The sequence below is a fragment of the Micromonospora palythoicola genome, assembly GCF_036689795.1.
GTDB classification, from domain to species: Bacteria; Actinomycetota; Actinomycetes; order Mycobacteriales; family Micromonosporaceae; genus Micromonospora; species Micromonospora palythoicola.
The window spans coordinates 114,387-199,897 of sequence record NZ_JBAGKI010000002.1; the positions used below are offsets into that span (position 1 = coordinate 114,387).

The 85,511-nt window shown below is 72.7% G+C and carries 75 protein-coding genes, 2 pseudogenes and 1 riboswitch (1 of these 78 only partly in view); of the genes and pseudogenes, 35 read left to right on the top strand and 42 right to left on the bottom strand.

Features of this window, described 5'->3' with window-relative positions:
- Positions 1-1,279: the 3' portion of a BREX system ATP-binding protein BrxD gene (brxD, locus tag V5O40_RS01605; RefSeq protein ID WP_332903747.1), read on the top strand. The gene continues 35 nt to the left of window position 1, outside the view; 1,279 of the gene's 1,314 nt are visible here — the last part of the coding sequence; the start codon falls outside the window, past its left edge; the stop codon is at positions 1,277-1,279.
- Positions 1,280-3,385, top strand: a complete 2,106-nt coding sequence (locus tag V5O40_RS01610; protein ID WP_332903748.1) for a DEAD/DEAH box helicase — start codon at positions 1,280-1,282, stop codon at positions 3,383-3,385.
- On the opposite strand, the gene V5O40_RS01615 is transcribed toward V5O40_RS01610, so the two are convergent.
- The 8 genes from V5O40_RS01615 to V5O40_RS01655 form a co-directional block, all read right to left on the bottom strand.
- Positions 3,376-5,733, bottom strand: coding sequence for an AAA domain-containing protein (locus tag V5O40_RS01615; protein WP_408631816.1), 2,358 nt, complete (start codon positions 5,731-5,733; stop codon positions 3,376-3,378). The two genes, V5O40_RS01610 and V5O40_RS01615, sit on opposite strands and share 10 nt — an antisense overlap.
- Positions 5,734-6,398: 665 nt before the next feature.
- Positions 6,399-7,970 carry a pectate lyase family protein gene (locus tag V5O40_RS01625; RefSeq protein ID WP_332903750.1) on the bottom strand — a complete coding sequence of 524 codons (1,572 nt, stop codon included), beginning with the start codon at positions 7,968-7,970 and terminating at the stop codon, positions 6,399-6,401.
- A gap of 37 nt (positions 7,971-8,007) precedes the next feature.
- A complete protein-coding gene (locus V5O40_RS01630; protein ID WP_332903751.1) occupies positions 8,008-9,399 on the bottom strand; it encodes a pectate lyase family protein in 1,392 nt (463 codons plus the stop codon).
- Positions 9,400-9,616: 217 nt separating this feature from the next.
- Positions 9,617-10,771: a Gfo/Idh/MocA family protein gene (locus V5O40_RS01635; RefSeq protein WP_332903752.1), complete on the bottom strand. Its 1,155-nt coding sequence runs from the start codon at positions 10,769-10,771 to the stop codon at positions 9,617-9,619.
- A 113-nt stretch (positions 10,772-10,884) separates the two neighbouring features.
- Positions 10,885-12,375, bottom strand: coding sequence for a mannitol dehydrogenase family protein (locus V5O40_RS01640; protein WP_332903753.1), 1,491 nt, complete (start codon positions 12,373-12,375; stop codon positions 10,885-10,887).
- Positions 12,366-13,667 (bottom strand): enolase C-terminal domain-like protein, encoded by a 1,302-nt coding sequence (locus tag V5O40_RS01645; protein ID WP_332903754.1) that lies wholly within the window; start codon positions 13,665-13,667, stop codon positions 12,366-12,368. The genes V5O40_RS01640 and V5O40_RS01645 overlap by 10 nt, the downstream gene beginning before the upstream one ends.
- On the bottom strand, positions 13,664-15,091 hold the full coding sequence (gene uxaC / locus V5O40_RS01650; RefSeq protein WP_332903755.1) for a glucuronate isomerase: 1,428 nt from the start codon (positions 15,089-15,091) through the stop codon (positions 13,664-13,666). The genes V5O40_RS01645 and uxaC overlap by 4 nt, the downstream gene beginning before the upstream one ends.
- A 24-nt stretch (positions 15,092-15,115) precedes the next feature.
- Positions 15,116-16,444 carry a Gfo/Idh/MocA family protein gene (locus tag V5O40_RS01655; protein ID WP_332903756.1) on the bottom strand — a complete coding sequence of 443 codons (1,329 nt, stop codon included), beginning with the start codon at positions 16,442-16,444 and terminating at the stop codon, positions 15,116-15,118.
- 236 nt (positions 16,445-16,680) lie between these two features.
- Between V5O40_RS01655 and V5O40_RS01660 the strand changes: the two genes are divergently transcribed.
- From V5O40_RS01660 to V5O40_RS01685, 6 genes are read left to right on the top strand one after another with little or no spacing between them, the layout of a single operon-like run.
- Positions 16,681-17,811 carry a LacI family DNA-binding transcriptional regulator gene (locus tag V5O40_RS01660; RefSeq protein WP_332903757.1) on the top strand — a complete coding sequence of 377 codons (1,131 nt, stop codon included), beginning with the start codon at positions 16,681-16,683 and terminating at the stop codon, positions 17,809-17,811.
- Between the two features lie 19 nt (positions 17,812-17,830).
- Entirely contained in the window at positions 17,831-19,171 is a 1,341-nt protein-coding gene (locus V5O40_RS01665) for an ABC transporter substrate-binding protein (RefSeq protein ID WP_332903758.1), read from the top strand.
- 30 nt (positions 19,172-19,201) lie between these two features.
- Positions 19,202-20,185, top strand: a complete 984-nt coding sequence (locus tag V5O40_RS01670) for a carbohydrate ABC transporter permease (protein WP_332903759.1) — start codon at positions 19,202-19,204, stop codon at positions 20,183-20,185.
- Positions 20,185-21,069: a carbohydrate ABC transporter permease gene (locus tag V5O40_RS01675; RefSeq protein WP_332903760.1), complete on the top strand. Its 885-nt coding sequence runs from the start codon at positions 20,185-20,187 to the stop codon at positions 21,067-21,069. Before V5O40_RS01670 ends, V5O40_RS01675 begins: the two co-directional genes overlap by 1 nt.
- Entirely contained in the window at positions 21,053-21,685 is a 633-nt protein-coding gene (locus V5O40_RS01680) for a hypothetical protein (RefSeq protein ID WP_332903761.1), read from the top strand. The genes V5O40_RS01675 and V5O40_RS01680 overlap by 17 nt, the downstream gene beginning before the upstream one ends.
- On the top strand, positions 21,682-22,521 hold the full coding sequence (locus tag V5O40_RS01685) for a DUF6807 domain-containing protein (protein ID WP_332903762.1): 840 nt from the start codon (positions 21,682-21,684) through the stop codon (positions 22,519-22,521). Before V5O40_RS01680 ends, V5O40_RS01685 begins: the two co-directional genes overlap by 4 nt.
- 148 nt (positions 22,522-22,669) lie before the next feature.
- Here V5O40_RS01685 and V5O40_RS01690 read toward each other — a convergent pair whose 3' ends face one another.
- A complete protein-coding gene (locus V5O40_RS01690; RefSeq protein WP_332903763.1) occupies positions 22,670-23,686 on the bottom strand; it encodes a LacI family DNA-binding transcriptional regulator in 1,017 nt (338 codons plus the stop codon).
- Between the two features lie 178 nt (positions 23,687-23,864).
- Between V5O40_RS01690 and V5O40_RS01695 the strand changes: the two genes are divergently transcribed.
- Genes V5O40_RS01695 through V5O40_RS01710 form a run of 4 tightly spaced genes read left to right on the top strand, consistent with a single transcriptional unit; the run spans position 23,865 to position 29,363 of the window.
- Positions 23,865-25,133, top strand: coding sequence for an ABC transporter substrate-binding protein (locus V5O40_RS01695; RefSeq protein ID WP_332903764.1), 1,269 nt, complete (start codon positions 23,865-23,867; stop codon positions 25,131-25,133).
- Positions 25,130-26,128 (top strand): carbohydrate ABC transporter permease, encoded by a 999-nt coding sequence (locus V5O40_RS01700; protein WP_332903765.1) that lies wholly within the window; start codon positions 25,130-25,132, stop codon positions 26,126-26,128. Before V5O40_RS01695 ends, V5O40_RS01700 begins: the two co-directional genes overlap by 4 nt.
- Positions 26,125-26,991, top strand: a complete 867-nt coding sequence (locus tag V5O40_RS01705; RefSeq protein ID WP_332903819.1) for a carbohydrate ABC transporter permease — start codon at positions 26,125-26,127, stop codon at positions 26,989-26,991. Before V5O40_RS01700 ends, V5O40_RS01705 begins: the two co-directional genes overlap by 4 nt.
- Positions 26,992-27,026: 35 nt before the next feature.
- A complete protein-coding gene (locus V5O40_RS01710; protein WP_332903766.1) occupies positions 27,027-29,363 on the top strand; it encodes a beta-xylosidase/alpha-l-arabinosidase in 2,337 nt (778 codons plus the stop codon).
- 111 nt (positions 29,364-29,474) lie between these two features.
- Here V5O40_RS01710 and yidC read toward each other — a convergent pair whose 3' ends face one another.
- The 19 genes from yidC to V5O40_RS01805 all read right to left on the bottom strand — a co-directional run bounded on the left by yidC (position 29,475) and on the right by V5O40_RS01805 (position 46,366).
- Positions 29,475-30,401, bottom strand: coding sequence for a membrane protein insertase YidC (gene yidC, locus V5O40_RS01715; protein WP_332903767.1), 927 nt, complete (start codon positions 30,399-30,401; stop codon positions 29,475-29,477).
- A 93-nt stretch (positions 30,402-30,494) separates the two neighbouring features.
- Entirely contained in the window at positions 30,495-30,779 is a 285-nt protein-coding gene (locus V5O40_RS01720) for a DUF6412 domain-containing protein (protein ID WP_332903768.1), read from the bottom strand.
- An 82-nt stretch (positions 30,780-30,861) separates the two neighbouring features.
- Positions 30,862-31,632: a hypothetical protein gene (locus V5O40_RS01725; RefSeq protein ID WP_332903769.1), complete on the bottom strand. Its 771-nt coding sequence runs from the start codon at positions 31,630-31,632 to the stop codon at positions 30,862-30,864.
- A 15-nt stretch (positions 31,633-31,647) separates the two neighbouring features.
- Complete coding sequence (locus tag V5O40_RS01730; protein WP_332903770.1) at positions 31,648-32,103, bottom strand: hypothetical protein; 456 nt, start codon at positions 32,101-32,103, stop codon at positions 31,648-31,650.
- Between the two features lie 19 nt (positions 32,104-32,122).
- Positions 32,123-33,046: a hypothetical protein gene (locus tag V5O40_RS01735; protein ID WP_332903771.1), complete on the bottom strand. Its 924-nt coding sequence runs from the start codon at positions 33,044-33,046 to the stop codon at positions 32,123-32,125.
- The gene (locus V5O40_RS01740; protein WP_332903772.1) at positions 33,043-33,639 is read right to left on the bottom strand and encodes a phage tail protein; all 597 of its coding nucleotides are present in this window, start codon (positions 33,637-33,639) and stop codon (positions 33,043-33,045) included. Before V5O40_RS01740 ends, V5O40_RS01735 begins: the two co-directional genes overlap by 4 nt.
- The gene (locus V5O40_RS01745) at positions 33,620-36,220 is read right to left on the bottom strand and encodes a putative baseplate assembly protein (RefSeq protein ID WP_332903773.1); all 2,601 of its coding nucleotides are present in this window, start codon (positions 36,218-36,220) and stop codon (positions 33,620-33,622) included. The genes V5O40_RS01740 and V5O40_RS01745 overlap by 20 nt, the downstream gene beginning before the upstream one ends.
- Positions 36,217-36,678 carry a GPW/gp25 family protein gene (locus V5O40_RS01750; RefSeq protein ID WP_332903774.1) on the bottom strand — a complete coding sequence of 154 codons (462 nt, stop codon included), beginning with the start codon at positions 36,676-36,678 and terminating at the stop codon, positions 36,217-36,219. The genes V5O40_RS01745 and V5O40_RS01750 overlap by 4 nt, the downstream gene beginning before the upstream one ends.
- On the bottom strand, positions 36,675-37,013 hold the full coding sequence (locus V5O40_RS01755) for a hypothetical protein (RefSeq protein ID WP_332903775.1): 339 nt from the start codon (positions 37,011-37,013) through the stop codon (positions 36,675-36,677). The genes V5O40_RS01750 and V5O40_RS01755 overlap by 4 nt, the downstream gene beginning before the upstream one ends.
- The gene (locus tag V5O40_RS01760; protein WP_332903776.1) at positions 37,013-38,608 is read right to left on the bottom strand and encodes a phage baseplate assembly protein V; all 1,596 of its coding nucleotides are present in this window, start codon (positions 38,606-38,608) and stop codon (positions 37,013-37,015) included. Before V5O40_RS01760 ends, V5O40_RS01755 begins: the two co-directional genes overlap by 1 nt.
- Positions 38,605-39,363, bottom strand: coding sequence for a CIS tube protein (locus V5O40_RS01765; protein WP_332903777.1), 759 nt, complete (start codon positions 39,361-39,363; stop codon positions 38,605-38,607). Before V5O40_RS01765 ends, V5O40_RS01760 begins: the two co-directional genes overlap by 4 nt.
- Positions 39,363-39,752, bottom strand: a complete 390-nt coding sequence (locus tag V5O40_RS01770) for a hypothetical protein (protein WP_332903778.1) — start codon at positions 39,750-39,752, stop codon at positions 39,363-39,365. The genes V5O40_RS01765 and V5O40_RS01770 overlap by 1 nt, the downstream gene beginning before the upstream one ends.
- A 1,006-nt stretch (positions 39,753-40,758) precedes the next feature.
- A complete protein-coding gene (locus V5O40_RS01775; RefSeq protein WP_093402636.1) occupies positions 40,759-41,238 on the bottom strand; it encodes a phage tail protein in 480 nt (159 codons plus the stop codon).
- Position 41,239: 1 nt separating this feature from the next.
- The gene (locus V5O40_RS01780; protein ID WP_332903779.1) at positions 41,240-42,475 is read right to left on the bottom strand and encodes a phage tail sheath family protein; all 1,236 of its coding nucleotides are present in this window, start codon (positions 42,473-42,475) and stop codon (positions 41,240-41,242) included.
- Between the two features lie 31 nt (positions 42,476-42,506).
- On the bottom strand, positions 42,507-43,196 hold the full coding sequence (locus V5O40_RS01785; protein ID WP_332903780.1) for a carboxypeptidase regulatory-like domain-containing protein: 690 nt from the start codon (positions 43,194-43,196) through the stop codon (positions 42,507-42,509).
- Positions 43,193-43,801: a glycine zipper family protein gene (locus tag V5O40_RS01790; protein ID WP_332903781.1), complete on the bottom strand. Its 609-nt coding sequence runs from the start codon at positions 43,799-43,801 to the stop codon at positions 43,193-43,195. The genes V5O40_RS01785 and V5O40_RS01790 overlap by 4 nt, the downstream gene beginning before the upstream one ends.
- Positions 43,802-43,813: 12 nt before the next feature.
- Positions 43,814-44,149 (bottom strand): hypothetical protein, encoded by a 336-nt coding sequence (locus V5O40_RS01795; protein ID WP_164450182.1) that lies wholly within the window; start codon positions 44,147-44,149, stop codon positions 43,814-43,816.
- An 83-nt stretch (positions 44,150-44,232) separates the two neighbouring features.
- Positions 44,233-45,039, bottom strand: coding sequence for an LppM family (lipo)protein (locus tag V5O40_RS01800; RefSeq protein WP_332903782.1), 807 nt, complete (start codon positions 45,037-45,039; stop codon positions 44,233-44,235).
- A 169-nt stretch (positions 45,040-45,208) separates the two neighbouring features.
- Entirely contained in the window at positions 45,209-46,366 is a 1,158-nt protein-coding gene (locus V5O40_RS01805; protein ID WP_332903783.1) for an FAD-dependent monooxygenase, read from the bottom strand.
- A 67-nt stretch (positions 46,367-46,433) separates the two neighbouring features.
- On the opposite strand from V5O40_RS01805, the gene V5O40_RS01810 reads away from it, so the two are divergent.
- On the top strand, positions 46,434-47,060 hold the full coding sequence (locus V5O40_RS01810; RefSeq protein ID WP_332903784.1) for a TetR/AcrR family transcriptional regulator: 627 nt from the start codon (positions 46,434-46,436) through the stop codon (positions 47,058-47,060).
- 18 nt (positions 47,061-47,078) lie between these two features.
- On the opposite strand, the gene V5O40_RS01815 is transcribed toward V5O40_RS01810, so the two are convergent.
- Positions 47,079-48,062 carry a LacI family DNA-binding transcriptional regulator gene (locus V5O40_RS01815; protein ID WP_332903785.1) on the bottom strand — a complete coding sequence of 328 codons (984 nt, stop codon included), beginning with the start codon at positions 48,060-48,062 and terminating at the stop codon, positions 47,079-47,081.
- 154 nt (positions 48,063-48,216) lie between these two features.
- Between V5O40_RS01815 and V5O40_RS01820 the strand changes: the two genes are divergently transcribed.
- Together V5O40_RS01820 and V5O40_RS01825 are read left to right on the top strand one after the other, a co-directional pair.
- Positions 48,217-49,479, top strand: a complete 1,263-nt coding sequence (locus V5O40_RS01820; RefSeq protein ID WP_332903820.1) for an MFS transporter — start codon at positions 48,217-48,219, stop codon at positions 49,477-49,479.
- Positions 49,480-49,598: 119 nt separating this feature from the next.
- Positions 49,599-49,934: a hypothetical protein gene (locus V5O40_RS01825; protein ID WP_332903821.1), complete on the top strand. Its 336-nt coding sequence runs from the start codon at positions 49,599-49,601 to the stop codon at positions 49,932-49,934.
- A gap of 19 nt (positions 49,935-49,953) precedes the next feature.
- Here the strand turns inward: V5O40_RS01825 and V5O40_RS01830 are convergent, their stop codons facing one another.
- Positions 49,954-50,664 carry an MBL fold metallo-hydrolase gene (locus V5O40_RS01830; RefSeq protein WP_332903786.1) on the bottom strand — a complete coding sequence of 237 codons (711 nt, stop codon included), beginning with the start codon at positions 50,662-50,664 and terminating at the stop codon, positions 49,954-49,956.
- A 120-nt stretch (positions 50,665-50,784) separates the two neighbouring features.
- Entirely contained in the window at positions 50,785-51,552 is a 768-nt protein-coding gene (locus tag V5O40_RS01835; protein ID WP_332903787.1) for a class I SAM-dependent methyltransferase, read from the bottom strand.
- A 313-nt stretch (positions 51,553-51,865) separates the two neighbouring features.
- Here V5O40_RS01835 and paaI point away from each other — a divergent pair.
- Both paaI and V5O40_RS01845 read left to right on the top strand, forming a co-directional pair.
- Positions 51,866-52,228: pseudogene (gene paaI / locus V5O40_RS01840) on the top strand (hydroxyphenylacetyl-CoA thioesterase PaaI); the annotation flags it as partial.
- 151 nt (positions 52,229-52,379) lie between these two features.
- The gene (locus V5O40_RS01845; protein WP_332903822.1) at positions 52,380-52,946 is read left to right on the top strand and encodes a dienelactone hydrolase family protein; all 567 of its coding nucleotides are present in this window, start codon (positions 52,380-52,382) and stop codon (positions 52,944-52,946) included.
- An 813-nt stretch (positions 52,947-53,759) separates the two neighbouring features.
- On the opposite strand, the pseudogene V5O40_RS01850 reads toward V5O40_RS01845, so the two are convergent.
- Positions 53,760-54,935, bottom strand: a pseudogene (locus V5O40_RS01850) (AAA family ATPase); the annotation flags it as partial.
- Between the two features lie 137 nt (positions 54,936-55,072).
- Between V5O40_RS01850 and V5O40_RS01855 the strand changes: the two are divergent.
- The 5 genes from V5O40_RS01855 (at position 55,073) to V5O40_RS01875 (ending at position 63,482) form a co-directional block, all read left to right on the top strand.
- Complete coding sequence (locus V5O40_RS01855) at positions 55,073-57,946, top strand: helix-turn-helix transcriptional regulator (RefSeq protein WP_332903788.1); 2,874 nt, start codon at positions 55,073-55,075, stop codon at positions 57,944-57,946.
- 178 nt (positions 57,947-58,124) lie between these two features.
- Positions 58,125-58,904 carry a DUF5995 family protein gene (locus tag V5O40_RS01860; protein ID WP_332903789.1) on the top strand — a complete coding sequence of 260 codons (780 nt, stop codon included), beginning with the start codon at positions 58,125-58,127 and terminating at the stop codon, positions 58,902-58,904.
- A gap of 288 nt (positions 58,905-59,192) precedes the next feature.
- Positions 59,193-59,588 (top strand): hypothetical protein, encoded by a 396-nt coding sequence (locus tag V5O40_RS01865; RefSeq protein WP_332903790.1) that lies wholly within the window; start codon positions 59,193-59,195, stop codon positions 59,586-59,588.
- Between the two features lie 38 nt (positions 59,589-59,626).
- Positions 59,627-61,717, top strand: coding sequence for an APC family permease (locus tag V5O40_RS01870; protein WP_332903791.1), 2,091 nt, complete (start codon positions 59,627-59,629; stop codon positions 61,715-61,717).
- Positions 61,718-61,910: 193 nt separating this feature from the next.
- Positions 61,911-63,482, top strand: a complete 1,572-nt coding sequence (locus tag V5O40_RS01875; protein WP_332903792.1) for a hypothetical protein — start codon at positions 61,911-61,913, stop codon at positions 63,480-63,482.
- Between the two features lie 78 nt (positions 63,483-63,560).
- Here V5O40_RS01875 and V5O40_RS01880 read toward each other — a convergent pair whose 3' ends face one another.
- The 6 genes from V5O40_RS01880 to V5O40_RS01905 form a co-directional block, all read right to left on the bottom strand.
- Complete coding sequence (locus V5O40_RS01880) at positions 63,561-63,767, bottom strand: hypothetical protein (protein WP_164450165.1); 207 nt, start codon at positions 63,765-63,767, stop codon at positions 63,561-63,563.
- 85 nt (positions 63,768-63,852) lie between these two features.
- Positions 63,853-65,058: a low temperature requirement protein A gene (locus tag V5O40_RS01885; protein WP_332903793.1), complete on the bottom strand. Its 1,206-nt coding sequence runs from the start codon at positions 65,056-65,058 to the stop codon at positions 63,853-63,855.
- A gap of 177 nt (positions 65,059-65,235) precedes the next feature.
- A complete protein-coding gene (locus tag V5O40_RS01890; RefSeq protein WP_332903794.1) occupies positions 65,236-66,063 on the bottom strand; it encodes a helix-hairpin-helix domain-containing protein in 828 nt (275 codons plus the stop codon).
- Between the two features lie 219 nt (positions 66,064-66,282).
- Positions 66,283-67,632, bottom strand: a complete 1,350-nt coding sequence (locus tag V5O40_RS01895) for an FAD-dependent oxidoreductase (RefSeq protein ID WP_332903795.1) — start codon at positions 67,630-67,632, stop codon at positions 66,283-66,285.
- Between the two features lie 14 nt (positions 67,633-67,646).
- Complete coding sequence (locus V5O40_RS01900; RefSeq protein ID WP_210825448.1) at positions 67,647-67,994, bottom strand: TcmI family type II polyketide cyclase; 348 nt, start codon at positions 67,992-67,994, stop codon at positions 67,647-67,649.
- Positions 67,995-68,084: 90 nt separating this feature from the next.
- Positions 68,085-68,927: an AfsR/SARP family transcriptional regulator gene (locus V5O40_RS01905; RefSeq protein WP_332903796.1), complete on the bottom strand. Its 843-nt coding sequence runs from the start codon at positions 68,925-68,927 to the stop codon at positions 68,085-68,087.
- Positions 68,928-69,326: 399 nt separating this feature from the next.
- Here V5O40_RS01905 and V5O40_RS01910 point away from each other — a divergent pair, with 399 nt between their 5' ends.
- The 9 genes from V5O40_RS01910 to V5O40_RS01950 are packed head-to-tail and all read left to right on the top strand — an operon-like array spanning position 69,327 to position 77,403.
- Positions 69,327-69,653 (top strand): TcmI family type II polyketide cyclase, encoded by a 327-nt coding sequence (locus tag V5O40_RS01910; RefSeq protein WP_269741039.1) that lies wholly within the window; start codon positions 69,327-69,329, stop codon positions 69,651-69,653.
- Positions 69,650-71,350 carry an acetyl-CoA carboxylase carboxyltransferase subunit alpha gene (locus V5O40_RS01915; RefSeq protein WP_332903797.1) on the top strand — a complete coding sequence of 567 codons (1,701 nt, stop codon included), beginning with the start codon at positions 69,650-69,652 and terminating at the stop codon, positions 71,348-71,350. Before V5O40_RS01910 ends, V5O40_RS01915 begins: the two co-directional genes overlap by 4 nt.
- Complete coding sequence (accB, locus tag V5O40_RS01920; RefSeq protein WP_332903798.1) at positions 71,347-71,934, top strand: acetyl-CoA carboxylase biotin carboxyl carrier protein; 588 nt, start codon at positions 71,347-71,349, stop codon at positions 71,932-71,934. The genes V5O40_RS01915 and accB overlap by 4 nt, the downstream gene beginning before the upstream one ends.
- A gap of 12 nt (positions 71,935-71,946) precedes the next feature.
- Entirely contained in the window at positions 71,947-73,326 is a 1,380-nt protein-coding gene (locus V5O40_RS01925) for an acetyl-CoA carboxylase biotin carboxylase subunit (RefSeq protein WP_332903799.1), read from the top strand.
- A complete protein-coding gene (locus V5O40_RS01930; protein WP_332903800.1) occupies positions 73,323-74,099 on the top strand; it encodes an SRPBCC family protein in 777 nt (258 codons plus the stop codon). The genes V5O40_RS01925 and V5O40_RS01930 overlap by 4 nt, the downstream gene beginning before the upstream one ends.
- A complete protein-coding gene (locus V5O40_RS01935) occupies positions 74,092-74,490 on the top strand; it encodes a cupin domain-containing protein (protein ID WP_164450155.1) in 399 nt (132 codons plus the stop codon). Before V5O40_RS01930 ends, V5O40_RS01935 begins: the two co-directional genes overlap by 8 nt.
- A complete protein-coding gene (locus tag V5O40_RS01940) occupies positions 74,487-75,761 on the top strand; it encodes a beta-ketoacyl-[acyl-carrier-protein] synthase family protein (RefSeq protein WP_332903801.1) in 1,275 nt (424 codons plus the stop codon). The genes V5O40_RS01935 and V5O40_RS01940 overlap by 4 nt, the downstream gene beginning before the upstream one ends.
- Before the next feature lie 38 nt (positions 75,762-75,799).
- Positions 75,800-77,047, top strand: a complete 1,248-nt coding sequence (locus tag V5O40_RS01945) for a beta-ketoacyl synthase N-terminal-like domain-containing protein (RefSeq protein ID WP_332903823.1) — start codon at positions 75,800-75,802, stop codon at positions 77,045-77,047.
- Positions 77,047-77,403 carry an antibiotic biosynthesis monooxygenase family protein gene (locus V5O40_RS01950; protein ID WP_332903802.1) on the top strand — a complete coding sequence of 119 codons (357 nt, stop codon included), beginning with the start codon at positions 77,047-77,049 and terminating at the stop codon, positions 77,401-77,403. The genes V5O40_RS01945 and V5O40_RS01950 overlap by 1 nt, the downstream gene beginning before the upstream one ends.
- Positions 77,404-77,763: 360 nt before the next feature.
- Here V5O40_RS01950 and V5O40_RS01955 read toward each other — a convergent pair whose 3' ends face one another.
- The gene (locus V5O40_RS01955) at positions 77,764-78,693 is read right to left on the bottom strand and encodes an exo-alpha-sialidase (protein WP_332903803.1); all 930 of its coding nucleotides are present in this window, start codon (positions 78,691-78,693) and stop codon (positions 77,764-77,766) included.
- 100 nt (positions 78,694-78,793) lie between these two features.
- The gene (locus V5O40_RS01960) at positions 78,794-79,414 is read right to left on the bottom strand and encodes a CGNR zinc finger domain-containing protein (RefSeq protein ID WP_332903804.1); all 621 of its coding nucleotides are present in this window, start codon (positions 79,412-79,414) and stop codon (positions 78,794-78,796) included.
- 88 nt (positions 79,415-79,502) lie between these two features.
- On the opposite strand from V5O40_RS01960, the gene V5O40_RS01965 reads away from it, so the two are divergent.
- Complete coding sequence (locus V5O40_RS01965; protein ID WP_332903805.1) at positions 79,503-80,726, top strand: MFS transporter; 1,224 nt, start codon at positions 79,503-79,505, stop codon at positions 80,724-80,726.
- Between the two features lie 146 nt (positions 80,727-80,872).
- On the opposite strand, the gene V5O40_RS01970 is transcribed toward V5O40_RS01965, so the two are convergent.
- Complete coding sequence (locus tag V5O40_RS01970; protein ID WP_332903806.1) at positions 80,873-81,322, bottom strand: MmcQ/YjbR family DNA-binding protein; 450 nt, start codon at positions 81,320-81,322, stop codon at positions 80,873-80,875.
- Positions 81,323-81,387: 65 nt separating this feature from the next.
- On the opposite strand from V5O40_RS01970, the gene V5O40_RS01975 reads away from it, so the two are divergent.
- Both V5O40_RS01975 and V5O40_RS01980 read left to right on the top strand, forming a co-directional pair.
- Positions 81,388-82,479 (top strand): alpha-hydroxy acid oxidase, encoded by a 1,092-nt coding sequence (locus V5O40_RS01975; RefSeq protein WP_332903807.1) that lies wholly within the window; start codon positions 81,388-81,390, stop codon positions 82,477-82,479.
- An 85-nt stretch (positions 82,480-82,564) separates the two neighbouring features.
- Positions 82,565-82,825, top strand: a complete 261-nt coding sequence (locus V5O40_RS01980; RefSeq protein ID WP_164450148.1) for a hypothetical protein — start codon at positions 82,565-82,567, stop codon at positions 82,823-82,825.
- Between the two features lie 108 nt (positions 82,826-82,933).
- Here V5O40_RS01980 and V5O40_RS01985 read toward each other — a convergent pair whose 3' ends face one another.
- Entirely contained in the window at positions 82,934-84,370 is a 1,437-nt protein-coding gene (locus V5O40_RS01985; protein ID WP_332903808.1) for a glycine hydroxymethyltransferase, read from the bottom strand.
- Between the two features lie 18 nt (positions 84,371-84,388).
- A riboswitch (ZMP/ZTP riboswitch) is annotated at positions 84,389-84,479 on the bottom strand.
- 131 nt (positions 84,480-84,610) lie between these two features.
- On the opposite strand from V5O40_RS01985, the gene V5O40_RS01990 reads away from it, so the two are divergent.
- A partial coding sequence (locus V5O40_RS01990) for a metallophosphoesterase family protein (RefSeq protein WP_332903809.1) occupies positions 84,611-85,511 on the top strand: 901 nt, incomplete at its 3' end.

Below are 85,511 nucleotides of genomic sequence, written 5' to 3' on the forward strand. Positions count from 1 at the left end.
CATCGACGCGCTGCGTCGTGGTGCCGTTCCCGCAGCCGGCCTTGACCTCCTGGCGGTCGGGTTGGACCGGTTCGTGACCGCGGTGGGGGAGGACCTGAGCGCTGTCGCCGCCAGCGGCTCGGTGTTCAAGGCGATTCGCGGTGAGTACGGCTCCGGCAAGACCTTCTTCACCCGTTGGATCGCCGAGCAGGCGAAACGGGCCAACTTCGCCACTGCCGAGGTGCAGATCTCGGAGAACGAGACGCCACTGCACAAGTTGGAGACCGTCTACCGGCGGTTGACCGAGCGGCTCAGCACCGCGACGTTTCCGCCGAGTGCGTTGCGGGCGGTGGTCGACGGGTGGTTCTACGCCCTGGAAGAGGACGTCCTCGCCACGGGCGAGGTCGTGGCGGACGACGCTGGTGCACTCGACAGTGCCGTGGGCGCTCTGTTGGACCAGCGGCTGGCCACGGTCAGCCGTAGCGCCCCCGCCTTCGCCGCCGCGCTTCGCGGCTACCGCGCCGCCGCGCTCGCGGGTGACACCGCCACCGCTGACGCCGTGCTGGCCTGGCTCGGCGGTCAGCCGCATGTCGCGGCCTCGGCCCGACGGGTTGCCGGCGTACGTGGCGACCTTGACCACTTCGCGGCGCTCAGCTTCCTGCAGGGCCTGCTCGTGGTGCTGCGGGACAGCGGTCATCCGGGACTGTTGCTGGTGCTCGATGAGGTCGAGACGCTGCAACGGGTCCGCTCCGACGCCCGCGACAAGGCCCTCAACGCGCTTCGACAGCTGATCGACGAGGTGTACTCCGGTCGGTTCCCGGGGCTGTACCTGGTCATCACCGGTACCCCGGCCTTCTACGACGGGCCGCAGGGTGCGCAGCGGCTCGCCCCGCTGGCGCAGCGGCTCGCGGTGGACTTCACCACCGACGCGCGGTTCGACAACCCGCGCGCGGTGCAGATCCGGCTGACCGGCTTCACCGTCGACTCCCTCGTCGAGATGGGCGCCCGGGTACGGGACCTTTACGCCGACGGGTCGGTAGCACCGCAGCGGATCCAGGCCGTGGTCGATGATGACTACCTTCGGGAGTTGGCGCAGGCCGTTGCCGGCGGACTCGGCGGCAGAGTGGGCGTGGCACCTCGCCTGTTCGTCAAGAAGTTGGTGGGGGAGGTGCTCGACCGGGTCGACCAGTTCACCGATTTCGACCCTCGGCAGCATTACGCCCTCACCCTGACGGCCGCCGAGATGACCGACGTGGAACGCAACGCCACCAGTGCCGATGCCGTCGCTCTGGACCTCTAGATGACCGCCGAACGGCTGCATCCGGTCGTCCTGCACCATGTGGTGAACTCGCTGCAGTGGCCAGCGCTCCGGCCGTTGCAGGAGGCTGCCGTGCAGCCACTGCTCGACGGGTACGACGCGCTGTTGCTCGCGCCGACCGCCGGCGGCAAGACCGAGGCGGCCATCTTTCCCCTGCTGTCCCGGATGGCGCAGGAGAACTGGTCGGGGACCAGCGTGCTCTACGTGTGCCCGCTGAAGGCCCTGCTGAACAACCTGCTGCCCCGGCTCGAGAATTATGCCGGCTGGTTGGGGCGGAGGGCGGCGTTGTGGCACGGCGACGTGTCCATGGGGCGACGCCGCACGATCCTGCGGGAGCGGCCGGACGTCCTGCTCACCACCCCGGAATCGATCGAGTCGATGCTGGTCAGCGAGGCGGTGGACCACGAGGAGTTCTTCCGCGGCGTACGGGCGATCGTGATCGACGAGGTGCATGCCTTCGCGGGGGATGACCGTGGCTGGCACCTCCTGGCCGTGCTGGAGCGGCTGGGTCGGGTTGCCGGCCGACCGATCCAGCGGATCGGCCTCTCCGCCACGGTGGGCAACCCTGACGATCTGCTGCGCTGGTTGCAGGGCTCCGGCCGGGACCAGCGGCCGGCCCGCGTGGTCGCTCCGCACCTCGCCGCGCCGACCACCGCAACGGTGCCGGATGACGTCGAGGTGGACTACGTCGGTTCGGTGCACAACGCGGCCCGGGTCATCGCCGCGCTGCATCGCGGTGAGAAACGGTTGGTCTTCTGCGACTCCCGAGCGCTCGTGGAGGACCTGGGGCAGCGGCTGCGTGCGATGGGAGTCAGGACGTTTCTCTCGCACGCCTCACTCGCCGTCGAGGAGAGGCGGCGGGCGGAGGAGGCGTTCGCCCAGGAGAGGGACTGCGTCATCGTCGCGACGAGCACCCTGGAGCTGGGCATCGACGTCGGAGACCTCGACCGCGTCATCCAACTCGGCGCGCCGCGTCGCGTCGCCGCTTTCCTACAGCGGATCGGCCGGACCGGGCGGCGGCCCGGCAGTACCCGCAACTGCCTTTTCCTGGCCCTGGACAGCTCGGAACTCCTGCACGCCTGCGCGTTGGTGCTGCTCTGGCGACGAGGCTGGGTGGAAGCGGTTGTCCCGCCGGTCGAACCGCGACACATCATCGCGCAGCAGGTTCTCGCGTTGGCCCTGCAACGTCGCCGAATCGGTGATCAACTGTGGGTGAAGGAGTGGAACGGGCTCGCACCGTTCAACGGCAACGCCGACGTCATCGTGCGGCACCTGGTCGAACACGGCTACCTCGACTCGGATTCGGGAATGCTGTTCATCGGACCGCAGGCCGAGTTGCGATTCGGTCGCCGGCACTTCATGGACATGCTCGCGGTCTTCACCGCGCCACCGCAGTTCACGGTGCTCTCCGGTCGCACGGAGATCGGCCGTACCGATCCCGCGTTGCTGACGGCCCGGGTCGAGGGCCCTCGGTTGTTGCTGCTCGGCGGGCGCAGTTGGCGGGTCACCTACGTCGACTGGAAACGACGCCGCTGTTTCGTCGAGCCGGCCGAGGGCGGTGGGAAGGCCCTCTGGATGAGCGGTGGACCGCCGCAGGGTTTGTCATACGACATGGTTCGGGCCATGCGAGACGTGCTGCTCGGAGCCGACCCTCCGGTCCGGCTCACGCAGCGGGCCAGCAACCGGTTGGCGCAGTTGCGGGACGAGGCGGCCGCCCAGGTGCACCCGGGCGGCTCGATGATCGTCCGGGACCGCGAGGGGGAGATCCGCTGGTGGACCTGGGCTGGCTTCCGAGCCAACGCCACCCTGGTGGCAACCCTTGATGGACTTGCCGATCCGAACCAGCGCTACGACGACGCTGCCATCCGACTGCGGCCGGACCTGGAGCGCGACATGTGGCGGGCGGCGACGGTCGACGCGTCGAACCGGGTCTGTCTGCCGGAGGTGACGCAGAAGGCGCTGGCGGGGCTCAAGTTCAGTGCCGCCCTGCCGCAGCGGCTGGCGACCGCCACGCTTGCCGCACGGCTCGCGGACGTGGACTCCGCGGTGGCCGTCCTGCGGGAGCCGGTCCGATTCGCCTACCTGTGACCGCCGCCGTCGTCGTGGATGCGGGTGGCGAGGTCGAGGGCGGCGCGGATCGGGTCGTCGGCCCAGCGGCTGGCGAACGCGTCGTACAGTCGCCAGCCGGCCCGGGTCAGGGTGCGTTGCCGTTCCACGTGCGCGGCCACGCCGTCCGGATGCACCGCGCAGCACAATCCGACCGGGCCGTCGTCGCCGACGCACAGGTCGACCCGCCAGCGGCCGACGGGGTAGTCGGGCCGCACGGCAAGCCCGATCCGGGTCAGCTCGACGGCGAGAGCCCGGGTCCAGGTGTCCGGCTCGGCGGCTCGCGCGCCGGTGGTGTCCGGCGGTCCGGCACAGGTCGGGTCCGGAGGTGCGGCGTCGGTGGCCTCCAGCGGTTGTCCGGCGTACCGGAGGTAGTCGCCGACGATGCCCTCCGGCGACCGGAGCGACGTGACCACCGTGAGCTGTTTCCTGGCCCGGGTGACCAGGACGTTGAACAGGTTCGGTTCGGCGACGAACCGGTGCCGGGCCGGCGGGTCGTCGTCGACCAGCCCGAGCGTGGCGATCACCACGTCCGCCTCGCTGCCCTGGAACGCGTGCACCGTCCCGGTGCGCAGGCCCAACCGTTCGATCTCGTCGACGTCGTACGCCGCCAGCAGCGCCGTCTCCACCGCGTCGGCCTGGGCGCGGAACGGGCTGATCACCGCGATGCCGCCCTGCGGGGGGCGGGCCGCGAGGGTGGCGACCAGGTCGAGCACGGTCGCCACCTCGGCCTGGTTGACGCCGTCGACCACGGCGGCGTCGGCGACGGTCAGCACGTCGATGGCGTCGGCCCGTTCGTTGCCGGGATGCCGGGTGACCAGTTCCAGCCGGTCGTCGTAGAACCGGCGGGCGGAGAAGCCGATCAGGTGCGGCGCGCAGCGGTGGTGCTCACCGAGCCAGGTCACGGGTGCGGCGCCGGCCGCCACGTCGAAGGCGCTCGCCCGGCGTACGTCGAGCCGGTCGGTGTAGTGGTCCAGGCCGTGCCGGTGCAACGTCGCGGTCACGTCGGCGTCCGCGACGAACGACACGAACCGCAGCTGCCGTGGATCGCCGGCCACCAGTGCCCGGCGGGCCCGGGCCAGCACCGGAGCGGCCCGCAGCTGGTCGATGTGTGCCGCCTCGTCGAGCACCACCAAATCGAACATGCCGGCCGCCGGTGGCAGCAGGTCCTCGACGTCGGCCACCGTGCCCACCCACAGGGGCAGTGCCCGGACCAGCGCCTCGGCGTCCAGGGTGGCGAGCAGTTCCCGGCGCCGGTTGCGTCCGGCCCGCAGGGCGGTGCCCAGACCGCTGGCGGCGCGCCGGGCGTCCCCGGTCCACCGCCGCGCGCTGGCGGTCTCGTTCCGCAGCGCCGTGCCGACCGCCTGGGCGAGCGCGACGTCCGCCTCGACCAACGCCCGCCAGGCGGTGGTCAGGTCCGTGCCGCCGTTGGCGGACAGTCGGGCGGCGGCACGTACCGCGTGTGCGGCGTCCACCGCCGCCCGTAGCTGCGACACGGGTACGGCCGGGCCGGCGCCGGTGAGCCGGTGCAGTCGATGGGCCGCACGGGACCGGTGCCACCGGGACCACCAGCGCTCGCCGGGCCGGCTCGCGGCCTGCAGGGCGGCGCGGATCGCGTCGAGGTCGGTGTCCGGCTGGAACACCGCCGGGGCGTCGTGGCTCAGGGCGGGCAGCAGCGGTTGCCAGTCGGGCAGGGTGGCGGCGAGGCGTTCCTGATCCAGTGCGGCGGCGATGCCGGCCCGGACCCCGTCGACCCGGTCGCGGGCGGCCGACACGGCATCGGTGTCGTGGCGTAGTTGTGCGTCGTCCACGCCGACGGCGACGCCTCCGGCGAGTTCGGTGGCGATGCTTCCGCGTCGTTCCGCGTCACCGAAGAGCACCGGCGGTGGGCCGGGATGCCGGCGCAGCAGCTCCCCCAGCACCTCGGCGGCGTGGGTCGACTGGGTGGCCACCAGTACCGATCCGCCGTGCGCCACGGTGTCCAGTGCGGCGGCGACCAGGGCGTGGCTCTTGCCGTTGCCCGGCGCACCGGAGACCACCACCACCGGTGCCGTCCTGGTGCGCCGGATCACGTCCCGCTGCGCGGCGTTCAGCGGCAACGGCGACAGCACCTCGTCCCCGTCACCGTGGTCGTCGGCGGTCGGCTCCGCGTCGCCGTCGGTGCCGAGGTAGAGCCGGCTCAGGGCGGTGTCCGCCAGCCCGGGCCGGCCGGCCCAGCTCAACAGGGTGTCCCGGAGGCGACCGGCGAACACGTCGCGGGTCACGAAGAGCGCCGCCGCGGCGACCCCGGTGACGTCGTCGTCGACGCCACGTGGCGCTCGCGCCCGCACGGTGGTCGGTCACCTTCACGCCGGCGGCCTCGGCCGCCGCGGTGATCCAGGCGGTGGTGCCGGGGGCCGTTAGCCAGCCCGGTCCGGCCAGCCCCGGTGCGGCCTCCAGCCGGGCAGCGAGTTCCCGGTCCTCGATCAGCGGGGTCAGTTCGAGGTCACCGGCCGGCACGACCCGGTAGTCGCGCCGGCCGCGGTGCAGGCGTACCGGCTGGGCCAGCAGGGGGAGTCGGATTCGTCGCCGCGTGCCGTCCAGGTCAGCGGTGCCGACCAGGAAGGCCAGCCCGAGGCGGAGGATCCGTTCGTCGCGGTGCAGGGCGTCCAGCGCGGCGAGCCGGTCCAGTCGTGCGCCGCGTGGGCCCCGGTGCGGTTCCGGCAGCCAGACCAGCGGTCGGCCGGTTCCGGCCACGTCGAGGATCCGCTCGGCACCGGCCGGGGCCAGGTCGGCGAGCGCGGTGAGGATGGTCGCCGCGTGCATCGCCCGCAGATTCTGCCGTACGCGATCACGGCCGGCTCCCGTCGGCGGACGTGGCGGTGTCCCACCGCCCGTGGCACCATGCCGCCCCGCGGCATCGCGCCGCTGGGCGGGCAGAGCATTAGGGGGCGGAGGGAAGCAGTGGTGGGAGCCGTCGGGTGTCGACGGCCCCCACCGGGTCGGTGCGGGAGGGCTAGCTGGCGTACGTCTCGAACTCGGCGACCCGTGGGGTGCCGGTCGAGCTGGTGATGTCGAAGGTGATCTTGCGCAGGGAGGTCGACCCGAAGCTGATGACGCCCGCGCCGGTGCCGGTAGCGAGGACCGCGCCGGTGTCGTGGTTGAGGACCCGCCAGTTGCGGATGGTGCCGACGGAGCCGGACGCCTCCCGAATGTTGATCCTCGACACGGTGGTGGCCGAACCCCACTTGATCGAGATATGGCCGGTGCTGCCGCTCGGTGACCAGGCGGTGTTCATGTCGCCGTCGCGCACGTCGCCGTAGCTGGTGCCGCTGGCCTTGCTGGAGCCGTCGGAGCCGGCGCCGATGCTGAGGTTGGTGCCGCTGGGCTGGCTCGGCGTCGGCGTCGGGTTGCTGGTCGGCGGTGCGGTGGTGGTGGTCGGTCCAGGCGTCGGGCTGGTCGGCCCGGCGGTCGGGCTCTGCGGCGTGCAGTTGCCGTTGGAGGTACGGATGCCCTTGTTCGCGCCGGCGGTCTGGTTGACGATGCTCGGCACGCAACTGGCCGCGTCGAGGCGGTACGAGTACGGGATGCTGACGCTGGTGTTGGAGGTCGGGTTGGGGCCGGCCGGGTTGGTGTCGCCACTGCGCGAGGACCAGGTCACGTTGTCGAAGATGTTGCCGCTTACCTGCCAGTAGCCGGCCGCGTCGGTGTAGAAGGTGCCCAGCACGTCCTTGGAGTTCTGGAAGTAGTTGTTGTCCACCCTGGCGCGTGCCCCGGCCCGGGAGTTGATGCCGGACTCGTTGAGGCGTACGTAGTGGTTGTTGTAGATGTGGGCGATGCCGCCGCGCAGCAGCGGGGTACGGGAGTCGATGTTCTCGTACAGGTTGTGGTGGAAGGTGACGTAACCGTTGGACGTGTCGCTCTCGCTGGACCCGATCAGGCCACCCCGGCCGGAGTTGCGCAGGATGCTGTAGGACAGCGTCACGTACTGGGTGTTGTTCTTCATGTCGAACAGGCCGTCGAACCCCTCCGACTCGCCGCCGGAGGCCTCCAGGGTGACGTGGTCGACCCAGACGTTGCGGACGTCGGCCTCCATCCCGATGGCGTCGCCGCCGTTGGAGGTCGGCGAGCCCGACTTCTTGACGTTCCGGACGGTCACGTTCTGGATGATGATGTTGTTGGCCTCGCGGATGTGGATGCCGATCTGGTCGAAGACGGCCCCGTTGCCGACACCGAGGATCGTGACGTTGCTGATCTGCTTGAGTTCGATCACGTCGGCGGCGGTGTTGCAGCTCGAACCGGACACCTTCGTGGTGTTGCCGTGGTTGATGGTCCCCTCGACCTGGATGGTGATCGGGGTGCTGCTGCTGGCCCGGTTGCACAGGGCCGCGTGGATCTGGGTGCCGCTGGTGGCGCGTACGGTCTGCCCGCCCGCGCCGCCGGTGGTGCCACCGTTGCCGGTCGCGAAGCCGGTGGCGCTGCCGACCGCGGCCGACGCCTGCGGCGTCGTCAGCGTCACGCAGACCGCGGCTCCCACGGCGGTGGTGGCCAGCCCCGCGAGGAGCCGGAGTGCGACTTGTCGTCTCATCCTCGTCTCACCTTCCTGGTTGGTGGTGGTGTGGGATCTACAGCGGTAGGCGGTCGGCGCCGGCGAGTGGACGGACCAGCAGCGGCACCAGCGGGGCCGGCAGCACCGGGCCGTGCCGCAACGTCGGTGTCCAGCCGGCGTCGGGGCTCAGGTCGGGGTCGTGTCCGGCGTTGTACGCGGCCACCAGGTCGACCGGGCGGGACGGCGCACCGGCCGAGCTCACCCAGTTGCCCCGGGTGGTGATCGCCGTGCCGCCCCAGTCGTACAGCAGGTCGGCGGCGCTGACGTCGGCATCGAGGGTGAAGTGGTTGTTCTCGGCGTGCACGGCGGACTGGACGCCGACGCCGATGGCGTACTGGAAGCCGTCGCCGCCGAGCCGGTAGGCGTTGTTGTAGACGTCCACCTGACCAAAGCGGACGCGGGGCAGCCGTTGCAGGCCGCCGTCGAAGAAGTTGTGGTGCAGGGTCACGTTGAGCCGGCCGACGTCCGGGCCGACCGTGTTGGACGAGCCGATCAGCATCAGCTTGTCGCGACCGGAGAACCGGTTCCAGGAGACGGTCACCAGGCTCGCGGTGTGCGTGATGTCCAGCGCGCCGTCGTGCACCTGGTGGGGCCGTCCGAAGTGGACGGGCTGGGCGCTGTCCGGGTTGTCGCCGTCGGTGAAGGTGTTGTGGTCGATCCAGACGTTCTCGCTGCGGCGCACCGAGACCAGGTCGTACTGCGAGTTCCAGTTGCCGGCCTCGCCGTCGGTCGGTGACCAGGCGGGGAAGCAGTCCCGGGCGTCGTCGAAGGTGATGTTGCGGACGATCACGTTCGTCGCCCGGTCGATCATCAGGGTCAGGCCGGTCAGCCGCGCGTCGCGCAACCCGATGATGGTGGTGTTCGGGCCGACGTTGATCTGGGTCTGCCGGGTCTGGTTGGTCACCGACCGTACCCGCGCCTCCTCCAGCGGCCCGCTCGGTGCCACCCGACCCCACACCGCCGGGTCGTACGCGGCCAGGTACTCCTGCAGCGAGTACCCGGGATCGGCCAGGTCGGCGCAGTCGAGCAGTCGACCGTCGGCAGATTCGAAACCGTCGATGTCGCCCCTGACGTACACGATCTTGGCGGTGGCGTTCGTCGCGTTCGTGGCGTTGTCGCCGCCGAGCGCCGCGACCAGCTCGGCGCGGCTGCTCACCACGTGGATCTGCTCGGCCGTGGCGGCGGAACCCCCGGTGGTGCCGGGCCCGGCGGCGGCCCAGCCGTCGCCGGCCGGGAGAGCCTGCCGGCCGAGCTGTCGGGCCAACGGGGACAGTGCGCCCCGGGCGTCCCGCTCGCGGTGGCTGCCGGCGGGCGCATCGGTGTCGTGCGACGGTTGCGCCAGGGCGGCGGTGGGGAGGACGGTCAGGGCGATAATCGTCGATGCCGCGGCGGCGGCAAGTCTGCGCATCGGCTCGTTTCCGTTTCCTTCGTCGTTGTTTCTTATTAGTGACGAAGGTTACGGTCGCGTTTTTACGAGGGTCAATATTAATGATGTGCAGATTTGTTGCAGGTAATACTGTCGGGTGGCATCGACCCGACGTGACGTGGTCGGGAAACTGCTGTTCATCGCGTTGTCTCTGATCCTGTGTGGACCGAGGATTTGCAGTTTGTTGCGGCGGTGCCTCCTATTCTTGCCCGACGGGCCGGTTTCGCCACGGCGTTATCGCCCATGGCACGCCGAGTTCCGACGGCAGCCGGCCCTCGTCGGCCACCCGACGTAGCACCTCGTTGACGCCACGCACCCGCAACACCCGCTCTGCGCCGGCACCGACGGCCTCCACCAGGTCGCCGTCGAGCAGCGCCGGCTCGGGCGCCGCCCGCAGGGCGGTCAGGACGGCGGTGAACGGGGCGGTCCGGGCCAGCGGCGCGATCAGCGGTACGTGTGGATCGGCCCGGTGGTCCAGCAGGTTCTCCAGCAGCCCGCGCCGGCCGGGCACCGTACCGGCGGTGGCCTCGCCGGGCAGCCGCAGCCGGTCGGTCGGGTACTCCAGCACCGCCCGCCCAACGGCGCCGGTGACGATCACCTCACCGGCGATGAAGTCCTCGCCGGCCAGGGTCACGGCGGCCACGATCGGCGGACCGTGCCGGGGCCGGACCCGCAGCGCGGCGGTGTCGTCCACCTCGATCGGCCGTACCCGGTAGCGCTCCACCTCGATGCTCACCGGCTCCACCGGTCCGCCACCGAGCGCCTCGGCGACCGCCAGGCACTGCATCACCGCGTGGGCGAGGGGATTGGCCAGCGCGCCGTCGAGCACCGGCCGACCGTCCAGCAGCCGGCGCCCGGCCCAGGGCGCGCGGGCGTAGTAGGCGTCCGGGCGTTGCCAGGCCGCCACCGTGGCGATGCCGTTCACCGCGCCCACCCGGCCGGCCGACACCGCGTCCGTCAACGCGTTCAGAGCTGCCGAGCCGAGCGCCTGGAAACCGACCTGTACCACCCGGCCGGTGGTGGCCAGCGCCCCGGACAGTTCCTCGTGCTCGGCGGTGGACAGCACCGGCGGCTTCTCCAGCAGCACGTCCGCCCCGGCGGTCACCGCGTCCCGGGCGATCCGCAGGTGGGTGTGCGGCGGGGTGCAGATGACCACCACGTCCGGCGTGACGTCGGCGAGCATCGCCCGGTGGTCGGCGAAGACCGGCACCCCGGCCGGCACCGGCGCCGCCGGTTCGCACTCGATCGGCCGGGTGTCGACCAGGGCGACCAGCCGGACCCGCCCGGCCTCGTGCAGCGGCCCGATCACCCGACGGTGCCAGCGGCCGTGCCCGTTCGCCCCCACCAGCGCCACCCGGGGCACCTGGGTGCCGCGCGACCACCGAGGTGCCGTGGTGCGAGCCGGTCCCGGTGCGGCGCGGGCGGGGTCGACGCGGGTCGACCCCGCCGCGATCGGGTCGGCGGATGTCACCGCGCACCGGCCAGGGTGGCGCGTACCCCGTGCTGGTGCAGGTCGGTGAGCCAGCCGATCACGTCGGCGCGGACCTGCGCGTCGGCGGCCACCTCGGGTGGCACGACCTCGTCGAGGCCGAGCATGGCGTCCACCGCGCCCGCCGGGGTCCGTGGCGCGGCGGCCAGGACCGCGCGGATCCGCTCCGCCAGCGGGTCATCGAGGGGGAGCGACCGGCCATCGTCGGCGCTGCCCTGGGCGAACCGGATCCAGGCGGCGACGACCAACGCCGCCCACCGGGCCGGTCGTCCGGCCGCCCGCAGGTCGGCGACGGTGTGCAGGATGCGCTGTGGCAGCTTCTGCGACCCGTCCATCGCCACCTGGAGGGTGCGGTGCCGGATCGCCGGGTTGCCGAACCGTTCCAACACCTGCTCGCCGTAGCCGACCACGTCGACTCCGTCGGGTGGGGTGAAGCTGGCGGCCACGTCGTCGGCGATCAGCCGGCGTAGCACGGTGTCCAGGTGCGGCAGTGCGAGGGCGTCCGCGATCGTCTCGCAGCCGGCAAGCGCGCCGAGGTAGGCGGCCGCCGAGTGCACGCCGTTGAGGGCGCGCAACTTCAGCCGTTCCCACGGGCCCGCGTCCGCGCAGAGCACCGCACCGGCGCGGTCCCATGCCGGCCGACCGCCGGGGAAGTCGTCCTCGATGACCCACTGCGTGTACGGCTCGGCCGCCACCGCCGCGAGATCCTCGACGCCGAGCGCCCGACGGGCCGCGGCGAGGGTCTCGGGGGTGCTGGCCGGGACGATCCGGTCCACCATGGTGCCCGGGAAACCGACCTGCCCCTCGACCCAGTCCAGCACCTGTTGCGACGTGCCGGCGTACGCCAGGGACTGGGTCACCAGGCCGCGCAGCCGGCGGCCGTTGGCGGGCAGGTTGTCGCAGCTGACCAGGGCGATCGGCCCGGCGTCGGCGGCGGCGCGGGCCAGCAGGCCACGCACCAGCAGCCCCGGCACGGTGACCGGCGGTCGGTCGGTGGTCAGGTCGGCGACCAGGTCGGTGTCGGGGCGCAGCGTGCCGGCGGCCGGATCGAGCTGGTACGCCTTCTCGGTCACGGTCAGCGTGACCACCCGGATCGCCGGGTCGGCCAGCAGGGCCACCACCGCCCGCGGGTCGGCGGCGGCCAGCCGCACCCCGGCCAGTGAGCCGACCACGCGGGTGCGCTGGTCGGCGGCGGAGAGCGTGCTGACGCTGAACAGGTTGTCCTGGGCGGCCAGGGTCGCCACGATCGCCGCGTTGCGCGGGGCCACGCCGATGATGCCCCAGTCGCCGCCGGCCAGGCCGATCGCCTGCTCGGTGTAGACCGCCTGGTGGGCGCGGTGGAAGGCGCCGAGCCCGAGGTGCACCACGCCGGCCGGCACGGTGCCCGGCCGGACCAGTGGGCGGGCCTCGGCGGGCAACCGGCGCACCGCGCCCAGCCCGAGCCGGGACGCGCCCACGGTCACCGCCATGCCGGGCCGTCCGGGAAGCGGAAGGTGGCGATCGACTCGGGGCGCATGGTGGCGCTGTAACCGGGCGCGGTCGGCAGCAGGTAGCGCCCGTCGCGGGTGCGTACCGGGTCGACGAAGTGCTCGTGCAGGTGGTCGACGTACTCCACCATCCGTCCCTCCAGACTCGTGCCCACCCGCAGGTAGTCGAAGATCGCCAGGTGCTGGACGTACTCGCAGAGGCCGACACCGCCGGCGTGCGGGCAGATCGGCACCCCGAACTTCGCCGCCATCAGCATCTCGGCGAGCACCTCGTTGACCCCGCCGACCCGGCAGGCGTCGATCTGCATCACGCCGATCGCCTCGGCCTGCAACAGCTGCTTGAAGATGACCTTGTTGGCGGCCACCTCGCCGGTGGCGACCCGGCACCGTCCGCCGGTCAGCTCGTCCATCGCGCGGGCGATCCGGGCGTGGCCGAGGATGTCGTCGGCGTGCGTCGGCTCCTCGATCCAGTACGGGTCGACCTCGGCCAGGACCGTCATGTTGGTGATCGCCTCGTCGACGTCCCAGACCTGGTTGGCGTCCATCATCAGCAGCGCGTCCGGACCGATCTCCGACCGGATGATCCGGGCCCGCCGCAGGTCGTCGGCGGGCGGCCCGCCGACCTTCATCTTCATCGCCCGCCACCCCTGCGCGTACGCGGCCCGGGTCAGCGCCCGGACCTTGTCGTCGGGGTAGCCGAGCCAGCCCACCGAGGTGGTGTACGAGGGGAAACCGTCCCGCTCCAGCAGCGCCAGCCGGTCGGCGAGCCCGTCGCGTCCCTTGTCCAGGATCGCGGCGGCCTCGTCGGCGGTGAGCGCGTCGGTGATGTGCGTGAAGTCGATGTTTGCCACCAGCTCGTCGGTGGGCAGCTCGGCCAGGTAGCGCCACATCGGCTGGCCGGCCAGCTTGGCCCGCAGGTCCCACACCGCGTTGACCAGCGCGCCGGTGGCCATGTGGATGACCCCCTTCTCGGGGCCGAGCCAGCGCAGCTGCACGTCGGCCACGAGCGAGCGCCAGAAGGCCACCGGCTCGGCGATGATCTCCGCCATGCCGCGTCCCCGTACGTGGTGAGCCAGGGCCTCGACGGCGGCGCAGGTGATCTCGTTGCCGCGGCCGTTGGTGAAGGTGAACCCGGCGCCGGTCGGGCCGCCGTCGGTGCTCAACTCCACATAGGTGGCCGAGTAGTCGCCGCGGTTGATCGCGTCGGAGCCGTCGCCGCTGGCGGCGGTGGGGAACCGCACGTCGCGCACGGTCACCTCGGTGATGGTGGTCATGACTCTTCTCCGAACTTGAAGACCCGCTTCGGCAGCCGGTACGCCAGGTCGACGATGGTCTCGGCGGCCTCGTCCATGGGCAACCGGTGCTCGGCGACCAGCCGGGCCAGGTAGCCGGCGTCGACGCGGCGCGCCACGTCGTGGCGGACCGGGATGGAACAGAACGCCCGGGTGTCGTCGACGAACCCGGCCGTGTTGTAGAAGCCGGCGGTCTCGGTCACCGACTCCCGGAAGCGCCGCAGCACCTCGGGGGAGTCCAGGAACCACCAGGGAGCGCCGAGCAGCAGGGCGGCGTATCCACCGGCCAGCGGCGCCAGCTCCCGGGTGAAGGTGTCCTCGTCGAGGGTGTAGAGCACCACCCGCAGCCGGGGATCGTTGCCGTACGCGTCGAGCAGCGGGGCGAGCGCGTGCACGTACTCGGTGACCTGCGGGATGTCGCCGCCCACGTCGCGGCCGTGCCGGGCGTGCAGCCACCGGTTGTGGTTGCGCACCGCGCCCGGGTGCAACTGCATGACCAGGCCGTCGTCGAGCGACATCCGGGCGAACTCCAGCAGCATGTGGGCCCGGAACGCCTCGGCGTCACCCGGCTCCGCCGCGCCCCGCCGCGCCCGGTCGAACAGCGTCGCCGCGTCGGGACCGAGATCGAGGGTGCGGGCGGTGGGGTGGCCGTGGTCGGAGGAGGTGGCGCCGGCGGCGATGAAGGCGACCCGACGTGCCCGCAGCGCGGCCAGATAGCCGGCGTACGTTCCGGTGTCCTCTCCGGCGATCTCGCCGAGCCGGTCGACGTTGTCCGACCAGCCCTCGAAGTCCAGGTCCACCACGTTGTCGGGGCGGAAGGTGGTGACCACCCGCCCGCCCGGGCCGCCCCAGCCGTCGGCGGCGAGCTTGGCGTGCCGACCCAGGTCGTCCAGGGGCGACTCGGTGGTGGCGAGCACCTCGATGTTGAACCGCTCGAACAGGGCCCGGGGCCGGAAGCCGGGCTCGGCGAGCCGGGCCGCGAGGGCGTCGTACACCTGGTCGGCGGTGCCCGGGGTGAGCCGGGTGTCGACCCCGAACACCTCGGTGAAGGTCTGCTCCAACCACAGTCGCGACGGGGTGCCCCGGAACAGGTACCAGTGGTCGGCGAAACGACGCCAGATGCGTCGCCCGTCGGTCTCCACCGGGCTGCCGTCGCGACTGGGCACGCCCAGCTCGCCGGGGGAGACGCCCTGGCTGAGCAGCATCCGGGTGACGTAGTGGTCGGGCACGATGAGCAGCTGCGAAGGGTCGGGGAACGGCTGGTCCTCGGCCAGCAACGCCGGATCGACGTGCCCGTGCGGTGAGATGATGGGCAACCCCGCCACCAGCGCGTACAGCTCCCGGGCCAGCGCGCGTTGGCCCGGCTCGGCGGGGAGGAGCAGGTCGGGTCTGGTCGAGGTGGGCACGGGGAGCGGCTCCTGTGGTCGGTGTCAGTCGAGGGTGAGCAGGTCGGCCACCCGCACGGGGGCGCCGGTGTCGAAGGACCGGTTGGCGGCCAGGCCGGTGAGCAGGGCCAGCGCCCCGTCCCGGGCGGTCGCCGCGCGGTGCAGCGGATCGGGTACGCCGCCGAACAGCACCTGGGTCATCCGGGCGTCCGCCCCGCCGTGCCCGTGCCGGGTGTAGCCGTCGACCTCGATGCGTTGCGGCGGTGCCCAGAAGGGGCGCAGGGTCAGCGTGGCGGCACCACCCTCCTCGGCGGCCTGGTCGCCGTGCAGCGCGGCGCCCTTCAGCGCGCCGGCGGCGGCCGGGCTGACGAACTCGCTCTCGGTGACCTCCAGTTCGAGGCGGCCCCGGCTGCCGTTGACCATGACCCGGTATCCCTCCCAGGGCGCGTACGCGGTGAGGTGGTAGGTCATGGTCGCCCCGGTGGAGTAGGTGGCCAGTACCGCCATGTCGTCCTCGATGCTGACGCCGGGGGCGAAGACGTTGCGGTCGCGGTGGTAACCGTCCTCGGCCTCGGCGTCGAGGTAAAGCTCGCGCAGTCGGGGGTGCTCGGCCAGCCGCAACGCGAACGGGTCGTCGTCGGCGGCCGGCGACGCGTGCGCCCGGTCGTAGTCCCGAGCGTAGCCGTGCCGGCGGCCGTCGTCGCCGTAGAAGAACAGCCGGCCGGCCGCGTACACCTGCACCGGTGTGGCGTCCAGCCACCAGTTGACCAGGTCGAAGTGGTGGCTGGCCTTGTGCACCATCAGCCCGCCGGAGCTGGCCTTGTCGCGGTGCCAGCGGCGGAAGTAGTCGGCGCCGTGGCGTACGTCGAGCAGCCACTCGAAGTGCACCGAACCGATCTCGCCGACCGCGCCGTCGGCCAGCAGCCGGCGCAGCTGCTCGTGCAGCGGGTTGTAGCGGTAGTTGAAGGCGACCGTCACCCGTCGGCCGGTACGGCGTACCGCGTCGAGGATGCGCTGGCAGCGCGGCGCGTCGGTGGTCATCGGCTTCTCACAGACCACGTCGCAGCCGGCCTCAAGCGCGGCCACCACGTACCCGTCGTGGGTGACGTCCACGGAGGTCACCAGCACCACGTCGACGCGCTCCTTGGCCAGCATCGCGGTGAAGTCACTCGCGTGGTAGGTCGGCACGGGCCGGTGCCCCAGCTCACCCAGCCACCGGTTGTGGGCGTCCATCCTGGCCTGGTTGACGTCGGCGAAGGCGACCAGCTCGGCGGTGTCGGCGTGCTCGCGCACCAGCGCCCGGACGAACATCTCGGCACGGGCGCCGGTGCCGACCACGGCGTACCGGGCCCGGGTGCCGGGTTGCGGTGACACGGAGCGATCCTCCTCGATCTTTTTGCAAACCTTTGCATCGAAGTAAGCACGGTCGATCGGCTCGCGTCAACGAAGGCGGAAAAATCGGCGGCCTTTGCCCCGATTGAAGGGCTTACCTGTGCATGGCAAGCGGTCTGCTGAAACACAGCTGTAACCATCCACCGTTGACAGTGGCACAACCGTTTGCATTAATTGGCGGCACCGTGACCGCCGACACATCGACGAAGGGGGCCTGGATGCCAGTCACCATCAGGGACGTCGCCCGGGCCTCCGGCGTGCACATCTCCACCGTCTCCCGCACCTTCTCGGCGCCCCACCTGGTCAACCCGGAGACCCGGGTACGAGTGCTCGCGTGCGCAGAGGATCTGGGTTACCGGCCCAACCGCGCCGCCCGCGCACTCATCACCGGCCGCACCCACAACATCGGGCTGATCATCGCCGACATCGCCAACCCCTTCTTCCCGCCACTGATCAAGGCCGCGGAGAGCCAGGCCCGCCACCGCGACTACCACGTCTTCGTGGCCGACACCAACGAGGACGCCGCCGCCGAGGAGGAACTGGTCCACGCGCTGGCCAAGCAGGTCGACGGGGTGCTGCTGTGCAGCCCCCGGATGAGCAACAGCCTGATCGAGCAGCTCAGCCGGGAGGTGCCCCTGGTGGTGGTGAACCGGCAACTGGCCGGGCTGCCGTGCGTGCTGATGGACGTCGGTCAGGGCGCGCGGTCGGCGATCGAGCACCTCGCCGGGCTGGGCCACCGGGAGCTGGCACTGCTGGGCGGCCCGCGTGGTTCGTGGACCAGCCGGGAGATCCGGCGTGCCGCCAGCGCCGCCGCCCGGGCTGCGGGTGCGGACCTGACGGTCCTCGGTCCCAACCCGCCCACCGAGACCGGCGGTCTCGCCCAGGCGGAGCAGGTCCACCGGGCCGGCGTCACCGCCGTGCTCGCCTACAACGACCTGATGGCGATCGGTCTCCTGGAAGGGCTCGACGCACTCGGGGTCCGGGTGCCGCAGGAGGTCAGTGTCGTCGGCGTCGACGACATCTCGCTGAGCCGACTCACCCGCCCCAAGCTGACGACGGTGGCCACGCCAACCGCGGCCGCCGGCCGGACGGCCGTCGACATGTTGCTGCAACAGGACACCGATCTCCCGCGCACCACGCGGGGCGGCGGTGCCACCGTGGCAGTCGGCGTCCGTCGCACCACCGCACAGGTAATGCTCCAGACCGAGTTGGTCATCCGCGACTCCACCGGGCCGGGCCCCTACGCCGGCCGGGAACGTCCCGGAACCGCTGCCGCTGGCCCGGGCCCGCATCGCCGTGCGGACCCGGGCAACCCGGTCGTGGCCGCCGGTGACGTGGTCGCCTCCTAACGCCAAGGAGTGAGCGCACATGCACCCCGCAACACACCCCACCGCCAGCGCGCCCGACGGGCGCACCTACCGTACCCCCCTGCTCCGCCGCCGGTTGCTGCGCGGCCTGCTCGCCGCGGTCGTGACCCTGCCGCTGGTCGGCGCGGCGGCGGCCTGCGGCGACGACGCCGCGTCCGACGGGAAGACCAAGATTTCGATCTTCTGGTGGGGCGGTGACGCCCGGGCCCAGCTCACCGAGCAGGCGTTGGACCTCTACACCCAGAAGAATCCGGACGTCGTCTTCGAGAAGGTCTGGCAGGCCAACCAGGGCTACTTCGACAAGCTGGCCACCCTCACCGCCGGCGGCAACCCGCCGGACATCTTCCAGATCGACGACAACTTCCTCGCCGAGTACGCGGCCCGCAACGCGACCCTGGACCTGACGCCGTACCAGGAATCCGGTGACCTCGACACCACCAAGTTCCCGCCCAGCCTGCTCCAGTACGGGGTGGTCGACGGCAAGCTCGCCGGCGTGGCCGCCGGGGAGAACACCCAGGGCCTGGTCTACAACAAGACGCTGGTGACCGAGAACGGCCTGCCCGAGCCGACCACGGGGATGAGCTGGGAGGAGCACATCGCCTGGGCCGAGCAGGTCAGCGAGAAGACCGGCGTACCCGGCACCCAGGACCCCAGCGCCGACTACAAGGCGCTCTGGGTCTGGCTGCGCCAGCAGGGCAAGGACCTCTACGCCGGTACCGAACTCGGGTTCACCGTCGAGGACGTGACCAGGTGGTTCGAGCTGTGGAAGGGGGCCCGGGACCGGGGTGCCACGCCGACCCCGGACGTGATCCACGAGGGCAACGCCACCGACATCACCAAGCAGCTCGTGGTGACCGGCAAGTCGGCGACCTCCTGGGTCTGGGTCAACCAGATGCCGGAGTTGAAGAAGAACACCTCCGACGAACTCGGTGTCATCGCCTACCCGGGTGACCCGAGCGGCCAGTGGGCCCGCGCCTCGATGTACTGGTCGGTCTTCCGGGGCAGCAAGAACGCCGACATCGCGGTCGATGTGATCAACTTCCTGGCGAACGACCCCGACGCGGTCAAGCTGCTCGGCACCGACCGGGGCCTGCCGTCCAACCTGGACCTGCGCCGGGTGATCAGCGACGACACCACCGACGAGGCGATGAAGCAGTCCATCGCGGTGGAGACCGAGCTGGCCAAGACGTTCGGCGAGGCGCCGCAGGTGCCGATCAAGGGCCACAGCAAGGTCCGCGCCGAGTTGACCAAGGCCGCCGAGAACGCGCAGTACGGCCGGGCCACCCCCGCCGAGGCCGCCGCCCAGTTCGTCGAGGCATGCAAGGCGGCCATTGCCTCCTGACCCGCCGCACCACCCGGAGAGGAGCAGTTCGTGGCCCTGACCACGGCGCCCGACCCGACCCGACGCGGCACCGGATCCGTCCGGCCCGACGCCAACCGGCGCGGGACCGGACGGATCCGGCACGGTGAAGGTCTGGCCGGTTACGTTTTCCTGACGCCCTGGCTCATCGGTCTGATGGGCATCACGGCGCTACCCATGCTGTTGTCGCTGTACCTCAGCTTCACCAACTACGACATCCTCACCCCGTTGTCCGAGGTGGAGTGGGTCGGGCTGGCCAACTACGAGCGGATGTTCACAAGCGATCCGTCGTGGTGGCACTCGGTACGGGTCACGCTCAGCTTCGCCCTCATCGCCGTACCGCTGAAACTGGCCGCGGCGCTCGGGGTGGCCCTGCTGCTCAACCGGGCCTGGCGCGGAGTCGGGTTGTTCCGCGGCCTGTTCTACCTGCCGTCGCTGCTCGGCGGCAGCGTCGCCCTGGCCATCGTCTGGGTCAACATGTTCAACCGGGAGGGCGCGTTCAACTCGTTCCTCGCCCTGTTCGGCATCCAGGGCAAACCCTGGGTGAACGACCCGGACTGGGCCCTGGAGACGCTCATGGTGCTGGCCATCTGGCAGTTCGGCGCACCGATGGTGATCTTCCTGGCCGGCCTCAAGCAGGTGCCGACCGAGTTGTACGAGGCCGCCTCGGTCGACGGGGCCGGCCGGTTCCGGCAGTTCGTGAACGTGACCCTGCCGATGCTCTCCCCGGTGATCTTCTTCAACCTGGTGCTGGAGACCATCAACGGTTTCCAGGGTTTCACCGCCGCGTTCGTGCTCAGCAACGGCACCGGCGGGCCGGTCGACTCGACCCTGATGTACACACTCAACCTCTACATCACCGGCTTCACCGACCTGGAGATGGGCTACGCCTCCGCGATGGCCTGGGTGTTCCTGATCGCCATCGCGATCATCACGGTGGTCTTCTTCAGCACCGGCCGGTTCTGGGTGCACTACTCCGACGGGGAGGACCGCTGATGGTGGCCGGTACCGTCGCCCCGCCCGGAGCGACCCGCCCGCGACGGCCCCGCAGCCGCTCCTGGCTCCGGCTGGTCGTGCTGCTGGCCATCGTCGCGGTGGTGCTCTACCCGCTGTTCTGGATGATCGGCACCTCCGTCAAGTCGCAGGAGGAGATCGTCAACAACATCGGTCTGCTGCCCCGCGACTTCACCCCGGGCAACTACCCCGACGGGTGGACCAACTTCGACGTCAGCTTCGCCCGCTTCTTCCTCAACAGCGCCCTGGTCAGCCTGCTCACCGTGGTCGGCAACGCGGCGAGCTGCCTGCTCGCCGCGTACGCCTTCGCCCGGCTGAGATTCCGGCTGCGCGGGCTGTGGTTCGCCGTCATGATCGGCACCCTGCTGCTGCCGGGGCACGTGCTGATCGTGCCGCAGTACATCCTCTTCCGTACCCTCGGCCTGGTCGGCGGGGAATGGCCCTACCTGCCGCTGCTGATCCCGCAGTTCCTGGCCACGGAGGCGTTCTTCGTCTTCCTGATGGTGCAGTTCATGCGCGGCATCCCCCGCGAACTGGACGAGGCGGCCCGCATCGACGGCGCGAACGCGTTCGGCATCTTCCGGCACGTGATCCTGCCGCTGAGCCGGCCCGCCCTGGTCACCACCGCGATCTTCTCGTTCATCTGGACCTGGAACGACTTCTTCCGGCAGTTGGTCTTCCTGTCCGACCTGAGCGACTACACCGTCCCGGTGGCCCTGACCCTGTTCATCGACTCGACCAGCCAGAGCGCGGTCGGTCCGATGTTCGCCATGGCGGTGCTGTCCCTACTGCCGGTCTTCGGATTCTTCGTGGCCTTCCAGCGGATGCTCGTCGAGGGGATCAACACCAGTGGACTCAAGGGCTGACGCCCGCACCGGGCGGCACGAGCCCGGGCGGGACTGGCGGGACACCGTCAGCGACGCCGCCGACCTAGCGCTGCTGGGCATCCTGACCGTGCTCGCCGCGGCACCGGTGCTGACCGCCGGCGCCGCGATCGGCACCGCCAGCGCGGCCGTGCACGACTGGCTCACCACCGGCGGTTGGCCGCCCGCCCGGCGTACGCTGGCGCGCTTCGGACGGGCGCTGCTGCCGGGCGTACCGGCGGTCTTGGTCGCGCTGGCCGTCGCCGGGCTGCTCGTCGCGGACCTGGTCGCGGTGGCCACCGGCCGCGTCCCGGGCGGTACGGTGGCGCTGGTCGTCACAATCGCCGTCGCGGCGTCCCTGCTGGGCTACGCCGCCGCGATCGTGGTCGAGGTGGGGCGTGCCGGCGGCACCGGGTGGCGGTCGGCGGTCACCCGGGCCGCCCGCGCCTGCCTCGACCACCCCGCGAACTGGGCCGCGCTCGCCGGCACCGCGCTGGTCGTGGTCCTGCTGGGCGCGCTGGTCACGCCGGTGGCGGTGCCGATCCTCGCCGGGTACGCGCTGGCCGCCGTGCACGCGGTCGCCCGCCGTCGACACGTCAGCCGGGTGGAGCTGTCGTGACCGACCCACAGCTTTCCGTCGACGGTACGCCGGTGGCCCGGTACGTGCTCGCCCCCGACCTGGACGTCCGGCACGGGCCCCGGCCGTACCTGCATCCGGTGCGCACCCTGGCCGGCACCCCGGTCACCGACGCGCTGCCCGCCGACCACGTGTGGCACCTGGGGGCGTCGCTGGCCGTGCAGGACGTGGCCGGCACCAACCTGTGGGGCGGGCGGACGTACGTGCGCGGCACCGGTTACACCTGGCGCGCCGACCACGGTCGAATCGTGCACGTCGGCTGGGAGGACCTGGCGACCGACCGGCTCGACCACCGGTTGCACTGGTGCGACCCGGCAGGTCGGGTGCTGCTCACCGAACGGCGGGTGCTCGCCGCCTCGGCGGTACCCGGCCACGACGGCGCGTGGCGGCTCGACCTGACCAGCACGCTCACCGCACCCGCCGACCGCGACATCACGCTGGGCAGCCCGGCCACCAACGGCCGCCCCGGCGGCGCGGGCTACGGCGGGTTCTTCTGGCGCGCGGTGGCAGCCGAACCGCCCGAGATCCTCACCGCCCGGCTGACCGGCGAGGAGCAGGTCAACGGGTGCGCCGAACCGTGGGTGGCGATGCGGGCACAGGCACCGGAGGGTGGCGGGTACACCCTGGTCTTCAGCGGTCTCGGTGACGGCGACAGGTGGTTCGTCCGGACCGCCATGTATCCGGGGGTCTGCGTGGCCTTCGCCTTCGAACGGACCCTGACCATCCCGGCCGGCACCAGTCGACGCGGTCACCACCGGGTGGCCGTCGCCGACGGCCAACTCGACCGGGAGACCGCCGCCGCCCTCGCCGAGCACTGACCACCGGCTCGGCCCTGCGCGCCGGCTCGCGCCTGCGAGGTTCCTGGCTCACGAAATGCGGCATGTCGCGGTGTCCCGAGCGCCGGAAACCGCGACATGCCGCAACTCGCAGGCGCCGGGCGCGGGGCGCGGGCGAGACGTCGGGGGTTCAGGTTCCGGCGGGGTCGTGCGGGCGGCAGGAGGAGCGGACGACCAGTTCGGTGGGCAGCCGGATGTGGGTGTCCCGCTCGACGCCGGCGATCAGGTCGATGAGCAGGCGCAACGCCTCGGCGCCCATCCGCTGCAACGGCTGCATTATCGTCGTCAGCGGCGGATTCACCAGCGCCGATTCCGGGATGTTGTCGAAGCCGATCACGGAGATGTCGTCGGGGACCGACAGGCCCATGCTCCGGGCGACGTTGATGGTGGAGATCGCGGAGAGGTCGTTTCCGGCGAAGACCGCGGTCGGGCGGTCGGGCAACGAGAGCAACTCGGCGGCGGGCTCGGCGGCGCTGTCGACCCGGAACCCGCCGACCCGGACCAGCCGCTCGTCCACCGTCACGCCCGCGTCGGCCATGGCCTGCCGGAAGCCCGCCTCGCGGAGCCGGGACGATTCGAGGTCGGCGCGTCCGCTGATGTGCCCGATGCGGCGGTGGCCGAGGGACAGCAGATAGTTGGTCGCCAGGACGGCGCCGGCGAAGTTGTCGGAGTCGACTGTCGGCAGCCCCGACGGGCCGGTGTGCGGGTCCACGGCCACGACGTGGAAGCCCTGCTTGGTCTCCACCACGGTCGGCGTGACGATCACCGCCCCGTCGATGAGCGTGCCGGACAACCGGGCCAGCGAGCGGCGTTCCCACCCCACGGCCGTCCCGGCGCCGTCGCCGCCGGAGTACGCCAGCAGTTGGTAGCCGGTGCCGGCGACCTCCACGCTGGCGCCCTTGAGCAGTTCGGTCGAGAACGGCTCGAACTCGGCGACCAGGATGCCGAGCACGTTGGTGCGATGGCTGCGCAGGCTCTGCGCCCCCAGGCTCGCCTCGTAGCCGAGTTGACGGATGACCTGCTGGACCCGTTCCACGGTCGCCTGTGCCACTCCGTAACGGCCATTCACCACCTTGGAAACGGTCGCCACGGAGACGCCGGCCGTGCGGGCCACGTCCGACATCTTGACACGCTGGGGAAACGCCACGCCGATGATGATAGAGGGCCGGCGGGCAGGTTACGCAGACGAGTCGAAAACGTTATCGACACCGATTGACACTGGATTACCTTGCTGAAAAACTCGCTCAGGCCGAGCACCCGACTGACTGGTCGAGGAGACATCGATGGCTATAAAGCGCCGTGCAACCACCTTTCTAGCGCTGTCCATGACAACCGCACTACTCGTCGCCGGCTGCGGCGGCGGGGGCGAGAGCGAGGCACCTGCCGAGAGCGAGCTGTACAAGAACCCGGTGACGCTGACCTGGTGGCACAACGCCTCCCAGGACGGTCCCGGTAAAGAGTACTGGGCGAAGGTCGCCAAGGACTTCAATGCGCTGCACCCCACGGTCACGATCGAGATCGAGGGCATCGAGACCAACCAGCTCCAGCGCACCCGGCTCCCCGCCGCGCTGCTCAGCAACGACCCGCCGGACATCTTCCAGGCGTGGGGCGGTGGCGAGATCCGCGAGCAGGTCGAGGCCGACTACCTCAAGGACATCACCGACCAGGTCAAGGACGAGGTTGCCAACATCGGCAGCGCGGTCGAGATCTGGCAGGTCGACGGCAAGCAGTACGGCCTGCCGTACCGGATGGGCATCGAGGGCATCTGGTACAACAAGGACCTGTTCCAGCAGGCCGGCATCACCGCGCCGCCGGCCACCTTCGACGAGCTGAACGACGCGGTCACCAAGCTCAAGGCGATCAACGTCATCCCGATCGCGGTCGGCGCCGGTGACAAGTGGCCCGCCGCGCACTGGTGGTACAACTTCGCGCTGCGTGCCTGCTCGGTCGACACGCTGCGCAAGGCCAGCCTCGAGAACAACTTCGACGACCAGTGCTTCGTCAAGGCCGGTCAGGACCTGAAGGCGTTCATCGACACCAAGCCGTTCCAGCCCAACTTCATCGCCACGCCGGGTCAGAACGACCCGACCAGCGCCAACGGTCTGCTGGCCAACGGCAAGGCCGCGATGGAACTGATGGGTGACTGGAACAAGGGCACCCTGGACACCGTCACCGAGGACCAGGAGGCGCTGAACAAGTTCATCGGCTGGTTCCCGGTTCCGGCCATCACCGGTTCCGCCGGTGACCCGAAGGCGGCCCTGGGCGGCGGCGACGGCTTCGCCTGCGCCAAGAACGCCCCGGCCGAGTGCGTCGAGTTCCTCAAGTACATCGTCAGCCCCGAGGTGCAGAAGGGCTACGCCGAGACCGGCACCGGCCTGCCGGTCGCCAAGGGTGCCGAGGACGGCGTCAAGGACCCGGCGCTGAAGTCCATCCTGGAGGCCACCACCAGCGCCACCTACGTGCAGCTCTGGCTGGACACGGCGTTCGGCAGCACCGTCGGCAACGCGATGAACGACGCGATCGTCGCCATCTTCGCCGGCAACGGCACCCCCGAGCAGGTTGTCGAGGCCATGAAGGCGGCCGCGCGCAAGTGACCTCGACCAATCCGACCCTGGACCTCGCCGGCGGCGCATCCGCGCCGCCGGCGGGACCCCGGCCCGCCCGACGCTCGTCAGCTCGGGTCGCCGAGACCCGACGCAAGTGGTACGAGATCATCGGGCTCACCACGCCAGCCGTCATCGTCTATGTGATGTTCGTGCTGGTCCCGATGGGCTTCGCCTTCTACTACAGCCTGTTCCGCTGGCGTGGCGTGGGACCACCCACCGACTACGTCGGCTTCGACAACTACGTCCTGGCGTTCCAGGACCCGATCTTCATCGACGCGCTGCGCAACAACGCGATAATCGTGTTCGGGTCACTGCTGATCCAGGGGCCGATCGCCCTGGGTGTGGCCCTGCTGCTCAACCGCAACTTCCGTGGCCGTACGCTGTTCCGCCTGCTGGCCTTCGTGCCGTACGTGCTGGCCGAGGTCACCGTCGGCATCATGTGGAAGCTGCTGCTGTCCGACGCCGGCACGGTCAACGCGATGCTGGAGTCGCTGGGGCTGGGCAGCCTGGTGCAGGCGTGGCTCGCCGACCTCGACGTGGTCATCTGGACGATGCTGGCCGTGCTCACCTGGAAGTACGTCGGCTTCGCCATCATCCTCCTGCTCGCCGGCCTGTCGAACGTGCCGCAGGAGCTGAACGAGGCCGCCGCCATCGACGGCGCGAGCTGGTGGCAGATCCAGCGTCACGTGACGCTGCCACTGCTGGGACCGACGATCCGGATCTGGATGTTCCTGTCCATGATCGGCTCGTTGCAGGTCTTCGACGTGATCTGGGTGACCTCCGTGCCCGCGGTGCGGTCGCTCGGCGCGTCGGCGACCATGGCGACGTACATGGTGGACAACGGGTTCTTCGCCCGCCTGTGGGGCTACGGCAACGCGGTGGCGGTCATCCTGTTCGCCATCTCGTTCGTCGCGGCGGTGCTGTTCCAGCGCTTCCTCCTGCGTCGTGACATCGAGGGCGCCATCACCAGAAGGGCAAACTGATCGTGGCCGCGAACGCCGTCCTGCCTCCGACCGCCAAGCGTCGCCCGATCTCGTGGGGGAACCCGCTCACCTACGCGCTGGCACTCGCGGTCGCCGCAGTGTCGATCACTCCGGTGGTCTACGTGATCGTGGGCGGGTTCCGTACCACGCCGCAGATCGTCGCCGATCCGGCCGGCCTGCCCGACCCGTGGGTCTGGGACAACTACTCCCGGGTGCTGACCCAGAGCGACTTCTGGCGGCAGGTGTTCAACAGCGCCGTGGTGTCCCTGGGCACCACCATCGGCGTCGTGGTGCTGGGGGTCTGCGCCGCGTTCGTGCTGGCCCGCTACACCTTCCGGGGCCGGGAGGTGCTCTACACCTTCTTCACCCTGGGTCTGCTGTTCCCGGCCGGAGCGGCGATCCTGCCGCTCTACCTGATGCTGCGTGACCTCAATCTGATCAACTCGTACTACGCGGTGATCCTGCCGCAGGTCGCCTTCGCGTTGCCGCTGACGATCGTGATCCTGCGTCCGTTCCTCACCGCCATCCCTCGCGAGTTGGAGGACGCTGCCGCGATCGACGGCACCGGTCGGCTCGGTTTCCTCTGGCGCATTCTGCTGCCCCTGTCGCGGCCCGCGCTGGTCACCGTCGGTATTCTCGCCTTCGTCACCAGCTGGAACGCGTTCCTGCTGCCGCTGCTCGTGCTCGGTGACGCGAGCCTGCACACCCTGCCGCTGGGCGTGCAGAACTTCTCCAGCCAGTACACCTCCGACACGGCGGGAATTCTCGCCTTCACCTCGCTGGCGATGTTGCCGGCACTTATTTTCTTCACGTTCGCCGAGAAGCAGATCGTCGGTGGCCTCCAGGGCGCGGTCAAGGGCTGAGCGGCAGCGGCACCAACACAAAGGGGTAACACAGCATGACTGAGGTCCGCGAAGTCGTGGGCGGGCCGGCGCCGGTGCCGGCCCAGACAGGATCGGGCCACGGCCGGCCCGACCGGTACGGGTCCGATGGCGAGACGCGCGTACGTGAACTGCTCGGTCGGATGACGATCGAGGAGAAGGTCGCGCAGCTCGTCGGCTTCTGGGAGAAGGCCGAGGGTGAGGCCGTCGCGCCGCTGCAGGGCGAGTTCGGCGACATCGGCCGGCTCGAGGACTTCTCCCGGCACGGGCTCGGTCACCTCACCCGCGCCTACGGCACCCGGCCCGTCGAGGCCGTGTCGCGGGCGTCATGGCTGTGGAAGTTCCAGTCCGACCTGGTGACGGGAACCAGGCTCGGCATCCCCGCGATCGTGCACGAGGAGTGCCTGACCGGACTGTCGGCGTGGAAGGCGGCGACCTTCCCCACCCCGCTGGCGTGGGGTGCCGCCTTCGACCCCGACCTGGTCACCGAGATGGCCGCGGCGATCGGGGCGTCGATGCGGGCGCTCGGCGTCCACCAGGGGCTCTCCCCGGTGCTCGACGTGATCCGCGACCCCCGGTGGGGGCGGGTCGACGAGTGCATCGCCGAGGATCCCTATCTGGTCGGCACGCTGGGCACCTCGTACGTGCGCGGGCTGCAGTCGCAGGGCGTGCACGCCACCCTCAAGCACTTCGTCGGCTACTCCGCCTCCCGCGCCGGGCGCAACTTCGCGCCGGTGCACGCCGGCCCGCGCGAACTGGCCGACGTGCTGCTCGTACCGTTCGAGATGGCGATCCTCGACGGCGACGCCCGCTCCGTGATGCACTCGTACGCCGAGATCGACGGGGTGCCCGTGGCCGCGGATCCGACGCTGCTCACCGGGTTGCTCCGGGACCGGTGGGGCTTCGACGGCACGGTGGTGGCCGACTACTTCGGTGTGGCGTTCCTGAACCTGCTGCACCAGGTCGCCGGTGACCACGCGGACGCGGCCGTGCAGGCGCTGACCGCCGGTGTCGACATCGAGCTGCCCACCGGCGACGCGTACCTGACCCTCGCGGAGTCGGTGCGGGCCGGCCGGATCGACGAGTCGGTGATCGACCAGGCGGTGCTGCGGGTGCTGCGGCAGAAGCTGGACCTCGGGCTGCTGGACGCCACCTTCACCGACGAGCCGGTCCAGGCGGTCGACCTCGACTCGCCCGAGCACCGGGCGATCGCCCGCCGCCTCGCCGAGAAGTCGATCGTCCTGGTCGCCAACCAGGACGCGTTGCCGCTGCCGGCGGGCCGCCGGATCGCGGTGATCGGGCCGAACGCGGACCGGCAGGGTGCTCTCTTCGGCTGCTACTCCTTCCTCAACCACGTGCTCGTACAGCATCCCGACGTGGAGGCCGGCATCGAGGTGCCGAGCGTGCTCGACGCGCTGCGCGCCGAGTTCGGCCCGGAACTCGTCACCTCGGCCCTCGGCTGCGCGGTCGACGACGACGACCGCTCCGGCTTCGAGGCGGCGGTCGCCGCGGCGTCCGCCGCCGATGTCGCCGTCCTCGTCGTCGGCGACCACGCGGGCCTGTTCGGGCGCGGCACGGTCGGCGAGGGATGCGACCGGGACGATCTGGAGCTGCCCGGTGTGCAGCGGGAACTGGTCGAGGCGGTGCTGGCGACGGGCCGACCCGTCGTCCTGGTGCTGCTGACCGGCCGGCCGTACGCGATCGACTGGGCGCTGAGCCGCTGCGCGGCGGTGGTGCAGACGTTCTTCCCCGGTGAGGAGGGCGCCGGCGCGATCGCCGGCGTGCTCTCCGGACGGGTCAACCCGTCGGGCCGGCTGCCGGTCAGCCTGCCCCGGTCAGCGGGGGCGCAGCCGTACTCGTACCTGCATCCGACGCTCGGTGACGGCAACGAGGTGACGAACCTGCTGGCGACGCCCGCCGCACCGTTCGGCCACGGGCTGTCGTACACGACCTTCGGGTACACGGACCTGACGGTGCCGGCCACGGTGCCGACCGACGGGGCCCTGGCGGTGAGCGTGTGCGTCACCAACACCGGCGCGGTGGCCGGCGACGAGGTGGTGCAGCTCTACGGCCGGGACCTGGTGGCGTCGGTGACCCGACCGGTGGCGCAGCTGCTCGGCTACCAGCGGGTCCACCTGGCCCCGGGCGAGTCGGTCACCGTCGCGTTCACGGTGCCCACCACCCGGCTGGCCTTCTCCGACCGGACGCTCACCCGCGTGGTGGAGCCCGGTGCCGTCGACCTCTGGGTCGGCACCAGCGCACGCCGTGACGTGGCGGCCTCGACCACCCTGGTGGGCGACGTCGCACCGGTCACCAACGCCTCCGCCCGCTGGACGACCGCCGAGATCAGCTGAGTCCGTGCCGGCCGGCCACCGCCGCGATGGTGGTCGACCGCGTGATCCAGGGCAGTTCCCGATGGTCGGGAACTGCCCTGGTGCACCTGCGCCGCGCGGTGACCGCACGACTCAGGTGGCACGCCTGCGGCGGCGGTTGGTCGGCTTCGCACCGACCTTCGGTGCGGCCGGACGGCCCGGCTCGTCGCCGTTTCCGGTCGTGACGGCCTTCGGCGTGTCGGCCCGCGCCCCCGGACTGGTGGCACCGTCGACCGGCGGCGGGTACCGGCGCAGCATCCAGGTCTGCTGCCCGAGCGAGAAGAGGTTCGTGGTCACCCAGTAGATGATCACGCCGATCGGGAAGATCAACCCGGAGACGAGCAGCGAGGCAGGGATGCCGTAGAGCATCAGCCGCTGCACCAGCCGCTGCGGCGGATCCGTGGCCCAGCCGCTGCGCAGGATCAGCTGCCGGCTGGACAGGTAGGTCGTGACGACCATCGTGGCGACCAGCACGGCGGCCACGATCCGGACCGTGGCGCCGTCGGCCCCGAGCAGGGCCAGATCCCGCCCTGTGGAGCCGAAGGTACCCGCGATCGGGGCGCCGAACAGCGTGGCCGACGAGGCGCTGTCGAACTGGGTGACGGTCCAGCCGTACAAGGTCTTCAGCTGCTCCGGCATCGTCGGCTTGAGATGGCGCAACACGTGCAGCAGGCCGAGGAACACCGGGATCTGCACCACCATCGGCAGGAAACCCATCAGTGGGTTCGCCTTCTCCGCCCGGTAGAGCTCGACCAGTTCCCGCTGCAGGGTCTCCCGGTCGTCGCGGTGCCGGGTTCGGAGTTCGGCGATCCTCGGCTGCAACGCCTGCACCGCCCGTTGCGAACGGATCTGTTTGACGAAGACCGGGAGCAGGACGACCCGGACGGTGAGCACCAGGAAGACGATGCCCAGCACCCAGGACCAGTCGGTGCCCAGCGCGGACGCGTCGCCGAGCAGCCGCTGCCAGGCGCTGTGCCAGAACAGCAGGATCGCGGAGATGGCATGGTAGATCACGGACATGAGAAAACCCCTCGACGTGCGACTACGACTGATGCGAGCAGGAACGGTCACCAGCGGTCGCCGACGAGCGGCAGGAAGTGGGTGAGGTGAGGCTCAGGCGACCGCGAGGGTCGCCGTGGTGGGGGCTCTGGGGCGGGCCCGGCCGGCGGCGTCCGGATCACGGTGGCGGGGTACGCCGGTACGACCGGAGCGTTCCCGCAGCATCCGACGGGTGATCCGCAGGTCGGGGTCGGCCACCAGTGCGGGGATCAGGGCCGCGGCGGCCAGCAGGGCGGTCAGCAGTGCGCCGGTCACCGCCGCCGTGCCGGAGAGCATGCTGGTGGCACCGACGTCGGCCAGTACGCCGACGAGGTACCAGAGCAGGCCGAGCCCGATCACCGGGCAACCATATCCGGTCGGCGCCACCGGCGGTGTCCGGGAATCGCCGCCCGCCGCGACGCGGCCGGTCGCGGCCCCCGCCTCAACCGTGCGGGTCCGGTTCGGCGCGCAGCGCGGCGGTGGCCCGCACCGCCTTGACGATCGCCGGGATCGCTCCGATCAGCAGCACCAGCGCCCAGACGATCGCGATGACCGCGAAGACCACGGCGCCCACGGAGTCGAGGATGCTGACCAGGATCACCGGCACCAGGCCGTGCAGGAACCCCAGCACCACGGTGCCGAGCAGACTGGTCAGGATCAGCAGGACCAGGCCCTTGTTCTGCAGGAACTTCGGCTGGGCCAGGATCAGCAACCCGGCCCAGGCGAGCTTGAGCAGCAGCACCAGGCCGAGCAGCGCCGCGGCGTCACCGACCGGGAAGAACCCCCACAGTGCCAGGTACGCGAGCGTGCCGAACGGCGGCGCCAGGAACAACGACACCATGATCATCAGCTCGATGAAGGCGAGCACCAGCGCCAGCAGGGCCACGAGGATCAGGACGATCGAGAAGATCAGGGTGGCGACGCCCTGGATCCGGCCGTGCAGCCGCTCCGGCAGCACCAGGCCCAGGCAGAACAGCCCGGTCGTCCAGAGCGCCGCCGCGTCGATGAGCGCCAGGTAGCCCGTACCGCGGCCGGACGGCTCGCTGACCTGGCGTACGTCGCCGACCTCGACACCGAGGTCGGCGGCGCTGCCGGCCAGCTCCGCGCCGGCGTCGCCGCCGCCGAGCAGCAGCCCGGCGCCCACCTCCACGCCCACCGCCAGCACCAGCGCCAGCATCGCCAGCAGCAGGAACGGCCTGCGCAGCCCACCCATCCCAGCCCCCTCGCCTCAGTCCCGCGCGATCGTGACGAGGCACCCGGCCGGGCAACTCACCAGCACCGTGGTGGCCCGGTCGACGGCGACGCGGGCCACCGCGCCGCTGCCGTCGGCGGCGGGTTCCACCTCGTCGGTGACGGTGAAGTCGGCGTCACCCGGGGCCGTCGCCCGCACGCTGAACGCCTGCGGACCGCGCAGGATCAGCGTGCGCAGTCCGCCCGGGTCGGCGACGCGCAGTTCGCAGCGGCCGTCGACGACCAACTGCCCGGTGGCCGCCAGGCAGTCCGCGTCCACACTGGCCGGATCGACGGCGCCGCGTCCGCCACCGGCCCGGCCCAGCAGCTCGATGAGCGGATGCCGGGCAGTCGGGTCGCCCCGGTCGTCGCTGCCCGCACCGACCGCCACCGCGAACAGCACCACCAGCAGTACGCCGAGCGCCGCCAGCAGTGCCTTCTGCTGTCCGCTCACCGCCGCCCTCCGTTCACGGTCACCGCTGGTCCTCCGACCCGACCTCGGTGAACCGCAACTGGTCGACGCCGGCGAAGTAGCGGTTCGTGCTCTGCGTCTTGCCGATCACGACCAGGGTGACCTCGTGCGTCCCGGGGCCGAGCCGCACCCGACCCACGTCGACCCAGTCGGTGACCCGCACCTTCGGACTGAAGCCGATGAACGGGTCGCCGACCTGCCGGCCGTCGATCAGGAAGACCGTGTTGGCGTAGTCGAACGAGGTGGTCAGTACGGCGGAGAACTGCCAGGTCGCCTCGGCGGGCAGCTCAACCGTCACGGTCATCCGGTCGTTCACCGCACGACCGAGGAAGAACAGTTGGGCGTCCTGCGACCAGGTCACCTCACAGCAGTTCGGCTGCACCTGCACGCTGGCCCCGGAACCCGACGGCGACTCGACCCGCGTCCCGGTCGCCAGGGTCTCCGCCTCGACGGTCACCACCTGCGCCTGCGGCGGTGGCTCGTCGCCGCGGGTCACCAGGAACACCACCACCGCCGAGACCACCAGCACCAGCGCCGCCGCCGCGGCGATCCAGGGCCAGGGCGTACGCTTCGGCGGCGCCACCGCGCGTACCTCGTAGGTGACCCGGCCGCTGGAGCGGGAACTCTCCTCCGGCGCGGTGTTCGCCGAGTACGCGAACCCCGTCATGTCGTAGCGCCGGGGCGGGGTGCCCGGCGGCACGGCCAGGCGGACCAGGAACGACACCGAACCCTGGGCCGGTACCACCCGCTGCGGCTCGGTGACGGTGAACCACGGCCGTTGGGTGCCCTCGCCGGGCGCCACGTCGAACACCACGGTGTCCGGCGCGACGCCCGGGTTGGAGACGGTGAAGGTCAGCTCACCGGCGTTGCGGGCGTCCAGGGTGAACTGCTCGGCGGCGGCGACGACGGTCCATTCGGTGCTCATGACGGCTCCTCGGGAGCGGAAACGGCGGATGACGGTGCGACGACGGGTGACGGCACGCTGGCCCGTCCGACCGCCCGCTCGGCCGGGGCGTCGCCGACCGTGACCTCGGCGGTGACGGCGGCCGGCTTCTCCGCCGCCACGATCCGGTCGACCAGGGCCAGCTGGTCGGCGGCGGCCGGGGGCACCCGGACGACCAGGTGGAACGGTCGATCGGCTGGCTCGTCGAGGACGAACCCGGTGGCTCCGGTGGCCAACTCCAGGGCGGTACGCAGACCGTCCGGGGTGCCCCGCCAGGCGGCCAGCGCGGCGCCGTGCGTCACCAGATCCCGAAGCCGGTTCAGCGGCAGCGGCAGCGGGACGTCCCGCCGGGGCGCGGTGACCAGATGGTCCATCGCGACCCACCGGGCCAGGTACGCCACCATCGGCGCCGGTGCCCGGTACGGCGCGAAGAGCGCGTCGATCTCGGTGAGCACCGCCTCGTCCGGGGCGTGCAACGCCTCCATCACGTCCAGCAGCGCCCCCAGCACGCTGCCCGGCCCGGCCGCCCGCTGGTAGGCCGCGGGCAGCAGCCGCTCAATGCCCGCTCGTCGCATCCTGCCGCACCACCTCGATGTCGTGCTCGCCGGAGCAGAGCAGCCAGGTGTCCGGAACGGTCACCACGTCGGCGGTGGCCTGGTTGGCGCTGGCCGACCACTCCGTCGCGTCGCCGCTGCGGTGCACGCCGCGTTCCCCGCCGGCCAGCACCAGGCGGTCCGCCGCGCCGGTCGCGGCGACCGTGTCCACCGGCATGAACCGGGTCCGGTCGCGCAGCGGCAGCCCGCAGTTGACCGACACCGACGTCCACTGCGGCTGTGCGGACAGCGTGTCCAGTCGCAGCACCCCGCCGCTCTGGGTCGCGGCCAGCGCGAGCGGGCCGCTGAAGGCGAGGTCCCGGCAGGTGCCGCCGAGCCAGCCCGCCGACAGCGCCTGCCACTTCACGTCGGATTCGAACAGCCGGGCGCGGAAACAGCCCTGGCCGGGTCGCTTCGGATCCGGTTCGCCGGTACCGCTCCACAGCAGGGTGGCCGGTCCGTCGTACTGCACGGCGAGGACCCGGTTGTCCACGTTGGCCAGACCCACGTGGCTGAAGCTGCCGGGGCGACCGGCGTTGCCGGACAGGTACACCCCGAAACCGGCCTGGGCGGCCACCGCCACCCCGGCCGCGCCGCGCTCGGAGACGAACGCCCGCACCGCGTAGAAGCCCCGGTCGGCGTCGGCGGGGTCGACCAGGATCTGCAACGGCACCGAACCGGGCAGCAGGGACACCTCGTACAGGCCGGTGTCGGTGGCGAGCAGCAGCGCGCCCGCGCCGTCCCGGTCGATCCAGGCCAGGTCGCCGACCCGCGAGTCCAGGTCGGCCAGCAGCGACCAGGTCTCACCCAGATCCGTGCTCAGGTGCACCCGGGAGCCGCCGTCGCTGCGTACGGTCGCCACCGCCACCGAACCGGCCCGCGGCACGATGCCCGGTCGCACCGGCGCGGGCGCCGGCACCACCCGCTGCACGGTCTCCCCGTCGTCGAAGCGTCCCGCCGGCTCCCAACCGGCCCCCGCGTTCGTCGAGCGGAACAGCACCGCCCCACTGCCGGCGTACCAGGTGCGCGGCTGGTACTGGTCGGCCGCGAGGGTACGCACGTGACTGTCGGGTGTCTCGTCGACCTCGAACCGCACCGACTCGACGTAGCGCACCCCCGGCTCGGCGTGTTCCAGCAGGCGGTACACGTTGGACGCCCGCAGTGGCTCGCCGAAGGCCCACCCGGTCGGGTTGAGCGTGCTCGGCAGCGGGCTGAGCGTCTGGTGCAGGCGGTCGTGGATGCGTCGGCGTACCGCCTCGACGTCCTCCTCCCGGCGGACCACCACCCGGGCCCGGATCGACACCGCCTTGTACCGCGCCCAGCTGGCCCGGCAGGCGGTCCCCAGCGAACGGCGGCGCTCCAGGTCCGCCTCGACCCGCAACCGGACCTCCTCGACCTCGTGTTCCCGCAACACCGACACCGGCAGTCGGCCGCCGGGCCGCGCGCCGTCCGGCACCTGCGGCACCAGTACCACCTCCACCTCGCCGGGGCGGGCGAAGCTGTAGACGGCGGCCCGGGTGAAGGCACGGGCCCGGGTCACCCCGCCGGAGGCGGTGGCCAGCACCTCGAAGTCCCGGGCGGTCACCGCGCGCTGCTGGGCGAAGAAGGCGTACGGCCCGCGCAGCAGCACCGACTCCATGGCCTCCAGCTCCCGCCCACCGGCCGCCGGCAGTGGGTTGACCACCTTCACCCCCGGCAGCGGGTCACGCAGGCTGGTCAGGGTGCCGGCGGCCACGTTGCCGGCCGGTCCGCCGCCCGCGCGGTACCACAACCGGACCTGCCGGCCGGCCGGTGGCACCGCCGCGACCGCGCCGTCGCCGGAGTGCGCCGTCCCGTCGTCGGTGACCCGCAGGTCCAGCGCCGGTGCGAAGGTCACCGTGCCGGAGCACCGGTCCACCAGGTACGCCTTGTCCTGCGGCCCGAGCCCGGCGAAGCTGTCCACCGCACGCCAGATCTCGAAGGTGCGCCCGTCGTGTTCCCGAGCCGCGGCACCCAGCTCCACCGAACCGGTCGGCACCTCGACCCCGAGCAGCAGGTCCAGTGGTTCGGCGGTACGCGCCAGCGGCGCCCGCCCGGCGCGCAGCACCTGCCCCGGCTGTCCGGTGCCGACGCCGAGCAGTTCCGCCTCCACCGGCTCGCAGTGGTGCATCCGGACGGTCACCTCGCGCTGCCCGGCGGCGAGCAGCGCCGGCTCGCAGGTGACGAAGACCACCGGCCGTGGGTCGGCCCCCCGGGCGGCGGCCACCCGGGTGCCGGCGGGGATCCGCAGCGGGGCCTCGTCCGGGCCGGTGCGGGTGAACCGGACGTCCGCCCAGGCCGCCGCCGGTGGGTGTCGGGTCACCCCGAGCAGGTTGAGGAAGGCGACGTACGCCTTCTCCGGCAACTGGTTCAGCCGGTAGATCATCACTTCGGTGAGGTGCGCGAACGCCTCCAGCAGCGCGACACCGGGGTCGTGCGCGGACAGGTCGGTCCACCCGGGGCAGGACTGCCGGATCCGGTCCCGGGCCTCGGTGACCAGGTCGAGGAAGCTCCGGTCGTCCAGGTGCGGCACGGGCAGCGTCATCGTGCCTCCTCGATGTCCGGGCCGGTGGTCGGCCCGCCGGGCGGGTCGTCGTCGGCGGGCAGCAGGTCGACCGAGAAGACCAGCTGACCGGGGGTGAGGCTGGCCCGGATCCGGTAGTCCAGCCGGATCACCAGCCGCCACGGGTCGTCGGGATCCGGTCCGGCGTCGACGTCGAGCACGTCGATGCGGTGTTCCCAGCGCGCGATGGCCGCGCGGACGTAGTGGATGGCCAGCCCGGCGGTGGTGTCGTCGTTGGGCGCGAAGACCAGCCGGTGCAGGCGGGAGCCGTACCCGGGTCGCATCAGCCGCTCGCCCGGCGTGGTCGACAGCAGCAGGAACAGCGCCTGGCGTACCGTCTCGTCGCCGTCGGTCATCGCCAGGCCGCCGGCCGCGGTCAACCCGAGCCCACCGCCCTGACCCGGGTCGAAGCCGGCACCGACGAACCGGATCGCCCTCACTTGTCGGCCCCCACGAAACGCTGCCGGGGGTCGCGTACCCGGTAGGTGAACTGGCCGGGCGGGCTGCCGTTGGTGAACCCGGACAGGTGCGACAGCACGATCCGCCGGCCGCTGACGCGCACCCAGTCGCTGTAGCCGGCCCGCACCGCCTCGGTGCCGGTGCACGGCTTGACGGTGGCGCCGTAGTTCGGACAGGCGACGATCTCCCGCCCCTTCGGGTCGTCGGCCACCAGCACCGGTACGCCGGCCACCGTGACCCAACCCTGGGACGCCCGGTTGCGGACCCGGCCGTCGTGGCTGCACCTGATCACCGAGTCGCGGTGGATCCAGCGCATCAGCTGCCTCCTTCGTGGTGGGCGCGGGCGAGCGCCCGGGCCTGCTCGGCGGCGGTCCGCGCGTCCTCGACGGCCTCGGCGTGCAGGAAGTCGACGCTGCGAGCCCGGACGACCATCGCCCGACCCGGCGCGGACAGCACGAGATCCGTCGCGGCGTGCAGGGTGGCCAGCTGCGGGGTCAGTTCCAGCCAACTGCCGGCGTCGGTGCTCAGCCGCAGGCTGCGCGCCACGTCGTCGACAACCACCTGCTGACCACCGGCGGTACGCAGCGACCAGCGCCGGGCCCGCCCGTCGTCGACCCCGGTGTCGTACGGCTCGACGGTGCCGAACAGCGAGCCGAGCACCACGCCGGCGGTCGGCTCACCACCGGGCAGCGCCACCAGCACGCTGTCCTGCGGGTCGGGCAGCGCGACGAGTCCCTTGCCCCGTCCCGCGCCCGGACACAGCACCGCCAGCCAGCCGGCGTCCGCCCCGCCGTACGCGGGCAGTTCCACCCGTACCCGGCCCAGACCGTCGGGGTCGGTCACGTCGGTGACGGTGCCGAGGGTGACCACCGCCGGTGCCGGCGACCCGGAACGCGGCGCCGGCGGCGGCATGGTCGAGAAGCGGCTCAGGTGACCGTTCGCGTCGACGGTGTGCACCACCTCCGTCACCACGTACGTGCCGGCCACCGGCTCGGCCACCCCGGTCAGCCGGATCCGTCGGCCGGGCCGCAGCGCGGGCGTGCCCTCGGCGGTCCCGTCGGCGGTGACCAGGGCGGCGGCCCGGGTGTCGAGCCGCGCCTGGGCCAGCGCGGCGATCTCGTCGTCGCTGCGCCCCGGCTGGTCCAGGGCGGTACGCGGGCCGTCCGCGCCGACCTCGGCCGGATCGGGATCCGCCGGGGTGCGGCGCCCGCAACGGGGGGTTTCCACCCGCTGGACGATGGGTTCGGCGCGCTGCGGGTGCCAGCCCAGCACCGCGCTCTCCCCGGCGGCGCTGTCGGCGTTCACCGACAACCGCAGGCCGTGCACGTCGCGGCCAAGTTGCAGAGCGATCGGCTCGCCGTAACCGTCCAGGGTGACCAGTCGCAGCACGTCACCGTCGAGGCTCAGGTGCAGCCCGGCCCGTCCGGTCACGTCGACGAGCAGGTCCAGGTCGTTGGGTCGGTGGTGGGGCAGCCGGTCGAGGTGCGGGCCGTCGACCTCCGCCTCGACGCGCAACCCCAGGTCGGCGCAGAGTTCCGTGGCCAGCTCGGCGGCGGTGACCGACTCGAAGACCCGGATCCGTTGCCGCTTGCGCAGCCGGTGCAGCAGGTCGTACCCGCGGACCCGCAGGACGGCCGTACCGTCGGCGGCGTACTCGACCTCGACGGCGGTGACCTCCCCGGTGAACAGCGCCTCCGGGTGGCCGTCGAGCCGGACGTCCAGGCTCGCGCCGATCCGCACCGGCCCGGTCAGCGCGGCGGTGCCGGGCCCGGTGCGCAGCGTCGCCTCGCACTGGGTGGGCAGGTCCAGTCGCGCGGCCACCCGCACCGAGGTGACCTGCCCGGTCACCGCGTCGGGCAGCGGTCTGCCGCCGAGCAGCACGGTGAGCGCCCGGGGCGCGGCGGCGGTCACGAGCCGCTCCCCGAGGAGTCCGCGCTGCTCGTCCCCGGCGGTGCGGTGCCGGGCAGCGGCGGTACGGCGAGCGCGGTGCCGGCGGGCACGGCCAGCGGGTCGGTGATCCTGTTGTGCTCGGCCAGCAGCCGCCACCGCAGGGGAGATCCCAGCGCGTCGTGGGCGAGCAGGTCGAAGCGTACGCCCGAGGTGTCGGCGGCGGTGCCGTCGCCGGCGGCCACCACGGCCGTGCCCGGGGCGACGGTGGGGGTCTGCGCGGCGGACAGTTCCTCGGCGAACCCCTCCTCGGCGCGGCGGGCGTCCTCGGCCACCCGGACCAGCTTGAGCCGCAGCCAGGAACGGCGCGGGGAGCCGGTGGCGGTGAACGCGTCGAAGCGCTCCGCCACCGCGACGATCACACCGGGCACGTTCCAGGTCTTGCCCCAGACCATCCGCACCAGCGGGGGCCGCAGCCAACCGTGTTCCACCGCCGAGTTCTCGGCCAGCATCCAGAGCGGTCGGGTGAGCGCCCGTACGTCGGTCGGGCGCACCTGCCCCTCGGCGAAGTCGATGTCGAAGAGCAGATCCAGCACGAGTTCGGTGCGGCCGCCGCCGGTGAAGAGCAGTGGGTCGTCGGCCAGCCCGACGCCGGTGAGCTGACCGTCGGCGCCACCCCGCTGACGCACCCCGGCGAGGCGGGTCACCTGCACCGTCTCGGGGTTGAGCAGGCAGTCGATCCGTTCGCCGCTGTCGATGAGGAAGGCCACCCGTTGCATCAGCCACCCGCCTGTTCCCCGTCGAGCCGCCGTGTCCGGTGCCCGTCGCCGTCGGCCGGTCCGGACACCGACCACAGGGCCCGGTCGTCGGGCAGGGCCGGCCACGGGTCGGCCGCGGTGCGCGACGATTCCAGGTCCGGCCAGCGGGCGTCCGCGCCCACCGACCAGCGTCCGTCGCCGGTGGGTAGCCCACTGCCGGGCCAGCGCCCGTCGCCGGTGGAAGATCCGGCGGGGTACCAGCGTCGGTCGCCCGGCCGGGTCGTTCGTCCCGCCCCGCCGTCGCCGCCCGGCAGGTCGGGGCCGGCCGTCTGCTGCCGCCCGGTGACCAACCGGAGCGCCGCGCGGTGCCCCGGGACGGCCCCGGCCGAGGTCGGCTCCGGACTGTTCAACGGCCCGACCGCCCATCGGTCCGACCCGGCAGACTGCGGGCTGGCCATGTCGACGGGCCGGCCCGCCGGGATGGTGCGCCGGCCCGCCGGGTCGGCAGGCGGGCCGCCCGCTGGATCGGGGCGTCGGGGTGTCGGGGCGGGCGGAAGCGGCCGGTCCCCGCTGGTGCCCTGGTTCGTCGCCGTCGATCTTCCCGCCGGCTGGGTGGGGCGGCGACCCGCCGTTGACGCTGCGGCCCCGCGCGGGCCAACCGTCGCGGCTGTCGCCGCTGGTGCCTCCTCCACCTCTCGGCTCCATTGCCGGCGGATCCCGCCCGACCAGTCGGAATCGCCTGGTCCGCCTGGTCCGCCTGGTCCGCCTGGTCCGCTGGTCCCGACCGGCCCCGCCGGCTCGGCTGTCGCCGGAGTGGGCCGGGACATCCCCCTTCGGCCCCTTTGCTCTGCTTCAACCTGCGCACTTGTCGACGTCCGGATAGCGGACGTCGGGTGATGCGTGGAGTGAAGCAGAGCAAAGGGAGTGGGGGAGTGGGGTTCCGGTGTCGGGCCGGACGTCGGGAAGGGGGCCGTCGAGCGGGGGTGCACGTCGGTGACCGCGCCTGGCTCGGCCGTCGTGTCGGGGCGCTGGGCGTACCGGCCGGCCGCGCCGAGCGACGTCCCGGATCGGTGCTCCGGGCCCTCGGCGCCACCCCGGTCCGGCGGGCCGGCGGGATCGACGTCCGGTCGGCCGTCGTCGTCCGGTTCGGGGTGGCCCGGCTCATGGTGGTACGCGTCGGCCGGCGCTGCCCCGGCGTCCGGCGACGGGTCGAGGGCCAGGTCCCGCAGCAGGCCAGGGGCATGGGCGGTGACGACCCGAAGCCAGTGCTCGGGCGGCTGCCCCGGTCGCCGGGGCCGACGATCGACGTGGCCCGGGGCGGTCGCGACCGCGTGCGCCGGCGGGGTGGGGGAGTCGAGCGCACCGGCGAGGCGGTCCACGGTGGCCGCCGCGGACCGCAGCCGGTCGGCGAGCCAGCTACGCGGGCGTCGGCGCGGCACCGCCGGCCTCCAGTTCCAGGCTCTCGTAGCGCAGCGTCAGTGCCGCGATGGCGATCTCCTGCCCGAGCGTGTTCAGGTGGGCGCCGCGCCAGTTGGTCGGCCACGCGTTGATCAGGTTCCAGCGCAGCACCTCCGCCGTGCCGGCGGCGTCGAGCAGCACCACCGAGACGTTGCGGCGGCTGACCGTGCCTCGGGCGACCGCGTGCACCCAGTCCCACAGCTCCCGCGACGCGGTGAGGCCGAAGTGCAGGGTGACCGGCCCGTACTCCACCTGGCCCGGGACCATCCGGATCCGGTCGTTGCCCTGCTCCCGGTACGGCACCGCCGGGATGTTCACCTCCAGGCCGCTGACCTCGGTGAAGTGGCCGTTCGTCACCCCGTTCACCAGCAGCTTGAAGTTGTACGCCCGGTACGGGTCGACCGGGGTGCCCGGTTGGGGGGTGGCGGTGGTCGGCATGTCAGCCTCCAATCGTCTCGGTCTCGGTGCCGCCGGCCCACTGGCTCAGCTTGAACACCACGAACTCGGCGGGCTTGACCACGGCGATGCCGATGTGGGCGACCACCATCCCCGCGTCCCGGACGTCGGCCGGGTTGGTCTCCTCGTCGCACTTGACGAAGAACGCCTCCTCCGGCGTGCGTCCCAGCAGCGCCCCGTCGCGCCACACCCGGGTGAGGAAGGCGCCGATGTCCCGCCGGATGGACCGCCACAGCGTGTAGTCGTTCGGCTCGAACACCATCCACCGGGTGCCGTTGGCGATGGCCTGCTCGATGGCGATGGAGAGCCGCCGGACGTTGAGGTAACGCCACTCGCTGGCCTCGGCGGCGAGGGTGCGGGCGCCCCAGACCCGGATGCCCTCCCCGGGGAAGTAGCGGATGACGTTGACCCCCTTGGGGTTGAGCACGTCGTGCTCGGCCCGGGTGACCAGGTGGCCCAGGTCCACCGCGCCGCGTACCGGCTCGTTGGCGGGCGCCTTGTGCACTCCGCGCAGGGCGTCGGTACGGGCCCAGATGCCCGCCACGTGCCCGCTCGGCGGGGTGAGCACCAACTCGCCGCTGAGCGGGTCACGGACCCGCAGCCACGGGTAGTAGAGGGCGCCGAAGTCGGACTGCCGGGGGCGGTGGGCCACCGGACCGCCCCCACCGCCGGATCCGCTGGCGGCGGCCGGATCGTCGGTGTCCGCCGGTTTCGCCGGGCGGCCCGAGCCGGGCGTGGCGACCCGGGTGAGGGTGGAGATGTCGTCGATGTCGGGTGCCGGGTCGCAGATGGCGACCATGGTGCGGGTGCGCTCGGCCATGCTGAGCAACGCCTCGTGGGAGACCGGGTCGTGGAAGCCGGGCGCGGCCAGGATGGAGATCTCGTCGACCGCTTCCAGCAGGTCCAGGCCGGCGCGCTTGCGGCCGGTGCCGGAGACCGCGCCGCCCTCGCCGACGTTCACCACCCAGCAGCGGGTGCCGCCGTTGTCCAGGAAGCCGAAGACGGCCCGGGCCAGCGGGGTGCTCTCCAACTGGTCCCCGTCGGCGTACAGGCGGAGGAAGTCGGTCCAGTTGTTCACCGCGAGAGCCGCGCCGAGGTGGGCGGTGCGGTCCGGCGCGACCCCGACGAAGGCCGCCGTGCTGGTGCCGACCGGTCCGATCGGCCGGGCACCGCTGGGCACCTCCTCGACGTAGATGCCGGGTGAGAAGTAGGTGGGCATCGGTTCCTCCCGTGCGGGTCGGGTCGGCGGATCAGGGTGTCGGTGGCGCGCAGACGATGACGATGTCGGGTTCGGCCGGGTCGATCTCGGCGGTGAGCACCTGCCCCCGACCGGTGAGCCGGAGCCGGACCGGTGCCGGCCGGTCCGGGTCGTGGGGGACGCCGACGAGCCGGAAACGTCCGGCCGAGTCGGTCCGCGTCGCGTTCGGCTGGCCGACGACCTCGACCCGCATGGACGCGAGGGGCTGCTCGGCCGGACCGACGACGCGTCCGTCGAGGGACACCATCTCCAGCTGCCGCAGCCGCAGCGGTCGCAGGACGGGTGGTGCCGGCCGGGTCGGCGGGGTGATCTGCACCGGCACGTCGATGAGCACCGCCGGCCGGGGCGGCGTGCCGAAGGCCGCCCACAGTGCCGGGTCGCCGGCCTCCAGCACCAGCGTGCGAGCGTCCGCGGCGGTGGCCGCGACGAGCACCCGGTCCAGCGTGGCCAGGGACTCCGGGCCACCGGCGGCCAACAGGTAGCGCACCGTGAACCGGTACGGTTCGGGTCCGCCGGTGCCCCGGGTCTGCCGGGCCGGCCGGATCTCCAGCGGCCACAGGGTCAACCGGCCCGGGTCGGCGTCGGGTCGTGGCGGGCCGACCGGGACGGTGTCTCCCACCGCCCCGGCCAACCACGCCGCCACCTCGGCGGTGGCCGCGCTGATCGGACCGTCGTCGGTCATCGCGGCGGCGTCCCCTGGATCCGGTACGCGATGGCCTCGTTCCACACGTGCGGGTAGACGCCGATCTCGAAGTACCGGGTGAAGCGGTTGATCGGTGCCCCCGTGTGGTCGTGGTAGAGCAGCCAGATCGGCGCGATGGTGAACAGCACGTAGTTGGCCACGACCAGCGGGATGTACAGCGGACCGAGCAGCCGGGCCTGGAAGATGTGCACGTCCTCGTGTCGCTGGATACCGGGACCGGAGCCGGCGCAGACCGTGCCGAGCGTGGTGGCGTAGCGCGGGGAGACCCCTTCGACCACGTTCACCCGGCAGCTGTGCCGGGAGGTGGCCCGGTCCAGCGAGTGACCGAACACCAGGTGCAGAGCCAGATAGATCGCGCCGACGAGGGTGTTCAGCAGGCTCCAGGTGTGATCCACGATGAAGAGGAACACCCCGCGTGGGCTGGCCGCGTAGACCTCGGCCGCGGCGACGGCCCAGCCGAAGACCGCGCCGACGAGCAGACCGATGCCGGCGCCGACGAGCAGCCCGACGCCACCCCCGAGGAGTTGGCCGAGGACGGCGCCCGTGGCGACGTGCACGGCGGCGCTGAGGATTCCGAAGACCATGGCCGGCTCCCCTCAGGCCCAGGACCGGATGAACCGGGGCTCGTTGCCCTGCGCCAGCTGGATCGGCGTGGCCTGCCGGTTGCCCGGCGGCAGCTGGTTGATGCCCAGCGCGGCGGAGAAGATGACCAGGCCGTTGAAGAACGCGATGATCCATTTCTCGGCGCCCGCGTCGGTGGCGAAGGCGGCGGTGAGGTAGGACAGCGCGAGCGCGATGCCCAGCGCGATCCACTTGCGGGCCTTGTCGGCGCTGGGGCCGATGAGTCCGCCGATGACGTTCGTGGTGAGCAGCGTCGCGGCGCTGGCTCCGGTGAGGCTGCCCAGGGCCGCCCAGGTGAAGAGATCGTTCATCGCCGATCGCCCTTCGGTGTTGCGTACTGCCGGGTGGGGTGTGGGTGAGCCGCCGTCCTCCGACGGCGGCGGCCGGCCGGTCGTCAGCCGGCGTCCGGCGGGCCGGGATTCGTGGTGGCCGGCGTGACCGGCGCGGGTCCGCCGACCGGTGGGGTGCCGCCGCCGGGCGGCGGACCGCCGGCTGCGGAGCGGCGGAGCAGGACCACGACGAGCACCGCGACCAGCAGCAGCACCACGGCGCCGACGCCGATCAGCAGCCAGGGGAGTCCGCCGCCGGAGTCCGCACCCGCCGCCGAGGACGGTCGCGGTGGCGCCTCGGCGACGGCGCGCAGCTCGGCGGGCTTCTGCTCGTTGCGATTGACCCGCCAGGTGACGGTGCGGTCGTTGACCTGACCGCCGGTGCTCGCGTCCAGGACGCGGCCGGGAAAGGTCACCGCTATCTCGAACGACATCAGCAACATGAATCGTTCTTGATTCTGGGGGTCCTGTTCCGCCACTTTTCCGCCGTACTTCTTCGGGTCCAGCGGAAGGGTGAACACGTACCGGTCGTCGGTGCGGACGATGCTCAGGCTTTCGCTGTCGAATTGGTGCAGCGGAACGTTCCGATAGTCGATCAGAGATCCGAAGTGGGTGTCGTCCTCGTATCGGGTCTCCGGTCCGGCGGGTAGCGCCGGTATGTTCTGCCGCAACTCGGCGAAGCCCGCCTCGACCGGCCTGTTGTTCAAGGTCAGGACGTTCCGCTCGGCGGTGAGCAGAAGTTGCCCGCTGACCGTGTCGTCGGCGTTGACGGTCAGCCCGGCATTGAGCTGCATGCAGCCGGATAGGGCCGCCACCAGCACGAGGCACGCCGCGCCGCGGAGTGCGCTGAAGCGACCGAGCCTCGAATTCATGGGCTCAGTGTGTGCTCTCGCCGTCCGAGTCATCAGTCAGCGATCAGTCACATGCCAGTCGCCGATCTTACCGGGATCCCGTCACATTCGGCCGAGGTCACGAACCGACGGAATCGATATTCTGAAAGGTTGACCACAATTACTTGATCGAGTCGCGTCGGCTCCGGTGTCAGGCGGGTCGTGGTGGCTGCCAGTCGGCGTGGCGGGCCATACCCCGCAGCGCCATCCGGCTCGGCGTGAGGCGCAGCATCGCGTTGCGGACCGCGATGGCCGCCGGATGTCGCAGTTCCTGGCCGAACCGCGCGGTACGAGCGGCCGCGCGGGCGATGGCCTGGCTGCGGGGCCGGCGCAGCCGGTCGTACGCCCGCAGCGCCGCCGGGACGTCGACCTCCGGACCGGCGAGCGCGCCCAGGGTGACCGCGTCCTCGATCGCCTGGCAGGCGCCCTGCCCCAGATGCGGGGTCATCGCGTGCGCCGCGTCGCCGAGCAGGGCCACCCGGCCGCGCACGTAGTGCGGTAGCGGTGTGGCCAGGTGGTAGAGGTCGTTGCGCAGCACGTCGTCAGCTCCGGTGGCGGCGAGCAGTGCCGGTATCGGGTCGTGCCAGTGGCCGAAGCGTTCGCGTACCTCGGCCAACTCGTCGGCGGCGTGCCCGCCGGACGGGGTGCGGATCGCGGCGTACCAGTAGACCTGCGCACCGCCGAGCGGGACCATGCCGAACTCGCTGCCCGGCCCCCAGCTGACCGCCGCGGGGACCGGCCCGTCGAAGGCGATCGCCGCCCGCCAGGCGGTGGAGCCCGAGTACGCCGGTGGTGGACTGTCCGGCCAGAGCCGGGTACGCAGCGCGCTGCGCAGCCCGTCGGCGCCGACCACCAGCTCGGCGGACATCTCGGCCGACGCACCGCCGCGCTGGTAGCGCACCCTGCCGCTGGCCGGGTCGACGTCCGACACCGCGCAACCGGTCCACAGCGCCCCGGCCGGCAGCGCCTCGCGCAGCGCCCGGTGCAGGGCGCCCCGGTGGATGCCGAGCGCGGTGGTGCCGAGGACCCGTTCCAGGTCGGCCGCGTCCACCCGGGACAGCCAGCGCCCGTCGGCGGTGCGCAACCCGCCGGTGGCCCCGTCGCGCCCCAACCGGCGTACCTCGGTGCCGAGGCCGAGGGTCTCCAGCCCGCGTACCGCGTTGGCCATCAGGGTGATTCCCGCGCCGACCTCGCGCGGCTGCGGGGCCTGCTCCAGCACGGTGACGCGCCAGCCCTGTCGGTGCAGGGCGAGCGCGGCGGCCAGTCCGCCGATGCCCGCACCGGCCACGACCGCATGTCTCTCCGTCACGGCGACCACCCTTCTACGCCTGTAGAAGTGCATACTACATCCGTAGAATCACGGCGGGAGGCACCGGTTGGGTGGGCGGGAGAAGCGGGTCGCGGTACTGGCCGACGCCGCCATCGCGCTGATCGCCGAGAGCGGCATGCGGGGCCTGACCCACCGGGCGGTGGACGTGCGCGCCGGGATGCCCACGGGAACCACCTCGGCGTACCTGCGTACCCGGCAGGCGTTGATCGAGGCGGTGGTGCGGCGTCTCGCGGACCTGGACCGCGCCGACATCGCCGGCCACGACCTACCCGGCGGGACGCCGTCGGTGCCGACGGGACCGCCGCTGTCCCCGACCGACCTCGACCGGCTCGCCGCCGGTATCGCCGGGGTGCTCGACCACTGGCTCTCCGCCGCCCGGACGCGCACCCTGGCCCGGTACGCCTGCCTGCTGGAGGCGGTGCATCGACCGCAGCTGCGGACCATCCTGGAACACGGTGTGGTGCTGCGGGCCCAGGCCGAAGACCTGCTCACCCGCGCCGGTGCCCCGGACCCCCGCCGCCGGGGTCACCGCTTCGTCGCCTTCGTCGACGGCCTGCTGTTCGACCGGCTCGTCGGTGCCGGTGCGCTCAGCGCGCCGGCACCCGGCACCCCGGCCAGCCGTGCCGATCTGACCGAGGCGGTCCGTGACCTGCTGCGGGCCCTCGTCGGCTGAGCGGACGACGGGTGGAACTCAGGCGCTGCCCCGTACCACGAGAGTCGACGGGAAGACCGTCGTCTCCGGTGCCGTGCGTTGTTCCAGCACCATCGTGGCGGCCGCGGTGATGATCTGCCGTACCGGGTGACTGGCCGTGGTCAACGCCACCGTGACGGCCAGCGGAATGTCGTCGAAGCCGGTCACCGCGACATCGTCGGGCACCCGGACGCCGTCGGCGCGCAGCCGGCCGATCACCCCGAGCGCGGTCGCGTCGCTGATCCCGACGATCGCGTCGGTGTCCGGCCAGCGTCGCAGCACCTCCCGGGCGGCGGCGTACCCCCGGGTCGCGCTGAAGTCGCCGACCACCTCCCGGGCCGGCAGGCCAGCCTCGTGCACCAGCGCCCGGTACGCCCGCACGGAGCGGTTCGCGCAGGCCAGCCAGCGAGGGCCGGTGACCATGGCGATCCGCCGCCGGCCGGTGTCGTACAGGTGGCGGACGATCGCCGTGGTGCCGCCGCCGTTGTCGATGTCCACCGACGGCACGGTGGCCGAACCGATCCCGATCGACACGGCCCGGCCAGCCAGCCGGCGCGGCACCAGGTCCAGCAGCGCCGGTGTCGTGTTGAGCAGGACCAGGCCGGCCACGCCCCGGTCGTCGGTCAACCGGGTCAACCGCTCCGGTTCGCCAAGCGGCACCCACTGCACGGCGACGCCCAGGCCGTGCGGCGCGCAGGCCCGGGCCACCGCGGCGACGGCCTGGTCGACGTAGGGGTCGTCGAGGACGGCCGGGCCGGTGCCCGCCACCGCGATCAGCAGCCGTACGCCGGAACCGTGCACCAGCGCCCGCGCCGCCGGGTTCGGCACGTAGCCGAGCAGGTTCACGGCGGTGCGTACCCGCTCCCGGGCGGTCGGTGACGCGAAGCCGTTCCCGGCGAGGACCCGGGACGCCGTCGAACGGGACACCCCGGCGGCCCGGGCCACGTCGTCCAGGGTCGCCGGGCGGCGCGCTGCGGTCGTCATGATCGTTCTCCCCGTTGTTGCTCACGCCCACCTGGGCGCCCATCAGCATCATGCCGTGCCCGACGGCTGCTGGTAAGGACCGGAGTCGGATTGTGGTGGTAGCGCTTCCAGGTGTGTGATCGTCGTACTGTCCGAGGAGAGGACCGGAAAGTACGTGGACCCCGCCGTCACCACCCCCGCCACCCCGCCGACCAACCCTGGCCCGTCGGGCGCCGTGCTGGCCGCCCGTAACGGGGTGGCCGTCGTGTTCGCTCTCAACGGACTGGCCGTCGCCACCTGGTTCGCCAGGGTGCCGGCGATCCGCGACGGCCTCGGCCTCAGCCCGGGGCGGCTCGGCCTGCTGCTGCTCGCCATGTCCCTCGGGGCGATCCTCGCCATGCCCACCGCCGGCCTGGTCGCCCAGCGCCTCGGCGCGGCCCGGGCCGTGGCGGTGTCCACCCTGCTCGTCGCGCTCGGGCTGACCATCGCCGGATTCTCCGCCGGGGTGGCCGTGTCGCTACCGGGAGTGGCGGTCGGTCTGTTCGCCCTCGGCTACGGCTCGGGAACCTGTGACGTCGCGATGAACATCGAGGGCGCGGCGGTCGAACGGCGACTCGGCTGGACGGTGATGCCACGCTTCCACGCCGCCTGGAGCCTCGGCTCGGTGGCCGGCGCGGGCCTCGGCGCGGGGGCCGCCCGCCTGGGCGTCCCGGTCGCCGTGCACCTCGGTGTGCTGGCCGCCCTCGTGCTCGGCGGCACGCTGCTCGGGGCCCGCGCGTTCCTGCCGGTCGAGCCGGACACGGCCGGCGCCTCGACCGGGCGTCGTCGGCTGCTGGCCGCCTGGCGGGAGCCACGCACCCTGCTCATCGGGCTACTGGTGCTGGCGGCGGCGTTCGCCGAGGGCAGCGCCAACGACTGGCTCGCGGTGGCCTTCGTCGACGGCTACGGCTTCAGCGAGGCGGCCGGCGCGGCGGTCTTCGGCGTCTTCGTGGTCGGCATGACGCTGGGCCGCACCGTCGGCACGGTCGCGCTGGACCGCTGGGGGCGGGGGCCGGTGCTGACCACGACCATCCTGCTCGCCGTCGTCGGCGCCGGCCTGGCGGTGCTCGCCGGCTCCGGTCCGGTGGCCGTGGTCGGCGTCGCGCTGTGGGGGATCGGTGCCTCGCTCGGCTTCCCGGTGGGGATGAGCGCCGCCGCCGACGAGGAGGAGCACGCGCATGTACGGGTCAGCGTGGTCGCGGTGATCGGTTACACGGCGTTCCTGGCCGGGCCACCGCTGCTGGGCCTGCTCGGTGACCAGGTGGGCACGCTGCGGGCGCTGCTCGTCGTACCGCTGCTGCTGCTGCCGACCCTGCTGCTGGTCCCGGCGGCCCGCCCGCCCGGCGCCGGCGGCACGGGGGCGCCGGCGCGGGCGGGCTCGGCCGAGCCGACCGGGTAGCGGGACGTCGCCCGGCAGGCCGTCGGGGGTACCACGCGCCGGGGATTCCCACCCGGCTCACAGGGATCTGCCAGGTGACGGTGGTGCACTGGGAGGCACGCCGAGGAGAGGAGCCGGGCATGGGCTGGTTCAGCCGGCGGTCACGAGCCGCGCAGGGCACCCCGACGAAACTCGACCGCGAGGCCACCCCCGAGGACCTCGCCGCGCTGGAGCGGTTCGCCACCAGCCGGCAGGGGGTGGAGTTCTACCTGGAGCCGGAGACCACCGCCACCGACACCACCGTGATGGCCATCGCCCACGACGGCGAGTGGATCCGCCGCCGCACCGGCACACCGCGCGCCGCCGGCGCGCTGGCCCGCAAACACGCCGTCCCGCTCTACGAGGCCAGCAAGGTCGGCTACCCGGATCGGATGCGGGCCTGGAACCGGGCCCATCCGGAGCGGCGCGCCCGCTGAGCGGCTCGCGCGACGCCGCTCAGGAGGCGATCGCCGCCCGGGCCTCGTCGAGGGTCATCGGCGGGCTGTGGCTGGAGACGTACCAGCGGATGTCGTCGTCGAGCAGCCGGCCGACCAGCGCGAGATCAGGTTCGTCCGCCGGCGTACGTAGGTGCGCCGGCGGCGGGTACCAGCTGTCACCGAGCAGCATGACCCCCGAATCCGGCACCACCACCACCGACGAGTCCGGGGCGTGCCGGCCGCCGACGTGGCGTACCAGGACGCCGGTGGGCAACTCCACCTCGTCGGCGAAGACCCGGGTCGGTGGCAGCACCGTCAGCTCGTCCCAGGAGTCGACGGCGAGCGCGCGGGCGCGGAAGCTCGGCCCGAGCCGGCGGTTGCGCAGCACCTCCTCGCGCAGGTACCGCACGCTCCACGGCCGGTTCGCCTCGGCGCGCAGCAGTTCCGCACCGCTGACATGGCCGACGATCTCCACGTCCGGCCAGGCACAGGCGCCCCAGACGTGATCCCAGTGGTGGTGGGTGTAGACCAGCCAGCGGGGCGCCGGTAGGCCGGCGGCCCGGAGCGCCGCCTGGATCTCGCGGGCGTGCGACGGGCTCTGCCCGGCATCCACGAGTACGCTGCCCCGCTCGTCGGCGATCACCGCGACGCCCGCCTGGACCAGGTCCGGATCAGGATCCCCCGGACAGAGCCAGACCCGACCCACCAGATGCTCGAACGCCACCACCATCACCGCACCCTAGCCCCACCCCCTGCTGTCGCGATCATGCAGGTGTGGCACCGGGCGGATGAGGCGAACTCGGAGGAACCAACGACCACACCTGCCCGGTCGCGAGGGGTCGGATCGGGGTCAGTGGACGGCGACGACGGCGACGACGGCGGCGTCGGCGGCGCCGCGCCAGAGGGTGCCGACCTCGGTGAAGCCGGCGTCGGTGAGGGCGGTGAGGTGCCAGGAGATCGGCGGGGTCCACTCCGGGCTGTGGCCGGAGGGGTAGATGGCGTGCCGCTGCCGCACCAGCGGAGCCAGGTTCGGGTCCTGCCCGGCCTGTTCCCACCACTGCGACCAGGACAGCACGGCACCGGCGGCGTACCGGGCCGCGCGGTGTTCCTCGGCGCGGGCGAGCAGCCGCTTGGTCAACTCGGGCAGACCGTCGTCGGGCATGTGATCGGCGTTGACGAACACACCGCCCGGTCGGAGCAGGTCGTGGATCTCCGGGTAGAGGGCGCGCAACCGTTCCGCCGGCAGCCAGTGCAGGGCGGTCGCGGTGAGCACGGCGTCGTAGCGCTGGTGCGGCAGAGCCGTCGTCCAGTCCGGCCGACTGAGATCGGCCGCGACGATGGTGGCCCGGTCGTCGAGGGAGGCGGTGGCGAGGGCGAGCAGCGCGGGGTCGAGGTCGACCAGGGTGACCTCGGCGTCGGTGAAGCGGCGCAGGGCGCGCAGGGAGATGGCGCCGGTGCCGCCGGCCAGGTCCAGCAGCCGGGGTGGGGCCGCCTCGCGGACGGCGTCGACGGCGTCGAGCATGGCGGCGAACCGGTGCTCGCGGTCGGGCAGGTACGCCTCCTGCTGGCGGTCCCAGCTTTCCTGCCAGGCGGCGGCATTGCTGATGTAAGGACTCATAGCGATCACGCTAGTTACTGGACGACCCGCCTGTCCAGCCTTGTTGCCAAGCTTTTGCAATTGCGAGAGACTGGCGGGGCGATGATCGGATCGGGTCGGACCGGACAACGGTCCGACCCGGTCGCGCCTCGCCCCGCCGGGCCGGACGACCCGCGACGCCGTCGTCGAACCTGGACCGGCAGCCGCCCCGTTCGGGCAGGCCGCGCGAGAGTGCGCCGACCGGTGCTGCCATGATTTTCGTGAGCGAGGGCGAGGCGCCCGGCCGGAACGGACTGGACACCAGGTGGAACCACAGCGCACCGCCGCGCACGAGATGTTCGACGCCGACGTGGCCTCCAACCGGCTCGGTATCGAGCTGCTCAGCGCCGCCGACGGCACGGCGGTGGCCCGGATGCGGATCACCGACGACATGGTCAACGGACACCGCATCGCGCACGGCGGTTTCGTCTTCCTGCTGGCCGACACCGCGTTCGCGCTGGCCTGCAACAGCCACGGTCCGGTGACCGTCGCCGCCGGCGCCGACATCACCTTCGTCCGCCCGGCCCGGCGGGGAGACGTACTTGTCGCCCGGGCCAGCGAGCGCACCCGGTACGGCCGCAGCGGCATCTACGACGTCACCGTGTGCCGGGCGGACGGGGAGGTGGTCGCGGAGTTCCGCGGCCGGAGCCGGACGCTGCGCCCGATGCCTGATCCCGCCGGTGACGCGCCGGAACCGGGGGAGCGGGACCGGGCGCCGGCAGCCGACCAGCGCCGCTGAGCCGGTCGCCCGGTACGGCACCCGCGCGCGCCGACCCGTGGTGGGCGCCGGGGTCGGGCACGATGTCCCGATGGGACACGTCGTGCTCTTCCACTCCGTGTACGGGCTGCGGCCGGCGGTGCTGGCGGCCGCCGACCGGCTGCGCGCCGCCGGCCACCAGGTGCACGCGCCCGACCTGTACGGCGTGCCCGCCGTGAACTCCGTGGCGGAGGGATTCGCGTTGTTGGAGCGGATCGGCCAGCAGACGGTGCTGGACCGGGCACGCGCGGCGCTCGACGGACTGCCGCCCGACACCGTGCTCGCCGGCTTCTCGATGGGTGCCGGGGTCGCTGGCGCGCTGCTCGCCGAACGACCCGAGACTGCCGGCCTGCTGTTGCTGCACGGCACCGGAGGGTCCCCGGCCGCGGTCCGTCCGGGCCTGCGGGTGCAGTTGCACCTGGCCGACCCGGATGTCTACGACCCGCCCGACGAGGTCGAGGCGTGGCAGCGGGAGATGACCGCGGCCGGAGCGGATCTCGTCGCCCACCGGTATCCCGGGGCGGGGCACCTCTTCACCGACCCGACCGTCGCCGACCACGACCCGGCCGCCGCCGCGCTGACCTGGAACCGGGTCACGGCCTTCCTCGCCCGACGCTGATCTGCCGGTCCGGGGCCGGCAACCGAAGCGCGCGACGGGACCGCGGGTCAGGGCCGGCATCCCGGCCCGGCGCGCCGGAACCGACTCCCGGCGGCGCGGCACGCGGGTCGCCGGCACGATGCCGGCCGCGCGGTCCGGGTCGAGATGGTCCGGGTCGAGGTGGCCCGGGCCCGCCGCGCTCGTCGCCGCGCCTCGCGTGGCCCGCCGGGCGAAGGTGGCGCGCACGGATCGGGGCAGTCGGGCCCGGGCGACCTGCCGCACCACCGGGTCGGCCACCTCGTAGCCGCCGGCCGGCGGGGTGAGCAGCAGGCCGTCGCGGGTCAGGGTGGCCAGCTCCGTCGCCGCCCGGGCAGCCGGCCAGTCAAGGACGTCGGCCAGTTCCGCCACTGTGCGTCCCGGCAGGAGCGCGGCGGCCATCAGGACCGCACGCGCACCACCGCCGAGCCGGTCCAGCCGCGCCTCGACGACCCGACGGACACCCTCCGGGACGGGTAGCGCGGCCAGGTCGCCGTCCGCCCCGAACCGGTCCGGCCGGGCGAACCCCGCCAGCGCGGTGAGCATGCGGACGTAGGCCACCGCACGCCCAGGGTTGCCAGCGGCCACCGCGATCAGCCGGCCAGCCAACCCGCTCGGTTGACCGGCCCGGCGCAGCAGCCGGCGCAGGAGCCGGCCGGAGCTGATGGTGTCCAGCGGCGACAGGCGCACCCGGGCCCACTGACGTGCGGCGACGCCGCGCTCCCGGTAACCGGTCGCGACCAGCACCAGTGGCAGGTCACGTTCGTCGGCCAGGTCGACCAGCGTGGCCAGGTGGCGGCGCAGCGCCGGCGCGGCACGGTCGAGATCGTCGACGGCCACCACCACCGGTTGCCGTCGCGCCAGGTTCAGCAGCACCTCCCACCAGTACGTCACCGCGCGGGACTGGCCGAGCGTCACCCCGAGCAGGTCGTCCACAGTGTCCAGGGCGGGCGTCAGCAGGTCGGCCGGCACCAGTGGCGTCAGGGCGGCGGCGAGCCGGCCGCGTACCGTCTCGGGGTCGTCGGTGACGCGAGCCCGGGCCAGCCCGCGGACCAGGTCCGCGATGGGCTGCAGCGGCGCCTCCGGATAGGGCGGGCAGGCCGTGGGACACCAACGCACCGGAACCCCGTCCAGCGTGCCGGTGGTCCGCACCAGTTCCCGCAACATGCTGCTGCGCCCGCTACCGGGCGGGCCGAGCAGCAGCACCCGGCGGTCGCCGCGCCCGCGCGTCGCCTCGGCGAGGTGCTCGCGGGCGACGGCCAGCTCCCGTCGCCGGCCGAGCAGTGCGCCGCCGTGACGTGGCGCTCGGGGACGTTCGGTGCCGGTGGCGTGCCAGACGTCGACCGGCAGGGCCTTGCCGGCGACGGTCACCGGCGGGACCGCGCGCTGGGCGATCAGCCCGGCGACGGCCCGGTGGGTGGCCGGGCAGAGTGCCACCCCACCGGGTGGGGCGTGTTCCTGTAGCCGGGCGGCGAGGGTGACGACCGCACCGCTGGCGACGCCGTGCCCGCCGTCGTGGTCGGTGGCCAGGTCGACCACGGCCTCGCCGGTGGCGACGCCGACCCGGACCCGCAGGCCGGGAGCCAGCCGGAGACCGTCGAGCACCCGCTGGATCTCCAGCCCGGCGCGCACCGCCCGGTACGCGTCCCATCCGTCCGCACGGCGCGCGCCGAACAGGGCCATCACGGCGTCGCCGACGTACTTCTCCACCGCGCCGTTCCACCGTCGTAGCACCCGGGCGACGCCGCGGAAGTAGGCCCGTTGCAGGGCGCGGACGTCCTCCGGGTCGAGCCGGTCGACCAACCGGGTCGACCCGACGATGTCGACGAAGAGGACCGTGACGGTCCGCCGTTCCTCCGGAACGGGCCAACGCATCCGCCCTGCGGTGGCCTGACCAGCGACAACAGAACTGGGCATGGAGATCGCACCCTGCCTCTCCCCCCGTTCGCGCCGACGATGTCCGGAGCCTGTCATCGCTGGTCTGACGGCGGATCGGCAGAACGACGTATGTCGGCCGGACGCAACCTTTGGTCGCAATGTCGACGCGATGAGTAGGACAGACGCGAGGCACCTGTAGAACGGGGGCGGAACCTGTGACTAGGCTGCGAGCCATGGCCAGCGACGTGGACACCACACCGCTCGTGGGTCGGGACGACCTGGTGGCGGCGGTACGATCCGCGCTGCTCGACGACGTCGTGCCGGGACACACGGCGGCGGTGTTCCTGACCGGTGAGAGCGGCGTGGGCAAGACCCGGCTGCTGCGCGAGGTCGGCGACCAGCTGGGCCACGGGGGCGCCCTGGTGCTCACCGGGTCCTGTCTGGACATCGGCGACGCCTCCCCGCTGCACCCGTTGCGACAGGCGCTGCGCCGCCTCGGCGCCGACCTGGCCCCGCCGGCCGCGGCGTCCGTGCGCGCGTTGCTCGGGGTGTTCGCCGAGGACCGGGCCGGCCCGGACGGCGCGGGTGCGTTGCTGGAGCGGGTGTCCCGGGGGCTGCACGTGATCGCCGGTGACCGCCCGCTGGTGCTGGTGCTCGACGACCTTCAGTGGGTCGACCGGACGACCCGTCAGCTTCTGCTGTATCTGCTCGCCGGCCTCGGTGACCTGCAACTGTCGGTGCTCGCGGCGGTGCGCTCGGAGTCGCTGCAGGGTGCGCATCCGTTGCGTCGGGTGCTCACCGAGCTGCGCCGACTGCGGTCGGTGCGGGTGCTCGATCTGGCTCCGTTGGACCGGGCGGGCACCGAGGAACTGGCCACCGCGGTGATGCGTCGGCCACCGACGCCCGAGGCGGCCGAGCAGCTGTGGCAGCGCAGTGGCGGCAACCCCTTCGTGGTCGAGGAACTCTCCCGGGAGCTGCGCGACGGTCGGGACGGCCTGTCCGACACCCTGCGCGAGGTCTTCCTGGCCCGGGTGGACGCCCTGCCGCGACCGGCCCACCGGGCCGTGCACGCCGTCGCCGCGGGAGTCGAACCGGTGGAGCACTGGCTGCTCGCCCGGGTGGTCGGGCTGCCGGAGCACGAGCTGCTCGACGCGGTTCGGGCGGCGGTCTCCCACCGGCTGCTCGTCGGGTCCGCCGACGGCTACCGGCTGCGTCACCGGCTCGTCGCCGAGGTGCTGGAGGACGAGCTGCTGCCCGCCGAGCGGGCGGTGCTGCACCGCCGCTACGCCGAGGCGTTGACCTCCGCGCCCGCCGAGTTGCACCAGGCCCGGTTGGCCCATCACTGGCGGCTGGCCGGTGAGCCGCAGCGGGCCTTGCCGGCGGCGGTGGCCGCCGCCGAGGAGGCGGAGCGGCTGTACGGCTACGTCGAGGCGCACCGCCACTGGTCGGTGGCGGTGCAGTCGGCCGAGGGGCTGCCCGACGTCGACCGGGCCGCGCTGCTCGGGCGGGCGGCCGAGGCGGCGCACCACTGTGGTGAGTACGCGCGGGCGCTGGCCCTGCTCGAAGAACTGGCCGGGGCCGACACCGCCCTTCCCGCCTGCGAGCTGCACATCCGGCGGGCCCGTTACCTGGCCGCGGCCGGCCGCTCCGCGCTGGCCGAGGTGGAGTACGAGCAGGCACTCGCCGTCGCCGACTGCACGCCCGGGCAGCGGGCCACCGCCGCCGCCCGGCGGGCGGAGCTGCTGCTGCAACTCGGCCGCTACGCCGAGGCGGGCCAGCGGGCGCGCGAGGCGCTGGCCCTGGCCGAGCAGGTGGAGGGGGCGACCACCGAGATGGTGCTGGCCAGCGCCGCGCTGGGCTTCTCCGAGGCGTACCGCCAGGATCCGGACGCCGGCCTGGCGGTGCTGCGACGGGCCCTGGCCACCGCCGAGCGGGCCGGCCGTCCGGAGGACGTCGCGTTGGCCTATCTGCACCTGGCCGAGCTGCTGACCGGGCCGCTGAACATCCTCGAGGAGGGCGTCGTGGTCGCCCGCCGGGGCGCCGAGCGGGTAGCCGAGCTGGGGCTGGGTCGGTCCTACGAGACCCGGTTGCTGGCCATCGCCACCAATGGACTGTTCCGGGTGGGGCAGTGGGCCGAGGCGGAGAAGGTGGTCGCCTCGGCCCTGCGGCACCGTCCCTCCGGCGCGGACGCCGTCGAGCTGCTGCTGGCCCGCTGCCGGCTGTCGGTCGGCTACGGCGACGTCGAGGCGGCCGATCGGGATCTGGACGCGGTGGCGACCATCCTGGCCGGCGGCGGTGCCCGGCACGTCATTCCGCTGCTCACCCTGCGGGCCGGGCTGGCGATGTGGCAGGGGCGGCACGACGTGGCCCGGCACGCCGTGCAGCGCGGTCTGACCGAGACCCGCTCCGACGACCTGGTCATCCTCGCCGTGCTGGTCTGGCACGGGCTGCGCGCCGAGGCGGAGGCGCACGCCAGCCGCACCGTCGCCGTCGACGACAACGCGGTGCGCCGGCTGCGTGGGATCGCCGACCGGGTGGCGGAGCGCAGCGAGCGGGCGGCCCGGCCGGTGCGCTACGTGGTCGACGGGTACCTGGCGTTGTGCGCCGCCGAGGTGAGTCGGCTCGACGGGGCGGATCCGGAGCTGTGGGCACGGGCCGCGGCCGAGTGGGACCACCGCAACCATCCGTACCCGGCGGCGTACTCGCGGCTGCGTCAGGCGGAGGCGTTGCTGGCCAGTCGCCGCAAGGCCGCCACCGCGGGGAAGCTGCTGCGCCAGGCGTACCAGATGGCGCAGGCGCTGGGGGCGGTGCCGTTGACCGACGAGATCCGTACGCTCGCCGGGCGGGCCCGGGTCGCGTTGGAGGAGCGCGACGCGCTCGGGATGCCGACGCCGGACGGGTCGGGTGGTGAGGAACTGGCGGCCCTGACCGCGCGGGAACGTGAGGTGCTGGCCGCGGTGGCCGAGGGGTTGACCAACAAGGAGATCGGCCAGCGACTGTTCATCAGCGAACGGACCATCGGGGTCCACGTGTCGCACATCTTCGACAAGCTCCAGGTACGTACCCGGGTCCAGGCGAGCGCCATCTTCCTGCGTAGTCGCGCGTAGGTGTCGGATACGTCGTTCTACTGATGTCCGCGCGGCGGACGCCTGAAAGGCTGAGCCCGGCGTCGCACGACGACGCCGGCGAGCAGCCTGGAGGGGACATGAGCGAGCGCGGCGAGCGGATCAACAGGGTCAGCGCTGTGGCGCGCCGCGCCGGCACGCCGCGAAGCGGGGTGGGCGCGTGAGCGCGTGCGGGGAGCCGGTGTGGGGGCCGGTGCAGCGGGACATCGTCGACCTGCTGGCCGATCACCCCACCGACGTGCCCGCTGTGGTCGACCACCTGACCAAGCTGCAGGACATGCTGGTCCGACTCCCGCCCCTGTTGGACAGCTGCCCGCTCGCCGACTTCAACAGCCTGTACCTCACCATCACCAGCAGCGTGCTGGACGGGCTCTACACCGACCGTTTCGTCGACCCGGTCTTCCTGTCCCGACTGGACGTCGAGTTCGCGGCCCGCTACTTCGACGCCTTACGGATGTGGAGCGACGCCAGCCCGGGCACGCCCCGGGCCTGGACCTGCCTGTTCGAGCGGATGCGCGGGCCGGACGCCCGGCCGCTACCCTCGGCGGCGGCCGGTGTCAACGCGCACATCAACTTCGACCTGCCGTTCGCGCTGGTCACCACGTTCGACCACCTGGAGTCCGAGCCGGTCGACGGCAGCGACCAGCACCGCGACTATCTGGAGATCAACAAGATCTTCGCCGACAAGATCCCCGGGCTGCGCCGGGGCTACCTGGAGCAGTGGCAACTGCTCATCGACATGCTCAACGGCGACATCGACGACTGGTACCAGGGTGAACTGATCAGTTACACGCGCGATGTCGCCTGGCGCAACGCGCAGCGGATCTGGCGGTGCCGGCACGACCCGCACCAGCACGAGCGCGAGCGCAGGCGGCTCGACGACACGGCCGCCGCGCTCGGTCGGTTGCTGCTGTCGCCCCTCGGGGCGTTCCTGCAGTAACCGGGACGGGGGGTCCCCGCGCCCCGCCCACCTGTGGGCGCGGGGACATCCGACCCGAGACCCGGGCGGCAACGTCCGGGGGTGGCCGTCGGGGGCCACGGGGAGCACGGGGGGACCACGGGGAACAGGGGCCGGCCGGCCCGGGGGGTGTCGGCCGGCCCCTGCGGGGTACGCCGCGACCATGACCGCTGTGTCCCGGCACCGTCCTGCCGCCCGGCCGCGACCGCGCCCCGCCGCCCCACCGCGCCCCGCTCGGCCCGAAGACCGCCCCGGCCGCGGAGCCCGGTGATGACCAGTCAGGTGTTCGAGTTCCGCTTCGAGTCGCGGTTTCGTTGGCTGCTGGCGCTGATCGGGGTCCGGCCCGGCACCGCCTGGGTGCGGGTCGACTCCGGTGAGCTGCTGGTCCGGTTCGGCCCGTGGCGGCTACGTACCGAGCGGAAGAACGTCGCGGGGGTGCAGCGCGGCGGCCCGTACCGCTGGTGGCGGGTGATCGGCCCGCACCTGTCGGGCACCGACACCGGCGTCACCTTCGGCACCACCACGGCCGCCGGGGTCTGTGTCCGGTTCGTGCGACCGGTGCCCGGCCTGCTTCCCGGCGGATGGCCGCGTCATCCCGGGATGACCGTCACCGTGGCCGAACCCGCCGACCTGGCCCGGGCGCTGGCCGCGCCCGGCGGCGGCTGACGGCCCTACGGTCTGTTCGACAACGGTGAGGCGGGGGCATGGGGGACGGGACGAGAGCGCGACGAGGCCGGGAACGCCGCCGCCCGACGCCCGGCGCGCCGGAGCCGGGGCTGCGTGCCGCGCGGGATCCCACGCGCAAGGGGGAACGGGCGGGGCGGCGGGTCACCGTGCCCGAGCGGGTGGCCGTGCCGACCGGTCCGGCGACACCGGAGAGCCGGCTGCGCCGGTGGTTGTTCGTCCACCGGGTGCAGCCGGTCGGACCGGAGACCGCCGAGGGACAGACCCGATCGCACGCCTGGTGGCGGGTGATGTGCCTGACCGGCGTCGACTACTTCTCCACCCTGTCCTATCTGCCCGGCATCGCCGCCCTCGCCGCCGGCGCGCTGTCTCCGGTGGCGACGCTGCTGATCGTGGCACTGACCCTGTTCGGCATGTTGCCGATGTACCGCCGGGTAGCCCGGGACAGCCCGCACGGTCAGGGCTCGGTGGCGATGCTGGAGCGACTGCTGCCGTTCTGGCGGGGCAAGATATTCGTGCTGGTGCTGCTCGGATTCGTCGCCACGTCCTGGATCGTCACGATCACCCTGTCCTCGGCCGACGCCACCGTGCACGTGCTCGAGAATCCGTACCTGCCGGAGTGGTTCGGCGGCACCGGCGTCGCCGTCGGGGTGACCGTCTTCCTGCTGCTCATCCTCGGTGCGGTGTTCCTGCTCGGCTTCCGGGAGGCGGTGGCGGTGGCCGTACCGTTGGTGGCCGCCTTCCTCGGGCTGAACGCGGTGATCGTGGTGGTGTCGCTCGCCGAACTGGCCGGTGATCCGCGTCCACTGGCGGACTGGACGGCGGCGCTGACCGCGGGCGGCGGTCCGGGTGAGGTGGCGCTGACCGCCGCGCTGGCCTTCCCGCTGCTGGTGCTGGGCCTGTCCGGTTTCGAGACCGGGGTCAGCATGATGCCGTTGGTGGCGGGGCAGGGGCCGGACGCGCCGGCCCGGCTGGCCGCCCGCATCCGCAACACCCGGCGGCTGCTCACCGTCGCCGCGTTGATCATGTCGGTGTACCTGCTCTCCACCACCTTCGTCACCGCGGTGCTCATCCCGCCCGAGGCGTTCGCGCCGGGCGGAGCCGCCAACGGACGAGCGCTCGCCTATCTCGCCCACGAGCAGGTCGGTGAGGCGTTCGGTACCGCCTACGACGTGAGCAGCGTGTTGATCCTCTGGTTCGCCGGTGCGTCGGCGATGGCTGGGCTGATCAACATCGTGCCGCGCTACCTGCCCTCGTACGGGATGGCGCCGGAGTGGGCCCGCGCGGTGCGTCCGGTGGTGATCGTCTACACGCTCGTCTGCATCGTGCTGACCGTCGTGTTCCGCGCCGACGTCGACGCCCAGGCGGGGGCGTACGCCACCGGGATCCTCGCGATGATGGTCTCGGCGGCCGTCGCGGTGGCCATCGCCGCCGCCGGCCGCCGGCAACGTGGCGTCGCCGCCGGCTTCACGGTGCTCACCCTGGTGCTGCTGTACGCGCTGGTCGAGAACGTGATCGAGAAGCCGGACGGGATCGCCATCTCCGGGCTGTTCATCCTCGGCATCATCGTCGTGTCGCTGGTGTCCCGGGTGACCCGCACCACCGAACTGCGGGCGGAGCGGGTCGAGTTCGACGAGACGGCGCGGCGGTTCATCGCCGACTCGGTCGCCCACGACGGGCGGCTGCACGTGATCGCCCACAAGCGGCGCAGCGGGGCGGTCAAGGAGTACACCATCAAGGAGCGCGCGCAGCGGGGCCAGAACCCGGTTCCCGGGGCGACCGACGTGCTCTTCCTGGAGATCGACGTGGTGGATCCGTCCGGGTTCCGTCACGTGCTGCGGGTGTGCGGCGTCGAGGTGGGCGGTTACCGGGTGCTGCGGGCGAGCAGCCCGGCGGCGCCCAACGCCATCGCCGCGATCCTGCTGGCGCTGCGGGACGCCACCGGCGTACGCCCGCACGCCCACTTCGAGTGGTCGGAGGGGAACCCGATCGCGCACCTGCTGCGCTACCTCATTCTCGGCCGGGGGGACACCCCGCCGGTGGTCCGGGAGATCCTGCGCAAGTCCGAACCCGAGCCGGCGCGCCGCCCCGGGATCCACGTCGGGGGTTGAACACCCGCTCCCGCTGTCCGGTGACCGCCCTTTCGGCAAGACATGAAGCCGAATGGGGTACACATTCACTTATGCCGGATTTGCTCCATGTGTCGCCGTACGGTGGCCTCTGGTGGGCTGAGGCGATGTCAGCCACCCCGCGCCCGATTCGGCGCGGCCGTGTTCTTCGCATGCACGAGAGGCAGGAGCGCTGATGTCCACGTACCAAGGGAGCCGTGGGTCCACCCGACCCGGTCGGCGGTCCCGGTGGTTGCTGGCCGGTGGCCTGGTGGCGGGCAGCCTGGTGGCCGGGGCGGCGGGCCTGACCGCCGTCACCGCCTCGGCCGCCGACCGTGACCCGGCGGCACCGGACCCGGGCCGACCCGCGGCGATGTACCAGGATGACGTACCCGGAGTCGACGAGACACCGCAACGCGGGGGGCCGGACCGGCAGCGACCCGAGTGGCGACACGATGCCGGCGCGACGCCGGACAGGTCGTCAGGTGCGACCGGCCGGTCCACCGGTCACCACGGGCGCGGACCGGACGGCACGGCGGTGCCGGTGCCCTGCGACTCGGCCCGGCTCGTCGCGGCGCTGGTGCGGGCGAACGCCGAGGGCGGCGCCACCCTGCGACTGGCGGAGAAGTGCACGTACACGTTGACCCACGCGTTCCAGCAGCCCGACGAGTACGACGGCGGCATCCGCGACGCGCGGGAAGCCGCCGACACCGCCGAGAACCCGGGTGACGCCGAGGCTCCGCCGCGCAATCCCGCCGACGACAAGGCGGGACTGCCCGTGATCTACCACGGGATCACCATCGAGGGCTCCGGCGCGACCGTCGTCCGGGGCGTGCACGCGCCCGACTTCCGCTTCTTCACCGTCCGGGACGGCGGCGAACTGACTCTGCGGGACGTCACCCTGCGCAACGGCCGCTCGGCGGCGGAGGGCGGCAGCATCCACATCGTGCACGGCGCCACGGCGGTCGTCGAACGGGTGACCGTCGTCGGCAGCACCTCGCTGTCCGCGGAGGGCGGTGGCGGTGCCATCTTCAACGACGGCAACCTCCAGATCAGCGACAGCAAGCTGATCGGCAACCGGGCCGCCGGTACCCAGGGCAAGGGCGGGGGCCTGCTCAACGGCGGCGTCATGACCATGCACCGGACCGAGTTCCGGCACAACAGCGCGGTCAGCTACGGCGGTGGCCTGGCCAACTTCCGGGCCGCCGGCGACGTCTACGCCTCCACCTTCGTGCAGAACAACGCCGGTCAGGGCGGTGGAATGGCCAGCTTCTCCGCGCGTACCAAGGTCTTCGACACCCTGGTGGCGCAGAACAGCGCCGAGACCGGCGGCGGGCTGGCCAACTCCGACGCCGTGCTGGTGCTGCGGCAGCTGACCGTCCGCGACAACATCGCCACCGGCAAGGGCGGCGGCATCTCCACCTTCCAGGGCCTGCTGCCGCTGGACGACAGCGTGGTCAGCGGCAACACCACGCGCGGGAACGGCGGCGGCATCCACGCCGAGAAGTCGAACCTGCTCGTGCGGGGCAGCGACGTCAAGGGCAACGCCGCCGTGGGCAAGCGGTCGCAGGGTGCGGGGCTGTTCGTGACGGCGGGCTCGACCTCGCTCTACCGCAGCCACGTGCTCGGCAACCAGTCCACGGTCAAGGCCGGTGGGATCCAGGCCGAGCGGGCCCAGGTCAAGATCGATGACGACAGCGTCGTGGTCGAGAACTCCCCGACCAACTGCCTGGGCAGCAAGGTGCCGGTGGCGCACTGCTTCCGTTGAGCCGGACGTCCGGCTCCGCGCCGACGACCAGGGCCCGTGTCCGCAGCCGGCACGGGCCCTGGTCGTACGTCACCGGGCTCACTGAGAGGGCTGGGGCAGCTCGCAGTCGACCTCCGGGTTGGCGCCGACGTAGTTCAGCGGCCCGGCGGCGATGGTCACCAGGATCGTGCCGACCTCGGCGCAGTTGGTCTCCTCGTCGCTGTAGTAGCCGCGCTGGCCGGCGGCGATGGCGCCGATGACGAGCCAGATCACCACGAGGACTCCGAATATCGACGTGCCGCGCATGGCTTCCTCCACGAATCGGGGGTTCGGATTGCAAGGTGCGGACCTTGTACCCAGCCGCGCCGAGCGGCTAACGAGACCGGCGGCCCTACGGCGGCATGGGCGCCTCGGGCGGACGATTGCGGCTGCGACGAAGGTCGTCCAGCGCCACCGCGGCGAGCACCAGCAGCGCGGCCAGCGAAGCGCTGAGTGCCGGCAGGACCAGCACCGCGGGTGCCACGGCCAGCAGCGCCACCACCCCGCCGGGACGGGACCACGACATCCGGTTGAAGACCTCGCGTTCGAACAGGGCCCGGCCGACCAGGAACAGCGCCGGGCCGCCGAGCATGATCGCCGCCCAGGTGGGCGGGGTACGCGCGGGCAGGGTGTCGGTGTGCAGCACCAGCTCGAAGCCGGCCGCCGTGGCGACCACCCCGGCGACCATCACCAGGTGGGTGTAGGGGGAGGTGTTGAGGAAGCGGATCGGCACCCTCGTGATCTTGATGGCCATGGGCAGCAGCTCTCCGGCCTTGTGCACGTAGATCCGCCAGAGCAGCAGGGTGGTGGCGAAGGCCAGCAGCAGCGCCACGGCGTCCTCGAACTCCGAGTGGTGCGTGGTGTACGCCATGCCGATGACGAGGATCGCGTCGCCCAGGGCGATGGTGTAGAACTGCTGATACCGCTCGGCCAGGTGCTCGGCGGTCAACCTGAACAGGGCGGCGGGGACGCGGCCCAGCCCGGGCACCGGGTAGGACAGCCGCAGCCCGAGGTAGTCGAGGCCGAGGGCGAGCAGCCACAGCGCCATCCGGAGGTCCTCCGAGACGAAGGCGCCGCCCAGCCACGGCACCGCCGACAGCGCGAACCAGCAGAAGACCCGGGCCGCCCGGCGCTGGATCTCCGGGTCGTCGCGTACCGCCGGGATGATGAACAGGCCGCGCCCGAGGTGGATGGCGACGTACGCACCGGCGAAGGTGAGCCCCCGATCGCCGAACGCCTTGGGGATCGCGCTGGCCATCAGCAGCACCCCGAACATCACCGCGAGGACCAGGGCCTTGATCTCGGTGCGCTCCGGGTCGTACAGGTCGGTGATCAGGGCGGTGATCGCCCAGGTCCACCACACCGCGGCCAGCAGGATCAGCGCCTGGCCGGCCTGGTACCAGCTGATCTCCTCGGCCAGCCCGCGCGAGATCAGCGCCAACGCGACGACGTAGACCAGGTCGAAGAAGAGTTCCAGGAGGGGAACCCGGCGGGTCGTGGACGCGCTGCGGGTGAGCGGTCGCCGTGGGTTGTCGGGCTGTAGGTGGGCGAACGGCACGGATGGCTCCCGGCAGCCGGCGACAGTGCGGCGTGCCGGCGTGGCCGGCGTATCGACCGTAACGGCGGTTCCGGCCGGAGCGCGTCGGGGTCGGGGCCGGTCACCGGAATGGCGTACAGCGCAGCCGCCGGCGCGGGGCCCGCGAGGGGCGTTCCCGCGACCGGCGGCCCGGGATCGTCAGGACCCGCTGTCGGCCTGGGTGGCCAGCACCTTCGCCTGCTGAGGCCAGGTGGCCAGGCTGGCGGTGGCGCGCAGGCCGGCGCTCCGGACGGTCTCCCGCAGCGCGGCCTCGTCCATGTCGGCCAGCTGCCGGTAGGTCCGGATGCCCGCTCCGTGCAGCGCCGCCGCCATCTTCGGCCCGACGCCCTGGATGCGCCGGAAGTCGTCGGCCTCGACGGTGACCGGCTCCGTCGCCACCGGCTCGGCGGCGTCCACCGGCTCGGCGGCGGCGACCGGCTCGGCCGCGGCGACCGGGTCCGCCGCCGTGACGGGCGCGCTGGTGGCCGCGGTGGACGCCGCGGCGGATTCGGTGCTGGCCGGCGGCCGGACCGGTGGGGTGGCCACCGCCGGTCGCGGTTCCGCGGTCGCGTCCACCGTCGGTCCGTCCTGGACGGCGGTCGTGGTGACGTCGGCGAGCGGTTCGGCGGCCCCCGGCGCCCCGGTGGGCTCCGCACCGGTCACCGACGTCTCGCGGGTGTCGTCGGTCGGCTCGGTGGCGGTCGGGGTCGCGTCGCCTCCGGTGGGCTCGGCCGCCGTGGCGGTGGTTTCGTTGCCCGCCGGTGGGGCGGGATCGGGCTCGGTCGTTGGTTCGGTCACGGCGGTCGACTGCGCGGTCCCGGTGGCGACCGGGGCGGAATCGTTCGCCTCGCTGGTCGCGTCGCCCGCCGTACCGCCGGTCGGCTCGGTCGGTTCCGCCCGCCGGCCGCGCAGCAACAGCCAGCCCACGGCCAGCCCCGCCACCAGCACCACGAGCAGTATCAGCCAGTTCCCGAAGGACTCGCCCACGGTAACCCTCCCTGAGGTTCACGTCCGGATCGTCGCGAGAAAAACTCGCCGCAGCTTCGCACACGCGCGCCCGGGACGACAGGCAGGCCAGGTAACAGTCCGTACCGGACGCGCGGAGGCTACGGCAGGTGTCCGGTACGGGACGGACGGTGCGCTCACCGTGCGGCTGGACACGACGCGACCCCGGCACCGGGTCGGGTGCCGGGGTCGCGACGAGGATCAGTCCTGCTCGCCCCGGTAGGTGTAGAAGTCGTCGACGAACTTGCGCCGCAACCGGGGAACCCGGCTGGTGACCCGGAAGTATCCCCGGGCGCCGAGCAACGCGAGTCGTCCGAACACCGGCTGGTACATGCGGTCGTCACCGTTGGTGCCGCTGCGCCCCAACGAGTCGGCGACCCGGGCGAAGCCGTACGGCACCATCGCCGCCTCGTAGTCGGCGACCGCCTGCACCAGGGTCTTCTCCCCGGCGGCGGCGAGGATCAGCTGTCGTCGCAGCAGGTTCGCGTCGCGCAGCGCGGTGTTGGCGCCCACGCCCCGACCCGGCGTCATGGTGTGGATCGCGTCACCGAGCAGGGTGACCGTGCTGCTTCGCCAGGGCGGCACCGGCTCCGAGGTGGACACCCGGATCGGCAGGACACTGTCCGGGTCCGCCAGGCTGAGCAGTTCCCGCAGGTGCGGGTGCCAGTTGGCGGTCAGCTCCAGCGCCACCTGGATCAGCTCCGTGCCCCGGCGTCGCATCACGTCCGGTGGGAACCGGCGGGCGGTGCTCCACACCACCAGGTTGATGTTGTCGCGGGTGGGGTCGTGCCGCAGCCCCGGCCAGTCGCTGAGCAGCTTCGCGTCCGCCGAACTGGTCTCCGGTTTGAGACGACCGTCGCGGTCCCACTTGAACTCCATCACGTGCAGTACGCCCATCACCCCGCCGGTACCGAAGATGAGCGAGATGCCCCGTTGCACGCTCTCCGGCAGCAGGGACCGGGTGTGTGCGGTCAGCGGCACCCGGGTGGCGATGTTGACCGTGCCGGCGTCCCGGATGACGGCGTGCGGCAGGTACTGACGACGGACCGCCGAGTGCGTACCGTCCGCCGCCACTAGCAGGTCACCGGTCGCGGTGCCGCCGTCGGCGAAGTGGGCGGTGACCGTGCCGTCGTCGTGCTGCTCGTACCGGGTGAAGGTGCGGTCGAAGTGCACCACGTCCTCGAGGCCGGTCAGCAGCACCTGGCGCAGCGTCATCCGGGCCACGGAGCGTTCCGTGTCGACCGGGTGGGTGTCCGGCCGCAGCGGGAAGGACGCGGTGTGCCGCATCTTCTCGCTGAGCACGTTGAAGTAGCGCGGCGAGCGGGCACAGGTGGCCAGGTAGATCTCGAACAGCTCCGGCGGCAGGCAGTCACGCAGGGCCCGACTGCCGGTGGGGCCGATGCCCACCCGGTAGCCGAGCAGCCCTTCGCCCCTGGCCCGGTGTCGCTCGTAGACCTCGACGTCGATCCCGGCGCGGCGCAGCCCGTGCGCCAGGCAGAGGCCGCCGGTGCCGGCACCGATGACCAGGACGTGCGGTGCTCGGGTCGTCATGCCTCGCTGCCCGGTCAGCCGGCCACGCGCGGTGCCGGGACCTCCGCGCTGTCCCAACGGTAGAAGCAGTTGGCGATCGCGTCGCGCGGCGAGCGCCAGGTGGGCAGGTACGGCGAGGTGTGTGCGGACAGTCGCTCGTTGACCTGCTGGAACAGCGGATGGTTGCGGGCCGCCGCGAGGGCGTCCGCGCCGACGTCGTCGGTCTCCATCAGGTGTACGCACAGGTCATGCAGGCAGTACAGGGACCGGTGGCGTACCCCGGTCAGGCTCGGCAGTTCGGTCTCGTCGGACTCGGCGAAGATCTGTGCCACGCGACCTTCCGCGCCCGGGATGATTCTGCTGACGATCACTAGACGGCTCATCGGATTCCTCTCACCGGTGGGTCGGCCCGGCCGGACACCGGTACGGGCCGCTGTGGGCCCAACCCTGTCGCCCGCGCAGTCACCTACCCGTCAACGTCCGGGATCGGTGCGGTGACGCATCGCCGTCGGGCTCGGCGCGGCGGCGCGGGTGACCACGTGCCGGCGGGGTCCGCCGGCCGGCCGGCTGGCCTGGCGAATGGGGTCGAGGGTCTCCGCGAGCAGCGCGCTCATCGCCGGCGACGGCTCCAGCCGCAGCTCCCGCAGCAGCAGGTCCCGGTAGACGTAGTAGGCGTGTACCGCCTCGAAGGCGTTGCCCTCGGCGAGATGGATGCGCACCACCAGCCGGTGCGGCGTCTCGCGCAGCGGCTCGGCGGCCATCGCCTCCAGCGCCGCCTCCAACGCCTCACCGTGCCGGCCGGCGGCCAGGTGCTGGCCGGAAACCTGTTCCAACATGTGCAGTCGGAGCTGGCGCAGCCGTTCCCGGTCGGCCAGCACCCAGTCGTCGTACCAGCCGGGCAGCAGGTCGTGCCGGCCGGCGGTGAGGGCCTCCCCGGCGTCGCCCGGGGCGTGGCCGTCGCGAACCCGGCCGGCCGTGTCGATGAGCAGGTCTACATCGACCCGGACCAGCGGGTCGAGGCGGACGGTGTCGGCGGCGGTGGTCAGTGGACAGTAGGGATCCTGACGCAGTCGCCACAGTGCGGTCCGCAGTGAGGACAGTGCCCGCTCCTCGGTGGCCTCCGGCCAGAGCAGGCCGGCGAGGTGGGTACGGGTGGCACCGGGACGCAACCCGATCAGCGCGATGATCCGTTGCAGGCCGCGCGGCACCACCACGGGAGTGTCCCCGTGGGTCAGGCGGAAGCCACCGAGCAGGTGCAGCCGGATCTCGGCGTCGTGGGGCTGGCCGGTGGTGGGCGTGGGCGGAACGGCGGCCACGGCGGCACCCCCTGCGGAACGCGTCGGTTGCGGGTCTCGGCCAGATCCCGGCGTGGCCGCCGGGCCGCCACTGTCGACTCGTCGGGCCGTCGCACGCGGGGTGCGGTGCCGGGTCCGACCGCCGCGAAGATTATCAATCATAGTTACTCTGGGTCAACGATGTTGTCGGTAATGCAACTCGACAGTCTTCTGTGAAACCGCCTCTGAACTGGTCAATCTTGCCGATCATGGCGCTCGCGGCCGCTCAGCTGAATCACAGCTTGCGTCAACTGAGCGTCACCGTTCTGCGGTGTTTCCCGGGGGCTCGGTGACGCCCGGGTGACGCGGTGCTCCGCATCGTGGCGGCAGCCGTCCGGGCCCACCCGATGGCGTCCGACCGGCCCCTGGGGGAGGACCAGCATGGACCGAACGCTCATCGTCGCGAAGGTGGTCCCGACCGCCGAGGCGGCGGTCGCCGAGATCTTCGCCGAGTCCGACACGACCGAGCTGCCGCGCCTGGTGGGGGTCCGGCACCGCTCGCTGTACCGCCTGCACGACCTGTACGTGCACCTCATCGAGACCGAGTCGGCCGGTGACGGCGCCGTGGAGGCGGTCCGGGAGCATCCCGAGTTCGTCCGGGTCAGCAGCCGGCTGAGTTCGTACATCTCGCCGTACCGGCCGGACTGGCGGTCGCCCCGGGACGCGATGGCGCGCTGCTTCTACCGCTTCGACGGAGGCCGGCCATGACCGCCACCGCGCCCTCGGGCGAGACCCTGTGGTCCCGGTGCGGCGGCTGCGCCGCCCTGCTCTACCGCAAGCGGCTGCGCCGCAACCTCGACGTCTGCCCGGAGTGCGGCCTGCACGCCCGACTCGCCGCACCCGAGCGGATCGACCAGCTGGTCGATCCCGGATCGTTCCGGACCCTGCCGGAGCGCGCGGTCGCGGTGGATCCGATCGGTTTCGTCGACGTGCTGCCGTACCCGCACCGGCTCGCCGCCGCCCGCGCCGACACCGGCCTGCCGGAGGCGGTGCTCTGCGGCACCGCCGCGATCGGCGGGTCGCGTTGTGCGCTCGCCGTGATGGACTTCCGGTTCCTCGGCGGCAGCCTGGGCAGCGCCGTCGGCGAGCTGATCACCCGTACCGCCGAGCAGGCGTTGGCGGCGGGCGTCCCGCTGGTCCTGGTCACCGCCTCCGGCGGTGCCCGGATGCAGGAGGGGGCGCTGTCGCTGATGCAGATGGCCACGGTCAGCCAGGCGATGGCCGAGCTGCGCGAGGTCGGACTGCTCACCGTCAGCGTGCTGACCGACCCCACCTACGGCGGGGTGGCCGCCTCCTTCGCCACCAGCGCCGACCTGGTACTCGCCGAGAGCGGCGCCCGGATGGGCTTCGCCGGCCCTCGGGTGATCCGGCAGGTCACCGGACGTGACCTGCCGGAGGGGTTCCAGACCGCCGAGTTCCTGCTGCGGCACGGCCAGGTCGACATGGTGGTGCCCCGGCACGCCCTGCGTGCCCGACTGGCGACGCTGCTCGCCGCGACGGGCACCGGCCGCCCGGCCACGAAGCGGTCCGGCGTGGACGCCCCGCCGCCCGAGACGGCCCGCCCGGTCGGGTTGCCCCGGACACCGGTGCGCGACGCCTGGGAGACCGTGCGTCTGGCCCGGCACCCCCGCCGGCCCACCACTCTGGACTATCTGGAGACCACCTTCGACGGCTTCACCGAACTGCACGGCGACCGGCTCGGCGGCGACTGCCCGGCGGTGGTCGGGGGGTTGGCGCGGCTCGACGGCCGGCACCTGATGGTGGTCGGCCACCAGAAGGGACACAGCACCGCCGAGCTGGCCGCCCGCAACTTCGGCATGGCCACCCCGGCGGGCCACCGCAAGGCGTTGCGGCTGATGCGACTCGCGGCCCGACTCGGGCTGCCCGTGGTGACGCTTGTCGACACCCCGGGGGCCGATCCGGGGGTCGAGGCGGAGGAGCACGGACAGGCGGCGGCGATCGCGGAGAACATCCTGGTCATGAGCGTGCTGCCCACCCCGGTGGTGACCGTGGTGACCGGGGAGGGCGGCAGCGGCGGTGCCCTGGCCCTGGCGGTGGCCGACCGGGTGCTGATGCTCCAGCACGCGGTCTACTCGGTGATCAGTCCCGAGGGCTGCGCCGCGATCCTCTGGCCCGGTCGCACCGCCGCCCCGCAGGCCGCCCGGGCCCTGCGACTGACCGCACCGGATCTGTGCCGGCTCGGGGTGGTCGACGAGGTCGTACCCGAGCCGGACGGCTCGGCCGCCGACGACCCCGAGGCGACCGCGCGGGCCGTCCGTCAGGCGCTGCTGGCGAACCTGCTGCCGCTGCTGGAGGTGCCCACGGTGACCCTCGTTCAACGACGGCGACGACGCTTCCGCCGCTTCGGTGCCGCACGCGCCAGTGCCCGAGCGGGCACCCGGTGAGCGCCGCGCCCACGGTCCCCGGTGCGGCGACGACGCCGAACGGCGACACGACCGGGCAGCGGGCCGACGGCGTCGCCGGTCCGGAACCCGACCGGCGTCCGGCGGCCGACGCCGCCCTGGCCGACCTGCGCCGGCACGCCCAGCAGCTCATCGCCGAACTGGCCGATCCGGTGCGCCGGCTGCGACTGCGCCTCGGTGAGGCCGAGCTGGAGGTGGAATGGGCTCGGCCGGTCGGGCCGCAACCGGGTCCGCCGTCCGGTTCCACGGGTTCCGGTGTCGCCGCTCCCGCACCCCGGCCGCCCGTCGAACCGTCCCCGGCCCCACCGGCGGCCGGCCCCGCGGCCCGCGCCAGCGTCCGGTCGCCGATGGTCGGCACCTTCTACCGGTCGCCGCAGCCGGGTGCGGCACCCTTCGTGGCCGTCGGCGACCTGGTCCGGCCCGGACAGGTGGTCGGGATCGTCGAGGCGATGAAACTGATGAACGAGATCGCCGCGGATCGACCCGGCCGGGTCGTCGAGATCCTGGTCGCCGACGGACAGCCGGTGGAGTACGACCAGCCACTGGTCGCCCTGGATCCGGCCTGAGGATGGTGCGCGATGTTCTCCAAGGTGCTGATCGCCAACCGGGGCGAGATCGCGCTGCGCATCCTGCGCGCGTGCCGGGAACTGGGCATCCGTACCGCCGTGGTCTACTCCACCGCGGACGCCGACTCGGTGGCGGTGCGGCTGGCCGACGAGGCCGTCCGGATCGGCCCCTCGGCCAGCCGGCGCAGTTACCTCAACGCCGCCGCCGTGGTGGAGGCGGCCCGTAAGGTCGGCGCCCAGGCGGTGCACCCGGGCTACGGGTTCCTCTCCGAGGACGCCGACTTCGCGGAGATCTGCGCGGACAACGGGTTGACCTTCGTCGGCCCACCGCCACACGTGATGTCCGTGCTCGCCGACAAGTCCTCCGCCCGGGCGTTGATGAGCCGGGCCGGGCTGCCGCTGGCGCCGGGCGCGGTACAGCCGGTACCGACGGCCGCCGAGGCCGCCGCCGTCGCCGCCGAGGTGGGCTACCCGGTCATCATCAAGGCCGCGGCCGGGGGCGGGGGCCGGGGGATGACGGTGGTCCGGGCCCCGGCGGACCTGCCCCGGGCGTACGCGCGTACCCGGGCCGCCGCCCAGGCCGCCTTCGGCGACGACCGGGTGTACGTCGAGCGCTACCTGGTCGACGCCCGGCACGTCGAGGTCCAACTGCTCTGCGACTCGCACGGCAACGGCGTGCACCTGGGCACCCGGGACTGCTCGGTGCAGCGCCGCCACCAGAAGCTCGTCGAGGAGGCGCCCGCCCCGGCGCTGTCCCAAGCGACGTTGGACGCCATCGCCGGCACCGCCCTGCGTGGCGCACTCGACGTCGGGTTCACCGGTGCCGGGACGGTGGAGTTCCTGGTCGACGCCGAGGAGAGGTTCCACTTCCTGGAGATCAACTGTCGCATCCAGGTGGAACACCCGGTCACCGAGATGATCACCGGCATCGACCTGGTGCACGAGCAGTTCCACGTCGCGGCGGGCACCCCGCTGCGCTGGCGTCAGGAGGACGTCCGGTTCACCGGGGTGGGCATCGAGTGCCGGGTCAACGTGGAGGATCCGGACCGGAACTTCGCGCCCACCCCCGGCCGGCTGGACCGGTTCGTGCCGCCCGGCGGCCCGTTCACCCGGGTCGACACCCACGGGCATCCCGGTTACCTGGTGGGGCCGCACTACGACTCGCTGCTGGCGAAGGTGGCCGTCTGGGCCCCGGACCGTGACCTGGCGTTGAGCCGGCTGGACCGGGCGCTCGGCGAGTTCGAGATCTCCGGACCGGGGATGCGCACCACCATCCCGTTCGTCCGGCGGGTGCTCGACGACGCCGAGTTCCGCAAGGGGCGGCACTCCACCGGGCTGGTGGACCGCCTGATCGCCGCACCGAAACCCACACACCCGAGGAGGAAACGATGACCGTCACCGATGACGACTCGCTGACCGCGGAGATAACCGACATCCTGGTCACCAACTGCGGACTCGATCCGGAGGCCGCCGCCCGCGCGCCGGCCGCCTCCCTGGAGGAGCTGGGCATGGACTCGCTCGCCCTGCTCGAACTGTCGGCGGTGGTCGCCGACCGCTGGCAGGTCAGCATCCCGGAGCAGGCCGCACAGTTGAGCATCCCGGGCGTGGCCGACCTGGTCGCCCGGCGGGCCGACCCGCCCGGGCACACCGAGAACAGCATCGTCATCGCCGCTCCGCTGGAACTGGTCTGGTCGGTGACGAACGACGTGGCGGGCTGGCCGGACCTGTTCACCGAGTACGCCCGGGCCGAGATCCTCGACCGGGACGGCGACACGGTCCGGTTCCGACTCACCATGCATCCCGACGAGAACGGCGTCGCCTGGAGCTGGGTCAGCGAACGCACCGCGGATCCGGCCACCCGACAGGTGCGCGCCCACCGGGTGGAGACCGGGCCGTTCGAGTACATGCGGATCCGCTGGACCTACACCGAGGAACCCGACGGCGTCCGGATGACCTGGGTGCAGGACTTCGCCATGAAGCCGACCGCACCGGTGGACAACGCCGGGATGACCGAACGGATCAACACCAACAGCGCCGTGCAACTGGCCGTCATCAAGGAACGCGTCGAGCGGCTCGCCCGGGACCGGACGACCCCGCCGTCGACGAGCGTCACCCCGACAGCCGTCCCGGCCGGTGCGAGCGCGACAGGAGCCGACGATGAGTGACCTCGCCCTGGTGGCCGCCCGGGACGTGCCCGCCGACCGTCGGCGCGGCGGCGAGCTGCGGGTCCTGCTCGGTCCGCGTACCGTCGGCAGTACCTCGGGTTTCATGGGCGTGGCCACCATGGCACCGGGCGAGCGGATCGCCGAGCACTACCACCCGTACAGCGAGGAGTTCCTTTACGTCGCCCGGGGCGCCATCACCGTCGATTTGGACGACGAACCGGTGCCACTGGCGGCCGGCGAGGCGCTGTTCGTGGCCCGCAACGTCCGGCACCGGCTGCGCAACACCGGGCACGTGCCCGCCGAGGTCGTCTTCCACCTCGGGCCACTGGCGCCGCGCCCGGAACTCGGCCACGTCGACACCGAGCTCGTCGAACAGCGGGACCGGTCGTGACCACCCGACGCACCGTGGTCACCGGCGTCGGGGTGGTGGCCCCCGGCGGGGTGACCCGGGACCGGTTCTGGAAGAGCATCACCGAGGGGCGCACGGCCACCCGGCGGATCACCTTCTTCGACCCGTCGCCGTTCCGGTCGCAGATCGCCGCCGAGTGCGACTTCGACCCGGACGCCGCCGGGCTGACCCCCGCCCAGCGGCAGCGCGCCGACCGCTACGTGCAGTTCGCGCTGGCCTGCGCCGCCGAGGCGGTCGCCGACAGCGGGCTGGAGCTCACCGACGCCGAACGCGACCGCACCGGCGTGGTGCTGGGCACCGCCGTCGGCGGCACCATGGCGCTGGAGCAGGAGTACGTGACGGTGAGCGACAGCGGCCGGCGCTGGCTGGTCGACGCGGCACTCGGTGGCCCGTACCTCTACCCGGCGCTGATGCCCAGCAGCCTGGCCGCCGACGTGGCCTGCCGCCACGGACTGCACGGGCCGGCCCAGGTCATCTCCACCGGCTGCACCTCCGGCATCGACGCCATCGGCTACGCCCATCAGTTGGTCGTCGACGGCGAGGCCGACATCGTGCTCGCCGGTGCCGCCGACTCGCCGATCTCACCGGTCACCGTCGCCTCGTTCGACGCCATCAAGGCCACCAGCCCGGACAACGACGACCCGGCGCACGCCTCCCGCCCCTTCGACGCCGACCGGCACGGCTTCGTGCTGGCCGAGGGGGCGGCGGTGCTGGTGCTGGAGGAGGCCGGACACGCCGCGCGGCGGGGCGCGCACGTCTACTGCGAGGTGGCCGGCTACGCCAGCCGCAGCAACGGGTACCACATGACCGGGCTGCGCCCCGACGGCCTGGAGATGGGGCTGGCCATCACCGACGCACTGCGGCAGGCCCGACTGGCACCCGGGGACGTCTCCTACATCAGCGCGCACGGCTCCGGCACCCGGCAGAACGACCGGCACGAGACGGCCGCCTTCAAACGGTCGCTCGGTCCGGCGGCCCACCGGGTGCCGATCAGCTCGATCAAGTCGATGGTCGGGCACTCGCTGGGAGCCATCGGCGCCATCGAGATGGCCGCGTGTGCCCTGGCCATCGAGTTCGGCGTGGTGCCGCCGACCGCCAACTGGGCCACCCGGGACCCGGAGTGCGACCTGGACTACGTGCCCAACGAGGCCCGGGAGGTGCCGGTGGACGTGGCGCTCTCGGTGGGCAGCGGCTTCGGCGGGTTCCAGTCGGCCATGCTGTTCCGCAGGTCGGCCCGGGTGGTGACGCGGTGAGCGCGAGTCGGGTCCGGACGGCCCCCGCCGGTGACGGCGTGACCGGCGGGCGGGCCGTGGTCACCGGCGTCGGGGTGGTGGCACCCAGCGGCGTCGGCGCGGACGCGCACTGGCGTACGGTCCTGTCCGGCCGCCGCCGGACCGGACCGATCACCCTGTTCGACGCCGCCGGCTACCCGACCCGCCTCGGCGGCGAGGTCGCGGACTTCGACCCGGGCCGGTACGCCGACAACCGTGCCCTGGTGCAGACCGACCGGTGGACGCACCTCGGCTTCGCCGCCACCGCGCTGGCGCTGGCCGACGCCGGCCTGCCGGAGCGGGCCACCGACCCGTACGGCTGGGCGGTGACCCTGGCCAGTGCCTCCGGCGGCAACCTGTTCGGCCAGCGGGAGCTGCAACGCCTCTGGTCGTCACCGTCGCGCACGGTCGGCGCGTACCAGTCGATCGCCTGGTTCTACGCGGCCAGCGTCGGACAGCTCTCCATCCGGCACCAGGCGAAGGGGCCGTGCGGGGTGCTGGTGGCGGAGTCGGCGGGTGGCCTGGACAGCCTGGCGCACGCGGCGCGGACCGTACGGCGCGGCGCCTCGGTGGTGCTCGCCGGGGCGACCGAGTGTCCGCTGAGCCCGTACGCGCTGGCCTGTCAGCTGCGCTCCGGCCTGCTCAGCGAGGTGGCCGATCCGGAGCGCGCCTACCGGCCGTTCGACGCCGCCGCCAGCGGCTACCTTCCCGCCGAGGGTGGCGCGGTGTTCGTGGTGGAGGAGCTGGAGCACGCCCGGGCCCGGGGTGCGCGCAGCTACGGCGAGGTGACCGGCTGGGGCGCCACCCACGACGCGACGCACACCACCGCGGACAGTGCCGGCGATCCGCACCAGTACGCCCGCGCCATGCGGCTGGCCCTGGGCCGGGCCGGTGTCGAGCCGGACGAGGTGGACGTGGTCGTTCCCGACGCGCTCGGCGTGCCGCGCTACGACCGGGCCGAGGCCAGCGCCCTGCGGGCCGTCTTCGGCGCCCGGATGCCGCCGGTCACCACCCACAAGGAGTTGACCGGGCGGGCGCATCAGGGTGGCTCGGCACTTGACGTGGCCACCGCCCTGCTCGCCTTCGCGCACGACACGCTGCCCGCCTCGGCCGGGCCGCAGGTCGTGGCGGACGGGTGCGAACTGGATTTCCTGCGGGTCGCCCGCCGCCCGCGTACCCGGGTGGCGTTGATCTGCGCCCGGGGCTTCGACGGGTTCAACAGTGCGCTGGTGGTGCGCGGTGCGCCGCCGGCCGGAGAGGAGCGGTGATGGACGCACGGGAGGGCGGGGAGCGGGTCGGCGGGCACCGCGCGCGGGTGGTGTTTCTGGTCCGGGTGCCCGACGAGCGCACTGCGGACTTCCTCCGGGCCTACGAGGCGGTCCGGCACCTGGTCGCCGACGGGGTGCCGGGCCACCTGGTCGACCAGGTCTGCCGTTCGTCGACCGACCCGGAGCAGTGGCTCATCACCAGCGAGTGGAGCAGCCTGGCCGACTTCGAGGCGTGGGAGCGCAGCCCGGAACACCGCGACCTGGTCCGGCCGATGCGGGAGTGCTTCACCGACGCCCGGTCCCTGCGCTTCCACATCCACGCGCAGACGCCCGTACCGGCCGGGACACCCCGGTGAGAAGATGAACGCATGGTGGTGATCCACTCACTCAAGGTTGACACACGGACTCGATCATCCTCGCCGGTCGGTCCGACGGCAATCCGGTCAGTCGCCCTTCTCGGACATCCATTTGCATGACGCAATGTCCATCGTGGCTGCCGTAGGGTTCGGGAAACGCTCCGAGCAGGTGACCTGCGTCTGGCGCGTGCCGCGGCGACGCCGATGGTGGAGGTGGGGAGTCATGACCGGACCGCTGTGCTCGCCGAGCGAGACCGATCGGCGGCCCCGCGCCGCCCCGCCGACCTCCGCCGACCGGCAGCCCTCGGGTGACCGGCCGCCCGGGGCCCCGCGCCGGTCACCGACGCTGCCGGTGGGCCCTCAACGCGACCCGAGGTCGACCTCGGCCAGGTAGACGCAACTGTGTCCCTCGTGCGAGGAGTAGTAGCTGACGTGCAGTCGCTCGTCGTGCCAGACCAGGCCGGGATAGCTGGAGTCGCCGCCGGAGGGTAGCGTGACCAGCTCCCGCAGCCGGCCCCGTGCCACGTCGACGGCGCAGATCGCGGTCCGCACCGACCCGTCGTGCAGCCGTACGCCGGCCACCAGGGTGCCGTCGGGCAGCCGGCACAGCGCCGGCCCGCCCACCCGTACCCCGAGGTCCGTCCAGGTCCACTCCCGGTAGGGCGGGCGGGCCCGGCCGAGCTGCGCGGTGGCCGTACCACCGTCGCGCCGCAGCAGGCAGGTGGCGGTGCCGTCGGAGTCGAAGACCAGCCCGGACTCGTTCGGATACCCGCCGGAGAACAGGGTGCGGACCACCGGTCGCAGGTCGAATCCGTCGTCGCTGCGGTAGAGCCGGGCGAACCGTGGCTCCCGGGTGGCGTAGCCGACGCCGTACATCGCGTCGTCGCGCCAGGCCGCCCGCCAGATCCAGACGTCCGGTTCGCCGATCGGCCGGGGTTCGTCCCACCGGTGGCCGTCGTCGCTGAGCGCGGTGACCGTCCGGAACCGCTTCGGAGTGCCCGTCGCGGCGGCGGCGAGCAACTGCAACCGTCCGTCGGGGCGCGGCACGAAGCGTGGGTCGCGCAGGTCGACACCGGCCTGGGCGAGGACGGCCGCGGTCTGCCAGGAGCGAGCGTCCGATGAGGTCAACACCCGCAGGACGCCGTCGTCGGACAGGTGCGACCGGCCCTGCCGGAACGCGCAGAACCACTGTCCCGCGTGCCGGACCAGGTCGGTGAAGGCGTTGTGCGGGGCGGTGTCACCGATACGGCGTAACGCGCGCACCTCGGTGGTCGCCGGACGGATGATCACGTGCGCCGACGGTACGCGGAGCGGGCGACGCGGGTGTGGCGGCGGGGCGAACAGCGGGCGAACGCGGCGATCGGCCGGTGCCGCCGGCCGGGTCGGATGCTCACCGGGTCGCCCGGGTACGGCGCGCGGCGACGTAACGCCGCGCCTTCTCGGCGGTTCCGCAGTCGTCCATGCTGCACCAGCGGCGACTGCGGTTCTTGCTCTCGTCGAGGAAGACGAAGCGGCAGCCGCCGCATCCCTTGATCCGGTCGAGCGGACCGGTGGTGAGCAACTGGACCGCCGCGTGCACCACCGGCCGTAGCGGCCGGGCGGCGGTGTGGTCGTCCCGCCAGGACCAGACGAAGGTGCCGGCCTTGTCGAGCCGCGCGTGAGCGAGCGCGTCGGCTTCGTCGTCGCGCAGCCGGGCCAGGGTGGACCCGCTCGGGCTCCGGCCGGACGCCACGGCCCGGAACACCTCGTCGAGGCGGTCGCGGATGTCCAGGGACCGCAGGAAGGCGGCCTGCGTGTCGTCCGGGTCGTCGGGCCGGCGGCGGTGTGACCCGGTCACCTCCGCGTCGGTGAGCACGCCCGCGTAGCCGGCCCAGGCGAGCAGCTCGGGGTAGCCGGTGAGCACGTCGTCGTCGGGCGGCCCGACGGGTGGACCGGTGCGGGTGTTGACGAAGTCCAAGGCGAGGTTGCCGCCCACCAGGCGCAGCCTCCGGACACCCTCGACTGTTTCCATCAAACGCGACTTTACCAGTTGACGGGCGGTAGGGGCGCTCCCTAGTGTTACCTCCATAACATCGATAGCCGGTAACACGGGAGGACGGATGGGACGCGGGCGGGCGACAACGGTCCTGATCGGACTGTCGGGCGGGACCTTCCTCTACACCACCGCCGAGGCGCTGCCCATCGGGCTGCTGCTGCCGATGGCGGCGGATCTGGCCGTCCCACCCGCGGACGTGGGCATGCTGGTCACCGCGTACGGCGCCGTGGTGATGGTCGCCTCGGTGCCGTTGACCGCGCTGGTCCGCCGCGTCCCTCGGCGGCGACTGCTGTCGGCGCTGCTGGCCGGCTTCGTGGTCAGCAACGCGGTCACGGTGTTCGCGAGCGGCTTCGCGGTGCTGCTGGCGGCCCGGATGGCGACGGCCGCGACGCACGCGCTGTTCTGGGCGGTGGTGGTGCCGGCCGCCGCGGAACTGTTCCGGCCGGGACTGCGGGGCCGGGTGGTCGCGGTCGTGTTCGCCGGTGGCAACGTCGCCCTGGCCCTGGGCGTGCCCGCGGGCATCTGGCTGGGCGAGCGGGCCGGCTGGCGGGCCTCGTTCCTGGCGGTGTCCGGGCTCGGCGCGATCGTGTTCGTTGTGGTCGCCGCGCTGCTGCCCTCGACGCGCCCCGGCGAGGGGCACGCCACCCGAGGTGCGACGCCCGACGCCCGACGCTTCTGGCTGCTGGCCGCGGTGGCCGTCCTGGCGACCGCCGGAGCGATCGTCGCCTACACCTACGTCGCCCTCTTCGTCACCGAGCACAGCGCGATGCCCGCCACCTCGGTCGGCGCCATTCTGCTCGCTCGCGGGATCGCCAGCGTGCTCGGCATCCTCGCCGTCGGCGTGCTGGTGGACCGCAACCCCTGGCTCGCCCTGACCGCGACCGTCGCGCTACAGTCGCTGGCCCTGCTCGGGCTGTACGCGCTGGGCCACCGACCCGCCGCGGCCGTCGTCCTGATCGCGCTGGCCGGCCTGGCCTTCGCCGCGTTCACCGCGACCCTCGGCGGCCTCGTCCTGCAGGTGGCGCCGGGACGCTCGGACCTCGCCGCCGCTACCGTGTCCGCCGCCGTCAACGTCGGCATCACCGCTGGTGCCTTCATCGGAGGGCTCGCGCTGCCGAGCCACGGCGTGCACCGCACGGTGCTGATCGGTGCCCTGCTCAGCGTCGTGGCCGTGCTGCTGGCGCTCGGCGAGCGGCGTCTCGCCCACCCCGCCCCTACCGAGGACGCGCCCGCCACCGCCACGCCGGCACCTGTTGCCCCGCGCTGCGCTGGCCCGCAACTTCGCTGATACTGCTGCCTCGACGACGCCGGATGCGGCAGCATCCCTGAAATTGCTGGGGAGTCCGGGCGGGGTGGTGGTCGGGCAAGCGAGGCGGTGAGGCGCTTCCAGCCGGCGCGTGACGGAGTGAGTCTTGGCTACGGGTATCCGGGTGTCTACCGTGACCCGCCCGCTTCGGGCGGTGCCGTCTGCGCCTGGTGCGCGGCGGCCAGCCGTCTCGGGGCGCGGGCGTACCAGGCTTCCACGATCAGTTCGGTCAGCTCGGTGACGCCGATCCGGTCCAGCCGGACCAGCACCGACGGATAGCCGTCGAAGTGTGGCGTGGTGAAGAAGAGGCCGGGGTCGTCGGCGAGCAACGCCTCCTTGACGCCGAGATCCGCCACCCGGACCCCGAGGATGGGACCGTCCGGTGCGGACGGACCGAGGTCGTGGAGTTCCTTACCGCGCAGCGGCCGTTCCCAGACGAACGGCTTGTCCTTCACCCGCCAGGCGGCCACCCCGTCGTAGGAGGGCCGCTCGCTGGTCTCCGGCAGACCCAGCGCGATCCGGCGTACGTCGTCCCAACTGGCCACCTCCTGACGGTACGCCAGGTTGGTGTCCGCCATGGGTCCCGCCCGCACGGTCGGGGTGGCCTGGCGTGGCGGCGGCCGGGTCGGCGATGGTGAACCGCATGGAGATCACGCCCGAACCGGTCTGCCTGGCCGACTTCGCCGCCCTGGCCCGGACCGTACTGCCGCCCCGCGTTTGGGACTACCTGGACGGTGGCAGCGGTGCCGAGGTGACCCTCGGCGGAAACCGCCGTGCGCTGGACCGGGTCGGCGTGGTGCCGAGGGTGCTGACCGGGGTGCGCACCCCGAGACTGCGGACCCGGTTGCTCGGCCGGGAGTACGCGATGCCGGTGGCGGTGGCGCCGTTGGCGTACCAACGGCTGGTGCACCCCGACGGCGAACCGGCACTGGCCGCCGCGGCTTGCGCCGCCGACGTGCCGTACCTGGCCAGCATCCTCGGCAGCACGCCGATCGAGCAGGTCACCGCCACCGGCGCCGACGTCTGGTTCCAGCTGTACTGGCTGCGCGAGCGGTCCCTGGTCGCCGACCTGCTGGCGCGGGTCCGCGCCGCCGGCTGCCGGGCGCTCGTGGTCACCGTGGACGTGCCGGTGCTCGGCCGACGCCTGCGGGACCTGCGCAACTCCTTCCGGCTGCCGCCGGGGCTGGTCCCGGCCAACCTGCCGGGCGGTCGCGACGACCTGGCCCACGGCGGTACGCCCGGGGTGACCCCGGTGTCCGCGCACCGTGACGCGGCGTTCGCTCCGGCGCTGACCTGGTCGGACCTGCGGTGGCTGGGGGAGCGGTCCGACCTGCCACTGGTCGTCAAGGGCATCCTCGACCCGGCCGACGCGGTCCGTGCCGTCGACGCGGGAGCACGGGCGATCGTGGTGTCCAACCACGGCGGCCGGCAGCTCGACGGAGCCCCGGCCAGCGTCACCATGCTGCCCGAGGTGGTGGCGGCCGTCGGTGACCGCTGCGAGGTGTTGCTGGACAGTGGCATCCGCAGCGGTGTCGACGTGCTGCGCGCCCTGGCGCTGGGTGCCGCCGGTGTGCTGGTCGGGCGGCCGATGCTCTGGGCCCTGGCGGTCGGTGGGCAACCGGCGGCCCGCTCCGCGCTGGCCCTGCTCGCCGACGAGGTGCGCGACGCCCTGGCCCTGGCCGGCTGCGCCGACCCGGCGAGCGCCCGGCGGCTGCGCACGGTGCCGGTGAGCTGACCGGAACCGGTGCGGCGACTCATCGCGTTCACCGGTTCGCAACCTGTGACGGCTGCCCTGCCGCCGTCCTGACAGGACGGTCATAATGGGCGGCATGGTTGCCTGGGAGTACGCCCTGCTGGTCCGCCGCTACCAGGGGCAGGGCCGCAATTTTCATGTCTCGTTCGTCTGGTACGGCCCCGACGGGTCCCGCAAGGACATCACGGCGTACGGCGACACCGCGATCGCGCATCTCAACCGCGCCGGACGCGACGGTTGGGAACTCGTCTCCGCCGCCGAGGACGTGAACAACGTGCAGGGCAGCACCGAGGTGCACCGCTACCACCTGAAACGTCCACTGGCCTGAGGTACGTACGCGCCGGTCGGCACCCGGTGGTTCCGCTGGACGTTCGACCACTCCTGACGGGTCCGCGACCGCGTCGGGCCGGGCCGTCCCGGCCCGACGCGATCGTCGTCAGCCCAGCTCGACGTCCGGGTAGAGCGGGAAACCGGTGAGCAGCTCGCTGGCCTGGCGACTGATCTTGTCGGCGAGGGCCGGGTCGAGCACGTACTTCGCCTTGGAGGCGGTGCCGTCCGGGCCGACCCCGGCGCTGGTCTGGCTGAGCACGGCGTGGATCAGCTCGGCGGTGGTGTCCATCTCCGCCGTGCCGAGCCCCCGGGTGGTCAGCGCGGGGGTGCCGATCCGGATGCCGGAGGTGTACCAGGCGCCGTTGGGGTCCTGCGGCACCGCGTTGCGGTTGGTGACGATGCCGGAGTCCAGCAGCGCCTGTTCGGCCTGCCGGCCGGTCAGCCCGTAGCCGGTCACGTCGATCAGCACCAGGTGGTTGTCGGTGCCGCCGGTGACCAGTTTGGCTCCGCGTCGCAGCAGACCCTCGGCCAGCGCCCGGGCGTTGTCGACGATCTGCCGGGCGTAGTCGGCGAAGTCGGGCCGGCGGGCCTCGGCCAGCGCCACCGCCTTGGCCGCCATCACGTGCGGCAGCGGGCCGCCGAGCACCATCGGGCAGCCCCGGTCCACCTGGTCGGCAAGCTCCGGGCCGCACAGCACCAGGCCGCCGCGCGGACCGCGCAACGACTTGTGGGTGGTGCTGGTGACGATGTGCGCGTGCGGTACCGGGTCGAAGTCACCGGTGAAGACCTTGCCGGCGACCAGGCCCGCGAAGTGCGCCATGTCCACCATGAACGTGGCGCCGACCGAGTCGGCGATCTCCCGCATGATCCGGAAATTGATCTTACGTGGGTACGCCGAGTAGCCGGCGACCAGCACCAGCGGCCGGAACTCGCGAGCCGCCTCGGCGACCCGGTCGTAGTCGACCAGACCGGTGTCCGGGTCGGTGCCGTAGCTGCGCTGGTCGAACATCTTGCCGGAGATGTTCGGCCGGAAACCGTGGGTCAGGTGCCCGCCGGCGTCCAGGGACATGCCGAGCATCCGCTGGTCGCCCAGCTCGCGCCGCAGCGCGAACCAGTCCGCCTCGGTGAGGTCGTTGACGTGGCGGGCCTGCGCCTTCTTCAGCGCCGGTGACTCGACGCGGTCGGCCAGGATCGCCCAGAACGCCACCAGGTTGGCGTCGATGCCCGAGTGCGGCTGCACGTACGCGTGCGCCGCGCCGAACAACTCCCGGGCGTGCTCGGCGGCGAGCGCCTCGACGGTGTCCACGTTCTGGCAGCCGGCGTAGAACCGGCGACCGACGGTGCCCTCGGCGTACTTGTCGCTGAACCAGTTGCCCATGGCCAGCAACGTCGCCGGGGAGGCGTAGTTCTCGCTGGCGATCAGCTTGAGCGACTCGCGCTGGTCGGCCAGTTCCGCCCCGATCGCGTCGGCGACCCGCGGCTCGACACCACGGATCACCTCGAGAGCGCTGCGGAAGGCGGTGGATTCGGCGTTGCGCGGCATGCGACCTCCAGGTGACGTGCGGAAGGCCCAGGCGCTCGGCATGCGTCCTCATGACGGGGCCGCTCCCCGATGGTTCTCCATCTCCAATGCGCCAGTCACGGCCCGAGGGGATCCTACCGGGTACGCCGGCAGGACGGGCCGCGGCGGGCGACCGTGCGGCGGGTGGCGGACCCGCGACCGGGCGGCGGGACCGCAGCCCGCGGCCGGCCGGGGGCCGGGCGGGCGCACTAGGATCGCCGCATGGTGGCAACGGGCGACGGTGGCAGTCTCCTGGCCATCAGCGACCTGCACGTGGGCCATCCGGAGAACCGGACGATCGTCGAGGGGTTGCGTCCCCGGACGCCGCGGGACTGGCTGCTGGTCGCCGGTGACGTGGGCGACACCGTCGCCGACGTGGCCTGGGCACTGCGGCTGCTGGCCGACCGGTTCGCCCGGGTGGTCTGGTCGCCGGGCAACCACGAGCTGTGGACGCCGCCCGCCGACCCGGTCACGTTGCGGGGTGCGGCGCGCTACGCCCACCTGGTCGAGCTGTGTCGTGGACTCGGCGTGGTCACCCCCGAGGACCCGTACCCGGTGTGGGCGGGGCCCGGCGGCCCGGTGACGGTGGCGCCGCTGCTGCTGCTGTACGACCACAGCTGGCGGCCGGACGGCTTCGACACGCCCGAGGCGGCGCTGGCCGAGGCGTACCGGACCGGGATCGTCTGCACCGACGAGGTGCTGCTGCACCCCGACCCTTACGAGAGCCGGTCGGCATGGTGCGCCGCCCGGGTGGCCGAGACCGCCCGCCGGCTCGCCGGGCGCGACCCGGCGCTGCCGACCGTGCTGATGAACCACTGGCCGCTGGTCCGGGAGGTGACCCGGGTGCTGCGGTATCCGATCTTCGCCCAGTGGTGCGGCACCGAGGCCACCGCCGACTGGCACGTACGCTTCGACGCCGCCGCGGTCGTCTACGGCCATCTGCACATTCCCCGGACCAGTTGGCACGACGGCGTGCGGTTCGAGGAGGTGTCGGTGGGTTACCCGCGGGAGTGGCGGTCCCGTGGCGTACCCCCGGGCCGGGGGGGGGGGGGGGGAGCGCCCCACCGGGGGGGGGGCGCCCCCCCCGGGGGGGGCGGGGGGGGGGGCCCCCCCCCCCCCCCGC

Coding starts and splice junctions, on each gene's coding strand:
- V5O40_RS01755 (WP_332903775.1), bottom strand. CDS start 37,013: ATGCGCTGGATCCACCGCGACTCGGTGATCAGGTGCAGCCACGACGGC.
- V5O40_RS01950 (WP_332903802.1), top strand. CDS start 77,047: ATGGACGCACGGGAGGGCGGGGAGCGGGTCGGCGGGCACCGCGCGCGG.
- V5O40_RS01625 (WP_332903750.1), bottom strand. CDS start 7,970: ATGAGACGACAAGTCGCACTCCGGCTCCTCGCGGGGCTGGCCACCACC.
- yidC (WP_332903767.1), bottom strand. CDS start 30,401: ATGTCCGTGATCTACCATGCCATCTCCGCGATCCTGCTGTTCTGGCAC.
- V5O40_RS01895 (WP_332903795.1), bottom strand. CDS start 67,632: ATGACGACCCGAGCACCGCACGTCCTGGTCATCGGTGCCGGCACCGGC.
- V5O40_RS01985 (WP_332903808.1), bottom strand. CDS start 84,370: ATGCCGCGCAACGCCGAATCCACCGCCTTCCGCAGCGCTCTCGAGGTG.
- V5O40_RS01930 (WP_332903800.1), top strand. CDS start 73,323: ATGACCGTCACCGATGACGACTCGCTGACCGCGGAGATAACCGACATC.
- V5O40_RS01865 (WP_332903790.1), top strand. CDS start 59,193: ATGACCAGTCAGGTGTTCGAGTTCCGCTTCGAGTCGCGGTTTCGTTGG.
- V5O40_RS01610 (WP_332903748.1), top strand. CDS start 1,280: ATGACCGCCGAACGGCTGCATCCGGTCGTCCTGCACCATGTGGTGAAC.
- V5O40_RS01855 (WP_332903788.1), top strand. CDS start 55,073: ATGGCCAGCGACGTGGACACCACACCGCTCGTGGGTCGGGACGACCTG.
- V5O40_RS01645 (WP_332903754.1), bottom strand. CDS start 13,667: ATGACCACCATCACCGAGGTGACCGTGCGCGACGTGCGGTTCCCCACC.
- V5O40_RS01925 (WP_332903799.1), top strand. CDS start 71,947: ATGTTCTCCAAGGTGCTGATCGCCAACCGGGGCGAGATCGCGCTGCGC.
- V5O40_RS01660 (WP_332903757.1), top strand. CDS start 16,681: ATGCCAGTCACCATCAGGGACGTCGCCCGGGCCTCCGGCGTGCACATC.
- V5O40_RS01835 (WP_332903787.1), bottom strand. CDS start 51,552: ATGAGTCCTTACATCAGCAATGCCGCCGCCTGGCAGGAAAGCTGGGAC.
- V5O40_RS01980 (WP_164450148.1), top strand. CDS start 82,565: ATGGGCGGCATGGTTGCCTGGGAGTACGCCCTGCTGGTCCGCCGCTAC.
- V5O40_RS01845 (WP_332903822.1), top strand. CDS start 52,380: ATGGGACACGTCGTGCTCTTCCACTCCGTGTACGGGCTGCGGCCGGCG.
- V5O40_RS01780 (WP_332903779.1), bottom strand. CDS start 42,475: ATGCCCACCTACTTCTCACCCGGCATCTACGTCGAGGAGGTGCCCAGC.
- V5O40_RS01870 (WP_332903791.1), top strand. CDS start 59,627: ATGGGGGACGGGACGAGAGCGCGACGAGGCCGGGAACGCCGCCGCCCG.
- V5O40_RS01790 (WP_332903781.1), bottom strand. CDS start 43,801: ATGGTCTTCGGAATCCTCAGCGCCGCCGTGCACGTCGCCACGGGCGCC.
- V5O40_RS01765 (WP_332903777.1), bottom strand. CDS start 39,363: ATGCAACGGGTGGCCTTCCTCATCGACAGCGGCGAACGGATCGACTGC.
- V5O40_RS01665 (WP_332903758.1), top strand. CDS start 17,831: ATGCACCCCGCAACACACCCCACCGCCAGCGCGCCCGACGGGCGCACC.
- V5O40_RS01910 (WP_269741039.1), top strand. CDS start 69,327: ATGGACCGAACGCTCATCGTCGCGAAGGTGGTCCCGACCGCCGAGGCG.
- V5O40_RS01785 (WP_332903780.1), bottom strand. CDS start 43,196: ATGACCGACGACGGTCCGATCAGCGCGGCCACCGCCGAGGTGGCGGCG.
- V5O40_RS01675 (WP_332903760.1), top strand. CDS start 20,185: ATGGTGGCCGGTACCGTCGCCCCGCCCGGAGCGACCCGCCCGCGACGG.
- V5O40_RS01900 (WP_210825448.1), bottom strand. CDS start 67,994: ATGAGCCGTCTAGTGATCGTCAGCAGAATCATCCCGGGCGCGGAAGGT.
- V5O40_RS01970 (WP_332903806.1), bottom strand. CDS start 81,322: ATGGCGGACACCAACCTGGCGTACCGTCAGGAGGTGGCCAGTTGGGAC.
- V5O40_RS01740 (WP_332903772.1), bottom strand. CDS start 33,639: ATGCGACGAGCGGGCATTGAGCGGCTGCTGCCCGCGGCCTACCAGCGG.
- V5O40_RS01725 (WP_332903769.1), bottom strand. CDS start 31,632: ATGGGTGGGCTGCGCAGGCCGTTCCTGCTGCTGGCGATGCTGGCGCTG.
- V5O40_RS01775 (WP_093402636.1), bottom strand. CDS start 41,238: ATGCCGACCACCGCCACCCCCCAACCGGGCACCCCGGTCGACCCGTAC.
- V5O40_RS01965 (WP_332903805.1), top strand. CDS start 79,503: ATGGGACGCGGGCGGGCGACAACGGTCCTGATCGGACTGTCGGGCGGG.
- V5O40_RS01915 (WP_332903797.1), top strand. CDS start 69,650: ATGACCGCCACCGCGCCCTCGGGCGAGACCCTGTGGTCCCGGTGCGGC.
- V5O40_RS01960 (WP_332903804.1), bottom strand. CDS start 79,414: ATGGAAACAGTCGAGGGTGTCCGGAGGCTGCGCCTGGTGGGCGGCAAC.
- V5O40_RS01880 (WP_164450165.1), bottom strand. CDS start 63,767: ATGCGCGGCACGTCGATATTCGGAGTCCTCGTGGTGATCTGGCTCGTC.
- V5O40_RS01935 (WP_164450155.1), top strand. CDS start 74,092: ATGAGTGACCTCGCCCTGGTGGCCGCCCGGGACGTGCCCGCCGACCGT.
- V5O40_RS01710 (WP_332903766.1), top strand. CDS start 27,027: ATGACTGAGGTCCGCGAAGTCGTGGGCGGGCCGGCGCCGGTGCCGGCC.
- V5O40_RS01640 (WP_332903753.1), bottom strand. CDS start 12,375: ATGGCGGTGACCGTGGGCGCGTCCCGGCTCGGGCTGGGCGCGGTGCGC.
- V5O40_RS01975 (WP_332903807.1), top strand. CDS start 81,388: ATGGAGATCACGCCCGAACCGGTCTGCCTGGCCGACTTCGCCGCCCTG.
- V5O40_RS01630 (WP_332903751.1), bottom strand. CDS start 9,399: ATGCGCAGACTTGCCGCCGCCGCGGCATCGACGATTATCGCCCTGACC.
- V5O40_RS01875 (WP_332903792.1), top strand. CDS start 61,911: ATGTCCACGTACCAAGGGAGCCGTGGGTCCACCCGACCCGGTCGGCGG.
- V5O40_RS01815 (WP_332903785.1), bottom strand. CDS start 48,062: ATGACGACCGCAGCGCGCCGCCCGGCGACCCTGGACGACGTGGCCCGG.
- V5O40_RS01695 (WP_332903764.1), top strand. CDS start 23,865: ATGACAACCGCACTACTCGTCGCCGGCTGCGGCGGCGGGGGCGAGAGC.
- V5O40_RS01745 (WP_332903773.1), bottom strand. CDS start 36,220: ATGACGCTGCCCGTGCCGCACCTGGACGACCGGAGCTTCCTCGACCTG.
- V5O40_RS01800 (WP_332903782.1), bottom strand. CDS start 45,039: ATGAATTCGAGGCTCGGTCGCTTCAGCGCACTCCGCGGCGCGGCGTGC.
- V5O40_RS01795 (WP_164450182.1), bottom strand. CDS start 44,149: ATGAACGATCTCTTCACCTGGGCGGCCCTGGGCAGCCTCACCGGAGCC.
- V5O40_RS01825 (WP_332903821.1), top strand. CDS start 49,599: ATGGGCTGGTTCAGCCGGCGGTCACGAGCCGCGCAGGGCACCCCGACG.
- V5O40_RS01830 (WP_332903786.1), bottom strand. CDS start 50,664: ATGGTGGTGGCGTTCGAGCATCTGGTGGGTCGGGTCTGGCTCTGTCCG.
- V5O40_RS01735 (WP_332903771.1), bottom strand. CDS start 33,046: ATGAGCACCGAATGGACCGTCGTCGCCGCCGCCGAGCAGTTCACCCTG.